This window comes from Halomonas litopenaei (genome assembly GCF_017303055.1).
Taxonomy (GTDB): Bacteria; Pseudomonadota; Gammaproteobacteria; order Pseudomonadales; family Halomonadaceae; genus Halomonas; species Halomonas litopenaei_A.
Map to the genome: position 1 here is coordinate 57,672 of NZ_JAEKJT010000009.1, position 112,099 is coordinate 169,770.

Here is a 112,099-nt window from a genome sequence, read left to right on the forward strand (position 1 = left end):
GCATAGCACCGACCCCGCTTGATGTGATCGACTGGCTGGGGGGACGTGTACCCATCCTGGACGCTGCTTCTGCCTGGCGCCTGGAGGAAGCATGACGCTGGATCAGTGGCGAAGGGGGCTTGGCACCTTGCTGTCGTTCGCTGCCTTTGGCGTTGGCGGCCTGGTCATCGGACTCGCCGTAGCGCCGTTGTTACGCCTTGGTGTGCGTCACCCTCAGCAACGCCAACGCGTCGCCCGCCAGCTGATCCAACAGGTCTTTCGCGCCTTCATTGCACTGATGAAGGGACTTGGTGTCCTCGACTACCGCCTGCAGGGAAGCGAACGGCTCAACCGAGGTGGTCATTTGATTGTGGCCAATCACCCCTCGTTGATAGACGTCGTCTTTCTGCTGGCCTACACCCCCAACGCCGACTGCATCGTCAAAGGCAGGCTCGCCACCAACCCATTTACTCGCGGGCCTATCCATGTCGCGGGCTATATCACCAATCGCGACCCCGAAGCCCTGTTAGAGGCCGCCAGACAGAGCCTCGCCCAGGGCAACTCGCTGATCCTGTTCCCCGAGGGCACCCGCACAACGCCAGGGCGCCCCATCAAGTTTCGCCGTGGGGGAGCCAATATCGCTCTACGCACCAGCAGCCCGATCACCCCAGTGCTGATCCAGTGCTCCCCGACCACCCTCACCAAGGGTGAACCCTGGTACCACATCCCACCGCGCAAGGTGCAGATGGACCTGCGTGTACTCGACGACCTGCCGACAGAGCGGGCGTCACATCTACCAACCAGCCAGCAGGCCCGCCACCTAACGCGGGAGCTAAGTGACTACTTCAACAGGGAACTGGAGCGCATTCACGATGAACCAAAGCGACGCGCTAGCGCTTGATTTGAAGCACATGATTATCGACACCCTCGAGCTCGAGGATGTCACCCCGGATGATATTGACGAACAAGCGCCCTTGTTTGGCGACGGTCTGGGGCTCGACTCCATCGACGCGCTGGAGCTCGGCCTGGCCCTGCAGAAGCGCTACGGCGTCACCCTGGATGCCGAAGCCGAAGACACCCGCCGCCACTTTGCGAGTCTTGCCGCGCTGAAGGCGCTGGTGGAGGAACGTCGTGTCGACTGAAGCCACTGTCAGCCGGGAGCAAATTCTGGCCCACGTTCAACGCACCCTGGTCGAGCTGTTCGAAGTCTCACCTGCCGAGGTGTCACCCGAAGCGAGACTCTACGAAGACCTGGATATCGATAGCATTGACGCCGTCGACCTGGTGGTCGAGCTGAAGCAGTTTACTGGCCGTCGCATCGACCCCGAAGCGTTCAAGTCCGTGCGCAGCATCGACGACGTGGTCAACGCCGTCGACCAGCTGATGCGAGGCTGAGGTCAGCGTTGCGTACGCGTACGGTTTCCGCCAAGGCGGTGACGATCGGGCTATCGCTGGCCTGGCCGTTCGCGGTGTGGGGGCTGTCTGGGATCCTCGGCCCTTGGCCGCTGCTGTTGACCGGCTGTGCACTGGTCGCCTGGCGGCTGCCTCAGGCTCGTGGCCTGGCAGCCATCGCCGCCCTGACGCTGCTGGCCCTGGGGCTGACCGTGGACGCCGAACTGGGCGTACGTGGCTACCCCGTCGCCGTCAATGCAGTGCTGCTGGCCACCTTTGCCCTCAGCCTGTGGCGCGGCATGCCTGTGGTAGAACGCTTGGCCAGATTGCAGGAGCCGAATCTACCGCCGGCCGGCGTGCGCTATACCCGAGTCGTGACGCAAGTCTGGTGCCTGTTCTTTGTGGTCAACGGCACCATCGCTGCCTGGACGGCAGCCTATGCAGACCTGGACGTCTGGACCCTGTACAACGGCGTCATCAGCTATGTCCTGATCGCCCTGATGTTTGCCGGTGAGTGGCTTTGCCGACGCCGGCTGCGGAGCCCCCCTCCATGACCCCCTTTTCTACCCACGCAATCCGCGCTGGGAGCGATTATCTCGGCCTGACGCAACGCCCTTGGCGACAGCCCGTGCAGAGCAATGGCGCGCTGACGGACGCCTGGTGTCACGCGCAGACGCTTGGACCTTCCATCGATGCATGGCGAACCTGGCTTGAGCCAAGGCCGAAAGGACGCTGGCTGTTGTTCGCCACGGACCCTGCTACCTTCACCGCCGCCCTGCTGGCATTGTGGGAAAGCGGGCAAAGCGCCCTGCTGCCTGGCGATGATCGACCAGCGACCCTGGAACGCCTGTCACCTCTGGTGGTTGGCCGCATACCCGCTGCACCTACCGCCACCCCCATCGCCACACCCACCGTGGCGGGCACCCAGGACAACACTGCAGCGACCTCGCGCGTGGCGCTATCGTCCCCCGACGCCGGCCTTCCCCTCGAGGGTGAAGCGGTGGTGCTATGTACCTCCGGCTCCACGGGGCAGCCCAGCCTTGTGGCGAAGTCCTTCCGTCAACTGGACGAGGAACTAAGCCGTCATGCCAGCCTATGGCCCCTGACCGGTCGCGCCGTGATCAGCCAGGTAAGCCATCAGCATATCTATGGCTTGTTGACCGGTATCCTGTCGCCGCTCTGTCACAACGTCCCCTTCTGTGGCAATGACAGTCGCTATCCCGAGGTGATGGCCCAGCGAGCGAGCGAGTCCTCACATATCGGACTGACCAACCGCTTGGTCACCAGTCCCGCTCAGCTATCGCGGCTGCCCCAGCACCTGGCCCTGGAGCACCAGCGCATCACCGACGTCTTCAGCTCTGGCGCCCCCCTGGCGCTTACGGACGCCATGCGCTGCGAGCAGCTGCTGAACGCCCCGGTCATCGAGATCTACGGCAGCACCGAGACCGGCGGCATCGCCTATCGCCAGCAGTCGCGACACGACGCCTGGCGGCCATTTCCCGGCATCGAGCTGGATCTCGATGACAGCACCCTTCGTCTGCGCTCACCCTTTCTCCCCCACCCTGACCAATGGTGGGAACAAGCCGACCGCGTCGAACGTGACGGCGAGGGCTTCCGCCTGCTGGGACGTCGCGACCGGCTGGCCAAGGTCGGCGGCAAGCGCATATCGCTGACGGCACTGGAACAGCGCTTGTGCGAGCTTCAGCACGTTGATGATGCTCGGTGCGTGGACCTCGACCTGCGCGATGGCCGCCTTGGTGTGGTGGTCGCCATGGCTGGCGACGCCCTGCCACAGGAGCATGAACCACGCCGGCGCTTGATCGCATCATTGCGTGAACACCTTGGCGCAGCGCTCGAACCATCGGCCATGCCCCGCTACTGGCGCTTCGTCGAGGCGCTGCCGCTCAATCCTCAAGGCAAGCATGATCAAGCCGCCCTGCGCCGCTTCTTCGACGACCTCACTGATGACCGTCAGCCCCGCTGGCTGGGGGCTCAAGGCCAGGATTCACAATGGCATCTGACCCTTGAGGTACCGGAGCGACTGCGCTATCTGGAAGGCCACTTCGAAGGCTTTCCCCTGGTGCCAGGAGTGGTGCTGGTGCAATGGGCTATTCAGCATGGCCGTGAGGTATTTTCCGACCTGGGCCGGTTTCGCGGCGTGGACCGCCTCAAGTTCCAGAAGGTCGTGCGCCCCGGCCAGCGCCTGACGCTCAGCCTCCAACGTCGCGCCGACGGTATCGGCTTTACCTACGACTCGGCACAGGGGCGCCACGCCTCAGGCAGGGTTCGCCTGGAGGCTCGGGATGAGTGAGCTTCGCCCCTGCGCCCTGATACCGGTCTACAACCACCCGGACACCGTCGCCGGAGTGGTAGAGCGACTCGCCCGCCACGAGCTGCCGATCATTCTGGTAGATGACGGTTGTGACGCAGGATGTCGCCGCGAGCTCGAGCGCCTGGCGTCCCTGGGCCACACGCTGGTGACCCATGCCGACAATCGTGGCAAGGGCGCGGCGGTGCGCAGCGGCCTCATCGAAGCCGAGCGTCTGGGCTATACCCACGCATTGCAAGTCGATGCCGACGGCCAGCATCACCCGGCGGATATCCCTGCCTTCCTCGATGCCATGTACCAGTCGCCTCGCCGACTGCTGGCAGGATACGCCTGCTATGACGAAAGCGTGCCCAAGGCTCGTCGCTACGGCCGTTACGCCACCCATGTGTGGGTCTGGATCAACACCCTGTCACGCCACATTCGTGACTCCATGTGCGGGGTCCGCCTCTACCCGGTCACACAGGTCAACTCGCTGTTGCGCCGCCACCCTTGCGGCAATCGCATGACCTTCGATACCGAGGTACTCGTACGCTGGTACTGGGCAGGGGGCGAGCTCGCCAATCTACCCGTGCGGGTGCACTATCCCGAGCAGGGCGTCAGCCACTTCGCGGTATGGCGTGACAACACCCAGATCAGTCTGATGCACGCCCGACTGTTCTTGGCCATGTGGCCACGCCTGCCACGCCTGCTGCGACGTCATTGGAGGCAGCCATGAGCCTCGGCCTCAAGCGCCAGCGCCACTGGGCCACCATTGGCGAGCGCGGCACCCTGGGCGGAATGCTGTTCATGGTGTGGCTCAGACGCTTCGGCGACTGGCCCTTTCAGCTCGTGCTGTGGCCGGTCATCCTGTGGTACTACCTGACGCACCGCACGGCCAGGCGAGCCTCCCAGGACTATCTCTCACGCCTTGATCCCCCCTTGGCAGGACACCCTGTGCGACTGCGGGCACGCAGTGTTCGGCATTTCCTGTGCTTTGGCCGCTCGCTCATGGACAAGGTCGCCGCCTGGAACGGCGAGTATCCTCCGTCAAGGCTCTCGGGGGCCGGCGTCAGCCACTTCACCAAAGCAGTCGATGAAGGACAGGGCGGGCTCATTGTGGTCGCTCACCACGGCAATCTCGATATCGTCAACGCCTTGAGCGAATGCCATCCGGCGCTGGACCTGATCGTCATCATGCACACGCCCAACGCCCGCAAGTTCAATGCGCTGCTGGAGCGCGCCACCGGACGACGCCGACCCGAGATCCTTGAGGTCAACGAGATTTCGCCGTCCAGCGCTCAGCGTCTGGATGCACGTATCCGTGCAGGGGGCTTTGTGGTCATCGCAGCCGACCGTGTTCCGCCCCGCCAGGGGCGTACCCGTGAGCTCGACTTTCTCGATGCCAAGGCGCCTTTCCCGGAAGGCCCCTTCCTGCTCGCCAGCCTGCTCCGCTGCCGGGTCTACCGGCTAGCCTGCGTGCGCCAGAGCGACGGTTTCCTGGTCGATTTCGATCTGCTCGACGATGCCAGCCAGGTGGGACGTCGAGAGCGTGCCGCCTGGATTTCTGCCGCCATGCAGCGCCACTGCAGCGACCTGGCCTGGCGCGTCCAACGCCATCCGTTGCAATGGTTCAACTTTTTCCCTTTCTGGACTGCCGACGAGACCAATGACCATGTCCCACCCCGCTGAGTCGACTGCCCCCTTGGTCCTGGATGGCGCAGCCCTGACGCTGGAAGATGTTCTCGCCGTCGCTCAGCGCCGCCGTGGCATCGTGCTGTCGCCGTGCCCTGAATTTCGCGCCCGCATCGAGCGTGGACAGCGTTTTCTCGCGCAACTGCTGGAAGAAGACGGTGTGGTCTACGGCGTCACCACCGGCTACGGCGACGCCTGCACCCGGCCGGTGGCCCACGACGACATCGATGACTTGCCGCGCCAGCTATATACCTTTCATGGCTGCGGCATGGGCCAGACACTCGATGCCGAGGCGGCCAGGGCCGTGGTACTGGTGCGACTGGTATCCCTTTGCCAGGGCGTGTCGGGGGTCAGTGTCGAGCTGCTGGAGCGCCTCTCATGGTTGCTGGAACATGATGTGCTTCCGCTGATCCCCGAGGAGGGCTCCGTCGGCGCCAGCGGCGACCTGACACCGCTGTCTTACTTGGCGGCGGTACTGTGCGGCGAGCGCGAGGTCATCGACAACGGCGTCCAGCGTCCCGCCGCCGAGGCCCTTGCCGAGCGTGGACTGGCCCCTTATCGGCTCAAGCCCAAGGAAGGCCTCGCGCTGATGAATGGCACGGCGGTCATGACCGCACTGGGGTGCCTGGCCTTCGCCCGTTGCGCCTATCTGGCGCAACTCTCGACACGCATTACCGCGTTATCGGTCCAGGCGCTGGACGGCAATCCCTATCACTTCGACGCCGACCTGTTCGCGGCCAAGCCGCACCCAGGCCAGCAGGAGGTGGCCGCAAGGCTGCGCCTGGATCTACATGCACCGCGCACACCACGAAACTCACCGCGCCTGCAGGATCGCTACTCGACCCGCTGCGCGCCCCATGTGATCGGCGTGGTCGAGGATGCCCTGCCCTGGTGGCGCCAGTTTCTGACCAATGAATTGAACAGCGCCAACGACAACCCGCTTGTCGACGCCAGTGTAGGAAAGGTCATGCACGGGGGGCATTTCTACGGTGGCCACGTGGCCTTTGTCATGGACAGCCTGAAGCAGGCCACCGCTAACCTTGCCGACCTTCTTGATCGCCAGCTGGCCCTGCTGGTGGACAGCCGCTACAACCACGGTCTGCCGAGCAACCTGAGCGGCGCCAGCGCCTCAAGGCTGGCCCTCAATCATGGCTACAAGGCCGTACAGATAGGTGCCTCGGCCTGGACCGCTGAAGCGCTCAAGCTGACCATGCCCGCCAGCGTCTTTTCACGCTCCACCGAGTGCCACAACCAGGACAAGGTCAGCATGGGCACCATCGCTGCCCGGGATGCACTGCGCATCCTGACCCTGGTGGAACAGGTCGCCGCTGCGACCCTGCATGCAGCAGCACAGGGAGTCGAGCTACGCAGTCGTGTTGGCAACACCAGCGCCATCCCGGAGCGGCTGTCGGCTTTCCTGGATGAACTGCGCCGTGATATCGCACCGCTGGAGGAGGACCGCGCCCTGGACACCGACCTCAACCATCTGTGTACGCTGATACGCCGCCGCCATTGGAGCCTGTATGACGCCTGATGCTCGCCCCCTGCCCAGGGCCAGTGTGGCCCTTGAGGTCCCGTTCCACGACGTCGACATGATGGAGGTCGCCTGGCACGGGCACTATGTGCGCTATCTCGAGATTGCCCGCTGCCGTCTGCTCGACGCCATCGACTACAACTACCCGCAGATGAAGGCGTCCGGCTTCGCCTGGCCCATCATCGATCTGAGGCTGCGCTACGCCGCCCCGGCACGCTTCGGTCAACACCTGAACGTCGAGGCTCGACTCAGCGAGTGGGAACATCGTCTCAAGATCGACTACACCATTCGCTGCGCCGAGACCGCCAAACGCCTGACCCGAGCCTGGTCAGTGCAGGTCGCGGTAGGGCTTGGCGATGGCGAAATGCGCCTGGCGTCACCGCCCGTTCTGAGCGAGCGGATCCTTGCCTGGCAAGAGGCACAGTCATGAACCGAAAGACCCAGGCCGAACCCCATGGTGGCAGGTTCCTGGCTGGCATAGCGTGGGCTAAAGCGACGTCCCGGCTGACGGTGCTGATGCTCGCAACCAGCGCCAGCGCGATCGCTGCGCCACCCGACCTGACGCAGCTCAGCCGCCATTTGAGCCAGGACCCACCCGCCTGCGTCAGCTTTGATCAGCGGCGTTGGATGGCGGATCTTGAGACGGAGCTACCGAGCACCGGTTATTTCCGTCGCCAGTCAACGGGGCTGGTCTGGCAGACACTGACACCGATTCAGGACAGGCTGGTGCTATCTGCCGAAAACCCGGACCTGGCGACGGGCATGAAGGCCCTGCTGCCCGTCCTGACAGGCCTTTTCGACGGCAACTGGACAGCCCTGGAGCAACACTTCAGCGTGACGCTGTCCGGGCGCCTCGACGCCTGGCAGGCCACCTTGTCACCCAAGGACGCCGCCATCGCGGAGCGCCTTGAGTCCATAGCGCTGAAGGGCGACGAGCTGGTGTCCTCACTGGTCGTCCGCTTCACCGACGGAGACCGCCTCAGCCTGGCCCTGTCGCCGCTACCCTGCCCGCCGCGAGCACCCGGAGCATGAGCACTTCGCGCGCCCCTTCCCGGGGCCTCAGCGCCGCCGCACTGCTGCGCAGGGGCTGGGGACTGGTCCTGCTGGCCTGCGTCATCCTGCTGGCGCTGCAGGTACTGCGAGGGGGAGCGCTGGATACGCGCATTACCGCACTGCTGCCTGATTCACCGCAAGGACAGCTGATCAGTGCGGCCGACCAGCGTCTCTCCACCATCTTCGAGCGACGTTTCGTGCTGCTGGTGAACGGCTCGTCGCCGGCGGCGCAGGCGACGGCTGTCGAGCAGCTTCGCCACGCACTGACGGATAGCGGCATCGTCGCGACCCTCGATAGCCAATCGCCACCAAGGCCCGACCAAAGCCTGTCAGCCTACCGCTATCGACTGCTAACTGACGCCCTGGCCGATGCTGACGCCGAAGCGTGGCGTCAGCGCGGCCTCACGCGGCTCTTCACTCCAGGCCTCGACGCCAATCTGGCGCAGGACCCATTCGGCTTGCTCGACGCCTGGCTGCAGTCCCGCTTCCAGGGCCCGGTCAGCTGGCGCCCCGGAGGCCCGGTGGTGATCACCGACCAGGCCGAATGGAGCCTGATCAGTGGTACCTTGACGGACAGCCCCTACGCCATGGATCTACAGCACCGCCTGGCTGCAGTGCTCGAAGGTGCTCACCAGGCACACCCCGAGCTGACCATCCTGCGAGCGGGTCTGGTGTTTCACGCCGCCGCCGGCGCCCAGCAGGCCAGTCAGGAGATCGCGACCATCGGCCTCGGTTCGCTGCTCGGCATCCTGGCGCTGCTGGCACTGGTCTTTCGGCGGCCCCGAGCGATTGCCCTGCTGCTGCTGCCGGTGGCCACCGGACTGCTCTTTGCCAGCGCCCTGACCTGGCTGATCTTCGATACACTCAACCTGATCACCCTGGCCTTCGGTGCCAGCCTGATCGGGCTTTCCGTCGACTACGCCTTGCACCTGCAGTGCGCCCGCCAGCTCAACCCTCAGCGTCCGTTATGCCAGCTCTGGCCAGGACTCGCGCTGGGCCTGGGCTCCAGCCTATGCGCTTATCTGGTACAACTGGCCACCCCGTTGCCGGGCCTGCGCCAGATGGCCACCTTCACCGCCTTGGGACTCATCGGCGCCTGGCTGAGCGTGCGCCTGTGGCTCCCCTGTGTCCCGGTCCAGCCGCATCCGGCCACCGCGGCCATCGCCCTGCGACTTGACCGGTGGCGCCCGCGTACCCACTCCCGCTGGAAGTATCTATTGCTGGTGCTGCTGCTGGCAGCTGCCGCCGCACTAGCGCTGACCAGGGGCAGCACCAGTCATGACCTGCGACAGCTCAACCCGTCACCGGCAGCGTTGATCAACGAGCAGCAGCGCGTACAAGCTCTGCTTGAGCGTCCCGCCAGCTTCCGCTATCTGCTCGTCACCGCCACCTCGACCGACGCACTGCTGACGCGCCTGGACCAACTCAGCGAACCGCTCGCCAGGCTGCAGCGGCAGGGCCACCTGTCGTCTTTCCGCCATCTTGCCCAGACAGTGCCCCCGGCTAGCGCTCAGGACAACGCCCTGGCCCAGGTGCAAGAGCGCTATGCCGAGGCCTTGCCAGAACTGCTGACCGCGGCCGGATTACCGGGCGCGCTCCAGGATCGAGTACGCCAACGCCTGGACGACGTGCCCATCCTGACGCCCAGCGCCTGGCTGGCAACTTCCGCCGGAGAAGCCGACCGTGCGCTCTGGCTCGACGGTCTCGACTCACCCGCCGCGCTGATCATGCTGGGTGATGTCGACGCCAGTGCGACTACCGCTCTGCACCAGCTCGCCGAGGCAGAGGACGTGATCTACCGCGACCGTGTCGCCGCACTCTCGCAGCAGCTCGCCTTGCTCAGCGCCGAGCTGGTGCGCTGGCTGGCAGTGGCGCTGGCGCTGCTGATACTGGTGTTCGGCGTACGCTATCGCCGCAACGTCTGGCGCGCCCTGCTGCCCCCCGTGGGCGCAGTGTTGATCACCCTGGGAATCTTTGCGCTGCACCAGACACCGCTGACGCTGTTCCACCTGCTGGGACTACTGCTGGTGCTCGGGATCGGGCTGGATGCGGGAATCTTCAGCACTGAACACCGAGAGGATCCTGGCGCCTGGTTAGCCATCAGCCTGTCCTGCGCCTCGAGTCTCCTGGCCTTTGGCTTGCTGGCATTCAGTGCAACGCCAGCCCTGCATTTTCTCGGGCAGACCTGCCTGATTGGACTGATCGCCGCCTGGTGCCTGGTCCCCTTGGCCCGAGGCGCAAGAGCACGCGCCGACGATGCCTTTCATCATGGTGTCGCAGGAGGCGACGCCCACGAACCGGAGAACGCATCCCATGGAAGAACGACCTGAAACCGACATCGCCATCATCGGTGCTGGACCCTCCGGTGCGGCAGCGGCCGCCTGGCTGGCTCGCAAGGGCTATTCGGTCAGGGTGCTGGAGCGCACCCATTTTCCGCGTTTCGTGATCGGCGAGAGCCTGCTGCCCCAGTGCATGGTTCACCTGGACCGCTGCGGTCTGCTCGACGCCGCCAAGGCGGGTGCCTATCAAGCCAAGAATGGTGCCGCCTTCTGTCGTGGTGAGGACTATGCCGCCATCGACTTCCGGGACAAGTTCAGTCAAGGGCCTGGCACTACCTGGCAAGTGCCGCGGGAAGACTTCGACCGGCGCCTGATCGAGGGTGCCCAAGCCGCAGGGGCCCGGGTTGACTTCGGTGTCAGCGTCACTGGCTTTCACGCGGATGCGATCAGGCCACGGCTGAGCTGCGTCGACGACAGCGGTCAATCTTTCGACGTGGATGCCCGCTTTGTGCTCGATGCCAGCGGCTATGGCCGTGTGCTGGCACGTCTCGAGGCGCTGGATCGCCCATCCGACCTCCCCCCACGCTGCGCCTTGTTTACCCATGTCGAGGACCATATTGATCCGGCGCTCCACGACCGTGAGAAGATCCTGATTGGCGTTCACCCCGAACACGCTGGAGTCTGGTACTGGCTGATACCGTTTCGTGATGGACGCGCATCGGTGGGCGTCGTCGCAAGTCCTGAACAGCTTGCACAGGCAGGTGACAACGACGAGCAGCGACTGTGGTCGATGCTGGCACAGGAGCCCCGCTACGCGCGGCTGCTCAAGGCAGCAACCGCCACACGCGAGGTCCAGCGAATCAGCGGCTACTCCGCCGACATTCGCCGCCTGCACGGTCCGGGCTTTGCCATTCTTGGCAACGCGGGGGAGTTTCTCGACCCGGTGTTTTCTTCCGGTGTCACCATCGCCCTGGACTCCGCCCTGCGCGCGGCGCCCCTTGTCGCACGCCAGCTGGAGGGCGAGACGATCGACTGGCAGCGTGAGTTTGAACACCCCTTGCGCCAGGGGGTGGCCACCTTCCGCGAGTTCGTCGACGCCTGGTACGACGGCCGCTTGCCTCGCGTCATCTTCCATCCCGACCAGCAGCCCCGGGTCCGCCAGATGATTGCCTCGGTCCTGGCCGGTTACGCGTGGGATACTGACAACCCCTTCGTGGCCGCCAGTCGCCGACGCCTCACGAGTCTTGCCGAACGCTGCAAGCTGGACAGCGAGGCGGCGATACCGTGAGCCTGACGATCGTACCCACACCCCGCGCAAGGCAAGCCTGTTGCCCGAGCAAGCGGCCCCCCTTCGCCGAGCGAAAGAGACTGCGCGCGGCGCTGGGACGCTTGGGTCTTGTTGCTGCCCTGGGACTGCTATCACTGCTGGGCGGCTGCGCGCAGGGCCCCGGCATAGCGCCCATGCCGAGTCTCGACGGTCTGGAACCGGTCAGCGCTCAGACCCAGCGACTGACGTTCGTGCATCAGGGTGAGCGTCGAGAGCTTATCGGGGTACTACGCCATGATCATCGGCAGTTGCAGCTGGCCCTGCTTAGCCTGCAAGGCCAGCGACTGTTGACCCTGACGCAGGACGCCGAAGGGGCGCGCTTTGCACCAGGAGCCGTCTTTACCCCGCCGTTCAGCGCCGACTGGCTGGCCAGTCGCCTGAGCTTTAGCCTGTGGCCGCAACAGCGACTGCACGAGGCCTTTGCAGGTAGTGACTGGTCGCTGGTTCAGCAGGACAATGCACGCAGCATCTATTTTCGAGATCAGTTGGTCGTTGGCGTCAAGATGACGCCAGCCTGCCATGTGATTCATGATATCGAGGCCAACTACTGGCTTAGTGTCTCGAGGCTGGGATCCTCACCGGCTCCCGCTACCCGAACTCCCGACACAACAATCAACCACCGTGCAGCGACTGATTTACCATGCCCCTCGACGTGACACCCACGCAGACATTCTGCCGACTCCATGCGCCGGCACTGGTCTGCCCGCTAGGGGATGATCTTGAGACCATCGCCTCGCGGCTGTTCAGCGGCACCCGTGGCCTTGTGCTCAGTGATGAGCACAGCCCTGGACGCCCACTATGGCTGGGCGCCGTGACGTCCCCCCTGCCGGATGATAGCGACTGGCCAGCGCGCCACCGTTCGCGCAACAACCGCTTGCTGGACGCCGCCTTCGAGCGACTCATCCCGCTGCTGGACGCCTATCTGGAGACACATCCACAGGCGCGCCTGGGTATCGTGCTGGGCACCAGCACCTCAGGCATCGGCGAAACCGAGCGCGCGGTCGCACAGCGCGCTGAAACGGGCCACTGGCCTGAAGACTTTCACTACGCTCGCCACGAGATCGGCGCGCCGTCCGACTTCCTGGCCTGGCGTATCGCCAACGCTCGGCCAAACGTCACTGTCGTCACTGCCTACACCCTCTCGACCGCCTGCACCTCCAGTGCCAAGGCCCTGACCAGCGCCAGGCGGATGCTCAAGGCGGGGCTTTGTGATGTCGTCATCGCAGGTGGCGCCGACAGTTTATGCGGCCTTACCGTAAACGGATTTTCTGCCCTTGAGGCGGTCAGCAACCACCCCTGCCAGCCCTTCGCGGAGCAGCGTGACGGCATCAACCTGGGCGAGGGGGCTGCGCTGTTCCTGGTCAGCGGCGAGCCGGGTGGCATCCAGCTCAGTGGCTACGGGGAGACCAGCGATGCCCACCACATTTCTGCGCCGCGGCCCGACGGTGAGGGAGCCCTGAATGCCATGCAAGCCGCTCTGGAGATGGCAGGCCTCACACCGGCCGACATCGACTATCTGAACCTCCATGGCACCGCGACCCGACAGAACGATGCCATGGAGTCCCGCGCCGTGAGCCAGGCCTTTCCCGCAGGGGTTGCCTGTGGCTCGACCAAGAGCCTGACCGGCCACACCCTGGGCGCTTGCGGCGCTCTCGAAGCGGCCTTCTGCTGGCTCGCCATGCAGCATGACCGGTGCCCGCCTCACCTGGATGCCGCCGATCCGACGCTGCCGCAGCTAGCGCTATGCCAGGCACTGCCATCCGCTCACACCCGGGTTCGCCGCACGCTATCCAACGCCTTCGCCTTTGGCGGCAACAATATTTCTCTCGTGATGGAGCGTACGTCATGACACTCCCCCCTTGTGCCGAGGCTACCGGCATGTCATCGAAGGCCACTCCCGAGCAGGCCACTGACCTTGACGTGGCTGAGGAGCGCTTTCCGCCGATCGCCGAGCTGGTGCCTCACCAGGCCAGCATGTGTCTGCTCGACCAGGTTGTGGAGATCGGCGAGGAGCACCTGGTGGCCAGCGTCACTCCACGGCATCACGATCCTTTTGCCGACGACCAGGGTATTCCTGGCTGGGTGGGCCTGGAGTGGCTGGCCCAAGCGATTGCGGCCTGGTCCGGCCAGGCCGCAAGACAACACGGAGACACGCCGCGTATCGGCTTCCTGCTGGGCTCCCGACACTACCATTGCGACGTCGAGCACTTCTGCTTCGATCTCCCGATCACCGTCAAGATCGTGCTCGACTATCGCGCCGACAATGGGCTAGGTGCCTTTCGCGGCGAACTCAGCGGGGCCACTGGCCTGACGCTGGCCAGCGCCACCCTGAATGTCTTTCAGCCCGACAGCGCCGACGCCCTGTCAGCCATGTTCGAGGACGCCACGCCATGACCGATACCCTGCTCGTCACCGGTTCCAGCCGGGGCATCGGCCGCGCCATCGCTCTGCGACTTGCCCGGGATGGTTTCGATATCGTGGTTCATTGCCGCAGCCGCCAAGATGCCGCCGAAGACGTCGCCGAGCTCATCCGCCGCCAGGGCCGACAGGCACGGGTACTGTGCTTCGACGTGACCGACCGCGCGGCCACTCGGGCGGCGCTGGAACATGACATGGAGACCCATGGTGCCTACTACGGCGTGGTACTGAACGCTGGCATCACGGCCGATGGCGCCTTTCCGGCACTGACCGACAATGACTGGGACAGCGTCATCGACACTGGCCTCAACGGCTTCTACAACGTGGTCAAACCGATCAGCATGCCGATGATACGTCGGCGCAAGCCTGGCCGTATTGTGGTCATGTCCTCGGTCTCCGGGGTCATGGGCAACCGCGGGCAGGTCAACTACAGCGCGGCCAAGGCCGGGCTGATTGGCGCAGTGAAAGCGCTGGCCGTCGAACTGGCCAAGCGCAGGATCACGGTCAATGCGGTGGCACCTGGATTGATCGACACTGACATGACAGAAGACCTGGCAAGTGACGAGGCAATGAAGGCGATACCGATGCGCCGAACTGGGCGAGTCGAAGAGGTGGCTGCCGCCGTGAGCTTCCTGTGCTCCGAGGACGCAGGCTATATCACTCGCCAGGTGATAGGCGTCAACGGAGGGCTATGCTGATGCATCATCACGGACATCGCGCCGACGGCCTGGGGCGTCGCGTGGCAGTGACCGGCATGGCCGGCTTCTCGCCAGTCGGCAACGATTGGGAAACCATCAAGGCACGCCTGCTGCGCGGCGAAAACGGCATCCGTCATCTGCCCGAGTGGGCCGTCTATGAAGGTCTCAACACCCGCCTGGGTGCCCCGGTAGAAACCTTCGACTTGCCTGCGCACTATCATCGCAAGGCCCTGCGCAGCATGGGTCGCGGGGCCCGTATGGCCACTCGCGCCAGCGAGCTGGCACTGGAGGATGCGGGGCTTGCTGACAGCCCATTGCTGGGGAGTGGCGAGATGGGCATCGCCTATGGCGCATCAGCCGGTGAGCCAGATGCCGTTGCCGATTTCGGCAACATGCTAATCAACAAGTCCACAGACGGCCTCAACGCCAACTCCTACATTCGCATGATGGCCCACACCGCTCCGGTCAATATCGGGGTCTTTCTCGGCGTACGCGGGCGCATTCATACCACCTCCAGCGCCTGCACCTCGGGCAGCCAGGGTATCGGCTACGCCTACGAAGCGATTCGTTTCGGCCGCCAGAAGGCGATGATCGCAGGTGGCTGCGAAGAACTTTCCGCATCGGAAGCCGCGGTGTTCGACACCCTGTTCGCCACCAGCACCCGCAACGATTCGCCGCAGGCAACACCGAGGCCCTTTGACCGCGATCGCGACGGTCTGGTCATCGGCGAGGGCGCCGGCAGCCTTATCCTTGAGGACCTGGAACACGCCCTGGCTCGTGGCGCCCATATCTACGCTGAGGTGGTCGGTTTTGGCACCAACAGCGACGGTCGCCATGTTACCCAACCGGATGCCAGCATGATGGAAGGCGCTATTCGCGGTGCGCTTGCCGATGCAGCGCTTGACCCCTCCCATATCGGCTACGTCAGCGCACATGGCACCGCGACCGATCGCGGTGATGTCGCCGAAAGCAAGGCGACTCAGGCAGTGTTCGGCAAGCACCAGCCGATCAGCGCCTTCAAGAGCTTCACCGGTCACACCCTGGGGGCCTGCGGCGCACTTGAGGCCTGGGTCGCCATCGAGATGATGCGCGACGGCTGGTTCCATCCCACCCTCAATCTCGAGAATCCGGACCCCGACTGTGCTGAGCTCGACTACCTGCGTGGCGAGGGCAGGCATATGCAGTGTGAATACGTGATGAGCAACAACTTTGCCTTCGGTGGCATCAACACGTCGCTCATTTTCCGCCGCTGGTAATGACGCGACCGCGCGGGGCCAACGGCCTCCCCATAAGAAGAAAGGAAACGACACATGAAGAAAGGAACTCTTGCCCTGTCACTGCTTCTCGCAAGCCTTGGCACAGCCGCCAGTGCTGAAGCACGCGACACCCCCTACTTCCTGCCCATTCAGGAAGCGCTGGCCACACCAGCCGCTCAGGAGAAGCTGGACCCCAGCATCCGGCTGGTGTTTGCCGATGACGGCGGTACCGTCGACCGCAATTTTGGTGAAGTGGTCACCAGCCGCAAGACCAACGCGTTCAACAAGACGGATGAAGAAGCCTGCCGCTGGGTCATGCTGTCGGCGCTGATCGCCCTGCAGGACAGTGCGCGCCAGCAGGGCGGTAACGCCGTGGTCAACATCGCAAGCTTCTACGACAGAAACCCGCGCGCCTTGACCGACGAGTACGAGTGCCATGCCGGCGCGCTGATGGCCGGGGTGGCACTGAAGGGCGATGTCGTCACTCTGCGCTGAGCCCCCGCGGCTGCTGTTGGCCATCGCAGCGCTGTCGGCCAACGACGGTGCTGCCCCTCTGGGGCGGCCAACTTCGGCCATCACGCGGGGGGCCGAGACATCCCGCCTGGGACGGGAGCTGTTAACCCGGCTGGCCGCCCAGCTTGGCCATCGCTGTGCGCTGGAGGGCTGGTCGCCACGCGGCGCGGGGCCACCCCGCCATACCGACTTGCCCCGTCCCTGGACGGCCTGTCTAAGCCACAGCGGCGGCCTGGTCGTCGCCGGACTTGGTGAGGTGCCGATCGGTCTGGATATCGAGGCGCCAAGCCCCTCTCGCAAGCGGCGACATCAGCGTCGCCTCGAGGGACTGATCGAGACATTGCCTGAGGCCGAGGTGCGTCACGCCATCCGCGCCTCAAGTGATCCTCTTGCCGCCTTCTACCGCGCCTGGACCCTGCACGAGGCCTGCTACAAGCTCGGCTGTCTGGCGGACCAGCCACCGGACCATGTCTTGGCCACCCGCATCGCATCGCTCGTGGCGATGCCGATGTCCGCAGGCATTGACCTCGAGCGCGACTCTCGCCCCTTCGAACAGCCACTGAATGTCTGGCAAGCACAGGATCAAAGGCTCACCGTGAGCCTGTGCAGCCTGAGTTCCCAGCTGGTCATCGAGATGCCTCTAGGTGGGCGCGGCATTCCTTTCACGAGGATCCGACACTCTGACGCAGGGTGAGACGATCCATCGATATCTGGCAGCGTTGCCCTCTACCCACAAGCCTCCCTCCCGCGAGTTCCTTGCTCCTGCCCCTGCCCCCTACCAAGGTCTAGTCCTGAGGGTGTCATTGTCGCTTGCTATAAATGTCAGACATTAAATACACTAACATCCAACATTTCGGAGGCTCAGATGGCCGCACTCTCGTCATTATCGCCATCGCCAGAGACAGGCGGCGCGTCAGCCCTGGCCGAGGTCCTCGCCCAAGCGATCCTCTCGGGACGCTGGCAACCGGGCGATGACTTCCCTCGCGAACTGGACCTTTGCCATCACTTCGATGCCAGCCGCAATCGCGTTCGCAACGCCCTCGCCGAGCTCGTCTCGGCAGGTCTGATCGAGCGGGTGGCCGGACGCGGAACGCTGGTCCGTGATGTCATCGACTGGCACCTGCTGGACCCACAGATGAGCCGTTGGATGGCAAGCCTGGAGGCTCCCCATCCCGAACTGATCGCTGCGGTATTTTCCTTTCGCCTGGCGGCAGAGCCGTACATCAGCGAACTGGCCGCCCTGCATGCCACGGGTGAGGACCTCGCACGTATCGAGCGTGCCTTCGAGGGCATGCTGAGCACCGCCGACCTGCCCCACCTGCGGCTCACCCATGCCGAGTACGACGTGGCATTCCATGATGCCATCTACCGTGCCAGCCATAACCTGGTCTGGCGCCAGCTAGGGTTGCTGTTGCGCCCATGCATTGTGGCGTTGATACAGCGCTCCCAGGATCAGGCAACGGGCCAGGCCGAAGGGCTCAGCGACAGCCTGGAGCGGCACCGCCAACTGCTGGAAGCCATTCGCTTGAGGCAACCGGCACAGGCCCGCCAGGCCACTGAAAGCCTGCTGGAGCGCACCGCCCGCGACCTGGGTTCGCTGGCGCCTGGCCAGGGTGTGATGGCGCCGTCAACTCGACCCAGCATGTAAGCCACAGGGGCGAGCGTCACCGCCACTGCTGTGCATCGTTTACATTCCACGCGGCTGAACCGGCCGCCGACATGAGGTTTCCACCATGAAGATCACCAAACTCAAGACCTGGCAGGTGCCGCCGCGCTGGTGCTTTCTCAAGATCGAGACCGACGAAGGCGTCTACGGCTGGGGCGAACCCGTCATCGAGGGTCGAGCGGCCACCGTCGAAGCGGCCGTGCACGAGCTGTCGGACTACTTGATCGGCCAGGACCCGCGCAACATCGAGCACTTGTGGAACGTCATGTATCGCGCGGGCTTCTATCGTGGCGGCCCCATCCTGATGTCGGCCATTGCCGGTATCGATCAGGCGCTGTGGGACCTCAAGGGCCGCGAACTCGGCGTGCCGGTGCATCAGCTGCTCGGGGGCAAGGTGCGGGATCGCATGCGCATGTATGCCTGGACCGGTGGTGACCGCCCGTCCGACGTGGGGGCAGGCGCCAAGGCGCTGACCGATCAGGGCTTTACCGCCTTCAAGATGAATGGCACCCCGGAGATGCAGATCGTCGACAGCCATCGCAAGATCGATGACGCGGTCGCACGGGTAGCAGAGGCCCGTGACGCCGTGGGCCCGGATGTCGGCATCGCGGTGGATTTTCACGGTCGCGTCCATCGCCCCATGGCCAAGACCTTGATGCGCGAGCTCGAGCCCTATCACCTGATGTTCATCGAGGAGCCGGTTGCGCCGGAGCATCTGCCCGTCCTCAAGACCATCGCCCAGGACCTGGCGACCCCCATCGCCACCGGTGAGCGTCTGCACACCCGCTTTGCCTTCCGCGATCTGCTGGCCGACAACATGGTGGATATCGTGCAACCGGACCTGTCGCACTGCGGTGGCATCAGCGAAGGTCTCAAGATCGCCACCCTGGCCTCGGCCTATGACGTGGCACTCGCCCCCCACTGCCCGCTGGGTCCGCTGACGCTGGCCGCCTCGCTGCAGCTGGATGCGGTGTGTCACAACGCCTTCATTCAAGAACAGAGCATGGGTATCCACTACAACAAGGATAACGACGTGCTCGACTACCTGGTGGACAAGTCAGCCCTGTCCATCGAAGACGGCTACTGCGCGATTCCTGACGGGCCAGGCCTGGGCGTCGAGATCAACGAGGAGTTTGTCGAGGAACGTGCCAAGGTCGGTCACCGCTGGCGCAATCCGGTATGGCAGCATGAGGATGGCTCCGTCGCCGAGTGGTAAGCCCCACCTGTCGACAGGGTATTTCTGCAGCCATTGATGGCCGCCCGAACGAGCCGCACACTTGCCGCCGCTCGGGCGGGCTCCCACACTGAGGAAACACTCATAGCTCGGCCACCCCTGAGAGACAACCGATGACGTCTTCTTCCTCCCATTGCCTGGGCGAGGCCCGGGTGATCTTCGATGGTCCTTGCGAACTGGGCGAAGGCCCAAGCTGGGACGCCATGCGTGGCGAGTATCGCTGGCTGGATATCCTAGGCAAGCGCTTGCACCGCTATCGACTCGACGATGGCTCCCTCGAAAGCCAAGCGCTGGACGAGTTAACCTCGTTCGCTGCTCCCCTGACCAGCGGCGATGATCTGCTGGTGACCGAGTCAGGCCTCAAGGAACGCGACCATGCCCATGGCCAGATATCGCCCTGGCGGGAGGTAGAAGCCGACAATCCGGTCACTCGCAGCAATGATGCTCGCATCGACCGCCACGGGGGCCTGTGGTTCTCCACCATGGGCAAGGCTGCAGAGCCGGGAGCTGGCAGTCTGTATCGCCTCTATCGCGGCCAGATCACCTGCCTCAAGCGCGGCATGAGCATCCCCAATGCCCTGTGCTTTTCTCCCGACGGGCGACTCGGCTACTTTACCGATACCGTCACTGGCGTGGTCATGCGCTGGTCGCTGGACGCCCAGGGCTTCCCTCTGCGCGCCGACGGCAACAGCTTCCTTCAGGAAGGCGAGCCAGCAGCACCGGAGGCATTGATCGCTCCCGAGCCTTGGGCGGACTTTTCTGGGGATGTCGGCAATCCCGACGGCGCGGTTATCGATGCAGAAGGCTACATGTGGCTCGCGCTGTGGGGCTCGGGACGGGTGGCCCGTCTCTCCCCGACGGGAGAAGAGGTCTGCCATATCAGAGTCAACGCCGAACAACCCTCCTGCCCCGCCTTTGGCGGTCACCACCTGACCCAGCTGTTGATCACCACTGCCACAGAGGGGGAGTCCCCGGCCGCTGGCGAACAGGCGCCTTCACGCCGAGATGGCGCCATTTTCCTGTTCGATCTGGCCGAGGCGCTACCGGGAGTTAGGGGGCTAGTGGAGCCTCCCATCGCGCTTCGCTAGGGCTTGTACGAAAAGTGCCTGCGCTTGGTAATACGGTGTTAAAAATCGGCTGGTACGCCAGCCCGGTCAAAATACTCATTTACACCTCGTAAACTGCGCTTTCTCACCAATTTTTGCCTTGTCTAACCTTCGCTCGTCGACTTTTCGGACAAAGCCTAGACAAGCCTGCCATCACTAACGGCGCTGCTGGCAGCGCCTTGCCACTGTCCGGCTGACGTTTCTACCGACGCTGACGGACGCACACCTCCAGGAGTCCTGATCTCATGGCGATAGAAGACACGCGCGTCATCATTATTACCGGTGGCGCTCGCGGCATTGGTGCAGACATTGCCAGACGCCTGGCCAGTGATGGCCACCAGGTGGTCATCAATTACGCCAACAGCCGCGAGAGCGCTGAAAGTCTGGTGGAGGAGATCGAGGCCCAGGGTGGCGTCGCCCTGGCCGTCGCCGCCGACGTCACACGTCCGGCAGATGTCACCCAGCTGTTCGAGGCCGCCAGTCAGCGTTTCGGTCGCGTCGACGGCCTGGTCAACAATGCCGGAACCCTCAGCATGGTGCCGCTGGCCGAGTCCAGTGACAGCGACTACGACCATCACTTCGACACCAATGTCAGAGGGACCTTCAATACCTTGCGGGAGGCTGCATCGCGCCTTGAAGACGGTGGCCGCATCGTCAACCTGTCGAGCAGCGCCCTGGCCTTGAACCTGCCTGGCTATGGTCTTTACAACGCCACCAAGGCCGCGGTGGAGTCACTGACCAAGGTCTTCGCCGGGGAGCTTCGCGGTCGACGCATCACCGTCAACGCGGTCGCCCCAGGCCCGGTGGATACGGCTCTGTTCCGGCGCGGCAAAAGTGCCGAGCAGATTGAAAGCTTTGCCCAGAAGCCGCCCCTGGAGCGCCTGGGTGAGCCGAAGGATATCGCGGCGATCGTCTCTTTTCTGATGCGCGCAGAGTCCGAGTGGATCAATGCCCAGGTCATTCGCGCCAACGGTGGCTTTGCCTGACCCCATACCGTCAATGCCCGCTGCATCCCGCGGGCATTGAGCAGGCCATCGGCTAAGGCGATTCATTCCGTTCAGCGGTGATGGTCGTTGGCCGCATCGCGCAGACTGACGTCGCCTTTTTCTTTCAACCATTCGGTCATGGCCTCGCTCCCCATGGGGCGAGCAATCAAGAAGCCCTGCAGAACGTGGCAGCCCTGCTCGGCCAGGTGGTCGGCCACCGCCTGGTCCTCGACCCCTTCGGCCACGACCTGCAGCCCGAGGTGGTGTGCCAGCTCGATGGTGGAAGAAACGATGACATCATCGTCGGAGCCCTTGATCAGCTGCATGATGAAGGACTTGTCGATCTTCAATTCCTGAACCGGCATGCGCTTGAGCTGGGCCAGCGATGAATAGCCGGTCCCGTAGTCATCAATGGCCAGCTCGACCCCCATGGAACGCAGCGCCTGAAGCTTGCGTGCGCCCATTTCCGGAGACTGCATCAAGGCGCTTTCGGTCAGCTCGATACACAGCTGTTCGCCCTGTAGGCCATAGCGATCCAGGGCTTTTTCCACTCGCTTGACCAGGCCAGGCTGCTGCAGATCCATCGCCGAGATATTGATGCCAAGACGAATCTTGAGCTTCATGTCACGCCAGCTGGCCAACTGGGCGCAGGCCGAGTCGATGACCCAGTGGGTCAGCTGGTGAATCTGCCCGGAGCGTTCCGCCAGCTCGATGAATTCATCCGGAGGAATCCAGCCCAGCTGCGGGTGATCCCAGCGCAACAGCGCCTCCAGCCCGATCACTCGTCCGGTCAGCGCCGACACCTGCGGCTGATACCTGAGGGAGAATTCGCCCCGGTGGGCGGCGTGCTGCAAGTCTCGCACCAGGGCCAGATGGCGAAGATGGCTCTCATCCTGTCCGCGCTGGTAGCACTGATGGGCCTGACGTAGCTGGCGTGCACGATCCAGCGCGATCTCGGCTCGCCGCAGCAACAGGTTGGCCTCATCGCCGTGCTCTGGGAAACGTGCTTCGCCCATGGCCACCTTCAACGACACGGGAGAGTCGTCGAGCCGCAGCTCACGGGTCAGCCCACGCAGGGTATCCTCAAGCCACAGCGGCTCAAGGCGGGCCACCGTGAGCAACAGCAGAAACTCATCCCCGCTCAAGCGATAGGCCCCCACCTTGGGGGCCGGCAGGTCGGCAAGCCGCTGGGCCAGGGTACTCAGTACCCGGTCACCAAAGTCGTGACCGAAGGTATCGTTGATCCGACGCATGTGGTTGATGGTCAGGCGCAACAGGGTAAAGGGGCGCCCGGTCTCGATGGCGGCTTCGATATCCTCGTTGGCACATTGGCGATTACCCAGTCCCGTCAACTGATCCTGCCGCGCGCGGGTGCGCATGTCCTCTTCCCGTCGTGACAGATCCCCTTGCATCTTCAACAGGGTGGAGGACAGCAAGCCAAACTCGCCTTGCCTGGGCATACGCTTGAGGTCCAGCGGTTCTCCTCGACCGACGCTTTTCGCCGCGCCCGCCAGACGCAGCAGTGGCAGGCTGACGCCACGGGCGATCAGCACCACCGCCACCAGCATCAGGCCCAGGCTTACCGCAAAGATGGTCGCCAGACTGACCTTCACGTCCTGGTAGTTCGCCAAAAGTGTCTCGAGAGAGCGCTCCACCACGATATCAATGCGCCCTTGCTCGCCCTGATAAAGGGGGAGACGGCGACTGAGCCCCTGGTGATCCTGCCCCGCTGCAACATCGTTCGGTGACACCGAGACATCAAAGTGGGCCTGACTGCCAATCAACCCGGACAGCGCCGACGCCATCGACTCATCCAGACGGAATCCCAGCGCCAACCGGGCAGCGCCCGCCCCCGGCGGTAGCGGATGCTGAACCAGCTGGTAGCCCAGCCCATTGAGAATGCTGGGGGAAACGACGCCCGCATCGTCCGTCGTGAGCGGCATCCGCCAGCTGTCGACAAAGACACCCGACCCTGCCGCAGGCTGGCTGGAAGCCATGACGTGCCCTGCCTCATCCAGCAACAGCAGGGTATCTGCGCCCATCCGGGCGGCCTGCTGCCGCAAGGTGCCAGCGGCGGCCAGGCGCGACGACGTGTCGACCAGGACATCATCGACGGCGGCAAGAAAGCGCGGGTCATCGACCAGCAGGTCCACATTGCGCAGCAACTGCTGCCCCCACCCTTCAAGCAGAGCCACCGCCACCCCCGAGGCGACATCCAGCTCACGCTTGCCTTGCTCCAGCGCCGCGGAGCGAACCGCACTCAGCACCGCCCAGGAAGCCACCAGCTGGATACCGAGTGTCAACAACAGCATCACCAGCAGCAGCCTTGCACGAAAGGACATGCAGGTTCCCCTATTCTCAACCTTGCGTCTTCCCTAAGTCAGCCATGGTCGTGATCCATGACGGCCCACCTGCACGGTTCATTATCGCCAACACCAGCCGAAGATGCCCGTCAAGATCTGCTCAGCGCATGGGTCTAGCCTGTCACAGCGACCTGCTGACGCCATATCAGTCACAATGACCAGCTACTGTAAGTCGATGTCCCCCTGTCTCAGCCGCCATCCCTGGCAGTCTCTGGCAGGCCCCGGCGGCCCCAAGGCGAAGGCGGCAAAGCCCGTGCCGTCCAAGCGCCGGCGAGAGGCACGTCAATCAATCGTCTTCCGCCCAGGCTCTGGTATGCTGGCGCAACACCCTTCAAGCGAGGACACGATGGCCGGAACTTCCTCCCGCAGACGTCCCTATCAACTGGCAGAAACCATCAAGGGCTGGATCGTCGAGCGCGAGCTGTCTCCCGGCGACCGTCTCCCGGGCGAAGCAGAGTTGATGGCGTTGCTGGGCGCCTCCAAGGGCACGATCAGAGAAAGCATCAGGGTGCTGGAAGCCCAGGGGCTGGTGGAAACCCGTACTGGCCCTGGCGGTGGGGTATTTATCCGTCAGATGAGCGAGGCCAGAGCCATCTCGCTGCTCAGCCACTATCTCTACTTCAAGGACATCTCGGTCCGGGACATCTACCAGATTCGGCTCGCCCTCGAGCCGGAAATGGTGGCATCGCTGGCGGGCAACGTCGGCGCCAGCGACATCGCTCGCCTGCGCGAGTCCCTTCACAGCTATGCCACCCCCGCCGGAGACATGCACGCAGAGCGCCAGCAGCATATCGACTCGCTCGACTTTCATCAGGAGCTGGCGCAGCTGTCCGGCGGCAATCCACTGCTGGCGTTCATCATCCGCTTTACCGCTCAGGTGCTGTCAGACCTCACGGTGTACCGCCGACTGTATGAGCCAGGGGACCACCCTATAGGGCCTGCCGGATGCCAGTACCACGCCGAGATTCTGGATGCCATCGAAGCGGGTGATGCAACGCGCGCTCACACCCTTATGCGCGACCATCTGCTGGAGGCCCAGGGCATCATGCAAGGCAACGAAGCCCAGGTCACCAGGGGCTTCCTCAGTGAGTGAGGCCTTGGGAACCATTGCATAAAGGCCTGCACGGACGCGTCACAGCCATCAGCGCGAGACATCCGCCGACAGCCTGTCGAGGAAGCGCATCAGCACTCGCGTCGCGGCCCCAGCATCGGCTGCCGTGATAGCCTCGTCCGGGTGGTGGCTGAGACCATCGGTGCAGCGGACGAACAGCATGCCGATATCGGTCAACTCGCACATCGCCAAGCCATCGTGGCCAGCGCCGCTGAACAGGGTGTCTGCTGGCTCTTCACAGTCACGGCACGCGTTGTGCAGCGACTGCATTAACCCATCGGCACACGCCACGGCCTCGGCCTGATAGGTTTGCTCGATCTCGAGGGCCAACTGGCGGTTACTGGCCAACCGCCGACAGGCCGCCAGAATGGCCTCACGCCCCTGCTCTCGAACCTCCAGCCGGGGCGAGCGTAGCTCCAGGGTGAAGGTCACCTCTGCCGGAATGACGTTAACCGCATTGGGGCGAACCTCAAGCTTGCCCACCACGCCGACAAAGTCGTCGGTGGCGTTGAGGATACAATCAACCTCCGCGATCATCTCGGCCGCACCCACCAGCGCATCACGCCGTCCTGGCATCGGCGTCGTTCCGGCATGTCCGGCCTTGCCTCCCACCGTGACCCGATGTCGCTCGATCCCGGTCAAGGCGGTCACTATTCCAAGCGCGTGGTCTCTCTGCTCCAGCACCGGACCTTGCTCAATATGCACTTCGACGAAACCGAGCACCGTATCCGGGTCCCTGGCCAGAGACGCTATCTGTTCCGGATCTCCGCCAAACGCCTTCAGCGCCTCGCCAAGACTCACCCCATTGGCGTCGCGCGCCTCAAGGCTGGTCGGGTCAAAGCGGCCGGCCAGGGCGCGACTACCAATCAACGTCGATTGAAAGCGCGTCCCCTCCTCATCGCCGAAGGCCACCACCTCGACCCCGTATTCCAGTTCGAACCCTTGCTGCTTCAGAGTTTCCAGCGCCAGCAGCGGCAGCGCGACGCCCAGCATTCCATCGTACTTGCCGCCCTCTACCACCGTGTCCTGATGCGACCCCATGATCAGGGTTCGCGCTCCGGCCTTGGCCTTGTCGCAACGGCCGACCAGGTTGCCTGAGGCGTCAAGCTGAGGCGTCAGACCGGCGCGACGCATCCACTCGGCGATGATCTCGAGCACCTGACGATGCTCGTTGGAACAGAATAGGCGCGTCACTCCAGGGCCAGGCTCGGAGCATTCCGCCGCGGCATCCAGTCGCTCCAATAGCTGCTGGCCAAGGGCCAACGGTTCACAATCGGGGTGCATGACATCTCCTGTGAGGCGTCTTGTGGGTAGTCACTTGCAGATAAGAAGAAAGAGGAAGCCAGGCTGAGGCATCAGCGCCGGGGCATCGCCGCCAGAAAGTCGGCAAACGTCGACTCACGTACACGACGTATCAGGCCGCGCAGCTCACCGACCAGGTCCCCTTCGCACCAGTCGATGCGCAGGTCGATAGGGGCCTGGTGAAAGGATTCGACGCGCAGTGCCGCCGAGCGCGTGCCGCGGACATCACCGCCACACCCCAAGGCCGCTTCCAGCGCATCCACCAGGCTTTCGGGCAGGCAACGCTCGTAGTCCGCGCGATACACCGGCATCGTGCCAGCGGCAATCACCGCCCCGGCGTTGCGGCAGCTGGACGACAGCAAGGTGTCGCACAGCGCATTGACGACACGCCGATCCGCCAGCAGGTTGCCTGCCGCGGCTACGCCAGGGTAGTGGCACGATGCGACCACGGCTCCGTTGTCGGCACCGTTGTGAAGCGCCGACGTTCCGTAGCGATCCATCACCAGACACTGACGCAAGGTCGCTTGCGGATCCTGAACGACTTGATCGTCGAGGGCTTGCTGAGCGCGAACATCATCGGCGAGCGCCTGGCGAATACCCTCCGGATACCAGGGATGGGTCACACGACCTTGCGTCGCGCAGGCGCCGATACCCCGCCAGGCATGATGGACGTAGCCCCCTACCGCCACGCCTCCGGTGGCGGTCAGGGCCGCCACCGTGCCAGTGTCTGGGTTGACGTGCAGTAGAGATAGCGTCATGGGATGGCTCAGTAGCCAACCATGTGGCCAAGCACCAGACCGCCCCAGGACAGCACGTAGACCAGCGCCATGAACGGAAGAATCGCCTTCAGCCACTGCTCGTAGGAAACGCGGCCCAGGGCCAGCATCGCCAGGGTTCCACCGGACGTCGGGACGATCAGGTTCGTCAGACCATCACCGACCTGGAAGGCGGTAATCATCAACTGACGACTCATGCCGACCAGGTCTGCCACCGGGATCAGAATCGGCATGGTGACCAAGGCCTGACCCGAGCCAGAAGGCACGAACAGATTGATTGCCCCCTGCACCACGCTGGCCATGATCGCCGAGAGCGCAGCGGGAATATTCTGGATCAGTCCGCTGAGACCATAGACGATGGTGTCAATGATCTGGGCATCCTTGAGGATCACCTGAATGGATGCTGCCAGGCCGATGACCAGGGCTCCTGCGGTGACTCCCGACGCACCCTCCATCATCTGCTTGACGATCTCATTGGCCGACAGCCCATTGACGATACCGATCACAATCGCAATCAGCAGGAACATGCCGGCGATCTCGTTGATGTACCAGCCCTGGGTGAATACACCGACCAGCATGGCCGCCAGGCCGCCGACAAACACCACCAGCGTCCACTTGTCGCGACCACTCAGGCGATACTCATCCAGGGACTTGCTCATGGCCTTGGCGTCGTTGGGTTCACGAAACTCCATCCGCGTCACAAAGCGGCAGATGTACCAGGACAACAAGGCCAGTGACGTGACCACCAGCAAGGCCCGCAGCCAGGCACCGGAGAATGTCGGCAGCTCGGCGATGCCCTGGGCAACACCGACGGTGTAGGGATTGATCGGAGACAGGGCAAAGCCGACCCCTATGCCGCCCACCGCCATGGTGGTGCCTACCAGGCTGGAACAGCCCACGGCGCTGGCGATGAGCACCGCGATGGGCACCAGCGCAATGTTGTTTTCAAAGCCGACGGCCACCCCAAAGAAGCCATAGATAAAGGTCCCGGCGGTGATAATGACATTGCGACGCTCGATACCGACGCGATTGACCGCTACACCGATAGCATTCTCGAGCGCGCCAGTGCGCTGGAGGATATGAAACAGCCCTCCTGCGATGAACACGATGAACAGATATAGCGATGCCGCGTTAAGGCCTTTGGGAATCGCGACAAAGATATCGAATGGCGAAATCGCGGCCACGTCAGTGAGGTAGTGAAATGAGTCGGGCACGACCCGGGTACGCCCATCCTGCATCACTCGCTCGAACTCACCGGCGGGAATGATATAGGTCAGCGCGAAGGTCGCCAGCAGAATCAAGAAGATCAGCACCATCGGGTCAGGCACTGTTCTGTACCATTTCTTGCGCTCGGCAAGCGCTTGATCACGAACACTCATCAGGTTGTCCTTGTTATGTGGGACAGAAGGGGTGGCGGCCGCAGTGGAGGCTGCAGACCAGGAGCGAAAGCAGACAGGCCGCGGGGCTGCGGCCTGGCAATGCCCCACAGTATTTATCATGATAAATAGAGGGTCAAGATCATCGCCCGGGTGCGATGTGAAGGCGAGGTGCAGGGAACGGACGTCCAAGCCTCAGACCATCATTCTAGGGGTGGCGTAAGGTCGCAGCACAGTATTTGCCAAACTGCTCTGATTGAGGCGCACAACGCCTACAAAAAATGCTCTAACTAGCAAATACACAACGAAAAAGCGCGGAACGCGCCTGACACCCTTGCACAACTCTCCGTCAAGCACCTAACAATTACGCAGGGGTGATCCGAATCATTCTTATGAACCAGCACGATTTACGCGGATCGTACTAGAACTTGCGCCATCGACTATCTGGTCACAGTGCGAAACTCGGTAGGATTCACATCAGCACATGGCAGCAAGTCTCATACGTTCGTTTCGCCCTTGCGCATTGTCGGCGCACAGGCACTACAGACAGGAAACTCGCCCAGGACATTCGTACAGGAACCTCAGGACGATCCGCCGATGCAACGACCTACTGCTTCCACTCTTCAAGATGATGTGGCGTCTTGTGCCAACGTGCCCCGCCACCCCTTGGACCCACGTCCGGGCCTGCCCGGCTACTGGTTCGACAGCATCAGCGGACGCGAAAGTCGGGCTGACTTCTGCCTCAACGCCATCCTGGCCCTCTCTTGTTACTACGCAGGTCTATGGGCCTTGATCATCACCGCGCCCGACCTCAACGACAGCGTCTCTCCGGAGGGACTGCTGGTGGGGGCAGGCTGGCTACTGGTCAGCGTATATCCCCTGGTGCTGCACGGCGTTCGCCGCCTGCATGATGTGGGCCAACGCGGCCACTGCAGCGTCATGCTGCTGTTTCCCGGAGCCAATCTCCTGCTGACGGTGGTCCTGGTCATGCAGCCCGGCGAAACGACCATCAATGAGCATGGTGAGCGCGAGCGGGGGCATCAAGGGGTGATGGCGGTCAAGTCGCTGCTTACCGTAGGCATCTGGGTCAGCTGCTTTTTCCTGTTCTGACGGCGGTACCATCGCCGACCACGCACCGCTCAGCCGATTCTGAGCCCATGCTGCCGGAGCTTGCGCACCACGCTCGGCTGGCTGATCCCCAGGCGCTCGGCAATGGCGTAAGTGCTGGACAGCGTTCGGCAGCAGTCCGCCAGAATCTCTCGCTCGACCCGGGCAAGCGTCTCTTTCAGACCCTCCCCGTCGCCCCTGCCTGGCGACGCCCAGATGTCCTCCGCCGTATTCCTCGAGCCCGTCACGCTCCTACTGTCGTCGGAGGCACGCCCGATCTCCTCCGTGGCCGCGCCAGCAGCAACCGCGGAAGGGGAGAATGTCGGGGACGTCACCTGGCCCAATGCTTCCGGCGCGGCCGCCGCGGGCACCTGCGTGCCGGGCAGCACTTCGCGTGCTTGAATCACATCGTCACTGGCGAGCCAAGCCCGCTCCATGACGTTCTCCAGTTCGCGCACATTGCCGGGCCACTCCCACCCCATCAGGGCCTGCCAGACGTCCCGTGCCAGCATCTTGTCTCGCCCGTAGCGCCGGTTGAGCCGCGCAAGCTGACGTTCGACAAGGCCCGGAATATCCTCTCGCCGCTCGCGCAGGGGCGGCAGGGTGACGGGAATGACATTCAGCCGATAGTAGAGATCCAGTCGAAACAGTCCCTCCTCGACCCGCGCCGAGAGATCCTGATTGGTGGCGACGACCAGACGAAAATCGACGCGCCGGGGCGCTCGGTCCCCTAGTCGCGTGATGCTGCCGTCCTGGATGGTCTTGAGCAGCTTGGTCTGCACCGACAGCGGCAGCTCACCAATCTCGTCGAGAAACAGCGTGCCGCCCTCAGCCTGCTCGATCAGCCCCTTGCGGCCACCGGGGGCCGCTCCGGAAAAGGCGCCCTGGCAGTAGCCAAACATCTCGGACTCGAACAGGCTTTCCGGGATGGCGGCGCAGTTGACGTCGATGAACGGCCCTTCCTTGCGTGAACTCCAGCGATGAAGCTGGCGAGCGAACGCCGTCTTGCCGACCCCTGACTCTCCCAACATCAGCACGGTAGCGTCAGTAGGGGCCACACGCTTGAGCAAGAGCGCCACCTCGCCCATGAGCTGACTCTTGACCTCGAGATGCCCCAGCTCCTGTTCCTGCAAGCCACTCTGGAGGCCACTCTCCGACTCGATCGCGTGACCGCGTCTCAAGTGCTCGCTGAAGCGTCGCTGCAGCAGCGCGTACTCCTGCTGCAACAGCTGTAGGTCGGTCAAGTCCATGGAGCGACTCACCACGGCGATAAGGCGCTCGCCTTGAAACACCGGATGTGCCTGGGCAATCACCCGCCGCCCGGTGCCTGTGTGCTGCACCAGTTGCGTGGGTTTGCCCGTGCGAATGACTTCAAGACTGACCGACGGCGTCAACACGCCCTCCGCTTCGAGCCGCTGCACGCTGGTGGCACAGAGCTCTTCACAGGACATGCCGTAGACCGCCGCCGCTCCGGGACTGACGTCCCGTATATGGCCATCGGGCGCGACGATAAAGAAGTGATCGTGCGCCGTGTCGATAATCGTCTTAAGTATCAGCGCATCGTCAGTCATCGGCGATCCATAAACGCATCATTGATGCAAAAGTGTATCACGGCTAGCCCCGCCATTGATTCAATAGTGAATCAACGAGCCCCGGATATCGCTCCGTGTACGGCAACTTCGTGCACATTTTTTGCGCCTTTAGTATAACAATCGCAGAACTGGCACACCTCCTGCTTAAACAAACCTATGCATGCCTGGCCAGTCGTCTGGCCAAGGTGACCTCATCAGCGATGTCAGGAGTTCCAGTGAGCGACTTCAACCAACCCCTCGGCGGCAACGAAATGCCTCGCTTCGGCGGTCCAGCCACCATGATGCGCCTGCCTACTCAGGATAGCGCCCAGGGGCTCGATGCCGCCTTCATCGGCATTCCCATGGACATCGGTACGTCCAACCGTCCCGGCACTCGCCTGGGGCCGCGCCAGATTCGCGACGAGTCGCGCATGCTGCGTCCCTACAACATGGCAACGGGGGCCGCGCCCTTCGACAGCCTGCAGGTGGCAGATATCGGCGACGTGCCGATCAACACCTTCAACCTGCCGAAGAACCTGGATATCATCTCCGGTTTCTATGACCAGGTACTGGCCCATGACTGTGTGCCGCTCACCCTGGGCGGCGATCACACGCTGACCTGGCCGATCCTGCGCGCCATCGCCAAGAAGCACGGCCCCGTTGGCCTGATCCACATCGATGCCCACGCTGACGTCAACGAGCACATGTTCGGTGAAGAAGTCGCTCACGGCTGTCCGTTCCGCCGGGCTCAGGAAGAAGGCCTGCTGGACGCCAACCGTGTGGTGCAGATCGGCCTGCGTGGCACCGGCTATGCCGCTGAAGACTTCGACTGGTGCCGCCAGCAAGGCTTCCGCGTGGTGCAGGCCGAGCAGTGCTGGCACAAGTCGCTGGAGCCCCTGATGGCTGAGGTTCGCGAGCAGATGGGCGATGGCCCGGTCTACATCTCGTTCGACATCGACGGCCTTGACCCCTCCGTCGCACCGGGCACCGGCACCGTCGAAATGGGCGGTCTGACCTCGGCCCAGGGCCTGGAAATCGTGCGCGGCGCCAAAGGACTCAACATTGTGGGTGGTGATCTGGTGGAGGTCTCCCCGCCCTACGACCCCAGCGGCAACACCGCGCTGATGGGGGCCACCCTGCTGTATGAAATGCTGTGCGTGCTGCCCGGCGTCAAGCGCCGTGACTGACGGTTGACAGGGCCAGGGAGAGGCCCTGGTTCGTCCCTATGAGGCGCTCCTTAAGGAGCGCCGAACACTACAACATCAAAGAGTGACCCTCCCATGTCTTCCCATCTGCACTCTGCCGACAAGATCACCACCGAAGGGGGCAAGCTAAGCACCCACGGTCTGCTCAAGTTCCTGATCCCGTCTGTGATCGGCATCCTGCTGTTCCTGGTACCTTTCTCCGTAGGCGACACCATCAATATCGGCATGGGCTTGGCCGCCGACTGGCTCAAGGCCACGCTTGGCGATGCGCTGCCGGCCATTGCCACGGTGGTACTCACGCTATCGCTGGTGCTGACGCTGCTGGTCAAGCTGACCAAGCCCGGCTGGGCTAGCCAAGGTGCCCTGAAAGAGCTGTTCGACATCGCGCCGCTGTGGGTCGTCATGCGCGCGCTGGGCGCCCTTTTTGCCTTGATGACCTACTTCCAGGTCGGGCCCGAGATGATCACCGCCTCCTTCACTGGCGGAGTGATGCTCAACGACCTTGCGCCGGTGCTGCTGACCTTCTTCTTCTTCGCCGCCATCCTGCTGCCTTTCCTGGTCGACTTCGGTTTCATGGAGTTCATTGGCTCCATGGTGCGCACCCCGTTCCGCAAGATCTTTGGCCTGCCCGGCCGCAGCGCCATCGATGCCACGGCGTCCTGGATGGGCTCCGGCACCGTAGGCGTGCTGATCACCACTCAGCAGTATGAGCAGGGCTACTACAACGCTCGCGAAGCCTCTGCCATCGCCACCAACTTCTCCATCGTCTCCATCGCCTTTGCGCTGCTGGTGACCAGCTTCATCGGCATCAATCACCTGTTCATTCCCTTCTACCTGACCGTGGTCGTGGCAGGTCTGGTGGCCGCAGTCATCATCCCTCGCCTGCCGCCGCTGTCGCGCAAGGCGAATACCTACTACGAGCCCGTGGGCTGCCAGATTCAGGAAGAGAACACCAGTAACCAGAGCCTCTTGCGCTACAGCCTGGGCATTGCCGTCGCCCGCGCCGAAACCGCTCCGGGACCGGCCAAGCTTGCCCGCCTGGCACTGTTCAACGTGGCCGATATCTTCTTCGGTCTGCTGCCGCTGGTCATCGCCATCGGCACCGTCGCGCTGGTGCTGGCGGAATTCACGCCGCTGTTTACCTGGCTGTCCATGCCGATGGTGCCGGTGCTGGAGTGGATGGGTCTGCCGGAAGCCGAGGCTGCGGCTCCCGCCACCCTGGTGGGCTTCGCCGACATGTTCCTGCCGGCGGTACTGGCCAGCGATATCGAAAGCGAGCTGACGCGTTTTGTCATCGCCTGTCTGTCGCTGACCCAGTTGATCTACATGTCGGAAATCGGCGCGCTGCTGCTCAAGTCCAAGATCCCCCTCAAGCTGTGGGAGCTGGTCGTGATCTTCCTGCTGCGCACCGCCATCACGCTGCCGATCATCGTCGTCATGGCCCACTGGCTGGTGGGCTGACAGGGGAGAAAACCCGAGATGACTTCCAACGACTCACAGGCCGCCGGCAAGGCGGCCTTCACCCGCATCGATGAAAGCACTGCTGAGGACTGGGCGCTGATCGCCGCCCACGACGCTGACTATCTGGCCGGGCTTCCCGACACTATCCTGACGACCCTTGCCCGCCTGGGCGAGGGTCACCAGCCCTACCAGATCAGCCGGCTCGATCACTGTCTGCAGAGCGCAACCCGCGCTGAGCGCGCCGGTGTCGATGAAGAAATGATTGTCGCTGCCCTGCTGCACGATATCGGCGACGAGCTGGCACTGTTCGACCACGCTGCCTATGCGGCCTCGATCCTGCGCCCTTTCGTCAGCGAGAAGACCCACTGGATCATCCAGCACCACGATGTCTTCCAGGGCCACTACTACTGGGACAAGGTCGGTGGCGACAAGGACGCCAGGGAGCGCTTCCGCGGTCACCCCTGGTTCGCCGACTGCGAGGCGTTCTGCCGGGACTGGGATTGTCCTTCGTTCGACCCGGACTATGACACGCTGCCGCTATCGCACTTCGAGCCCATGGTTCGGCGGATCTTTGCCCGGGTGCCCTACTCGCTGGCCCCGGACCCCGCCCTCACTCCCCCCATGTCCCAAGGAAGCACCGTATGACCTGCGCTGAACTGCTGATTCGCCTGCTGCGCGATACCTACGACGTGGACACCGTCTTCGGTATCCCCGGCGTCCACACCATCGAACTCTATCGCGGTCTGGAAGGCGGCAACGACAGCGGCGTTCGCCACGTCACGCCGCGCCACGAGCAGGGTGCCGGCTTTATGGCGGATGGTTACGCACGCTCCACCGGCAAGCCCGGCGTGTGCTTCATCATCACCGGTCCCGGCATGACCAACATCGCGACCGCCATGGGACAGGCGCTGGCAGACTCGGTGCCGATGCTGGTGATTTCCAGCGTCAATCGCCGTGACACCCTGGGCCGCGGCCAGGGGCGCCTGCATGAGCTGCCTGGCCAGCGCGAACTGATCGCCGGCGTCTCGCGCTTCAGCCACACGGTGCTCGATCCCGACAGCCTTGAGGAAACCCTGGCGCGTGCCTTTGCGGTGTTCGACGGTGCTCGCCCGGGCCCCGTACACATCGAAATTCCCATCGACCTGTTCAATGCGCCGGTCACTGCCCCTGGCAGCACCACTCGCACGATCATCAGCAAGGCGGCCCCGGCCAGCGATGCGCTGGACCAGGCCGAAGCCTGGTTGAGCGAGGCACGCCAGCCGCTGGTCCTGCTCGGTGGAGGCTGTGTCGATGCCCCCGAGGCGGCCCGTCAGCTGGTCGACGCGCTGGATGCCCCCACCGTCACTACCATCAATGCCAAGGGCCTGCTCGGTCGTGACCATCCCCTCGACCTCGGCGCCAACGCCTCGTTGCCCGCCGTGCGGCAACTGGCACGAGACGCCGATGTGGTGCTGGCGATTGGCACAGAGCTGGGTGAGACGGACTACGATGTGGTGTTCGATGATGGCTTCGAGCTGGGTGGCCGCCTGATCCGCATCGATCTCGACCCGCAACAGCTCGCCCGCAATCAGCATGCTGACCTGGCCATCGTCGCCGATGCCAGCGAGAGTCTGAAAGCACTGGCGCGCCGCTTTGCCAGCCGCTCGCTCAAACGCGACGGCCACACGCGTACCCGTGCCGCCCTGGAAGCGCTGTCCCTCGCCTCGGATCCGGCCTTCCGCGCCTACGTGCCGCTGTTCGACACTCTGGGCGACAACCTTCCTGGCGCCATTCTGGTCGGAGACTCCTGCGCCACCACCTATGCGGCCAACCATCTGGTCAGCCAGGATGCGCCGCGCCGCTTCTTCAATGCCTCCACCGGCTACGGCACCCTCGGCTATGGCCTGCCCGCCGCCATAGGCGCTTGCCTCGGCCAGCCGTCGCTGCCCGTGGTGGCGCTCGTCGGCGACGGCGGCATCATGTTCACCCTGTCCGAGCTTGCCTGTGCCGTCGAAGAGCGCCTGCCGGTGATCGTGCTGCTGTGGCATAACCAGGGCTACGAAGAAATCCGCCGTTTCATGGATAACGCTGGCGTCACCCGCCTGGGCGTCGATATCCAGGCACCGGACTTCCAGACCCTGGCCGCCGGCTTCGGCTGCGCCGCCACCCGAGTCGGCAACCCCGCGGGGCTGGCGCGCGCTCTTGAGCATCGTCCCAAGGATGGGCCGATGTTGATCGAGATCGATGCAGCAGCCTGGAACGATGCATTGGGCGAACACTGATGTCCCGCGCCCCCGTCGACACGTCTGGGTCGACGGGGGCTATTGGCTCCCTGCCCGCCCCCCTGGCGGGCCACCCCATAGGCGCTGTTCGGGCAACTGGGCAATCACCCGTCGTCTGCCACCGACCACCCCTTGCACGGGTCGCACTACCCGGTGGCTGCCAAGGTAGTCACCACCATAATCACAACCATAAAGGACTCTTCGATGAATGCGCTGAAGCGGCTGATTGGCCACGACACCCTGGACGAACACCAGCACAAGAGCATGGGGGCCACGGCCACCTTCGCCCTGTGGCTCGGTGCCAACGTGGTGGTGACCACGATCCTCACCGGCATGCTGCTGGTCCCCGACCTGCGTTTTCCGGTGGCCATGAGCTGGGTCCTGATCGGCTCGCTGATCGGGGCCATACCGCTGCTGCTGGTGGGCCTGATGGGCCAACGAACAGGGCTTCCTTCCATGGCTCTGAGCCGTCGCGCCTACGGGCCTACCGGTTCAAAGATCATCAGCCTGGTGAACATGGCGGTACTGATCGCCTGGAGCTGGATCCAGGCGTTGCTGGCCGGCATGAGCCTGAACTACGCCATCGAGACCACCACCGGCTACTCCAACCTGCCGTTGATGACCGTACTGTGCGAGACCATCGTGGTGTTGATCGTGTTGCGCGGCCACCTGGGTATCGAGCGTATCGAGCGCTGGGCAGCGCTGGCCATGATGGTACTGGCCGCCGGCGTGGTGTATCAGCTCAACCGGCACTATGACGTCGGCGCGCTGTTCGAGATGCCCGTCGAATCCCGCAACGGTATTACCCTCGGCATTGCCTTCGATATCGTGGTGGCGACGGCGTTCTCCTGGATTTCAACCTCTGCCGACTACAACCGCAACTGCAAGAGCGGTCGAATCGCCGTGCTTGGCACCTATGGCGGCTATGTCTGCGCGTCGATGATTGCCATGGGCCTGGGCGCTGCCGTGTCAGGCCTGTCTGTGCTCGGCGGCATGGAGCAGACCTATGACCCCACTCGCCTGCTGTCCGGCTTCGGCTTTGGCCTGCCGGCCGCGCTGGTGATCTTCTTCTCGGTGATGACCACCAACGTCATGGCGGTCTACAGCGCCACCCTGTCCTGCATGAACGTCTCTCCCGGCATGGCATTCTGGAAGCCGGCGCTGGTCATCGGCGTGGTCACCGTGTTCGGCGCCTTGATTCCCGGCATCCTCGATCAGTTCCAGAACTTCCTGCTGCTGATCGGCGCCTTGTTCATTCCCGCCTTCTCGGTAATGATCGTCGACTACTACCTGGTCGGCCGTGAAGGCTACACTGCCGAGCTGCTGCGCTCGCCGCGCCAGCTCGGTCGGCCAACGGCGACCATCGCCATCTGCGCCTACCTGGCGGGTGCCCTGCTGGCGGCCTACTGGACCCTGGTCGCCCCGCTGTCGATCGGTGCCTCACTGCCGGTGTTCGTGATCACCGGTGGCCTTTACTGGCTGGGATGCGTGCTGTTCACCCGCCGACGTTTCGTTCTGCAAGGAGACTGACCCATGCGCCTGATGCTGGCCCAGACGGATCCTGTTACCGGCGATATCGCAGCCAACCTGAGTGCCCTGGAGGGCCTGTGCCGACAAGCCGAAGCCGCCGGCGCCGACCTCCTGGCATTACCGGAACTGGCACTCACCGGCTACAACGTATTTGACCGTCTCGATGAGCTGGCCGACGAGGGAGCGCTGGTCGATCGCGTGGCGTCGCTGGCACGCCAGTATCATCTGCATGTGCTGTTTGGCCTGGCATTGCGCCAGGCCGACGGCCGCCTCACCAATTCAGCGGTACTGCTCGATGACGAAGGCCACCAGCTTGCCTGCTACCACAAGCGCCAGCTGTGGGACCGCGAGCACCGGTACTTTGCTCCGGGTGACGAGCTCTGCGTCGTGGACACTCGCCTCGGCAAGCTGGGGCTGATGATCTGCTACGACAATGAGTTTCCGGAAATGGCGAGGGCCCTGGCCCAGGCCGGAGCAGAGGTCATTCTGTCACCGACCGCCAACATGGTCCCCAATGCAGACCGCCAGCAGCTGCAGATCAGGGCCAGAGCGATGGATAACCAGCGCTTTGTCGCCTGTATCAATCGCTCAGGCGTCGAAGACACCCTGCATTACTGTGGTAACAGCCTGGTGGCTGGCCCCGATGGGGAGGTGCTGGGCCGGCTCGGCAATGATGCCGCCGTGCTGATCGTCGACCTGGATCTCGAGCGTATCCATGAGAGTCGCGTTCACCAGGACTACCTCAAGGATCTTCGCCCGCTGAAGGGACACTGCCAATGACGGGCTTTACCCTGCCCCGGGGAAGCGCCGACCGCTGGTATCGTACTCAGCGCATGGGTGACGACATCACCCTGATCGATGAGCCCGCGATCAAACCGTTCTACCGTTGCAATATCTGGCACCTGCGAGGTCGCGAGCGTGACCTGGTGGTGGACTTCGGCCTTGGTGCCGTGCCGCTTCGCGAGAGGGTGGCATTGCTGGCCGAACGCGAGATTGTGGCGGTGGCGAGCCACACCCACTTCGACCATATCGGTGCGGCCCATGAGTTCGACTGCTGCCACGTGCATCGCGCCGAAGCCGATATCCTGGCGAGTCCCGACAACCGCCGCACCCTGGCCGATGCCTTCCTCGACGACGCCATGTTCGATGAGCTACCGCCGGCGCCCTACGCCCACAGTGGCTATCGCATTCCAACACCACCGCGTATCGAGGTGCTGGAGGACGGCGACATCCTCGACCTGGGCAACCGTCAACTCGAGGTGGTGCATACTCCCGGTCACTCACCGGGGGGCATTGCCCTGTGGGAGGCGTCCACGGGAACCCTGATCAGTGGCGATATCCTCTATGATGGCGAGCTGATCGAAGACGCTTATCACAGCGACCTGGATGACTACGCCAGGAGCCTGGAGCGCCTGCGCCGTCTGCCCATCCGCACGGTTCATGGTGGTCATTTTCCCAGTTTTTCCGGCGAACGCTGTCACGCGCTGATCGACGACTGGCTGCGTCGCCATTCCTGAGTTTGTGGAGCCCTTTCGTGCAACAACTGACACAACAGTTCATCAACAACACCTGGGTCGACAGTCATAGTCGTCGCCGCCTGGCCGTGACAGACCCTTACCGCCAGACCCAGATTGCCGAAATCACCGCGGGAGATGCCGCCGACGTCGACGCCGCCGTTGCCAGCGCCAGGGCGGCACTTCCGGCCTGGCAAGAGCTGGGGGGGCATCGACGGGCGGACTACCTGGAGGCCATTGCCGCGGCCCTGACGTCCCGCCGGGAAGCGCTGATGCGCATCTCTTCGACCAATAATGGCAAGGCCCTGGCCGAGGCGGCCATCGACCTCGACGATGCCATCGCCTGCTATCGCTACTACGCCACCCAGGCACGCGCTCTGGAAGACCGCCAGGGCCGCCTCGTCGACCATGCCATGGAAGGGGTCGACGCGCGTCTCTACGAGGACCCGGCCGGCGTCGTGGGTCTGATCACGCCCTGGAATTTCCCGCTGGTCACCAGCGCCTGGAAGATCGCTCCCGCCTTGGCGGCGGGCTGCACCATCGTGTTCAAGCCTTCCGAAGTCACCCCGCTACCCGAAGTGGCCATCGCTGAGATCGCCGCCGACATCAAGCTTCCCGCCGGGGTACTCAACCTGTTGCTGGGTGATGGCGAGGGCATTGGTGCCCCCCTGTCGGCCCACCAGGGAGTCGACAAGCTGTCCTTCACCGGCAGCAACGTGGTCGGCGAAAAGGTGATGCAGGCCGCGGCCCATGGCGTGCGAGGCGTTTCTCTGGAGCTGGGCGGCAAATCGCCGATTCTGGTACTGGATGACGCCGATGTGGATGCCGCCGCCGACTGGGTCATGGCCGGGATCTACTTCAACTCGGGGCAGATCTGCTCCGCCACATCACGCCTGATCGTGCATCGGTCTCTGGCAGAGCCCCTCTATCAGGCACTGGCAAGTCGGATCGATGCCCTGACCCTCGGCGATCCACTCGTCGAAGGCACCGACATGGGACCGATGACCAGTGCCCGACAGCGTGAAGCCGTGGAGCGCTATCTTGAGATAGCCCGCGAGGAAGGCCTCACCGTCGTGCGCGATGGCCGCCACCGCGACCTGCCCGCTCAGGGCGAGTTCATCGCCCCGACCCTGTACCGGGACGTGCCGACCGACAGCCGCCTGTGGCGTGAAGAGATCTTCGGCCCAGTGCTGTGCGCGCGCAGCGTGGACAGCGAAGCCGAGGCGATCGCGCTTGCCAACGACAGCGCCTTCGGACTTGCCGCCACCGTGATCTCTGCAGATGTCGACCGCGCCAAGCGGGTTGGACGCGCACTGCGTGCCGGCAGTATCTGGTACAACTCGGAGCAGCTGGTCATGCCCGAAGCCAGTTGGGGTGGTTTTGGCGCCAGCGGCATTGGCCGTGAACTGGGACCCTGGGGCATGTCCGGCTACCTCGAGGTCAAGCATCTGATTGGTCCCGCCGGCTGATCCCTCACCTGTAGATCCCCCCACCCTCAGCCCCCTGCTGGCGCTTGCCAGCAGGGGGCTCGCACGGCTTACACCGCAGCGTTGGCGTTTGATTCCCTCGTCGGTGATCGTGCCTCGGCGACGGGCAAGCCTGAATGACGGGCAAATATGCCAACGCGGGTAGTTTTCCAAAAGGCTTAGTTCGTAAGAGAACGCCTCTTTCGTTACACATTACCCATTGTTTAAATCATTACCACGTTGTGTTGACGCCAAGGCCACACCTTCCAGCGGTAAACAATTACTGCCAACACATCATATAACGTTATTTACCTTACCAGTCCCGGATGACTGGTGACCTTTTGACAAATAACTCGGGGCAACTTTTCTGCCCCCCTGCACTTTCGCCCCACCGTATTACCAGTGATGCCAACACCCGACATCTCCGCGGCGAGTCGTATGTAAGACCCACCCGACTTCAAGGAAGTTGACCACATGTCTACAGACCAAGAGAAGGTAACCTCGCCACAGGCAACATCTGAAACATCCCAGCCACCAGTCTCCAATACCGACTCGGAGCATGGCTCAGCTATGACCCAGCACGGTTTCGAGAAAAAGACGAGATGGTGGTCCACACGTGGCCGTATCGGTCGGGTCACCTATTTCAACCGCACCACATTGGCCTCTCTGATGGTCAACGGGCCCTACATAGGCGCTGTGGCTTACGCGGTGACTACACAATCAGCAGCAGCAGAAGCAATACTAGGTACAGTACTATTGTTAACGATCGTGCTCTCTATACCTCTCACCGTCTTTTGGACTCTTCAAGCCAAACGCCGCATTAATGACCAGAATCGATCGGGTTGGCTGCTACTTCTCGCTCTGGTTCCATTGGTCAATCTTGCAATCTTCATCATGCTCTACTGCGTCAAGGGCTCCAGTGGTGAGAACCGGTATGGTCCAGCGCCTGAACCACCGACATCCTCCGGCATGACGCTGTCCTGGTGCTTGCTCGGCCTTATCCTTCTGCCTTTTCTCGTTCCTCTCGGGGTGCTGCTTTGAGCATGGTTGGCTTCACCGCCCGTCGACTCTGCTAACGCAGAAAGCGCTGGATAAATGATGCGAGCGATGACAAGCCGGCCCCCATAGCGATAAGGCCCCGACGAAAACGTCGGGGCCTTTTTGGTTTCATCGCTGCAGCAGCGTCCTGAGTCAGGCGGTGGCGGCGAGATCCGCCCCTGCCCGACGCTTCCTCAGCCAGATCGATAGCGCCAGCACCACCAGCATGGCCCAGGGGTAAGGCGTGAAGAAGGAGGCAAACGCCGACGGCGCTGCCACACCATTCTGCACGGCAGTCGCGGCAATGACCTCCTGCCACACCGCTACCACGATGTGCCAGGGCAGCAGGAAGAACACCGTACATACCGCACAGTCCATCAGGTTGGCGGCGCGGGCGGGGGAGATACCAAACTGCTGGGCCAGACTCTTGACCAGCCCCGGCCCCACCAACAGAAGCGCCGGAGCATTGGCCGACAGCGGTGTAGACGCCGCGATGGTCACCGCAACGATGCTGGTCTCGGCACTGGCGCGGTCCTTGACCAGCTTCTTCTTGGCGCTATCCAGCAGGCGCTCCATCAGACCGGTATCCAGGATCACCTGCGTCAGCGCGAGCACCATCAACGCAAACAGAACGGCGCCTGTCACCGACGCAATGCCATTCTCGATCAGCCCGGTGCTCTCGCCCCGCGCCTGGGGCAACGAGAACAGGTCACCAAGGCCGATGGCACCGATACCCAGGGCGCACGCCATGGCCACCAGGTTGCCGATAAACATCGCCTCGACAATATGGCGGCGCTTCATCGCGAACACCACCACCGCCGCCAGCGGAATCAGCATGACCAGTCCCGAGGCATGGCCGGTCGGCACCTCGGCCGTTGCGGAAGACGCCTCACCACTGGCGCCGAACAGCATGAAGATCACCATGGATATCCCTGCTGCCGACAGCGCCAATGGCAGCCGGGTACGGATCACATCGGCGATCTCGGCACCCTGGGTGTAGGAAGAGACGATGGTGGTATCCGACACCGGCGACAGGTTGTCACCAAAGGCAGCACCGGACAGGATCGCCACCGCCAGCATGGACGGGTCGGCCCCCAACATCACCCCCGCCGGGTACAGCACCGGTGACAGACCAATGACGGTGCCGGTACTCGTCCCCGTACCGAGAGCAAATACCATGGCCATGGCGAAGGCAATCAGGGTAAAGGTGGCCCCCTCCGCACCAATGGACGCGCCTAGCCACATCAGCCCATCGATCAAGCCACCCGCGGCCATCAACTTGCCGAATACACCGGCCAGCAGCCACAGGGCGATAATCGCCGTTGCGGTGGAGTTGCCCATTCCCTTGAGCAGACTGTCGCAGTATGCGGTGCGCTGTCGACAGAGAAACAGACCGACGCCCATGGCCACCCAGGCGCAGGCCCAGAACGGCTTGGTTCCGGCGCGTTCGAATACCGACAGGTAGATCAACCCCGTCACGAGTACCAACAATGGCAGTAGAGCGCCGAGGGTACCCCCGCGGAAGGATAAGGGTGGAGTCGTAGTGGATGTTGTCATTATTAGAATCCTCAGGATGGGTAGCGCGGTTGTCACGCTCGTGAAGAAAATGCACTGCAGTAGGGTGAAAACCAGCGGCGCCAACTTCTACGCTGAGCCTCACCACCGCTCATCGCAGACACTCCCTTGTCACCGCTTGCTGCGACTCGTTGTTCCGAATGTACCTCCGGACCGAAGATGGCCGGACTCTTCATCGTAAGGAGCCAAGAGCACAACGAAAAAACCACGAGAAGTGTCAAAGTGATGCTCCGAGACACTTTCTCAAGGTGCCCACATCAACTTGCTCGCGATGACATCCCATCACGATTGTCTCGGAGCTTCTGTGCACTCACCGGGCTGGCCAGGGGCAGACCTCAGCCTCTGTAATCTGCAAAGCCGAAGGCATCGGGATAGCCGAACAGCGCGACGGCGCCGCCGGTGTGCAGGAAGACCACGTTCTCGCCTTCCTTGAAGTGGCCCTGGCGGATCAGGTCGATCAGCCCGGCCATGCCCTTGCCGGAGTAAACCGGGTCCAGCAGGATGCCTTCGTGGCGGGCCAGCAGGGTGACCGCCTCGATCATGCTGTCGGTGGGCACTCCGTAGCCCTCGCCCACGTAGTTGCAGTTGGCAACCACCTGCTCGCGGCTGACCACGCCGGAAAGGCCCAGCTTGGCTTCGGTCTTCTGGGCCAGGGCAAAGACGTTGGCCTCCTGCTTGTCCTTGGGCGCGCGCACGCCGATGCCGAGCACCGGGATACCTGCATTGCAGGCGGCCAGGCCGGTCACCAAGCCCGCCTGGGTGCCGGCGCTGCCGGTGGCATGCACCAGATGATCGATACGCAGGCCCATGTCGTTGGCCTGGGCCAGCAGCTCCAGGGCAGCATTGACGTAGCCCAGGGCGCCGATTTCGTTAGAGCCGCCGCCAGGGATGATGTAGGGCCTCTTGCCCTCGCTCTTCAGGCGATCGGCCAGGCCTTCCATCTCGGCGGCCATGTCGGCACCGCCCGGGCGCTTCTCGACGCTGGCGCCGTGGAGCTGATCGAGAAAGACGTTGCCGTTGTGGTTGTAGTTGGGGTCTTCACTGCCGGTGCGGTCTTCCAGCAGGATGTGACAGCCAAGGCCCAGCTTGCAGGCCGCGGCCACGGTCTGGCGAGCGTGGTTGGACTGGGTGGCACCCTGGGTGATGATGGTATCGGCGCCCTTTTCCAAGGCATCGGCCATCAAGAATTCGAGCTTGCGCGTCTTGTTGCCGCCGGTAGACAGGCCGGTGCAGTCGTCACGTTTGATCCACAGGCGAGGACCGCCCAATAGCTTGCTCAGGTTGTCCATCGGCTCCAGCGGGGTGGGCATATGGCCGAGACGGACACGGGGAAAACGGGACAGGTGCATACGGGCCTCCAGGCGAGTCATTATTGGCATTGGCGTGCTCTCGTTATGACGTTCTTCCATGAAATGACAGACACAAGGCCCGTCAGAGAACGTGTCATCTCACCTTAAAGGCCGCCCACGACCTGCCACCAATGCCAAGTTGCTCGTCAGCTGTTAAATTTTTGCATAGCCACGACTCCTGCCTGGCCGGCAGCCACAACAACAGACAAAAACACCAATGAAGATCGAGTGGATAGAGGATTTTCTCGAGCTTATCGAGGCAGGAACCTTCTCCCAGGCGGCGGAACGACGCCACGTCACCCAACCGGCGTTTTCGCGACGCATCAGACAACTCGAGGAGTGGCTGGGAGTCGCACTGGTCGATAGGCGCTCCCCACGGCTGGAGCTGACTGCCCATGCGCGTACCTACGAGCCTCAGCTCAGGGAGTGGCTGGCCCGCCTCTATGCCATGCGCAGTCGACTCAGAAGCGATGCCCGCCAGGGACCCAGGGCCATCCTGACCACCCAGCACACCCTGACCGTCAGCTATCTGCCGCGGCTGTTGCGCCACTTGCGTCATCACGCTCCTGAGGTCGGACTGCAGATCACCTCGTCCGACCGCAGCGTATGCATTCGCGACTTTGAGCAGGGCAAGGCCGACCTGCTGCTGTGTTCCGAGCTCGAGGGGGCGCCCCTGTTCGACGACAGCACCACCATCGAACGTCTCGCGCTGGGTGCTGAACGGCTGCTGCCGGTGTGCGCCCCGGATCATCACGGCGGCCCGCTGCACCCGCTGGAGCAGGGACAACGACTGCCGCTGATCGGCTACGACACCGACAGTTTTCTGGGCCAGGCGCTGGCGACCCCCTACCTGCTGGATGCCCAGCGCCGCTACGAGATCGAGCTGGTGTGCGAGACCGCCTTTACCATCGGCATTCGCCAGCTCGCCCTGGCGGGACTGGGTATCGGCTGGCTTCCCCACGGACTGATCGAAGAGGACCTGGAAAGCGGCAAGCTGGTATCGCTACTGGATACGCTAGGTGGGCCCCGGCTGGTGGTGGCCTGCTATCGGCATCGGGACGAGCAGAGGGCCGCGGCACCGCTTTGGCATCTGCTGGAAGAGCGCCCACCGGCGGTATAGCGTTGTCATCAGGACGTGCGGATGGCCTCTCCCCCCTGGGGAGCGGCAGACAGGGTGAGCTCGATGGCGTCGTGACGCCAGTACTCGTCGTCGCAGTCGATGGCTCGGCCGTTCTGGTCATGATTGATGCGGGAAATGCGCTGGGCGGGACTGCCTCGCACGGCGTTCAGCGCATCGGCGCCGGCGCTGGACAGCACGCAGGTGCCAAGCTCATAGCTGACCCGGCCAACCCGGATGCCGTACTCGCGCCGGTAAAGCTCGGTCAGCGACTCCCGCGCCAGATCGAACTCGAGAATCTGTGGAAAACAGCTTGGCAGCAGATGATGCTCGACGTAGAGCACCCGACGCTCGTCCACTAGCCGGGCACGACAGATTCGATAGACCGGCGCGTGTTCGGCAATACCCAAACGCCGAGCGACCACTGCGGGGGCCGAGACCTCTTCGGCACTCAGCAGCAGGGTGCGGGCACTGCGCTGCTGCGAGCGCACCATCTCGTGAAACGGCAGGCAGGCCAGCAGGTCATAGCGAAGCCGTGGCGGCGACACAAACCAGCCGCGCCGATTCTCGCGATAGACCCGCCCTTCTGCCTCCAGTGCATTGAGCGCTTCGCGCAACGTGATACGCGTTGTCCCGAAGCGGGTCATCAACTCGCGCTCGCTGGGAAGCCGGCGCCCCTTCTCACTTCGAGCCTCAGCCAGCACCGGTTTGAGGCGCTCTTGCAGCGATCGATCCATGCACATACCGATGTTTAATAAGAGAAAAGTGACGCTCGCCGATCTACATCCATCCAGCTGGTATAGACCAATTGAGCCATACGCCACAGTCTAGTGACTTCACCATGACATCGTGGTGACACTCCTGGCGTCGTAGTGTCTGCCGAAGGCTTCATCGCCAACCAAGGATTGAGACAAGACTGCCATCACACTGACACGGCGCTGTCATGAAGGCTCCTTAGGGTTAGGCACAACGGAAACTGATCTAGACCAGAAACGCACACCGGTTTCCGTCGCCTTCACGCCCCCTGACCCGGAGACCCTCCCGTGATCGTCACTTCTCTGCGTTACCCGACCCTGACCGCCCTGGCCTGCGTTGGCCTGATGTCCACCGCTGCCCAAGCCAGCTCCGCCGAGCTTGAGTCTCTGATCGAGGCCGCCAAGCAGGAAGGCCGCGTCGACAGCGTCGGCATGCCCGACACCTGGGCCAACTGGAAGGACACCTGGGCTGACCTGGATAGCGTCTACGGCCTGGCACACAGCGACACCGACATGAGTTCCGCCGAGGAAGTCGCCAAGTTCAAGGCTGAGGGTGAGAATGCCACCGCCGACATCGGCGATGTCGGCTTCGCCTTCGGCCCCATCGCCGTGCAGCAGGGCGTGACCCAGCCCTACAAGCCCAGCACCTGGGACCAGATCCCTGACTGGGCCAAGGACGAGGATGGTCACTGGATGCTCGGCTACACCGGCACTATCGCCCTGATGATCAACAAGAATCTGGTCGACGAAGACCAGCGTCCGGGCTCCTTCGCCAATCTACGTGAAGGTGACTACTCAGTGTCGGTGGGCGCGGTAGGCCAGGCCTCCCAGGCCAACAATGCGGTGCTGGCCGCTGCCTATGCGGCAGGCGGTGACGAAGGCAACCTGGCGCCGGGACTCGAGCTGTTCGCCGAGCTGGCCGAGCAGGGCCGCCTGTCGCTGGCTGACGTGTCCATCGCCAACCTGGAGAAGGGCGAAGTGGAAGTGGCCCTGCTGTGGGACTTCAACGCCTTGAACTATCGTGACCAGATCGACCGTGACGCCTTCGAGGTGGTGATTCCGTCCGACGCCTCTGTCACTTCAGGCTACGCCACCATCATCAATGTACACGCCCAGCATCCCAATGCGGCCAAGCTGGCCCGTGAATACATCCTGTCCGATGAAGGCCAGTTCAACCTGGCCGAGGGCTACGCTCGCCCGATCCGCGCCGAGCACCTGACCCTGCCCGACGAGATCGCCGCCAAGCTGCTACCCAACGAACAGTACGCCAGCGCCCGCCCGATTCAGGACTTCGCCGCCTGGGAACAGAGCGCCAAGGTGCTGCCGCGCCAGTGGCAGTCGGACGTTTTGATCCACCAGCAGTAATCACGCCAATTACCTCCCCACCCCTGGGCATCGGGCGGCAGCGCCAACCAGCGCTGCTCTCGGTGCCCGCGGTACGAAAGCGTTGCTTGGGCCACCCTGATGGTGGCCAGGAGTCATCATGCAAAACCCTGTCATTCTGGTCGTGCTGGACGGCCTCAATCACGACGTCGGGCGCCATGCCATGGGCCATCTGAGCGCTCTGGTCGAGGCCGGACGCGGCACTACTACCAGCCTCGACTGCGAGCTGCCCGCCATGTCTCGCCCGCTTTACGAGTGCCTGCTGACGGGAGATCGTCCCGTCGACTCCGGTGTCGTGCATAACGCTATCGTGCGCCGCTCACACGGTGTCAGCCTGTTTGACCTGGCTCGCGCCCAGGGGCGCACCACCGCCGCCGCGGCCTATCACTGGGTCAGCGAACTCTACGTCAAGGCGCCCTTCGACCGGACCCGCGACCGCTATCTCGACGATCCTCACGCGGCCATCCAGCGCGGCATCTTCTATTGGCAGGACCACTACCCGGACGACCACCTGTTCAGCGATGCCGAAGCGCTCAGGCAGCGGCACGCACCTGACTTCCTGCTGGTTCACAGCATGAACATCGATGATAGCGGCCACCGTCACGGCGGCGACTCGCCCCAGTACCGCAATGCCGCGCGTCACGCCGACATTGCCCTGGCCGACTACCTTCCCCGCTGGCTGGCCGATGGTTACCAGGTGATGGTGACCGCCGACCACGGCATGAACGCCGATCGTTCACACTCAGGGTTGCTGGCCGAGGAGCGCCGGGTACCGCTGTGGCTGTTCGGTGACGCCTTTGCCGACCCCGCAGGTCTGCATATCCAACAGACTCACCTTTGCGGCACCCTGGCCAGCGCCATGGGGCTAACCCACGACAAGCCCTTTCACCCGGAGCTGCTTGCGATGACGGCGCAAGCCACGGCACCGGCCCCGGCACCGTCCCGAGAGAGCCTCTCATGACATTGCGCCTGCCGGCCTGGCTGTGGCTACTGCCCTTCGCCATCGTGTTTTGCGCCTTCCAGCTGGCGCCCATGGCCTGGGTCGCCATCAGTGCCTTCAACGTCAATGGCGACTGGGGGCTGGGCCACTTCCAGGAAATCGCCCAGTCCGCGTTCTTTCGCCAAGCCATCTGGAAGAGCCTGACCATCTCGTTGGTATCAAGCGCCATGGGGCTGATCATCGCCACCGTCACCTGTCACGCGCTTATGCGTTCCGGACCGCGACTGCGCCGCGCGATGATCGCCTTCACCAACATGACCTCCAACTTCGCCGGGGTGCCCCTGGCCTTCGCCTTTATCATCCTGCTGGGGGCCAACGGCGTGCTGACCTTGGCACTTCAACAACTCGGCATCATCGAGGACGTGCGCCTCTACTCCACCGGCGGATTGATCGTCATCTATACCTGGTTCCAGATACCGCTCGGCATCCTGCTGCTGTTTCCGGCCTTTTCAGGCCTCAAGGCCGAGTGGCGTGATGCCGCCCACCTGTTGGGGGCCGGACGCATCGCCTATTGGCAACGGATCGGCCTGCCGGTGCTATGGCCGGCTCTGGCGGGCACCTTCACGGTGCTGTTCGCCAACGCCATGGGCGCCTATGCCACCGTCTATGCGCTGGTCAACACCAGCTACAACCTGATGACGATACGCATCGCCAACCTGGTCGCGGGAGACCTGTTCCTTGAACCCAACCTGGCCAGTGCCCTGGCGCTGGTACTGGTGGTGCTGCTGGTACTGGTCACCCTGGTGCAACAGTGGCTGTTGAGAAGGAGTGCACAGCATGGCTCACGCTGACACCATGCCCGCTCACAAGAGCCCGACCGCCGCGTCGCTGTCGGCAACCTTTAATCCCTACTCCTGGGTCGTCGGCGGGGTCTTTGCGGTGCTGGCTCTGCCCCTGGTAGCCACACTGGGCTACGCCCTGGCCACACGCTGGGGCGCGACCCTGACGCCAGACGGCCTGACCCTGGCCTGGTTCATCGAGCTGTGGACCACCCCTCGCTTTCTGGCGGCCTTTGCGCGCTCGCTGTTTATCGCCGTGGGGGCTCTGGCGCTATCTCTGGCACTGGTACTGCCGGTCGCCCTGTTGGCCCATACCCGCTATCCGCGACTCGATCGCTGGATGAACACGCTGATCTTGATGCCGTTTGCGGTGCCGCCAGTCGTCTCCTCGGTGGGCTTGCTGCAACTCTACGCCGGTGGGCCGCTGGCGCTGGTAGGAACACCCTGGATCCTGATTCCTACCTACTTCACCATCGTCCTGCCGTTCATGTATCGCGCCATTGCCAACAGCCTGAGGGCGGTGGACGTGCAAAGCCTGATGGACGCCGCGCAGCTGCTCGGCGCTGGCCCCGTGAAGGCGTTTTTTCTGGTGGTTCTGCCCAACCTGAGAGGTGGCGTGCAGATCGCCGTCTTCCTGTCGTTCTCCTTCCTGGTGGGTGAGTTCGTGTTTGCCAACATGCTGGTGGGCACCCGCTTCGAGACACTGCAGGTCTACCTCAACAACATGCGCGGCGCCAGCGGCCACTTCACCAGCGCTCTGGTGATCACCCTGTTCGTCTTCACCCTGATCCTGACCTGGCTGGGCAATCGCCAGGCGGAACACACTATTACGGAGGCCGCACGATGATGGCTGCCACCACTCGCCCCCCCTCGTCAGCGACCACGCCCAAGGCATCACAGGCGGCCTATCGCCAGCAGCCGGCCATCGCGTCAGGCGCCACGGCCGCGAGTGCCTCCCGCCACACCGATCATGCGTCCAGCGGCAACGCGATTTCGCTCAAGGGGCTGGCCAAGCGTTTTGGCGACACCGATGTCTTTGCCAATATCGATGCCGATATCGCCCACGGTGAATTCATCACCCTGCTGGGCCCATCCGGCTGCGGCAAGTCGACCCTGTTGCGGGCGATCGCCGGTCTCACGTCCCTGAATGCGGGCCAAATCCTGGTGGGCGATACCGACATCACTCACCTCCCCCCTCAGCGCCGTGGCGTCGGCATGGTGTTTCAGCACTACGCCCTGTTTCCCAACATGAAGGTGGCCGACAACGTCGCCTTTGGCCTGCGCATGCAGAAGGTACCCAGCGACGAGCGCGCGCGCCGCGTGGACGAGGTGCTACGCCTGGTCGAGATGCAGGACCAGGCCCACAAGTTCCCTCATCAACTGTCTGGCGGTCAGTGCCAGCGGGTAGCGCTGGCAAGGTCTCTGGTGGTCGAGCCCAGGGTGCTGCTGATGGATGAGCCCCTGTCCGCGCTGGACGCCCGCATTCGCAAGCACCTGCGCGATCAGATCCGGGAAATTCAGACGTCGCTGGGCCTGACGACCCTGTTCGTGACCCATGATCAGGAAGAAGCCATGCTGATGTCCGACCGGGTGTTCCTGATGCACCAGGGACGCATCCTGCAACAGGACAGCGCCGAGGCCATCTACACCCGTCCACGGGATGAGAACGCTGCCGGCTTCATGGGCCACTACTGTCTGCTTGATGCCGTCGAGGCCGCTCCGCTGCTCGGCTATCGCAGCAAGGCTGGCCGCGTTGCCCTGCGCCCTGAAGCGCTCTACCTGAGCGTGGCGGGCATGCCCCTGGGCGGCGAGCACCCCGAGCGGGTAGGACCTGGCGTGCACGGGGTAGTGCGTCGACACCGACTGCTCGGTAACATCGTGCGCTACGACATCGACTGTGCCGGCGTCAGCCTGACCGTCGATACCCTCAATCGCTCCGCTCGCACCTTGCTGCCGCAAGGCCAGCAGGTGACGGTCCACGTCGATCTCGACGAGGTTCAGGAGCTGGATACATGAATGACCCGACGAGCCCTTGCCCCATGACCACCGATGCCTGCCGTGTGGCGACATCCGAGACGCCTGACGCGCCCATCACCCTGGCCCTGTTCGACCTGGACGATACGCTGCTCGACGGCGACATCACGCGCCTGTGGAGCCAATGGCTGATCGAGCTTGGCTGGATCGACGACGGAAAGAAATATCATGCCGCCTTTGCCGAGCATATGGCGGCCTACGCCGCTGGCACGCTCGACATGGAAGCCCATCTGGCGCTGTTGCTGACACCCCTGACAGGGCGCCGCGAGGCCGACGTCAGGGAGCAGGTGGACGCCTTTCTCGAGGCCGAGGTGGTGCCGCGACTGTTCGCCCAGGGACACGAACGGCTTGCCTGGCACCACGATCAGGGCCACCGTGTGGTCATTATCTCTGCCTCACCGATCCATGTGGTTGGCCCTGTAGCCGAACGTCTGGGCGCCCACCATGCCCTGGCCACCCGTCTGGAGATCGACGCCGAGGGTCGATATACCGGCCGCGCCCAAGGCATTCGCACCTTCCGTGAAGGCAAGCTTGCGGCTCTGGAAGCCTGGCTCGACGAGCATACGCCAGCCCTCAGCTACGGCTACTCGGACTCACGTAACGACTTGCCGCTGCTGGAGTTTGTCGACCGTCCCTGCGCCATCAACCCGGATCCGACGCTTGACGCCGCCGCACAGGTCCGCGGCTGGCCGGTGCAGTGGTGGCGGCAGCAAGGCTAAGCGTGGACAAGGCCAGGCGTGGAGTCAGCGGGTGGAAGAGGCTAGGCTGTCACCTACCTTTTGACGTGAAACGAGCCCCCTGAATGACATCCTCCGCCACCATCGCCCTGCTGGGCACCGGCATCATGGGCCTGCCCATGGGCCGCCACCTGATTCGTGCAGGCTATGACCTGCGCGCCTGGAACCGTAGCATCGACAAGGCCGCCCCGCTGGGCGAGCTTGGCGCCACCCTGGTCGAGACGCCCGCCGAGGCGGTACAGGGTGCTCAGGCGGTGGTGATGATGGTGAGCTCAGGCCCGGTGTGCGAGACGCTGTTGTTCGGCGACGAGGGCATCGCCCGTCAACTTGCTCACGGCAGCCTGATCATCGTGATGTCGACCATCGCTCGCAGCGAAGCGGTCGCCTTGGCAGAGCGCTGTCGCGAGCTTGGCCTCGGCTGGGTGGACGCGCCGGTGTCAGGCGGCGAACGTGGCGCTCAGGAAGGCTCGCTGTCGATCATGGCCGGCGCACTGGACGCCGACTATGAACGGGCGAAGCCGATTCTTCAGGCCATGGGCCACCCTCTTCACATCGGCCCCGTCGGCAGTGGCGCCCTGGCCAAGCTGGTCAACCAGCTGACCGTGGCCAGTACCATCGCCGCCGTCTCCGAGGCTCTGGTACTGGCGGAGGCCGGCGGCGCCGACCCGGCCAAGGTCCGCCAGGCCATGCTGGGCGGCTTCGCCTACTCGCGTATCCTCGAGCAGCACGGCCAGCGCATGCTGGATGGCGACTTTGCGCCGGGCGGCCCGGCCAAGCACCAGCTCAAGGATACCCACGCCGCCTGCGATGTTGCCCAGGAGCTCGGCCTCGATCTGCCGCTGCTCGCGTTGACCGATCGCCTGTTCAACGACCTAGTCGACGCCGGCGGCGCCGACCTCGACCACAGCGCGCTGCTGCTCGAGATCAAGCGACGCAACGGTATGGATGCCGGTGAACTCGAGCGTTGATGCCAGACGTCAGCGCCGCCGGCCCCCACGACAACGACTGAGGCCCCTGGAACCGCACTATTCATCATTCGTCGAAATAGCGCGCCCACAGCGCCTGATAGTCGCCGTCGTCCTTGAGCCCCTGGATGGCCTCGTTGAAGGTGGCAACAAGGGCTTCGTCGCGCGGCCTGAAGGCGGCGCCGACGCCAGGCCCATAGATCGACTCGGGGCCGGTCACCAGCTCGCCCTTGCGCGCAAAGCGCTCATCGCTGAACAGGCGCTCCTGGGCTAGCGGGAAGGCGGTGAAGACCAGGTCCAGGCGGCCGGTGAACATGTCGTTGACCACGCCACCGGAGTCCGCGTAACGACGAATGTCCGCCTCGTCGTGGTAGGTGGTCACGTACTCGTCCTGAATGGTGCCCTGCTGCACACCGATGGTCATGCCCGACAGGTCGCCTTCGGGATCGATCTCTGCGTCGGCCTGGCCGACCCACACCGAAGGCACCTGGTAGTAGGGATCGGAGAACAGCACCTGCTGCGAGCGCTCGCCGGTGATGTTCATGGCCGAGGCGATCAGGTCGTACTTGCGTGCCAGCAGCCCCGGGATGATGCCGTCCCAGCCCTGCTCGACCCACTCGCACTGGCGCTGCATGCGCTCACAGGCGGCTTCGACCAGCTCGACCTCGAAGCCGGTCAGGCTGCCGTCGGGCAGCTTTTCCTGGTAGGGCGGATAGGGCACATCGACGCCGATGCGCAGCGCACGGTCGTCGGCCTGGGCGGTGGTGGTCAAGGCGGCACCTGCAAGGGCCATTGCCAGGCCCAGGGAGGCAGACAGCGTAGCGTTAACGTTCATGGTCGGTTCTCGCTCTATTGTGATTGTGTGGTCAGGTGATCGGAGGGCGCCTGTGCCAGTTCGCCCAGGGTGATGGAGGTCAACGGTGGGCGAATGCGGTAGTAGCCGACCTCGTCCATGTCACGTCCCTGCTCACTCGCCATCAGCCGCGACACATGGGTGCCACATAGCCGTCCCTGGCAGGGGCCCATGCCACAGCGGGTGAAGGCCTTGAGCTGGTTGGGCCCGGCAGGCCCCGCTGCCAGCGCCACCTTGAGCTGGGCCCGGCTCACTGCTTCGCAGCGACAGATCAGGGTCTCGTCGGGCTGTCGCTCGACCCAGTCCAGCGGTGGGGTGAACAGCGCCTCCAGCAGGCGCCGACCGGACAGATCCCGGCGGCGTCGACGCCTTAGCGCGGCGCTTTCCCTGACCAGCGCAGGGCGGTCCAGCGTGCCACCTGGTGCCGACGCAGCTAGCTCGGCCAGCAGCGCCAGCGCCGCCAGTCGCCCTTCGCGCTCGGCATTCAAGGCGCCACCGATACCACCGCCGTCACCGGCCAGCCACACGCCAGGGCACACCGACAGATCGTCGCGACGATCGGGCACGAACGCCTGCTGGGTCTCGTGCCAGCGGTGCTCGATACCCAGCCCTCGGGGGAGCTGCGGCTCGGGCACCACCCCCATATGGGTCAACAGCCAATCGGTCTTGAGCCTGTGCTCGTCGCGCTCGCCACGCAGGCGATAGCGCACCTCGGTCAGGCGCGGGTTTCCTTCGGCGGCCAGCGACTGGACGCCACGCACGATCGGCACCCCAGCGCGCCTCAACGCCGCCAGCATGCGCGCGCCCTTGGCGAGGTAGCCCCGCGCCCGCCAGGCCCTGAGCGGATGACGCAGGGTCCGGGCCAGGCCCAGGTTCGGCGTCGTATCGAGGATCAACCGAGGCGGGCAGCCGGCGTTGAGGTACTGCCAGGCCAGCAGGTACAGCAGTGGGCCATTGCCGGCCAGCACCGGTGGGGTATCGGTGACAAGCGCACCCTGCTTCATCAGGATCTGAGCGGCGCCAGCCTGCATCACCCCGGGCAGCTGCCAGCCTGGGAAGGGCCAGCCGCGCTCCATGGCACCAGTGGCGAGGATCAGACGCCCAGCGGTAAGCTCTCGGCTGATGCCATCGTGCCCTCGTACACCCAGGCGATGGGCGTCGTTCTGGGCATCGTCCAGCGCCTCGATCCACCACACTCGGGTACCCGGGCGATAGTCGATCTCCCCCCGCTTGGCGGCGCTCATGAAGTCATCGACCAGGGACCGACCGCGCTGGTAGTCCTTGCCCGTCACCGCCGCGTCGAGCTGGGGCTGGTCGAGCTGGCGATAGATCTGCCCGCCCGGCGCCCTGGCCTGGTCCAGTACCAGCGCGCGCACACCGGCCTCGGCCAGTCTCAGCGCTGCCGCCATGCCGGCAGGGCCGGCACCGAGCACCACCACCCGGGCGCGACCGTGGCTGCCGTCGGTGCGGTCGGTCTCTCTCGGCTCACAGGTCTGCATCGTCGCGCCCTTCTCTTTCGCAACCCCTGTCGTCGAGCTGACGGCACACCCGCATGCCCTGCTCCACCGTGACCAGACAGCCCTGGCGATTGGGGGCATCGTCGATAGTGATCAGGCAATCGTGGCAGACCCCCATCATGCACAGCGGCGCACGATGACCACCGGCGCCGTGGCGGCGGTAGCCGGCAACGCCCTGGTGCAGCAGCACCGCGGCCGCCACGCTAAGCGTCGAGGGCACCTGGTAGGGTACGCCGTCGATAGTGATGGTGACCTCGGGCGTGGGCGTGGCACTTTCAAGCCGCTTGAGCATCGAAGCGTCCTCCCGAGAAGAGCGGATAGCGCTCTGTGAGTCGGTCATCACTCAGCGCTGCGGCCAGCTCATCGGCGTGAAAGGCAGCCAGGGTAATGCCGCTGTGGCAGCTCAGGTTGTAGGCGCCGGGATAGCGCCGCGAGGCCTCGTAGACCGGGCAGCCGTCCGGCGTCATGATCCTTAGCGCCGCCCAACTGCGCACCAGCCGCGCCGACGCCAGATCGGGATAGATAGTCACCGCCCGCCGGGCCAGGGCGTGCAGGGTATCGAGGGTGACCCTGGTGTCGTGGCCGACATGTTCGAGCACGTCGCCGATCAGGTAGCCGCCGCTCGCGGTCTGGCGGATCTGCGGCGTCGGCAGACGCCCGGAGGCGGGCAGGCGCTCGCTGACCAGCACCTGGCCACGCACCGGCGTGACTCGACCGCAGAGTCCCAGCGGCGGTGCCAGCCGCGCCGCCCCCAGCCCACAGGCCAGTACCAGCCGTTCGGCATGCACGACGCCACGGGAGGTGTGGGCAACAAAGCCCGCCTCGCCGGGGTCGATCGAGGCGACCGGATGATGAGCTCGCACGTCGACGCCGAGCGCCAGGCAGGCGCTGTAGAGGGCGCGCAGCAGAAACAGTGGATTGCAGTGGCCGTCGTGGGGTGTCCAGATGCCCCCCGGGACGTCGCCGCCCAGGCCCGGCAGCAGTCGCTCAAGCCGCTCGCCTTCCAGGTACTCCCAGCGCACGCCGGCCTCACGGGCCCAGGGAGTGTCGTACAGCGCCTGGTACTCCGCGCAACGGCTGCGCACCTCGTCGTCGTCAAGACACAGATCGACGCCGCCGGGCTGCTCGAACTCCAGATCCACCCCGGTGCGCTCGCCCAGCTCGCTCGCAAACCCCGGCCAGGCCCGGCTCGAAGCCAGCGACATCGCCGCGTAGGCGGGCATGCCGGCACCCTTGCCCTGGACCCAAACCAATCCGGCGTTGCCCCGGGAGGCCTTGAGCGCGGTATCGTGTTCATCGAGAACGCAGACGCGACGGCCACGGCGCGCAAGCCCGTAGGCCACCGCCATGCCCACCACGCCACCGCCAACGATCATTACCTCGTGTGCCATGGAAGCCTTGGACCCCTAGCCGTCGGTTGCCGATGACTCGACGATAGAAGCCACATCCCATACGATCCAATACCAATCAATGGCAAACCCATGCGCTGATGTTATGGATCTTCCGATGCAGGGCTGACGGGTGGGGCCAGTGGAGGTTTCGATGGAGGACAGCGATGGACAGCCCCCGGCTCAGTGACCGCCAGCTGCAGGCCTTTCAGCACACCATGGACAGTGGCAGCGTCACCGCCGCCGCCAGCCGCATGCACATCGCCCAGCCAGGGGTGACTCGACTGTTGAAGCAGCTCGAACACGACCTTGGCTTTGCGCTGTTCTCGCGGATCAAGGGACGTCTGGTACCGACGCCGGAGGCGCGCCTGTTCTATCGCGAACAGCAGCGCCTGTGGCAGGGACTGGAGCACCTCAGAGACAGCGCGCGGCGGATTCGCCAGCGCGAGCTTGGCGGGCTTGGCATCAGTGCCATGCCACTGCTCGGCCTGACCTTTGTTCCGGACGTCATCGCCGAGATGGCCAAGGATCACCCGGACCAGCACCTGCGGTTATCCACTTTTCGCTCCGAGCAGGTGGTGGAGGACGTGGTCACCCAACGCTCGGAGATCGGCTTTTCCCTGCTGGGAGGCCAGGACGAACGCCTGGCTGCCACCGCCTTCACCCTGGACAGCGTCTGCCTGCTGCCGCAAGAGCACCCGCTGGCAAAGCGCGAGAGCATCGCCCTTGAGAACCTCGACGGCCAGACGCTGATCCACTATGAACCGGGAGACCCCAGCCGCCAGACGCTGGAACGCGCCCTGGCCGAGCGGGGCATAGCGCCGCGCTCGCGCCTGGAGGTATCACTCGCCCTGCAGGCGACCCGGCTGGTCGGCCAAGGCGCCGGCATCGCCATCGTCGACGCCCTCAATGCCGACGCCATGGGAGGCAGCGACAGCGTTGCACTGGCGCTGCAAGAGCCCCTGACCGAGACCTTTTACCTGCTGACACCCCGCGACCAGCCGCTGTCGCGACTGGCCGAGGAGTTTGTGCAGCGCTTTCGCCGTCGGTTTGCCGAGGTGCAGGCGGGGTAGAAAAATTAGTCAAGCAGGGAGGTGGCGTCGATTTTGGTTTTTCAAACCACGTCTCTGCGTCAATACCTCCCTACAACACCACCCACACCGAATAAAGGAGAACCCCGCACCATCAAGAAGACGAAATCTTTCTACTCCCCGAGAAACACTTGATCTCGGTGATAGCGAAGATACTGCCTTACTTCCTCAGGAATCTTCGATAGTTTCATTTCACTATTCACATGCAACAAGCGAGCATCATTCTCACTCAGCGCCAAACTAATCAACATCTGGCCACCATCATCGAAAGAGATGAAACCCGCATCAAACAAATGATCCAATGTAGGAGTAAGGAGCAGCCCATTCATGGGATCAAGACGTTCAGCATTAGAGCTTTCCCGCCATGGCTTGATATGTGATGCCCTGAGAAAATCGCATTTCTTAACACCAGTGACTGCGCAGCCTCGCCATAGTGAAATGACTCCTGCACGAAAAGCGCCTTGACCCACTCGGCTCGAAATTATGGCTTGGCGCTCAGTGCTTTCTAAGCCATCAAGCTCTTCACTATGGGCCTCCACATCAATGAAGGGGTTTTGCTCGACGGTATAGTGGAAGGTGAATACGAAGCGACTTGGGGAGTTTTCGAGAAGCTCAAATTCTTCAAGAAAAATTTCGCCAAAGTACTCAAACGGCGAGTGATGGATATCACGATAGAACAGATGAATCTCGTCGCCATTGCTGTGTGCGCTCACGATCCGATTGTCGGACCCGTGCTTACGCTCGCCTTCCCAGTAAAGCCTATTGCCTTCAATATGGTCATGGTACTGGGTGAGTGCGCTTTGTTTTTCCTTGGTAACGAAAAGCACGATAAACTTGCTATCTTTTGGCGTTACTACGCCTCGAGATATTGCTTGGAAGCTCTTAAACCCCCAATGTTCGGAAAGTTGTGGGCGCTCATAGCGTTCGCCCTTCTCCAAACTGTCGAAATTAACAGGCATCCCTTCCCCCTTAGAAGACATCCACCCTATCTTCTTTCTACGCGAAGTCGACTCGTACAGCCAGGGCTACTCTGAGACGCCTAGCGACGTCTAAGACCTAGGTGAAGTAGTTTCCGATATTCCGTTTACTACAGTCGCAGCCCTGGGGCGATGACATCGAGAAACGCCTGGATACGCGCCGACAGGGCGGTGTTGCGGTAGTAGACGGCCTGCACCTGCTCCCGTGGACCACCATGGCGCATCGCCTCGGGTAGCAGGACCTCAAGCTGCCCGCTGGCGATATCATCACCGACCATGAAGTTGGACAGGCAGGCAATGCCCTCTCCGGCGAGGCACAGACGCCGCATCACTTCGCCACTGGAGGTGGACATCGAAGGGCTGATCTCGTCATCCATTCCCTCCACCGGCCACCGATTCAAGCTGCTGGGAGCGAGAAATCCGATCAGTTGATGCTGTTCGAGCTCCGTCACCGACGTGGGCCTGCCGGCGCGCGCGAGATAGCCAGGACTAGCCACCAGGTGCAGACGCGAGCGCCCCAGCAGTCGCGCGTGCAGGGTGGAGTCCGCCAGGGCGCCAATCCGAATGGCCACATCGGCACGCTGTTCCAGCAGATTGATGATGTCATCGCTGGCAGACAGCTCCAGCTCGATACCGGGATAGCGGCGCCGAAACTCCCCGACCAACGGCACCAGTTGGTGCAGCACGAAGGGGCTGGCGGAGTCCACCCGCAGTCGGCCAGCAGGCTCTCCCCGTCGCAGCGCCAGCGACTCCTCTGCCGCGTTCAAGCGCTCTAGTCCTTCGCGTACCTCGGCGACAAAGCGGCTGCCCTCATCCGTCAGCGCCACACTGCGCGTCGTACGGTTCAGCAGGGGCACATCAAGCCGCTGCTCCAGCCGCTGGACCGCTCTCGATATACGTGCCACCGGCACGTCCAGGCGAGTGGAGGCGGCACTGAAACCACCGCTATCCACCACCGCCAGCAATAGCTCCAGGTCCTCCGAGCGAGTCTTCATCAGGCCCCTCCTCGTCCATGGAGGCTCACCCTCCTGTTGACCGCAGCAAACACCGCAGCGACTTTCTCGATAACCACAAAGGTGTTTCTCATATAGGCACGTTTATCGAAAAAGTGTCCTCCGCCAGACTGCACGCCGTCAAGTCGTCCCCCGGCGACGCCATCTCATAGGAGAGATACGATGCCTATTGCTCTGCTGGCGCTAACGCTTAGCGCCTTTGCCATCGGCACCACCGAGTTCGTGATTGTCGGCCTGGTGCCCACCATTGCTCAGGACCTTGCAGTGAGCCTGCCCTCTGCCGGACTGCTGGTCAGCCTGTACGCCGTCGGCGTGGCGGTCGGCGCCCCCGTGCTGACGGCACTGACCGGGCGCTTCAACCGCAAGTGGGTGCTGCTCGGCCTGATGACCCTGTTCATTGCCGGCAATCTGCTGGCCTGGCAGGCGCCCAGCTACGGCTCGTTGATCACCGCACGGGTGCTCACCGGCCTGGCCCACGGGGTGTTCTTCTCGATCGGTTCTACCATCGCCACCAGCCTGGTCGCCAAGGACAAGGAGGCCAGTGCCATTGCCATCATGTTTACCGGCCTCACCGTGGCGCTGGTGACGGGGGTACCGCTGGGCACCTGGATCGGCCAGACCTTTGGCTGGCGAGCCACCTTCCTGGTGGTATCGGGACTGGGCCTGATTGCCCTGTTGGGTAGCGCCCTGCTGATCCCCAACAACCTCAAGCGCGCGGCGCCGGCGACCCTAGGCCAGCAGTTCAAGGTGCTTACCCATCCGCGTCTGCTGCTGGTCTATGCGATCACCATCCTGGGCTACGGCGGCACCTTTACTGCCTTCACCTTTCTCGCACCGATTCTGGAGCAGGCCACCGGTTTCGCTCCCTCCATGGTCAGCCTGATCATGCTGGTCTACGGTGTCTCGGTGGCGTTCGGCAACATTTACGGTGGCAAGCTGGCGGACCAGATGGGGCCGATCCGGGCCTTGACGCTGATCTTCATCGGTTTGGCCGCGGTGCTGCTGGTGCTCAACGTGACCGCCGTCCACCCGCTAGCCGCCGTACTGACGATTCTGGTCTGGGGCGCCTTTGCCTTTGGCAACGTGCCAGGCCTGCAGGTCTACGTGGTGCAACTGGCAGAGCGCTACGTGCCGGAAGCGGTCGATGTCGCTTCCGGACTCAACATCGCTGCGTTCAACATCGGCATTGCCCTGGGCTCTGTTGTCGGCGGCCAGGTCGTCGAACACCTGGCACTGACAGACACCGCCTGGATCGGCGCGCTGATCGTGGTGGCTGCCCTGGCACTGACCCACCTGTCCGGCCGACTGGACCAGCGTCGTGCAGCACGCCTGGCCAATGCCTGAGCACCGGACAAGCATTTCGTCTGCTAATTTTTCTTCCGCCCCCTTGAACTGACGACGTTGCCACCGCATGTCCAAAGATGAACATTGGCACGACGTTGCGACGGCCAAGGCCGCCGCTCAAGGAACTGCATCCCCGGGATCACGACAGTGCCCGGGGCCGCTCTCGACGACCAAGGAGCCAAGATGTCAACGCTTATCCCTAACCCCGGCCTCGGTACCTTCCGCCTGACGGGCGACACCCTGCGCCACGCAGTGACCACCGCCCTGAAGCTCGGTTACCGTCACCTGGATACGGCTCAGTTCTATGGCAACGAGGCCGAAGTCGGCTCGGCCATCGCAGCAAGCTCGGTTCCGCGCAGCGAGATCTTTCTGACCACCAAGGTGTGGTGGGATCGTCTGGAGCCAGTGGCGCTCAAGGCCAGCGTCGAGGAAAGCCTGTCCAAGCTCGGCACAGACTATGTGGATCTCCTGCTGATCCACTGGCCCTCGCCGGACGATGAAGTGCCGATGCGTGATTACCTGACCGCGCTGAAAGACGTCAAGGATGCAGGCAAGGCCCGCCATATCGGCGTCTCCAACTTCACCAAGGCGCAGATCGACCAGGCGGTGGATATTCTCGGCAAGGGTGAAATTCTGACCAATCAGATCGAGGTTCACCCCTTCCTGCAAAACCGCGAGCTGGTTGCCCACTGCGAAAAACACGGCATCACCCCCACCGCATTCATGCCGTTGGCAGTCGGCAAGGTGCTCGAGGACGACACGCTGAACGCCATCGCCGAAAAGCACGATGCCAACCCGGCACAGGTGGCCATCTCCTGGCTGCATCAGCTCGGCATTCCGACCTTCCCCTCCTCCACCAAGGAGAAGAACCTGAAGAGCAACCTGGAGGCGCTCAAGCTGGAGCTGTCCGAGGAAGAGATGGACGCCATTGCCAAGCTCGACCGCGGCGAGCGCGTCGCCAACCCGGACTTCGCGCCCAAGTGGGATCAGTAAGGCGCGGCGGCTCCAGTGGCTGAATAACGCACTGGGCCGCTACCCGCCAAGGGTTGCTGGCCCATCGGTCCCGGCACGGCCTGAGGCAGGAGCGTAACGCCCCAGGTGACGGCGCCACGAGCAGACACCTGCTCGTGGCGCCGTTTTTGCAGGCATCCGCCTTGCCTCTCCGCCTTTCCTTTCAGCTCATCTTCTCAGCTCACCTTCTCAGCTCGCCTTCTCAGCTCGCCCTCACTGCCCCTTTTTCAGCAGCCTCAAGAAAGCGGATCACGTCGCCCTGAAAGTGGCTCAGATGCCGTTTGATCCGTTCATCCGACCAGTCCCACCACGCCAGACGCTCGAGTCGATCGGCGACGCCAGGGTCGTCGAAGCGTGGGCGCAGCACTCGGGCGGGATTGCCCACCACGATGTGGTAAGCCGGCACGTCCTTGGTCACTACACTGCCCGCGCCCACAATGGCGCCGTTGCCGATGGTGACTCCGGGCAACACGATGGCACCGTGGCCGATCCAGACGTCGTGGCCGATGTTGACGCGATCCGCTTCGCGCCAGGCAAAGACCTCGGGGTCGACGGCCTCGTCGCAGAAGCCAAACTTGCCGGGACGATAGCTGAAGTGGTGCAGGGTAGGCCGCCACCAAGGGTGATTGCTGGGGTTGATGCGCACGCTGGCCGCGATCGAACTGAACTTGCCCACACGGGTGAACATGACATCGCCATCCCGCTCGATGTAGCTGTAGTCCCCCAGGCTTACGTGGTTGAACACGCAGCGACTGCCCACCTCGGTGAAACGGCCAAGCTGGCTGGCGTGAAGCCGCGCATCATCGGCCACGTTGGGCGCCTCGCTCAGCCGCGCCGAGGCGGGCTGATCCACGGCTCGGGCAGGCGCCGAAGAGGTGTCGGGGGCATGGGATTCAGAGTGCATGTGGTGTTGTCCTCTCAGCAGACCGCATCGAGTCGGTGCCAATCTTCCAGCGTCTCGCCATCTCTGGCAAAACGTACCTTGGGCGGCAACGCTACTGGCTCCACCAGGCGTTCTGCATCCAGCTCGTGGCTGATGTGGGTGAGATAGGCCCTGGGGGGATCGAGCCGAGTAATGATCTCCAGGGCCTGGGTAATATTGTTGTGGTTGCGCGTCTCGCGCTGGCTCGCCGGGTGGCAGGCATCCAACACCACGATGTCGGGCCCCCATTCCCGCAAGAAGCGCTCGGTGGCACCGGGCAAACCGCAGGTATCTGTCAGGTAGGCCAGCCGCGTGCCGCCGTCATCCAGGCAATACCCCAAGGTGGGCTTGCTGTGATTGAGCGGCACCGGCGTGACCGTCATCCCGTCCAGATCCAGCGCCTTGAACGGCTTGAGCCCTGGCTGAAAATCGAGAATGCCGCTGTTGCGATAGAGATCCGCGCAACCGTTGGGATCCTTGGGCCCATACACCGGTATATCGGCGCCAGTCCCCCAACGCAGATGGAACAGGCCCTGAACGTGGTCGGCGTGATAGTGGGTGATAAAAAACGCCGCCGGGCGCTCCAGTTCACAGCTGTGAGCCAGATCCATACGCCCGGCATCGAGCAGATAGCGCCTGCCATCGACCCTGACTTCGGCACAGCAGGGACCGCGCTGATGGCTCGAGAACACACGTGCCCTGGTGCAGGCACGGCAGTCGCAGCCAAAGCGAGGCACCTGTGCACTGTCGCCGGTGCCGGTGAAGCGAAACTCCATGGTGATCTCCTGACATCAGGGGCTCAGGCAAAGCCGGTATGGTCTCGAGCCGTCACGACCAGACCGCGCATCGGGGGCAGCACGCGCATCGGGGGCAGCACGCGCAGCGGTCTGCGCTTGCCTCGGTCTGGCAGCCGACAGGCTCAGCGGCACGCCGTATCCACCAGGGCTTCCAGCGCCCTCACGCTGACCGCCAGCGCACCACCGTTATCCAGACGGGCAACGGTCGGATAGTCACGTTCAAGCTCCGCCTCCACCTCGGCATGGCGAGCCAGACGCGCCTCGATCTGCTCGCGGCACTCGCGCCCGCGCTTGACGAGGCGCTGTCTCAGCACCTCGCCAGGAGCGGTCACCACCACCGGCAGCAGCTGGTCGCCGAAGCGCTCCCGGGCCTGGCACAGCGCTCGACGACTACCGTTGAGCAGCACCGTTGCTCCCGACTCGAGCCAGCATTCGACCTCGATGCCCACGCCGTAGTGCAGCCCATGGGCCTGCCAATCCAGGCAGAACAGGCCTCGCCCGCGCCGGGCCTGGAATTCGGCCTCGGACAGCGCCAACGAATCTTCGCCAAGACCACTGGCCCGAGTGATGTAGCGATGGGCCACCAGCAGGTCCGGGCGCTGCTGGCGGAGGGCAACCAGCAGGCTGTCCTTGCCCACGCCACTGGCCCCGATCAGATACACCAGCATCAGTGCACCTGCCTGCCGGCGCTCCACACCCGAGCGACCAGCGGGTGTCCGTCGATCTCGCGTACTCGCAACAGGTCGGCGCGCAGTCCTTGGGCGATGCGCCCGCGGTCATCAAGCCCCACCGCCTCGGCAGGGTGCCTACAGGCCGTCGCCACCGCTCGCGGTAGGTCGTAACCACCTTCCATCGCAGCGATGCGAAAGACGGCATCGAGCAGGGCTGCCGGATAGTAGTCGGAGGACAGCACATCCAGCACGCCCATGCGCACCAGCTCAGCGGCGGCAATGTTGCCGGAGTGGGAACCACCACGCACCACGTTGGGCGCCCCCATCATCACCGCCATCCCATGCCGGTGAGACGCTTCCGCGGCTTCACGGGTGGTGGGGAACTCCGCCACCCGAGTGCCATACTCCAGGCTCTCGGCCACGTGGGCGACGGTGGCATCGTCATGGCTGGCCAGCGCCAGCCCACGCTCACGGCACAGCGATGCGATGGCACGGCGGTGGGAGCTCGAGTAGACGGCACTGTTGGCCAGCTGCTTTTCGATAAAGGCTTCAAGGCTGGCGTCGTCCAGGCCGTACTTGCCCTGGTAGTAGATGCGATAGGCGTCGAGACTGGCGAACTGGCGCTGGCCCGGCGAATGATCCATCAGCGAGACCAGCCCCAGCAGCGGCGAGTCCATGAAGCCTTCAAAGCGCGTCAGGGTGTCCGGGTGACACACCTCACAGCGCAGGTGCAGGCGGTGGTCGACCCTTGCCATGCCATTGTCATTGATCGCCGCCAGCGACCCCACCATCTCGTCCAGAGCCTCGTGGCGCATGCTTTGCTCGTCGACATCACCGATGGATACCGCGTCGAACACCGTGGTGATGCCGCTGGCGGCCATCTGCGCGTCATGGGCCAGCGCCGCCTGACGACCAGGCCAGCTCACCTTGGGCCGGGGCTGAAAGTACTTTTCCATATTGTCGGTATGCAGCTCGATCATGCCGGGCATCACGATATCCCCGTCACAGTCGATCGCCCCGGGAAGCGATACCGGGCCACGCTCGATGGCCTTGATGATGCCATCCTTGATGACGAGACTGCCGCTGATCACCTCGTCGTCGAGCACCAGGCGCGCATTGGTCAGGATCTGATCTTGGCTCATGCAGAAAACTTCCCGTCGTTATCGTCGCGACGCCCAGCGCCACCGACCAGCATGTGACCTTCCAGTTCGAGCAGCCGATCGGCCACCCGCTCGCGGACTTCCTCATCGTGGAAGATGCCCAGCATGGCACTGCCACGGGCCTTGGCCTCCTCGATCAGCGTCACCACCACCTCTCGGTTGGCGGCGTCCAGCGATGCGGTGGGCTCGTCGAGCAGCAGCAACGGATGCTCTGCAATAAAGCCACGGGCAATGTTGACGCGCTGCTGTTCGCCGCCGGAGAAGGTTCCTGGCGCCAGCTCCCACAGGCGTTCCGGCAGATTGAGCCGCGCCAGCATGGCCTCGGCACGGCGGCGCGCTTCCTGCTCGTCGCAGCCCCGCACCAGCAGCGGCTCCATCACCACTTCCCGCGCCGACACGCGGGGCACCACCCGAAGAAACTGGCTGACGTAGCCGATCACATCGCGCCGCAGCAGATGCCACGCATGGGCGGGCAGGCCAGCGAGCTCAAGTTCGCCATCATCGAAGTGCAGGGTCAGGCTGCCGCCACTGATGCGGTAGTTGCCGTTCACCATCTTCAACAGGGTGCTCTTGCCGATACCGCTGCGCCCGGCCAGCACCAGACACTCGCCGGGAGACAGGTCCAGCTCGAGTCCACGCATCACGGGCAGCGCCTGGCCGCCCTGGGCGTGCAGCACAAAGGTCTTGTCGAGCCGTCGGGCAGTAAGAAAAGGGGACGTCATCGTCAACTCCTGAGAAACCATCATGGCGTCAGCACCGAGGACACCAGCAGCTGGGTGTAGGGATGCTGTGGATCATCGAGGATCTGGTCGGTCAGCCCGGCCTCTACCACCCGGCCCCGACGCATCACCATCAACCGGTGGGCCAGCAAGCGCGCCACGGCCAGATCGTGAGTCACCAGAATCACCGACAGGCCGAGCTCTCGGGTCAGGGTACGCAGCATGTCCAGCAAGCGAGCCTGGACCGATACATCGAGCCCTCCGGTGGGCTCGTCCATGAACACCAGGCGCGGCTGGGTCACCAGGGTGCGCGCGATCTGCAGGCGTTGCTGCATCCCCCCGGAAAAGGTCTGGGGGGCATCGTCGATACGCTCGGGGTCGAGTTCGACCCGGCTCATCCAGTCCTGGCCGGCGGCACGCAGCTCGCCATAATGGCGCTGTCCCATGGCCATCAGGCGCTCGCCAACGTTGGCGCCAGCAGAGACCCCCAGGCGCAGGCCATCACGCGGGTTCTGGTGAACCAGGCCCCACTCCATGCGCAGCAGTGCCCTTCTGCGGGCCTCGCTGATGGCGTACAGGTCGAGCTCGGCATCGCTGCCCGCCACTCCTGCGCAGCCCTGTTCAGCCGGGTGATAGATCACCTGCCCCTGGTCCGGCTTTTCCAGGCCGGACAGCACGCGCAGCAACGTCGACTTGCCCGAGCCGGACTCGCCGACGATCCCCAGCACCTCCCCCTGGTGCAGGGTGAAGTCGATCTCTTCGCAGCCCTTGCCAGGGCCGTAGAGGCGCTGAATACCGCGAGCCTTCAGCAGCGCGGGCCGTTCAAGCTGTGGACGCTTCATGCCATGTCCTCGCGGCGAGTGTTGCAATAGTCAGTGTCAGAGCACACGAACATGCGCCCTCCCTGGTCATCGGTGATGACCTCGTCCAGGTAGCTGTCGGTCGCGCCACAGATGGCGCAGGGCTGCTCCCAGGCCTGGATCTCGAAGGGATGATCCTCGAAGTCGAGGCTCTCCACCCGGGTATGCGGGGGAATCGCATACAAGCGCTTCTCGCGCCCGGCACCGAATAGCATCAGTGCCTCGCTCATGTGCAGCTTGGGGTTGTCGAACTTGGGAATCGGCGAGGGATCCATCACATAGCGGCCATCCACCTTGACCGGATATGCATAGGTGGTGGCGATATGGCCATGATGGGCAATGTCCTCGTACAGCTTGACGTGCATCACCCCGTACTCTTCCAGGGCATGCATGACGCGGGTCTCCTCCTCGCTGGGCTCAATGAAGCGCAGCGGCTCAGGGATAGGCACCTGGAAGATCAGGATCTGATCGGCCCGCAGGGTCTTCTCGGGAATCCGGTGACGGGTCTGGATGACACTGGCCTCGCCGGTGGCCGTGGTCGTCTCGACGCCGGCTACGCGCTCGAAGAAGGCGCGGATGCTGACCGCATTGGTGGTATCGTCCGCCCCCTGGTCGATCACCTTGAGGGTGTCGTCGGCCCCCAGCACGCTAGCCGTCAGCTGCATGCCACCGGTGCCCCAACCGTAGGGCATCGGCATCTCGCGACCGCCGAAGGGCACCTGGTAACCCGGAATGGCCACGGCCTTGAGCAGTGCCCGCCGTATCATGCGCTTGGTCTGCTCATCCAGATAGGCAAAGTTGTAGCCGCTGGCCTCGCCTTGGGCGGCGTCCGCGATACTGCTGTTGGCGATCATTGGGCGCACTCCTTGGAAGCGGTGGGCGCTGTGGCAGTGTCTGCGGCGGTGTCAGCACCGCTCGCCTGCGCGTGCTGGGTGTCGCCTTGGGTGCGCTCCGCGTGTTCGCGGCGCAACCGGCGAATCAGGTCCAGCTCGGATTGGAAGTCGACGTAATGGGGCAGCTTGAGGTGTGACACAAAGCCCGATGCCTCGACGCTGTCGGCGTGGGCCAGCACGAACTCGGCCTGCTGGGCGGGGCTCTGAATCGGCTCACCCAGCTCCTCGGCACGCAGTGCCCGGTCGACCAGTGCCATGGCCATGGTCTTGCGCTCGTTGCGGCCGAAGGCCAGGCCGTAGCCTCGGGTGAACTGCGGGGCGCTGTCGCCATTGCCCGCGAACTGGTTGATCATCTGGCATTCGCTCATGACGATCTCGCCAACGCAGATCGGTGCGTCAAAACCCTCGACCTCGATCTCCACCTCCACCGTCCCCTGGCGAATCTCGCCGGCAAAGGGGTGGTTGCGGCCATACCCCCGCTGAGTGGAGTAGCCCAGCGCCAGCAGATACCCTTCGTCGCCGCGAGCCAGCATCTGCAGGCGTGTCGCACGATCCACCGGGAAGTCGGGGGGATCACGGGTGATGTCATAGGGCTCGCTGCCATCATCCTGCTCCCGCTCGATCAGCCCCTCCTGGTTCAAGCAGTCGAGAATCTGGGGGCAGGCCTCAAGGTCTTGATCCGCCTGTTCCGGTTCTGCCACGTCACGGTCACCACCCGCCAGCAGCATGAAATCCAGCAGGCGGTGGGTGTAGTCATAGGTCGGCCCCAGCACCTGACCGCCGGGCACGTCCTTGAAGGTGGCGCTGATGCGCCGTTCGATGCACATGTCGCTGGTATTCACCGGGCGGGTCTCGGCCAGTCGCGGCAGCGTGGTGCGGTAGGCACGCAGCAGAAATACGGCTTCCACGGTGTCACCGCTGGCCTGCTTGAAGGCCAGCGCTGCAAGCTCCGGGTCGTACAACGAGGCCTCGGCCATGATGCGATCCACCGCGAGCCCCAGCTGGTCCTGAACCTGAGCCACGGCCAGCTCGGCCTGCTGACGGTCACCCCGACGGCGATCTGCCATCCAGCGATGGGCATTGGCGATGGCCTTCTCGCCTCCTTTGACGGCAACGTACATCAGGCAATCTCCTCACGGGCAGATGACAACTCAGGCTGCTCCAGTCCAGGGCCGCTAAGGCGGGTGCTACGGGCAATGGCGGTAAGCTGCGTGCCACAGGTAATAAAGGCATCCAGGCCTCGCGGGAAACGACCACGATTGGCGTGCAGCACGCGCATCAGTGGGCGTACCTGATCGGGATCCCCCAGTCCCAGGCGACGCTCGCCGGGCACGCCTGGCCCACAAAGCTGCCAGTCACCTTGGCTTTCGATGGTCTCGACCATCACGATCAGCGTGGTGCTGCGATCCGGCCAGGCATCGGAGCCCAAGGCAAATTCCTCGACCTGGGTGAGCGTCGTCGGCGTCACCAGCGCGAAGTCGGCGTTGGCCGGGTCCGGTGTGACCCGGGCGCCGGTATGAAAGGCCAGGGCTGCCGCGAGGCCTGCCCCGGAAAGCGTGGCATCGATCCAGACTCGGGTTTCCAGATCACACAGGGCCAGCAGCGTCCCCCAGGCGGCCGACGAAATCGCTGCTCCCGGCGGCAGCGACGGCAACGCCATGCTGGTCAAGGTGCCCGGCTCCGACATGCACCCCAGCAAGCGCCGAAAGCGCTGCTGGGCGTCGTGTACAGCATCGGTCAGGCCTGGCCAGTCGTGTGGTCTGACGCTTTCCTCGCGTGGTGCTGTCATGTTCATTCGCCCCTTACCATGGTGAAGAAGTCGACGCGCGTGGCCGCAGACTGGCGCGACGCCTGTTCGCGTTGCTGTGATAGTTCTTGCGCCAGCGGCGCCATCAGTTCGCTGTCGATGCGCCGGGCCCAGTGGTCGTGTCGCGCACAGGCATCGACCAGCGCGATCAGTTCAGCGTGGGCCTTGTCTCGGCCGCGGACCCAGCCATGTCCCAGCGAGCCGTCGTCCAGGGCCACGCTGGCTCTGGTCAATGTCATCTCACCCAGGTTGAAGGCGGAGCCACTGCCGCCCATGCGCCCGCGTACCATGGCCATGCCGGTTTCTGGCCCGCGCACACAGCGATGTCTCGCCTGGATGCCCAGTGACTGCCAGCCTTGGGCAAGGCGTTCGAAGGGCGTCAACGCCAGCAGGCGGTGACGTTGCATTGGGGTCATGGTCGACGTCATGAGAGAGCCTCGTCGTCTTGAAACTGCGGACGTTCGTCCGTCGGAAAGTCGAAGTGGTAGGCAACACGATCGGCGCGAGCGCGACTGACGGAGATTTCGACCAGCCGCCCCTCCTCGTCGACGTTGTCACTGGTCAGCACCATCAGTGGAGCCTGCCGCGGGCAGCGCAGCAGCCGACTGTCGGCGTCATCGGCCTGGACGGCTTCCAGCCGCACCCTTGAGCGGCTCAGCCGCAGCCCATAGTGTTGATCCAGCAGTGCCCGGGTAGAGCCACCGCGATAGCGGTCTTGCCAACCGGGTACCCGTCGCGGGTCGAACCAGTGGCGCAAGCGCAGCAGCGGCGCTTCATCCACGTAGCGCACCGTGTCGACACACAGCAGGCTGTCCCCCGGGGCGCAGCCAAAGCGCTGTGCAATGGCTTCCGGGGGCACCACCATCGCCTGGGTCAGGCAGCAGGTCTCGGTCGCCAGGCCCAGCTCAGCCAGGTTGTGCGTCACCTTGCTGGCGGCATTCACCGCATAGTCCAGGCGGCGATCCACCACCTGGGTGCCACGCCCCTGATGGCGTGTCACCATTCCAGCAGCCACCAGTTCGTCCAGCGCCCGACGCACGGTGTGACGGTTGACGCCGAAGCGTCGTGCCAGTGCCGCTTCGCTGGGCAGCAGGTCGCCGGCGCGATAGCTCCCGCGCACTTCCCTGGACAACACATCGGCAAGCATGCGGTAGCGCGGCAGCCCTGCGGCTTCGGCAACTTGTCTAGACATCTTCACTCCAAAAAAAGAAGGCGATGTAGCACAGCCGTGTGGAGCTGATGGCGGTCGTGGCGCAAGCTGCCACGACCGCGATCAGATAAAGCGTTTACGCACCAGCTGTGACGCCATGTCCAGGGAGGTCACGGCGACGATGATGACCAGCATGATGGTGGCGGTTTCGGCATACTGAAATCCGCGCATGGTTTCCCACAGCGCCACGCCAATGCCACCGCCGCCTACCATCCCGAGCACCGTGGCCGAACGAATGTTGGACTCGAAGCGATACAGGCTGACCGAGATCCACAGCGGCAATACCTGCGGGATCAGGCCAAAGATGATCTCCTCGATACGCCCGGCACCGGTCACCCGTATGCCCTCCATCGGGCCCGCTTCGGCGGCTTCCACCGCCTCGGAGAACAGCTTGGCGAGAACGCCGGTGGTGTGCACGAACAGCGCCAAGGTGCCGGCAAAGGGTCCCAGCCCTACGGCCACCACAAACAGCATGGCAAATACCAGCTCGTTGATGGCACGAGTGGCATCCATCAGTCGGCGCACCGGCTGGTATACCCACCAGGGCACCAGGTTCTCGGAGCACAAGAGGCTCGCTGGAATCGCCACCAGAATGGCCAGCAGGGTGCCCCATACCGCGATCTGAATCGTCACCAGCATCTGGTCAATGTAGTGATCCAGGTTGCCCAGCGCAGGCGGGAAGAAGTCGCCGGCCAACGTTGCCATGTTGCTGGCATTGGTAAACAGCAGGCTGGGCTGCATCTCGACGCCCTGCCAGGACCAGGCCAATACCGCCAGGCCCAGACCCCATAGCGCCAACGTGGTCCAGCTGCGCTTGGGCGGCATGCTGATACCGGATAATTGGGTTTGAGTGCTCATGCGCTCTCCACAGAGGGCTTAAGTCATGCGCTGTCACGAACGGCGCTGAAACCGAGGCCGGGCCGCCGATAGACGGCCCGGCGAACCATCAACCTGCGTTGGCGGCGGCGTCTTCGGGCATTGCCTCGGCCGCCTGGATGGCCTTCATGCGCGTATCGAGGTCATCGAGTTGGCCATCGATCTCGGCCAGACGGGCCTCGCGGTCCCCTTCACTCAGGCTGTCATCCTTGGCCACTTCAGAACGCTCCTTGAACAGGGCCAACTGACGGATCGGCAGCAGCTGATCATTGCTGGAAGCGACGAATTCGGCCCATTGCAGCGGCTCGAGGATGGCCTGCTCGTCGGCATCGTCGCCATAGCTCATGAAGAACTCACGCAGGGTGTCCTTGGTGGCCTCATCCAGATCGCTACGCCACACCAGCGGATCGGACGGGATCAGCGGCGACTTCCAGATCACCCGCAGCTGCTCGGCCTTGTCGGGCGCCGTCACTTCCAGACGCTGCATGCCTTCAGTGTTGAAGGTGGCCACGTCGACCTGCTTGTTGGCCACGGCCAGTGCGTTGGTCTCATGACTGGAATTGAGCGTGCGCTTGAAGGCGGTAGCGGCGTCGACGCCATTCTTGGCAAAGACGTAGTAGCCCGGTACCAGGAAGCCGGAGGTGGAATTGGGATCACCGTTGCCGAACACCAGATCGGAGGCATTGGACAGCACGTCGTCGACGTCATGCAGGTCGCTATCCTGGTGGGCGATCATCAAGCTCCAGTAGCCGGGGGAGCCGTCCGCGGCCACGGTCTGGGCGAAGATCTCGCCTCCTGCACGGTCCACCGCCTCCATGGCCGCCTTGTTGCCGTACCAGGCCAGGTCAATCTGGCCAAATCGCATGGCCTGGATCACCGCAGCGTAGTCAGTGGCGAAGAACGGCTCGACCTCCATCCCTACCTGCTCGGACATGTCCTCGAGGAAGGGGTCCCACAGCGGTGCCAGGTTCTGGCTCGCTTCGGTGGAGATAATGCCGAACTTGAGGGTATCGGCGGCCGCCAGCTGAGTGACGGCAGCAAGACCAAGACCTGCCATCAGCGGCAGCGACAGGCGGCGAACATTAGCAAAAAGCATGGGTATCTCCTGGGGGGTGCAGGGGGTGATCTAGATGAGAGGTGATGCAGTCGTTGTCGGTATCACGTTGGATTGCCGTCAGCCGTCCGAACTAGACATGCGCCGCCACCGCGGGCTGGGCATGGGCCGGCTCTCGGGTCGGCGATGGCAAGTCGGGCTGGGCGCCAGAACGAAGCTCATCGAGCCCGGCGTTTTCGTACAGGGTGCTGAGGCGCGCATCGGTCAGCTCAGAGGTCTTGCCGTCGAAGTACAGCCGACCATCCTTGAGCGCGATGGCGCGATGACAGTAACGCCGGGCGATGTCGACTTGATGCAGGGTGATGACGACCGTGCGACCGTCCTCGGCATGAATTCGCTGAAGAATCTCCATCACTTCACGGGCACTTCGCGGATCCAGCGATGCAATGGGCTCGTCGGCGAGAATCACGTCGGCGTCCTGCATCAGTACCCGCGCGATCGCCACGCGCTGCTGCTGGCCACCGGAGAGCGTATTGGCGCGCTGATAGGCCATGCCCTCCAGGCCGACCCGGGCGAGGCACTCAAGCGCCCGCTGCTTCTCTTCCTGACTGAAGCGCCCGCTGAGCGCGCGCAGGCGAGGCATGCGCCCCAGCTGCCCGATCAGCACATTGGTCAGCACACTCAGGCGATTGACCAGGTTGAACTGCTGGAAGATGTAGCCAACACGGCAGCGCTGGCCACGACTGGCACGCTTGATCCGGCCACTGGCCTGTACCTCACGGCCCAGCAGGCTCACCCGACCGCCGGTATGTCGGTTACAGCAGGTCAATCCGACCAGGTGGCGCATCAATGTCGACTTGCCGGAACCGGAGGGACCGATCAGGGCAACGATGTCGCCTGGGGTGATCTCGAAACTGACGTCCTCGAGCACTTGGCGATGGCCGAACGTCTTGTTGAGTCGCTCGACGACGATGGTGGGGATGGACATGATGCCTCTCCTCTTGGAATGGCATCAGTCTGCAGGCGGCAGGTTAAGGCATGTTGTCTAGACAATGTCATTGATGTGACAAATTCACCCGGACGCATCGACGTCAGCCCAGGCCTTTTCAGACAATTATTTTAAAAAACAGGACATTAAATATTGGCGTCACTGTGCTGTAACGCAAATGCCACCGCACAGCCATATTCCGCTCGAGCGCTGTCCGTGTTCGCTTGAGGCGACGACTCACGGCGGTGCAGCGATGAGCTGGCGTGCTGTTCAGGCGATCGGATACCCGCCGAAGGTGGCCTGACAGGAGCAAGGGATACCCGGGATAGCGCCAGGCCATGGGCATGATTGGCAGGTTCAAAGGGAAAGTTCTGGCAACCGCGACCAGACTGACAGACAGCGCACCTGAAAGAGGCAGCGTCCCTGTGAAAGGTAACGTCCCTGTAAAAGGTAACGTCCCTATGCGAGACAGCCTATGCAGCATCTGAGCCTGGAACCCAGCGCGCTGGAAGTCACCGACCTGGCCACCATGCATCGTTTCTTCGAACAGGTGCTGGAACTGCGGCCATTGGTGGTGAGCGCCACAGGCGTCACTCTGGAGCTAGGCGGTGGGGACACGACTCACGTGCTGATGCTACTTGCCAGCACGACGCCGACCCCACCGCGCACCATTAATCTGGAGGTCAGTGCAGCGGACTTTCCCAGGCTGCGCCAGCGCCTGGAGCAATGCGGAGACGCCTGCGGGTGGGTGAGAAGCTGGGATGCGCCCGACAGCGCCTCGCCTCAATGCGCCTTCCGAGTCGTGCTGTGCCGGCTTCCGGAAGGCCATTGGCTGAGGCTGACCGCCATCGACCCCAGCGCGTGCCGGCATGTCACCTTAGCCCGCACCCAGCGCGATACTCCGCGCCGGTGATCCGTCAGTCGAAACCCTCATCCAGCGCCTCGTCATCGTCCTGCAACAGGCGTTTGCGGCGCTCATCACGCTGCTTCTGCACCCGATTGTTGCGATAGCGTCGCGCCACGGCCACAGCCAGCGCCACAACCAGCATGAGCAGCAACGTCAGGCCTTGCCACGGCCGCGGTGACTCCAGGGTCGAGCCGAGCACGAAGATCATGATGAAACCCAGCGCCTGACTACTGATGGCCAGCGCGCGCAGAGGGTCGAAGGTCTTGGGTGAGGGCATCACGCATCCTGATAAATGAGGGACTGGCGGCCTGACGCAAGATGACAGCGCCCGACGAGCGCAGTAGCCTTGCCGAATCGGGTTCGCCCAGTGTACCTGCTCGCTATCGACTTTTCGTGCCCTCGCGTTGATCAACGGAGCCTTCCCCGCCATGGATGCCATCGCCATTGGTCCGGTGCTAGTGAGCCTGCCCCGGCTCTACGCACTCGCCATCACCCTGCTGCTGCTCGCGGCCAGCGCCTTTCTGCTGGGGCTTCCACGCCGCCGTCATGGTCGCTGGTTCAACGGCCTGATGCTGGCCTGGTTGTTCGGTGCTCGTCTCGGCCATGTGGTGATGCACTGGGAGGCGTATCGGGACGACTGGCTCGATATCGTGAGCCTGTGGCTGCCTGGGTATAGTGCCGTGTGGGGGCTGGCTGCCGCGGCCCTCTGGACCCTGTGGGCGCTGCGTGATCGCATGGCCGCCCTGCTGGGCGCCCAAGGCCTGACCCTGCTGGCGACACTTGGCTGGCTGGCGCTGGTCAGCTGGGCCCCGCTGTCCGCCAGCCCTGCTCCGCAGCAGGTGCCAGAGCTGACCCTGGAAGATGTCGACGGAGCGCCTATCGCCTTGCGTACGCTGACGGGCGACGCTGACGGCAAGCCCATGATCATCAACCTATGGGCGACCTGGTGCCCCCCATGCCGGCGGGAGATGCCGCTGCTGGCCGAGATCGATCAGCGCGATGATGTCACCGTGATCATGGCCAATCAGGGCGAGCCGCTGCTACAGGTCACCCGCTATCTGGATCAGGCCGACCTCGACTTCCGCTACGCGCTGCTCGACCCGCGTCAACAGCTGCTGGCCGCAAGCCAGTCCCCTGGCCTGCCGACGACCCTGCTGTTCAGTGCCGATGGCAAGCTCCTCGAACGCCATGTGGGGGAGCTGACGCTGCCACTGCTGGATGACTGGCTGAATCGCTGAGCAGCTGCCACGCTCTTCTTATACTGCAGGTGAAACGCACCCGCAGTCTCAGGACCGAGGCGGCCACCCCGCCTCGGCCCGCCCATCTCCTGTCGCCTTCTTCACGTCGCTTGCAACATCGCCGCTTTGCTCCCCCGCGTCGCGGTATCGGCCTGCGACGACTCTGCAAAGTCATCCCCGGCGCGACAATCGCGCTTAAGCCAGACTGAAGATTGCTGTAAGATACCGCGCCCTGTCGGCGGCGGGCCCGGCCCGCGACCACGAACCGTAACGACGCATCTCCCGAGGCATCATGAGCGACTTCTCTCCCGGCCAGCGCTGGATCAGCGACGGCGAGGCCGAACTCGGCCTGGGCACTATCCTGAATTGCGACGCGCGCAGCGTCACCGTGCTCTTCGGCGCCAGCCAGGAAACCCGCACCTACAGTACCCGTCTCGCGCCCTTGACCCGCGTCGCCTTCGGCAGCGGCGACCGCATCCAGTCTGCCGAGGGCTGGCAGATGACGGTGGACGATACCAAGGAAATCGATGGACTGATCGTCTACATCGGCGAGGACGACGCTGGCGAGCTGTGCGAGCTGCCGGAGGCCCGTCTGGCCGACAGCATGCAGTTCGACCAGGCCCGTGACCGCCTGCTGACCGGCCAGGTCGATCGCAACGACTGGTTCGACCTGCGTTTTCGTACCCTGCACCACCACCACCGGGTGGAGCAGAATCCGGCACTCGGCCTGGCCGGGCCGCGCATCGACCTGATTCCGCATCAGCTCTACATCGCCGACGAGATCTCCTCCCGCCAGGCGCCACGCGTGCTGCTGGCCGATGAGGTGGGGCTGGGCAAGACCATCGAGGCTGGGCTGATTCTGCACCGCCTGCTGCTGACTGGCCGGGTCGAGCGCGCGCTGATCCTGGTGCCGGCGAGCCTGACCCATCAATGGCTGGTGGAGCTGCTGCGCCGCTTCTCGCTATCGGTGACCCTGCTCGACGAACAGCAGAGCCAGGCCCACGGTGACAGCAATCCCTTCGATGCTGGCCAGCTGGTACTGGCAAGCCAGGATTGGCTGTTTGCCAACCCTCACCGCCAGAGCCAGGCGGAAGCCTGCCAGTGGGACCTGTTGATCGTCGACGAAGCACATCACCTTGAGTGGCATGACCAGGACCAACAGGACGAGGGGAGCGAGCCGGAGGTCGGCCCGGGCTACGCCTGCGTCGAGCGTCTGGCCGATGCCACCGAGGGCGTGCTGCTGCTGACCGCTACTCCGGAGCAAATGGGACTGGCCAGCCACTTCGCACGCCTCCGGCTGTTGGACCGTGACCGCTATTCCGATCTCGACGCCTTCCGCGCCGAAGAACAAGGCTATGTCGCCGTGGCCCAGGCCATCGACGCACTTGCCGGCAGCTCGGACCACGCCCTGGATGCCAGTGCCCGCGACGCGATCGGGGCCGTCGCCGATGACAGCGACAGCCAGGCCCTGCTGGCGACGCTATCCAACCCCGAAAGCAGCAGCGAACAGCGCGAGCTGGCGAGCGCCCAGCTACGTGACCAACTGCTCGACCGGCACGGCACGGGGCGGGTGATGTTCCGCAACAGCCGCCGCCATGTGGGTGGATTCCCCGAGCGCCGCCTGCACGTGGATAAGCTTGAGCTGCCGTCCTCCTACCGTCGCGTGCTGCGCCGTCTTGGCCGCGATGAAGACTATCTGGACGAGCTGCTGATCGAGACCGGGCTCGATCATCCCGAAGTGATGATCTACCTGGATGGCATGTACAGCGCACTGAGTGAGGATCCGCTCAACGCAGAGCCCTGGTGGCAGTTCGACCCACGCGTGACCTGGCTGCTGGAACGCCTGACCGAGATGGGCGATGACAAGGTGCTGGTGATTGCCCATGATCGCGAAACCGCGCAGGGGCTGTCCGATGGCCTGCGAGTGCTCGGCGGTGTCCAGGCTCCGGTGTTTCACGAGGATCTGTCGCTGGTGGAGCGCGACCGCGCCGCCGCCGCCTTTGCCGACGATGAAGACGGCTGCCAGGTGCTGGTCTGCTCGGAAATAGGCTCCGAAGGCCGCAACTTCCAGTTCTGCCGTCACCTGGTGATGTTCGACCTGCCACTGCACCCGGATCAGCTCGAACAGCGCATCGGTCGCCTCGACCGTATTGGCCAGCGCCACGCCATCGAGATTCATGTCCCCGTGTTCGAGGGTAGCCCCGGCGAAAAGCTGCTGCGCTGGTACCAGGAGGGCATGGATGCCTTCAGCGCGCCCCACGGACTTGGCAATGAGCTGTTCGATGCCTTCGGCGATGACCTGGCCGAAAGCCTGCTGGATGACGAGGCTCTGGACGACGTCATTACTGAGACACGCGCGCTGTTCGACGCCAAGCTGGCAGAGCGTGACGCGGGCCGCAATCGCTTGCTGGAGCTCAACGCCTGTCGCCCGGAGCGGGTCGAGGCCGTGCGCGAAGCGATTGTCGAGCTCGATGAAGACCGTGCGCTGCCGCGCTACCTCGATCAGGCGCTGGACATCTTCGGCGTCGACAGCAAGGAACTGGGCAACGATCTGACGCTGCTGACCCCCGGGCCTCATATGCTGGATGGCCTACCTGGGCTGGTGAAGGGGGAAGAAGGCTTTACCGTGACCACTTCCCGCTCGCGGGCTCTGGCCAGGGACGACGTCCAGCGACTGTCGTGGGAGCACCCTCTGGTGCGCGAAATGATGGGGCGCATTCTCGACGGCGCCATGGGCAACACCGCCCTGGCACTGCTCAAGCACCCGGCGATTCCGGCGGGCAGGCTGATGGCGGAGCTGGTCTTCCGCACCCACTGCCCGGCCCCCAAACGACTGCACCTCAACCGCTTCCTGCCCCCCACCGCCGTGCGGGTGCTGCTTGACGAATCAGGCGCCAACCTGACCGACAAGGTGTCCTTCACGGGTCTGTCGAAGAACCTGAAGAAGGTCAAGAAAGCCGTGGCTCGAGACCTGATCAAGAGCCGCCACGACCAGCTGAGAGACCTGCTCGACAGCGCCGAAGCCGAGGCCCAGCGCGAGCTGCCGACGATCGTCGAAGCCGCCCAGGTACGCATGCGTCAGCGTCTGGACAACGAGCTGACGCGACTGGAAGCCCTGGCACGACGCAACCCATCGGTGCGCGAGGATGAAATCACCGCCCTGCGTGAGGAACGTCAGGCGTTGGATCAGGCCATCGAAGGCACCCGGTTAAGGCTCGACGCGGTACGCGTGATTGTGACCATCGACGACGACACCCGCTGACCCGGCGGGCACCACGGCGCTCGAGAATGCACCAGCGCCTCCCTGGCAGGCCTGCCAGGGCCACCGGGCCCCTAACCGCATGGTCGGGGCCTGGTGGTATCAGGCGAGGATATCCTCCAGCGCTTGATCCAAGGTCGGGTAGCGAAAGGTGAAGCCCTCCTCCTCAAAGCGCTGAGGCACCATCCGTGCGCCCGTCAGCAGCAGCCTGGACATCTCTCCAAATAACGTCTCAAGCACCAGCGCCGGAACCGGAAAGGGCGTTGGGCGCTTGAGATGCCGACCGATGGCCCGGGTAAACTCACGATTGGTCACCGGCTGCGGCGCACTGCCATTGAAGGGACCCGACAGATGGGGCTTTTCGATCAACCACAGCAGCATCTCCACCAAGTCCTCGCGGTGGATCCACGGCATGTATTGATCCCCATTGCCCAGCCGTCCGCCCAGCCCGAGTTTGAAGGGCGGCAGTAGCTTCTTGAGCATGCCCCCACCCTGATCCAGCACCAGGCCAGTTCGCAGGATGGCCAGGCGTACCCCATAGGCCTCTACCCCCCTTGCCGCATCCTCCCAGCGCTGACACAGGCGATGGACGAATTCATCATGGGGTGTCGTCTGCTCGGTCACTGGCGCAGCGTCATCGCCCCCGCCCTGATCACCGTAGTAGCCCATGGCCGAGCCACTGACCAGTACCTGCGGAGCGCTTGCGGTCTGGGACAGTTGCTCGCACAACATCACCAGCTCCTTGGTGGCGTTCACCCGAGAGTCAATGAGCCGCTCTTTCTGGCTATCGCTCCAGCGCTTGTCCGCAATCGGCTCACCGGCCAGATTGACCAGCGCAGCAGGGGGCTTGTCGACGAAGTCCAAGGCACTGCTGCGCACATCGACGCCCTCTGGCAAGGCCTTGGCCGCCTTGGCTGGCGCGCGCGACACCACCTGCACCCGATGGCCATTGTCGACCAGCCGGCGACATAGACGTTGCCCGACAAAGCCACTGCCACCCGTGATCAATACTCGCATGGACACCTCTCGTTGATCCCTCAAAGATGTGCGATCAGCGCTGACGGCTGCGCACCTGCGCTTCTCATCAGCCTAGACGTTGCGCTCACGGCTGGTCGAGAAGTTTATTTGACTCAAGTTGTACATCATTTGTACGCTTAGGTCATATCACGACACGCCGAGCTTGGGAGTCGGACATGATGCGACGACAAGTTGCCATCATTGGAGCAGGCATCAGCGGGCTAGCCTGTGCCAATCGGCTGACAGCACTGGGTCACCGCGCCGTCCTTTTCGACAAGGGACGCGGTCCAGGTGGCCGTGCAGGTTCCAGGCGACAAGGTGAACAGTCTCTGGACCTGGGCGCTCAGCACTTCACGGCGCGACATCCCGACTTCCAGGCCGCTGTCGACACTTGGCGTGAGGCTGACATCGTGGCCCCTTGGCCCAGCATGCTGTACTGCGTCGACCACGAGCGCCAATGGCGCTCGCATCAGGACGACGAATCACGCTACTGCGGCACCCCACGCATGAGCGCCCTGACTCGACACCTGGCGACGGGGGAAGAGCTGATCCCCTCCACCCGCATCACCCAATTGCACGAACGCTTAGATGGCTGGTGGCTGGAGGATCACCATCAGGATCTCCATGGCCCCTTCGATCACGTGGTCGTGACCGCGCCGGCTCCCCAGGCAACGCCACTGCTGCGACCCCACGATCCGGCGCTGGCCGCCGCATGCTCGGAGATCGACATGCAGCCCTGCTGGAGTGCCTGGGTCACGTTCGACGCACCGCTAACCCTTCCCGGGGTGGACCCAGGCTGGCCGGTGGCCCGTTTCGACGAAGGCCCTATACGCCTGGCGATTCGCCACAACACCAAACCCGGCAGAGATGAAGCGGCAGAAACCGTGGTCCTGCTAGCCACCCAGCGCTGGAGCCAACAGTATCTCGAAGATGACGCATCATCGATCGCCCAGCGACTGCTCGACGCCTTCACCGATAGACTGCCAGCGGCAACCGCCCTGCCCGATGTCACCCTGGGAGGTGCCCATCGCTGGCGCTACGCCAACGCAGTCAATTGCCTCGGTGAGGAAGACCACCGCATCGGCGACAGCGGCCTGGTACTGGCCGGTGATGGCTGCCGAGGCGGGCGCATCGAAGATGCCTGGCTATCCGGCAGCCATGCCGCCGAACGCCTCGTGTCGCTGGTGGGCGCGCCATGAACGTCTGGCGAACCGAACCGGGATACCGCAACATTTTCGGCACGCTGCTCACCGGCAGATACCACGCGATCATCGCTTTTTAACAGGAATCCGTTCATGTCATACGCCCTGATACTTCTCGCACACGGATCCAGCGACCCCAAGTGGCGAGCCCCATTCGAGCAATTCCGCGATGCGCTGGTGCCACGTCTGGGAACGCCCATCCGGCTGGCCTACATGGAGCTGTGCGAGCCATCCCTGGAAGCCACCGTGGCGGAACTGAGCGAGGGCGGCATTCACCAGATCGAAGTATTGCCGTTGTTCTTCGCCGCTGGCCGCCATCTGCGCAAGGATGTGCCCGCGCAGATCGACGCCCTGAAGGCGGAGCACGATCAGCTGTCGCTGACACTGCTTCCACCGGTTGGCGAACACCCGGCCTTCGTCGAAGCGCTGGCCAGTGCGGTCGCGGATCAGGTCGGGGAATCGCTCGACGCGGACCAGTAACACATGCAAACAGCGTGAGCGAAAAGCAGTAAAGCTGTTGTACACTTTGTACCGTCTGTACAGCTCGGCACTGGCTGTACCGTCGATTTGATCCAGCAGGTTCAAAGGACACGGCGCTTTCGCGCTTTTACTTCGCAACAGGACACGCATCGAGGCCCCCATGAGTCATACGGCGCCCCCCACCGAATCTCCTCTCTACCCCATCCGCGAAGTCTCGCGGTTAACCGGGGTCAATTCGGTGACCCTGCGCGCCTGGGAGCGACGGTATGGGTTGATAGAACCCCGTCGCACGCCCAAGGGGCACCGCTTGTACGCCCGCGAGGACATTGAGCGGGTCGAGCGCATCCTGCAATGGCTGAATCGCGGCGTGCCCGTCAGTCAGGTCAAGGACCTGCTGGCGCAACCCGAGCCGGCCGAACCTGCCCCCACCGCGGCAGGCGACTGGCCAAGTCAACGCCGGCAGGTACTGAGTGCGGTCGACGCGTTGGACATGGACCACCTGGACAGCCTCTATCAGCAGGCACTGGCGCTGTATCCGGTCGGTACCTGCCTGACCGAGCTATGGCAGCCGGTGATCCTGGAACTCGAAGAGCGCTGGGAGGGGCAGCTGGGTGCCGCGCTGCAGCGACGCACACTGGAGAGCTTCCTGCGCACCCGTATCGGCATTCGGCTGTTTCACGCCAACCGAATCGCCCGCGGCCCAACCCTGCTGCTGGATACCTTGCCTGACGATGATGGCGCGCTTTGGACGCTGATGATGGCGCTGGCCGCCAGCGAGAGGGGCTATCGCATTGTGCTGATGGATGATCCTCTCCCCTTCACCGACTTGCCCCTGGCTCTCGAGCGCCTGCGTCCTGGCGCAGTGGTGCTGTGCAGTGGCAAGGCAGAGCGTGCAGACGTGGTGCGCCGACTGCTGCCGCGCCTGGCCGAGCAGCTCGATACCACGCTGGCATTGTGTGGTCCCGTTGCGCGCATCAGGGCCGCTGAATTGCAGGATAGCGAGATTGAGGTGCTGGGTGACGACATTCCCATGGCGCTTGATCGTTTGAGGCCGCTGATCCGCCAGCACTGATCCAACAGTACTGGTCCATCAACACCGGTCCATCAATACCGATCCATCAATACCGAGGGCGCCCCCTTGTAGGCGAGAAGCGCCGCCCAACGCTTCTCGCCAGACCTCCTCGCTAGTGTTCCAACGTCCGGCCAGCCATCGTCTGCCGACGCCCAACCCTCCATGACCGATCCTTCAACACGAGGAGGCCACTCCATGCCTGTCACCCTGGTCTGGTTCCGAACGGACCTGAGAGTCCACGACAATACCGCCCTGTTCCATGCCAGCCAGCGGGGGCCCGTCATCGCGGTATTTCTTCACGCCCAGGAGCAATGGCGCGAACACGGACATGGAGACAACAAGCTCGACTTCATCGCGCGCGGTGTCGAAGCACTGGGAGAATCCCTGGCACAGCGCAATATCCCGCTGATCCAGCTCGACACGCCCACCTTCAAGGAAGCGCCCGAAGCGCTGATGCGCCTGGCCGACGAGCTCGGCGCAGATGCGCTGTACTTCAATCGCGAGTACCCGCTGGACGAATGGCAACGTGACCAGGCGGTACTGGAGGCTGGCGACAACAGCGACCTGGAGGTGCGTGCCTTCCGCGATGCAGTGGCCTTCAGCCCAGGCGAGCTGCTCACCGGCAAGGGCGACTACTACGGCGTGTTTACCCCCTTCTCGAAAGCCTGGCACAAGGCCATCAGCAGCGAACGCCTCGAGGTGCTGGACGCGCCTGCCAAGCAATCACCGGTGGAAGTGTCAGCAACAGCCCGTCAGCGCACTCGCTACGATGACAAGGCGGTCGATGGCCGCCGGTGGCCGGCAGGAGAAGAGGCTGCCGCGGACCGTCTCTCGGCCTTCCTGAGCGGATCCATCAGCAGCCCTGGGAAACGCTACAAGGAGGACCGCGACTTCCCGGCCAAGCGAGGCACCAGCGAGCTGTCTCCTTACCTGGCCATGGGCATGATCTCCTGGCGCCAGTGCATGCAGGCCGTCATCTCGATCAATGACGGCAGCCTGAGCGATGGCGACAAGGGCCTGACGACCTGGGTCAGCGAGCTGATCTGGCGCGAGTTCTACCAGCATGTGGCCGTGGGCTTCCCCAGGGTCTGTCGATACCGCGCCTTCCAACGTCATACAGAAGCCCTTGAGTGGCGCGACGCCGACGATGATTTCGCCGCCTGGTGTGAAGGGCGTACCGGCTACCCTCTGGTCGACGCCGCCATGCGCCAGCTGGTCTCGACCGGGTGGATGCACAACCGATTGCGCATGGTGACCGCCATGTTTCTCACCAAGCACCTGCTGATCGACTGGCGCCGCGGCGAGCGCTTCTTCCTCGAGCACCTGGTCGACGGGGAGTTTGCGGCCAACAACGGAGGCTGGCAGTGGGCTGCTTCGACGGGCACCGATGCCGCCCCGTACTTCCGCATCTTCAACCCCACGACCCAATCCGAACGCTTCGACCCCGACGGCAACTTCATTGCCCACTGGCTGCCGGAGCTGGCTGACCTCCCGGCACGCCAGCGCCACGCCCCATCCTCGGACCTCCTCAGCAGCAACGACTACCCTCGACCGATTGTCGAGCACAAGGCGGCTCGCGAACGAGCGCTCGAGGCCTTCAAGTCATTGTCCAAGGATGACTAGGGCAGACGCGAGCACCGACAGGGAGACCACGATGATCGACGACCCGCAGCTGGCAGCCTTCTGCGACACCTTCAATAAGCTGGACAAAACCTGTACAGAAAAGCTATACAGTATATATTCTGATGACATCGTGTTCATCGACCCGCTCCACCGGGTCAACGGCATCAACGACCTGAAGGCTGATTTCGATGCCATGTATGCCAACGTGATCACGTGCCAGTTCGACTTCAGGCATGCTGTGCGTGAGGGACAACATGGGTTCGTGACCTGGACCATGGCACTGCAGCATCGGCGCCTGGCACGGGGGAAACCCATCGCCGTGGAGGGCTGCTCGGCGCTGACCTTTGCCTCCGGCGAAGGCGGCAAGGTGATTCGCCATCAGGACTATTTCGACGCCGGAGCACTGCTGTACGAACGCCTGCCCCTAGTGGGAATGCTGGTTCGCCGAATCAAGCGTATCGCGGCAGGTTGAAACCCTGACCAGCCATCCCACGTAGCTGGCAGTCAGCAGCATCTGGTACCAGCAACAGTGAGGATGACATGGCTCGCGACCCCAACCCACAGCGCATATGGCTCACCGGTGCCACTTCAGGCATCGGCGAAGCGCTGGCACAGCGCCTGCTGGACGATGGCCACCGGGTGGCACTGACCTCCCGCAGCCGCTCAGGCCTTGAAACGTTGGCCGGCCAGCGCGACAACGCACTGCTGGTGCCCGCAGACGTCACCGACCTGCAGGCGATGAAGGACGCAGCAGCCGTCATCGCTGATGCCTTCGATGGCCTCGACATGGTGATCTTCAATGCCGGCACCTGCGTCTACCTGGACGGCGGTCGCGTCAATACCTCGCTGGTAAGAGACAATTTCGATCCCAACTTCTTTGGCACCATTCACTCACTGGAAGCGGCGCTGCCGCTGCTGCATCAGGCCCGCGACCAAGGTTCACGCCCGCTGATCGCCGTCACCTCCAGCGCCTCGGCCTATCTTCCCCTGCCCAGGGCCGAAGCCTACGGCGCCTCCAAGGCGGCGCTCACCTACTTCTGCGAATCATTGCGCCTCGACCTGGCCCATCAGCAGATTGATGTCAGCGTCATTCACCCAGGCTTCGTCAAGACCCCACTGACCGAGCGCAACGACTTCCCCATGCCCATGGCCGTGACCCCGGAAAAGGCCGCGAAGGCCATTCTCGAGGGACTCTCGGCGCGCCGCCGAGACATCCACTTCCCGCGCCGCTTTACCTACCTGGTCAAGCTGCTGGGCGTCATGCCCCTGCGCCTGAGGGTCGCGATCGGCAAGCGGCTGGTGCGGCGCGAACACGACACCGAGACGCCTTCACAGCAGGAGAACGACGGATGACCCGACCTGAACCCGGGCCACACGCACAACGTATTGCAGTGATTGGTGGCGGCATCAGCGGACTCTCAGCGGCCCGCTACCTGAGTGCCCGTCACCAGGTCACCCTGTTTGAAGCAGCGGACCGCCTGGGCGGCCACACGGCTACCGTCGATGTCGAGATGGACGGTCAAGACTACGCCATCGACACCGGGTTCATTGTCTTTAACGACAGGACCTACCCCCACTTCCAGCGCCTGCTCGATCATCTCGACGTTGCCTATCAGCCCACCGAAATGAGCTTTTCGGTGCATCGCACTGACGTCGACTTCGAATACAACGGCCACACCTTGGCCTCGCTTTTCGCCCAGCGCCGAAACCTGCTGAGACCCTCGTTCTACCGGTTGCTGGGACAGATAGTGCGCTTCAACCGCCAGGCGATTCATGACCTTGCCAACCATGACGCGAATGCAGACCCTGACCCGCTGCTGCTGCCGCTAGGCGACTACCTGGACCGCGAAGGCTTTAGTGAAGACTTCCAGCGCCACTACTTGCTGCCCATGGGCGGCGCGATCTGGTCCGCCAGCCTGGCCGACATTCGCGCTTTCTCGACGCGCTTCTTCCTGCGTTTCTTTCATCATCATGGGCTGCTATCGATCAACGACAGGCCTCAGTGGTTCACCATCAAGGGCGGCTCCCGCACCTATATTGACCGCCTGACTGCGCCCTACGCCGACAGCATCCGGCTGGCCACTCCCGTCCATGGCATTCGCCGGGAAGCCGATGCCGTCGTCATCCGCACGCACAGCGGCGAAGAGCGCTTCGACCAGCTGGTCCTGGCCTGTCATGCGGACCAGGCCCTGGCACTACTGGAGGACCCGAGCCCGGCGGAGCGCGAGATACTTTCCGCCCTGCCCTATGCCGACAACGAGGTCGTGCTGCACACCGACACTCGGCTGCTGCCACGCCGGTCACGCGCCTGGGCCAGCTGGAATTACCGTCTTGATGGCCGCGCCGACAGCGCGAACGTCTCGGTTACCTACGCCATGAACATCCTCCAACAACTTGAGGCGCCGCATACCTTTTGCGTGACCCTCAACGACAGCGACAGCATCGCCGCCGACAAGGTAATTGGACGCTTCACCTACGCACACCCTCAGTTCACCCAGGCAGGTGCACTGGCCCAGGCTCGCCACGCCGAGATTTCCGGCACCAAGGGTCGCACCCACTTCTGCGGAGCTTACTGGCGTCATGGGTTCCATGAAGATGGCGTCTGGAGCGCCTTGCGGGTGGCCCAGGCGCTGGGCTGTGACGAGCTCGACCATGAGCGTCTCAGGGAGGCGACGTCATGATCACGACGCCGCGCTCGCGCATCTATCGTGGCACCCTGCGTCATCGCCGCTTTCTGCCTCGCCAGCACTCCTTCGACTATCGCGTGTGGATGGCGTTGCTGGACCTGGATGAGCTCCCCGCACTGTTCGATGGTGTGCCCGGCTTCAGTGCCAGGCGGCCCGCGCTGGCACGTTTCCGCCGGGAAGACTACCTGCCCGCCCGAGGCCAGCAACTGTCACTGGCAGAGGCCGCCAGAGAAGAGGTGCGCGAGCGTCTGGGAGCCGCCCCAGAGGGACGCGTCACCCTGCTGACGCAACTGTCGTCGCCCTGGGTCAGCTTCAATCCCATATCGCTCTACTACCTCTATCACCCTGCCGACGAGACAGGAGAGGAGCGGCTCGGCGCGGTGCTGGGAGAGGTCACCAATACCCCCTGGAGAGAGCGAACCCGATACGCCAGCGCAGTGGATGGCAGCCGCCACACGCATCGCGCGGCGTTCGACAAGGACCTTCACGTTTCGCCCTTCCTGCCCATGGGCATGACCTATCACTGGCGCTTCAACAGTCCCGGAGAGGCGCTGTTCATGCACATGGAAACCTGGCGAGACGAGCAGCGCCATTTTGATGCCACGCTCACCCTGGAGGGCCAGCCTGCTACGCGCGGTGCCCTCATGTCGACGCTGGCACGCCAGCCCTGGATGGCCACCAAGACACTGGCCGCCATCCATTGGGAGGCGCTCAAGCTGTGGCTCAAGGGCGTTCCCTTGCACGATCATCCGCCCCCCGCAGAGGGTGCCACGCCTCAGCCAAGGGAGAGTCAGTCATGACCTTGACCACACGCCAGTCCAGCGCCAGCGACACTGCACCGCCGCCCCCGTCAAGCGGCTCTCGGTTAGCCCAAGGAGTCCAGGACATGACCACCCTGAGAACACAGCACCACGCTATCGCCAGCAGCGAAGAAGGCAGACTGTCGCGTTGGCTGAAGCCTCGCGTGCTGGGCCACTTGGCCAAGCTCAAGCACGGCCACATCACGCTCATCGATGGTCACGAACGCCACCTTCTCGGCGAGGACGGCGAGCTGTCCGTTACTCTGGTGGTGCGTCACAGTCGCGCCTGGAAGCGTATGGCCATGGGCGGCTCGGTGGGTGCTGCGGAAGCTTACATGGAAGGCGATTGGGACGTTGACGACCTGGTCGGCTTGATTCGCCTGTTCGCCCTCAACATCGATCAGGTCAATGACGACGTGGAAAGGGGGGTCGCCAGCCTTGGCCGACTCCTGCTGTCGGGGCTGCTGAGACTGCAGCGCAACAGCCGCAAGGGCGCCAAGCGCAACATCGCGGCGCACTACGACATCGGCAACGACCTGTTCGAGACGTTCCTCGACCGCGAGCACTGGATGTATTCCAGCGCCGTCTTCCCAAGCCCGGATGCCAGCCTGGAGGAAGCCTCGACCCACAAGCTGGACGTCATGCTCGACAAGCTGGATGTGCAGCCCCATCACCACCTTCTCGAGATTGGTACCGGCTGGGGCGGGCTGGCCATTCATGCCGCCAAAACCCGCGGCTGCCGCGTCACCACGACCACGATCTCCGAGGAACAGTATCAACATACGGCGCGTCGACTGGCCGAAGAGGGGCTGGACGACCAGGTCACGCTGTTGAAACAGGACTACCGGGAACTGAGCGGTCGCTATGACCGGATCGTCTCGGTGGAAATGATCGAGGCCGTCGGCGCCGACTACCTGCCGCTGTACCTGAAGACACTCGATACGTTGCTCGCCCCACGCGGGCTGGTGCTGTTGCAAGCCATTACCGTGCGGGACCAGCGCTACGAGGCAGCGCGCAAGGAGATGGACTTCATCAAGCGCTATATCTTTCCGGGGGGGTTCCTGCCTTCACCGACCGTGCTGCTCACCCAGCTGACGCGACACACGTCCCTGAACCTGATCGATCTGGATGATATCGGCATGCACTATGCTCGCACCCTGCGCGAGTGGCGCCACCGCTTTGAAGCCAATCTGGATCGTGTCGCACGGCTGGGCTATGACGAGCGCTTCATTCGCATGTGGCGCTACTACCTGTGCTACTGCGAAGCCGCCTTCCTGGAGCGCACCATCAGCACCTGTCACCTGCTGCTGGCCAAGCCCGATGCGCGTCCTCCGACCCGGCTCGGAAGGCCGTAATCTTGGCCCGCTCTCGGACAACCTGGCCTTGGCTTGCGCTCAATGCAGCTGGCTTCCAGCTGAGTTGGCTGGCCTGCGTCATCGGCGGTGCGGGCGTGGGCGGCATCGTCGCCGGCGTGGTGCTCGCGGCTCATCTCATTGGCATGGCGCGCCCAGGGGAGTGGCGCTGGCTGGTCATCTTCGGGCTGACGGGGCTTGCCATCGACGGTAGCCTGGCGCTGCTGGGGGGCTATCGCTTTGCGCCTGAAGACGTCCGGGTGGGACCGCTGGCGCTGTGGCTTTTGTGGCTGTGGCCTCTTTTCGCCATGCTGATTCATCACTCGCTCTACTGGCTGTGGGCGCGTCCCTGGCTGGCAGCGCTGGGAGGAGCCATCAGTGCCCCGCTGTCCTATTTCGGCGGCGCCAAGCTGGCAGGGGTAGCGCTAGCCCCGTGGCTACTGCCGAGCCAGGCCGTCATCTGGGCGCTGATCTGCCTGACGGTCAGCCTGGCGGCGGCCCGTGGATACCTCACGCCACCGCCTGGCGAGAACCGCTCTCCAGCGGCTGACTGACGCTCTCGCGCCATAGCGCCTCCAGCTCATGGGCCGGCATGGGTCGCGCGTAGAAGTAGCCCTGGACCTCATCACATCCAACCTGCCGCAGATAGTCACGCTGTTCGGCGGTTTCCACCCCCTCTGCCACCACCTCCAGGCCCAGTCCCCTGGCCATGGCCATCACCGCATCGACGATGGCGGCGTCGGCGGTCTCGTGGGGCAGCGCCTTGACGAAGGCTCGGTCCAGCTTGAGCTTGTCCAGCGGTAGCTCCTTGAGATACCCCAGCGACGAATACCCCGTACCGAAGTCATCGATGGCGATACGATGCCCAAGATCCCTCAAGCGCTCCAGCCTGGGCGCGATGTCGCCGCCACGATCATCCAGCAGCACTGACTCGGTCAGCTCCAGCCCCAGCCAGTGAGAGTCGACTTCGTGGCGTGCGCGTCCCGTGGCAAGGGTCTTTTCCAGGTCCCCCTGGAACAGCTGCATGGCCGAAATGTTGATCCACACCGGCAACAGCGGCAGCCCACGCGAACGCCAATGGGCGAGCTGTGTCAGCGCCTGGTGGATCACCCAGTCCCCCAGAGGGGCCATGAGGCCGTGACGCTCGGCCAGGGGAATGAACTCGGCCGGTGACACCAGCCCATCGCGTGGATGGCGCCAGCGAAGCAAGGCTTCCATGCCGACCATGGCCTCATCGGACAGTCGATGCTGGGGCTGATAGTGAAGCTCCAGCTGGCCACCCTGGGCGAGGGCTTCGCGCAGGTCATTGAGCAGCGCCAGGTTGGGGCTGTCGCTGACGTCCAATGCCGGCCGAAACCTCAAGCACAGATTGCCGCCGCGTCGCCGCGCGGAGACCAGCGCGGACTCCAGTCGCTGGAACAGCACACCATCATTGTCGCCGTCCTCGGGGGCACGACAGCTGCCAATGGTGATGCCCAGGCGCAGGGTGCTTCCGTCGATCTGAAACGGCTCCCCCAGGTGGGCCTTCAATCCCTCGATCCAGCCCTCGTGGTCATCGTACGTGGTGGTACGCAGGACCATGAATTCATCTCCGCCCAGTCGACCGACCACGCCGCCGGCCACATGACCGGCCAATCTTTTGCCGAAACGCGCAAGCAGGCGATCTCCGGCACTGACGCCCAGGCTCTCGTTGATCTCGCGAAAGCCGTCAATATCGATGAGGGCCAGGTCCAGGCTTTCTCCTGCTCGCAGGTGACGCAGACGAGAAGACAGCAGCTCATGTAGCCGAAAACGGTTGGGCAGGCCGGTCAACGGGTCTTCCCGCCCGATGCGTCGCAGGTCCTGCTCTCGCGCCTTGCGCAGGGATATGTCGGTGAAGGTGGCAATGTGGTGCTCGGGATGGCCGCGGGCATCGGAGATCACCTGAACCTCCAGCCACATCGGATACTCATTGCCATCCTTGCGCCGCTGCCACAGCTCACCTTCCCAATGACCTGTGCTGGTCAAGGCCTGCCAGAAACGTTCAAAGAAGGCGCTGTCATGCCGCGCCGCCGCCAGATTGCTGGCGCTCAGCCCCTGAACCTCTGTCAGCTCATAGCCCGATAGTTCGGTGAAGGCCGGATTGACCGCCTGTATCTGATGCTGGGCGTCGGTAATCATCACCGCTTCGCCGGACTGACGCATCACCTGCTCGGTCAGCCGCGCGCGGCGTTGCTCGAGCTTGATCTGGCGCCAGCCATCCCACAGCGCCACCGCCATCAGTACGACGGCACCGAGCCGCAACGACACGCTGGGCAGCCATAAAATCGCCGACATGGCGCAGAGCCCGAGCCAGATCAGCGGGCGGTTAAAGGAGAGACGAGGCCACATGGTCGATACGGACTCCCGCTGGAGAGAACAGGCGAAATTGCTGTCCTATCGTTATCGGCCGACAGTAGGAAATCTGTAGTGCAAGATTCCTTTTCCGAGCAACCACGACCATGATCGAAGGTCCACGGGGTGCATTCGGCCCCCACGAACAGTAGACTAGGCAGGCCGCGTGGCGGCAGATTGCCGTACGCGGCGTACATCACTTCGACTCTCGGAACGCTCCAGTGACCAAGCAACACTCTTTTGATCGCGATGAACTGCTGGCTTGCAGCCGCGGTGAGCTGTTCGGCCCGGGCAATGCCCAGCTGCCGGCCCCCAACATGCTGATGCTCGACCGCATCACGCGCATTTACGAAGAGGGTGGCGAGTACGGAAAGGGCGAACTGATCGCCGAGCTCGATATCCGCCCCGACCTGTGGTTCTTCGACTGCCATTTCCCGGGTGACCCCGTCATGCCTGGCTGTCTCGGCCTCGATGCCATGTGGCAGCTGGTGGGCTTCTACCTTGGCTGGCTCGGCCATCCCGGACGTGGCCGGGCACTGGGCTGTGGTGAGGTCAAGTTCAGCGGGCAGATCATGCCTGAAGCCCAGAAGGTTACCTATCGCATCAATATCAAGCGCGTCATCACCCGCCGCCTGATTCTGGGCATGGCGGACGGCACTGTCTCCGTCGATGGCCGCGATATCTATCAGGCCAATGACCTGCGCGTCGGCCTGTTCACCTCCACCGCGAATTTCTGATCAGGAGGCTTCCATGCGACGAGTGGTAGTCACCGGCCTGGGTATCGTGTCCTGCCTGGGCAATGACCGGCAGCAGGTACTCGAGGCACTCAAGAACGGCCAATCCGGCATTCGCTTCAAGGAAGAATACGCCGAGCGCGGCTTCCGCAGCCAGGTGGCGGGCGTGGTCGATATCGACCTGGATACCCTGGTGGACCGCAAGCTGCGCCGCTTCATGGGCGATGCCGCCGCTTACGCCTATGTTTCCATGGCTCAGGCCATCGAAGACTCTGGCCTCAGCCCGGAGCAGGTCTCCAATGAACGTACCGGCCTGATCGCCGGCTCCGGCGGCGCTTCCAGCGCCAACCAGGTGGAAGCCGCCGATGTCATGCGTGAGAAAGGCCTGCGCCGCGTTGGTCCTTACCGTGTCACCCGGACCATGGGCAGCACCGTGTCCGCCTGCCTGGCGACCCCGTTCAAGATCAAGGGCGTCAACTATTCCATCTCTTCCGCCTGTGCGACCTCTGCACACTGCATCGGCTCAGCGATGGAACAGATTCAACTCGGCAAGCAGGACGTGGTCTTTGCCGGTGGCGGCGAAGAAGAGCACTGGACTTTATCGTGCCTGTTCGACGCCATGGGCGCCTTGTCCACCAGCTACAACGACGCTCCGGCAACCGCCTCTCGCCCCTATGACAAGTCTCGCGATGGCTTCGTCATCGCCGGTGGCGGGGGCATGCTGGTACTCGAGGAGCTCGAACACGCCAAGGCCCGTGGCGCCAAGATCTATGCCGAGGTAGTGGGCTACGGCGCCACCTCCGACGGCAAGGACATGGTGGCTCCCTCCGGCGAAGGCGCCGTGCGCTGCATGCGCCAGGCCATGGCCACCGTGGATGGCGACATCGACTACATCAACACCCACGGCACCTCCACGCCGGTAGGGGATGTGGCCGAGTTGAAGGCGGTGCGCGAAGTGTTCGGCGACAGCACTCCGGCGATGAGCTCCACCAAGTCACTGACCGGGCACTCGCTGGGCGCCACCGGGGTGCAGGAAGCGATCTACTCGCTGCTGATGATGGAGCATGATTTCATCGCTGCCTCCGCCAATGTCAGTGATCTGGACGATGAAGCCCAGGGCTTCGACATCGTCACTCAGCGCCGCGATGGCGTGAAGCTTGACCGGGTGCTCTCCAACAGCTTCGGCTTTGGCGGCACCAATGCCTGCCTGGTACTCCAGCGCTACAGCGACTGATACTTCCTCTAAGCCGTCATCACGACGGATAGCAAGAAGCCAAAAAACGGCGCCCTTGGGCGCCGTTTTTTCGCTGGATGGACACACTTTCTCCTATATTTTGCTCGATTAACTACAAACTAGCTCACAGCAAACAGGCATCGCCAGAGTGGTTGAGCGGTCGACTGGGGCCATGTTTACACTTCCTTCCGTCGGCGCCGCCTCAAGGCTTCTGCAGCGCGTCACCAGCGGCGCCCTTGGATGCCCCTCTCAAGGAAGATGCTCATGAATCTCCGTCATACCCTATCTGTGACCGTTGCCACCCTGGGCTGCAGTCTCCTACTCTCTGGCTGTGAAAACATGTCCACTGACGACATGATCAGCACCGGCCTCGCCGGCTTCGACGCTGCGACCATCAGCGATGAGGAGATCCAGGCCATGTCCGCTCAAGCCTGTGAGCAGATGGATGCCGAATCCGCCATCGCCACTCCCGGCTCCGAGTATGCCCAGCGTCTGCAGCGCATCGCCGACAACCTGGGTCACCAGATCGACGGCATCCCGGTCAGCTACAAGGTCTACATGACCGACGACATCAATGCCTGGGCCATGGCCAACGGCTGTGTGCGCGTCTACAGCGGTCTGATGGACATGATGACCGACAACGAGATCGAGGGGGTATTGGGCCATGAGCTTGGCCATGTGGCGTTAGGCCACAGCAAGAAGGCCATGCAGACCGCCTACGCGACCTCCATCGCCCGCGACGCCATGGCGGCATCCGGCAATGGTGCGGTAGCCGCCCTGTCCAGCTCGCAGCTGGGCGATTTGAGTGAAAAGTTCATCAACGCGCAGTTCTCCCAAAGCCAGGAGAGCGACGCTGACAACTTCTCGTTTGACCTGCTCACTGATCGTGGCATTCCTCGCGAAGGCCTGCTGACGGGCTTCGAGAAATTCGCCGACATGGACGGCGGCGAGAGCCGCCTGATGTCGTCACACCCGGGCTCCAAGGATCGCGCCGACAACATCCGCGAGCGTCTGGCCAACGGCTAGGCCAGCGACGCTGACGGCGTCACTGGTGCTGCTTAACCGACAAGGCCTCTTCCCACGCCGGGAAGAGGCCTTGTGGTGTCTTCAGGCGCGCCGTCGCCGGGTCTCAAGCGGTCTCGGTACGCGAAGCCGGTTGGTGGGGACGAGGCACGCTGGATATCTCAGCAAGTGTCGCCTCGATCCAGGCCTCGGTGTCTGCCAGCACTTCATCAGGGGTGCGCCCTTGCGTGGCGATCGGCTCACCCACCACCAGTGAGATACGACCAGGACGCTTGACCCAGTCTCGGCCGGGCCAGCATTCACCGGCATTATGTGCAACGGGCACCACGGGGACTCCTGCACGACAGGCGATCACCGCACCACTCTTGTTGTAGCGGCGACGGTTGCCGGGATCGACCCGCGTGCCTTCGGGGAAGATCAGCACGGAAAGCCCCTCCTTGAGACGCTGTCCACCCTGGCTGAGCACCTGCTTCATGGCGCGAGCCGGCTTGGACCGATCCAGTGCAATAGGGTGCAGCAGGCGCAAGCCCCAGCCAAAGATCGGGAAGTTGAGCAGCTCTTTCTTCAGTACCGTGCAGACCGGAGGCTTGAGCAGCTGAAGGTAGACGGTCTCCCACTCGCACTGATGGTTGGACAGAATCACTACCGGGCCGTCGGGCAGATTTTCATGCCCCTGCATCTCGTAGCGCACGCCACATACCAGGCGGAACCAGGCAATGATGAAGTGGTTGTAGAGATTCAGCAGCCGGTAGCGCGAACGCAGTGGCAGCAGGGGGGCAGGAGGCAGAAACAGCAGGCCGCAGACCAGCATGGCCGCAAAGTAGCCGATGTAGAAGATGACGCTGCGCAGCACGTTCATGGGGTTGCGTCCCCCTTGTCCTGGATGGCGGCGGCATCATCACGCGCCTGGCACCAGGTGTCGAGCATGCGGCCCACCTCCAGTCGCCATGGCTTCTGATGCACGCCAAACACCTCCAGCACTCGACGGCAATTGAGGACTCGGCGTAACGGCTGATCGTGGTGATGACTCAGCGCCTTGACCTCGCCCAACGCAATCTGCTCGCCCTGCCCTTCAAGCCGCGTCCCCAGCTGGGTACGCACCATGCAGACAAAGGTGTAAGCGCTGACCGGCTCGACACCTGCCAGGTGATAGCTGCCCCAGGCATCCGCGCCGCAGGCTTGCTGCTGGAGCATGCCTATCAGTGCCATGGCCACTGCATCGGCGGAGGTGGGGCAGAGGGTGACATCCGTCTCGGCACGTACCACGCCACCACTGATCAAGGTATCCAGCAGCTCGCCCAACCAGGCGTGACTGCCTTCCAGGGCGAACATCGGGCCAACGCGCACGATCAGGTGCTGGTGGCACTCTGCCCGGATTCGGTCGCCTGCGGTCACCAGGCGACGCAGGCCTTCATCGCGAGGGGCCGGAATGACATGCTCGTCGATCGGCGAGGCATGCCCGTCCTCATACAACTGGTCAGATACGCACCAGACCAGAGGAATACCGACATCGCGACAGGCCTCCATGCAGGCCTCGACAGCCTCGGCGTGTTCCATCACGGCGGCGGGGGGCACGCTGAAAGGGCGCGACAACGGTGGAATGATCAGTGCATCGGGCGCAATCGCCCGCAGCTTGTCCGCTCCCACCCGAGTGGCAGGATCGATCACCAGCTCCGTATCACCGCGCCGGTTGCTTTCCCGTGCCAAGGCCAGCGACAGGCAATGCCCCGCATCCAGAATCAGCAGCTTCACGACGACTCCTCGTCCATGAGGGCAGCGTGCAGGTCTGCACGATACCCTTGGCGTTACGGCGGATACTCCCTCGACGAGGCAGCACCAAAAGGCCACATTCTACACCAACTGCTGGTGAAACAGCGCCCCTCCCATGGCACGCGCTGCCGTCCCCGGCGGTGTCTTCCACATCACCTGCGTATGGACGGCTTGCAGACCTGCTCATGAAGATATCTGTCGGTCAAGCGGCGCTCAGCCGAGGCTGGTGGCAAGCCCCACCAGGCTGACGACCACCAGCACCACGCCAAGCACCCGGAAGAACACCTCGGAACGCGCTCCCAGCAGTGCCTGATGCACTCGCTCGCCCAACACGTGCCCTACCAGAGCACAGGGCAGCAGCCACAGGTGGTGCTCCAGCTGCAGGTCGACACCGGCGATGATGAAGGACACCATCTTGATCACCACCAGGATGAACCACAGCACAAACAAGGTATCGCGCAGCTGGTACTTGGCCACGTGGGAGGCGAACACGGCCACGATCAGCGGCGCCCCGATCAGCGACGTGCCGCTCACGTACCCGCCCAGCGCCAGCAGAGCGACATCGACGCCCTTGCTGCGACTTCGAAACGGCCGGTTCAGGGCGTAGCTGGCGCCGTAGATGATGACGATCACGAAGATCACCGCCGTCATCAGCTCTGCCGGCAACGTCAACAATCCGACGACGCCTATCAGTTTGGGGATGATCATGATCGACAGCGCCCGCTTTAAATAGCGCCAGTCGATATTGCTGTGCTCACCGCCCGCCTCCTGCTTGATCTGGCGACTGCCGCGCCAGGCGATCCAGCTGGAGAAGATCAACAGATGCACCGCCACGATGGGCAGAAAGACCAGCGGCTCATCCAGTACCAGCAACAGAAATGGCAGCGCCAGCACCGCACCGCCAAAGCCAAGGCTGGTGCGCACAAAGCCGCTCCAGCAGAAGATCAGCCCAATCAGGGCATATTGGTACCATTCGAGACCGGCCACGTCGCGGGCACTCCATTGCGTCCAGGGGAGCTATCACTGTACGGAGTTGGTGGGCAAAAATCAGTAGCCCGCTCACTGTATCGACCTTCTGTCCCAATCTCCCGAGGCCAATCGACCAAGGTCATGTCTGGTGACCCGAGTGGTCCATCGGCACCGCTCATGAAAGGCTGACGCTAGCGATCTTTGGCTGCTCGCCATGGAGCAGTCTGCTCTTTTGCGCCGGGGGCTCGCTCGCCTAAAGTGACATGACGTCATGCCCTCCCCACCGCCGACAGCAGATGAGGATGCCTCTTGGATGTTGAACCGCCCTTAAAGATCAGCAAGAAGCGGCGAGCGTTCTCGATCATCGTCGTCTTCAGCTTCCTGTTCGTCGGTACCCTGATTGCCCTGGCCATTCTCGTCGGGCCTTACCTTTACGCGCCTCTCGAGTCCCTGTTCTTCGGCACCGCCCGACGCGCTGCAGACGCCAATGAACAGCACTACAGAGATCATGTCTGGGTGATGTACTCCATCCCCAGCGCGCTCATCTCCGCTTGGCTATGCAGAGTCATGTTCCGCCGCAAACCCCATCGCCGGCGGCGACCGCTGAGGCGCAAGCTGGCCCAGCAGAGAGCGAAGAGGCGCCGGATGGGGGCCAGCGACGGCCTGAGCGGAATCAACGATCATCAGGCAGAAGACGAAGGGGGCGAAGACGCATGGGGCGAAGACAACGTGCAGCGAAGGGGGCGCGGGTATCGCCACATCCTGCCAGGCCATCGGCATAGGCATCGGCACGTTCATCCCAACGACAGGCGGTGATGACCGACGGCCCCACACGCAGTGATCCCATCTCCAGCCAGCAACGGGCCAGCTTGCCCACCAACGAAGAGACCCCGCTTCCGCGGGGTCTCACGACACGACTAGCCAAGACAGCAAGCCAAGACGGGCTGCCTGGCTTAGGGAAACACTGCATACATGCCTGCGCGGACGAATCGCTGCGTTGCGCGCTGCTCGAACGCCTCGCCTTTACCGAATAGGCAGTGGGTTCTGCACTACGGGCGTCTGACGCTTCTTCCGCTCGGCTGACGTATTCTGCGCTTCCTTGGATACACCCAGGTCAGAACGGAATTTCGTCGTCGAAGTCGTCGAAGTTGCCCGGGTCCGGAGCACCAAAGCCGCCTTTCTGGCCGCCTTGGTTCGGCGCCTGCTGCGGCGGACGGTTCTGCTGACCACCGCCCTGCTGACCGCCGCCAAAGTTACCGCCCTGCTGGGGCTGGCCACCGCCAAAGTTGCCGCCCTGCTGGGGCTGACCGCCACCAAAGTTGCCGCCCTGCTGGGGCTGACCACCACCGAAGTTGCCGCCCTGCTGGGGCTGGCCACCGCCGAAGTTGCCGCCCTGCTGGGGCTGGCCACCGCCGAAGTTGCCGCCCTGCTGGCCGCCGAAGCCGCCGCCCTGGCCGCCTTCACCCCGACCGTCCAGCATCTGCATGTCGCTGGCAACGATTTCGGTGGAATAGCGGTCCTGGCCATTCTGGTCCTGCCACTTGCGCGTCTGCAGGCGCCCTTCAATGTACAGCTTGGAGCCTTTTTTCAGGTACTGCTGCGAGATTTCGGCCAGCTTGTTGAACATCACGACCCGATGCCACTCGGTACGCTCCTGGCGCTGGCCGCTCTGGCGGTCCATCCAGGTATCGGTAGTCGCGAGATTGAGATTGGCCACGGCGGTACCCGAGGGGGTGAAGCGTACCTCCGGGTCCTGACCGAGGTTGCCGATGAGGATGACCTTGTTGACGCCACGGGCCATGGTTGACTCCTTGATACAAATAATGATGCCGAGACATGCAGGGTACGACCCTCACGCCTCGAAGAGGTTCTTTCGACACCGAATACCGGGTCGGCGTCACATAAGACAGGTGTGGCTACTATACGCGAGATCACAACAGTTGGCCGCTACATCGAGCGCCCCGGCATGACCTGACCCCGCCAGGCGTTGATCGCGTGCGTCTATCCCGCGGGCACTGGCGCCCCCCATGCCTCTCACCGCCATCTGCCTGGTCAGGGCGTCGACTGGCGCGACGTGCGGGTCAGCCGTTCCAGCGCCTCGGTATCGAGCCGTGTGCGGTCGACCTTCAAGTAAGCCAGCCGTTCTTCCGGCACCACCAATACGTCCTCGACCCCGGCGACGGCGGCGAAGCGTGCCATCAGACTGTCGAGCGTATCGCGTTCGACGTCTTCGGCCAGGGCCACGACCTCGCTGGACAGGTGACGCGGTGCACGCATGCCGAGCATCAGCAGGAACCAGCCAAGCCCCAACAGAGCCGCTCCGAGAAATACCGCCGACAACCCGAACTGCTGGGCCAGAAAGCCCCCCAATACACCGCCGAGGAAAGCGCCCAGGAACTGGCTGGTGGAATAGACACCCATGGCCGTGCCCTTGGCACCGGCAGGCGCCAGCTTGCTGATCATCGACGGCAGCGTCGCCTCAAGCAGGTTGAAGGCCGTAAAGAAGGCCAACAGCCAGGCGCACAGCGCCGCCAGGCCGGTGCCCGCCAGGCCGAGGCCCAACAGGCTAAGCGTGATGGTGGCGATAGCGCCGAGGCACATCAGTTTCATCTTGCGTTTCTTCTCGGCCACGATGACCAGCGGCACCATGGCCACAAAGGACAGCCCCATCACCAGCAGATAGACCAGCCCATGGTGTGCTTCGACGATCCCGGCATCCACCAGGCGAAACGGCACCGCGGTGAAGATGGCCATCAGGATCAGGTGCAGGCTGAAGATCGAGGCGTCCATGCGCCACAGGTCGAGGCGGCCAAGAATACTGGCCAGCTGACCACGATCCAGGCCCACGTCTCGGTGACCGCGACGCCGCGGAGCCGGAGGCACCAGCTTCCACAGCACGACCAACCCCAGCAGCGCCAGCAGGGCGGTGAAGTAGAACACTCCCGCCAGACCAAACCGGCTGGCCACCAGCGGCCCCAGCACCATCGCCACACCGAAGGCCACCCCGATCGACAGGCCGATGGTCGCCATGGCCGCCGTGCGCACCTGTTCCCGGGTCTGGTCGGCCAGCAATGCCATGATGGCCGCCGCCACCGCACCGCTGCCCTGCAGACTGCGGCCCACGATCATCATGGCGATGGAGTCTGCCTGAGCGGCAATCACGCTGCCGATGGCAAACAGCCCCAGGCCAGCGGCGATGACCGGCTTGCGGCCAAGGCGATCCGACAGCAGTCCAAACGGGATCTGCAGCACGGCCTGGGTCAGCCCGTAGACGCCGAGCGCCAGCCCCACCAGCAGCGGCGTGGCGCCAGCCAGGTGATCAGCATTCAGGGCAAGCACAGGCAAGACCATGAAGAGTCCCAGCATGCGCGTGGCGTAGAGCCCCGCCAGACCGACGATGGCACGCCGTTCGGAGGCTAACAGAAGTCGGGCCTTGGACATGAAAAAGATACCGGCGTTGAAGACGGGGCCAGGCCCCGGAGATGGACCGCACATTCTAGCGCCTGCGGGCGGTGCAGAAAATGCCGCGCTCAAGGTCATTTCACAGGCGACTTTTCGACCGCGACTTTGCCGGTGGGGAGGCGGGCCACGTATAATCGGCCTTTTGCCGCGTCCTCGAGGTGGGAATGGACAAGATTCTGGTCAGGGGTGCACGCACCCACAACCTCAAGCAGATCGACGTCGAACTACCCCGTGACAAGCTGATCGTGGTCACCGGACTGTCCGGTTCCGGCAAGTCGTCGCTGGCCTTCGACACCTTGTACGCCGAAGGCCAGCGACGCTACGTGGAGTCGCTGTCCACCTATGCGCGTCAGTTTCTGTCGATGATGGAAAAGCCTGACGTTGACCACATCGAGGGGCTGTCTCCAGCGATTTCCATCGAGCAGAAATCCACCTCGCACAACCCCCGCTCGACCGTCGGTACGATCACCGAGATCTACGACTACCTGCGCCTGCTGTTCGCACGGGCTGGCACCCCCCGCTGCCCGGAGCATGGGGAGGATCTGGAAGCGCAGACCATTTCGCAGATGGTCGACCAGGTCATGGCGCTACCGGAGGGCAGTAAACTGATGCTGCTGGCTCCGGTCGTCAGCGGACGCAAGGGTGAGCACCTGCAGCTGCTGGCCGAGCTGCGCTCACAAGGTTTCGTGCGCGCCATGATCGACGGCCAGGTGGTGGAACTCGATGACGTCCGCCCGCTGGAGAAGAACCGCAAGCACGACATCAGCGTGGTCGTTGACCGCATCAAGGTGCGCGAGGGCCTGGAGCAGCGCCTGGCCGAGTCCTTCGAGACCGCCCTTGGCCTGGCCGACGGCACTGCCATGATTCATTTCATGGACGGTGAGCAGGAGGATATGGCCTTCTCGTCGCGCTTTGCCTGCCCGGTGTGTGGCTACTCCATCGCCGAGCTCGAGCCGCGGATGTTTTCCTTTAACAACCCGGCCGGCGCCTGCCCCACCTGCGATGGACTCGGGGTCCAGCAGTTCTTCGATCCCGACAAGCTGATCAGCCACCCGGAACTGTCGCTGGCCGAGGGCGTGATCAAGGGCTGGGACCGGCGCAGCGTCTACTACTTCAACCAGTTGAAGGCGGTCGCCGACCACTACCGTTTCACGCTGGAAACCCCCTGGAACGAACTGGCGCGCCACGAGCGTGAGGTGATCCTCAACGGCAGCGGCAAGGACGACATTGCCTTCACCTACGTCAATGATCGTGGCAAGAAGGTTACCAGGGAGCACCCTTTCGAAGGGGTGCTGCCCAATATGCAGCGACGCTATCGGGAAACCGAGTCCAGCATGGTGCGCGAAGACCTCGCCCGCTATATCGCCGTGCAGCCCTGCCGTACCTGCGAGGGCTCACGCCTGCGCAAGGAAGCGCGCCACGTGTTCGTCGATGGCACCACGCTACCCCAGGTCGTGCGCTTGCCGATCGGCGACGCCCAGCGCTACTTCAGCGAGCTGAGCCTGCCCGGACGCAAGGGCGAGATAGCCGAAAAAATCCTGGCAGAGATCTCGGCGCGGCTGGAGTTTCTGGTCAACGTCGGCCTGGATTATCTCAACCTCGAGCGCAGCGCAGAGACCCTGTCCGGCGGCGAGGCTCAGCGCATTCGCCTGGCCAGCCAGATTGGCGCGGGTCTGGTGGGCGTCATGTATATCCTCGATGAGCCCTCCATCGGCCTGCACCAGCGCGACAACGATCGCCTGCTGAAAACCCTGGAGCGCCTGCGCGACCTGGGCAACACGGTGATCGTGGTCGAACACGACGAAGACGCCATCCGCGCCGCCGACCATGTGCTCGACATTGGCCCCGGCGCCGGCGTCCACGGCGGCGAAATCGTCGCCGAGGGCACCCCGGAAGAGGTCATGGCCAATGAGGCCTCGCTGACCGGCCAGTACCTGTCCGGCACCCGCGCCATCGAGGTTCCCCCCTGGCGCATTCCCGGTAACCCGGAAAAGACGCTCAAGCTGACCGGCGCGACCGGCAACAACCTGCAGGACGTCACCCTGGAGCTTCCGCTCGGGCTTTTCGTCTGCGTTACCGGGGTCTCTGGCTCGGGCAAGTCGACGCTGATCAACTCGACGTTGATGCCGATCGCCGCCCGCGAGCTGAACAAGGCCACGACCCTGACGCCGTCGCCCTACAAGAGCATTGAGGGACTCGATCAGCTCGACAAGATCATCGACATTGACCAGAGCCCGATCGGTCGCACGCCGCGCTCCAACCCGGCGACCTACACCGGCATCTTCACCCCCATCCGCGAGCTGTTCGCGGGCACCCAGGAAGCCCGTTCACGGGGCTACAAGCCGGGGCGCTTCTCGTTTAACGTCAAGGGGGGCCGCTGTGAGGCCTGCCAGGGCGAGGGCATGATCAAGGTCGAGATGCACTTCCTGCCGGATATCTATGTGCCCTGCGATGTCTGCAAGGGCAAGCGCTACAACCGCGAGACCCTGGATATCCACTACAAGGGCAAGACCATCGATGAAGTGCTGGAGATGACGGTGGAGGAAGCCCTGGAATTCTTCAGCCCGGTGCCCGCCATCGCACGCCGTCTGCAGACCCTGGTCGACGTCGGCCTGACCTACATTCGCCTGGGTCAGAGCGCCACCACCCTGTCCGGCGGCGAGGCCCAGCGGGTCAAGCTGGCCCGGGAACTGGCCAAGCGGGATACCGGCAAGACCCTGTATATTCTCGATGAGCCCACGACGGGCCTGCACTTCGAGGATATCCGCCAGCTGCTGACGGTGCTCCACCGCTTGCGCGATCACGGCAATACCGTAGTAGTCATCGAGCACAACCTGGACGTGATCAAGACCGCCGACTGGTTGATCGATCTGGGGCCTGAAGGTGGCTCCGGCGGAGGCCGGATCATCGCTGAAGGCACGCCTGAGCAGCTTGCGAACATGGAGATCTCCCACACCGGGCGTTTCCTCAAGCCACTGCTCGAACGTGCGCCCTCTACCTCACGCAAGGATGACAAGGCCACCGCAACGGCCTGAGGGCTCGGCCAGGAGCCCGCTGCTCACCTGGTGAGCAGCGGATGCTAGACCCAAGGGGAAGGCCACGGCCTTCCCCTTGTCGTATTGGTGCGCGCCCTGGCGGCAGAACACTGGAGGAAGAACATAAGTGCAGCCCATCCCTACTTCAGTGCTCACCTGCTGGATACCAAGCATCAGCGCCAAGCGGTGTCGTCGCAGCGCTCTCAACGGCAATCTCCGCTATCATCACACGGCTGTTTATCGGAATCTCGCTACGAAAAGGCTTGCCATGCAGAACAACTTAAAGAGGCCATCAGTCACTGATGGGCATAGCGCGCTCGAGGTGCTGTTCGACAAAATGGAGCGACTGCCCGCGCCAACGCCGCCAGAGCTCAACCTGTTTTCAAGTGCAGGGCCAGGACACCATGAGAACCGCCTGTCCGATCTGATGGCAATCTTCATGGGTAGTCATGAAGGAGCGCCAACCTGGCTAGCCAAGGCCCTGGTAGCGTGCCTGCTCCATAAGGGCGCCTTCCACGAAGACCTCCAAGATGAACTCCTTGTTCGCACAGACTGGGAGAGTATCTCCGTTGAGCGCGAAGTTCCGTCACCTGACATATGGAATGGCAATGACAAACGGCTCGACTTGGTCATCTTGGGTGAAAGCTTCGTCATAGGCGTCGAGCACAAAGTCTGGGCCTCCGCATCCGACAATCCTTTCCCCTCCTACACCAACTTGATCGACTCCTATCAGCGGCGCCACCGGGTCCGTTGCGTGCTGAGCCCACTATCCCAACGGACAGATGTCCCTGACGACTGGATCTGCGTCTCTTACGACGAACTTATTACCGTGGCTCGAGAGCGATTCGGTCAAGAAATTGCCCACCACACCTTTACCAAGTGGCAGGTCTTCTATCAGGAGCTGCTGCAGCACATGCACAACATTGCGCACCAGGAAAAGGCCATGATCATGGACGACAAGGAACTGACATTTGCCCTTAAACACTTTGCTCAACTCAAGCAGGCGTCAGAGAAATTCCATTTGCTGGAGGCTGAGCTGCGTCAGCAGTGCATGCGTCATTTGTCTGCGACCCTTGAGGTGGCAGAGTCAGACATCATCAAAACAACGAACAGCTGGAGTGATGGCGAAGAAAAGGTCCTGCGGTTCTCCTTGGCGCGCTGGGAGGGACAGAACAACCAGGCCTGTCTCGTTTACTACCCCTGCTCTGAGTCTGACGCTGGCGATAGCGAAAGTATCGGCTTCTACGTTAGGGGCTACATCGACCGCCAAGCGACATCGGCGGACCTAGACAGTCTTGCCGCGGAATTCACGAGCACTATTCCGGACACCAAGAGCGATGCCTGGTCGTTCTACCGCGACAAGAAAACGCCAGGCTTTTGGTTTGAAAGCAACCAGCGCTATCTGGCCCTCGATGCCTGGCCACATCCTTATACCCGAGAAGGCGCCTTGGAGGCTCTAGGTGATCTCGCACTTTGGATCGATCAGCGCATCAGTGACAGCGCCAGCTGACTCAAAGACAGCTCGCCGGTCAACGACAAGCCCTACGCCTACATGTTGCCCTCATGCAGGACACCCTTGAGCGTCAGCGCGCGGCGCGCGGTTTCTTCAAGCACGCATGACGCGGCGACCACATTGCGGATGGTGCCGCCCTGGTAGCGGGCGTAGGCATAGCCACACTCGGCGTCGCGAAAGGCGATCCAGGCGCGCTGCACATCCCTGAGCGCTTCCGCGCGAGAGATACCGAGTTCCGGCCACTCCTGATCCTGCTCGCGCATACTATCCCGCAACTCCAGGTACTGCGCGTTCAACAGATCGTCCCAGACCTCGGTCTCGGCCTGAAGGCAAGCGACAATCCCCAGGGTCGTGCTACCGCCGTCGCTCTCCTGGCAAAGGTTTGCAGCCTCTGCGATGCAGTTGCCGGCCCCCTCCTGACCCATCTGCACAAAGCACTCACGCACGCTGGCAGCGTCGACCGAGAGGGATGATGGCCTGAGCTCTTCCTTCTCATCTAACTGTGCTGCCTGTGTCTGTGGCCCGACTATGACCGACAACAGCACGAGGAGCGATATTAGCCTCTGCCACATCTGATTAAACTCCTTCCCCGAAACCTTGTGCCTGACTGACATCATAGGGGAAGCCAGGAGGGCCAGGCATGGCAAGACTCTACCGTCGTCGTCATTGCTCGTTACAGGCATTCATCGTCAGCAGAGTTTTACTTAATAAACAGGCACTTGTGATAGCGAAGTGCAGACAAAAAAAACCGCCACCCTGAACACTCAGGGTGGCGGTTTCGCGTCGTGTTGAAGCGCTGTCGAAAGGATTACTCCTCGCCGACGGCCTCTTCTTCAGCGACGGGACGATCGACCAACTCGACGAAGGCCATCGGGGCGTTGTCGCCGGTGCGGAAGCCGCACTTGAGAATACGGACGTAACCGCCCGGACGCTCGACGTAACGCGGACCCAGCTCATTGAAGAGCTTGCCGACTGCTTCTTTGGAGCGAGTACGGCTGAAGGCCAGACGACGGTTAGCGACGCTGTCTTCCTTCGCCAGGGTAATGAGCGGCTCGATATGACGACGCAGCTCTTTTGCCTTGGGAAGGGTTGTCTTGATCACTTCGTGCTCGACCAGCGACACGCTCATGTTGCGGAACATGGCCTGGCGGTGCGAGCTGGTACGATTGAGGTGACGACCACTCTTACGATGACGCATGGTTGTGATTCCTTACCAAACTGGGACTCGAGCCGACGCTTAGGCGGTGGCCTTGTCGTCCTTCAGGCTAGCCGGCGGCCAATTTTCAAGCCGCATGCCAAGGGACAGACCACGAGCAGCCAACACGTCCTTGATCTCGTTCAAGGATTTCTTGCCGAGGTTCGGGGTCTTCAACAGCTCAACTTCAGTACGCTGAATCAGATCACCGATGTAATAGATATTCTCGGCCTTCAGGCAGTTGGCGCTACGAACGGTCAACTCGAGATCGTCTACGGGGCGCAGCAGGATCGGATCGATGTGATCCTCTTCCTCGACCACTTCCTGTTCCTTGTCGGCTTCCAGATCGACAAACGCTGCCAGCTGCTCTTGCAGGATGGTCGCGCTGCGACGGATGGCCTCTTCCGGATCCAGGGTGCCGTCGGTTTCCAGGTTGATGATCAGCTTATCGAGGTCGGTACGCTGTTCAACACGAGCGGCTTCGACGCTGTAGGAAACGCGGCGCACGGGGCTGAAGGTCGCATCCAGCTGCAGACGGCCGATGGCGCGTGTTTCGTCGTCGGCTTCGCTGCGGACATCCGCAGGCTCATAGCCGCGACCACGGGCCACCTTGAGCTGCATCTTGAGCTCGGCGCCTTCATTGACGTGGGCGATGACGTGCTCGGGGTTGACCACTTCGACGTCGTGATCGACGGCGATGTCACCAGCGGTGACGACGGCCGGGCCCTGCTTGTTCAGCGAGAGCATCGCCTCGTCGCGGCTGTGCATCTTGATCGCCACGTCTTTGAGGTTCAGGAGGATTTCGATGACATCTTCCTGGACGCCCTCGATCGCGCTGTACTCATGGTCGACGCCTGCGATCTCGGTTTCCACCACGGCACAGCCGGGCATGGACGAGAGCAGGATACGACGCAGAGCATTGCCCAGCGTGTGGCCGAAGCCACGCTCGAACGGCTCGAGCACGATCTTTGCGTGGTGTGCGCTGATCTCTTCGACCTTGATGTCGCGAGGACGGAGAAACTCTGTCACTGAACGCTGCATATGAACACCTTTCAGGCTGCCAAACGAATACTCGGTAATGATCGCCGCCCTCCCGAGGGAGGGCGGCGCGGACTGGCCGTTTACTTCGAGTACAGCTCGACGATCAGTTGCTCGTTGATGTCGGCAGTCAGGTCACCGCGCTCGGGCAGGGCCTTGAAGGTGCCTTCCATCTTCTTGGCGTCGAGTTCGATCCAGGCCACATCGCCACGGTTGGCAGCGATGGTCAGGGCGTTTTGGATACGCGCCTGCTGCTTGGCCTTTTCACGAACGGATACCACGTCGCCGGGCTTGACCTGGTAGGAGGCCACGTTGACGGTCTTGCCGTTAACGGCAATCGCCTTGTGGCTCACCAGCTGACGAGCCTCGGAGCGAGTGGCGCCAAAGCCCATGCGGTAGACGACGTTGTCCAGTCGGGACTCAAGCAGCTGCAGCAACAACTCACCGGTCGCACCCTTCAGACGGGCGGCTTCCTTGTAGTAGTTGCGGAACTGCTTTTCGAGTACGCCATACATGCGACGTACTTTCTGCTTCTCGCGAAGCTGCAAGCCGTAGTCGGAAAGACGCTGACGGCGCTGGCCGTGCACACCCGGAATCTGCTCGGATTTGCACTTTTTCTCGAAGGGAGTGACACCGCTCTTGAGGAAGAGGTCGGTACCTTCCCGGCGAGACAGTTTGCACTTAGGTCCAATGTAACGAGCCATGAATCTGTCTCCTTAAACGCGGCGTTTCTTCGGCGGACGGCAGCCATTGTGGGGAATGGGCGTCGCGTCGGTGATGCTTTGCACGCGGAAGCCGGCGGCGTTGAGCGCGCGCACGGCGGATTCACGGCCAGGACCGGGGCCCTTGACCAGCACGTCGACGTTTTTCACACCATACTCGGCTGCAGCGGTCGCTGCACGCTCGCTTGCTACTTGAGCAGCGAACGGGGTGCTCTTGCGAGAACCACGAAAACCCGAACCACCGGCTGTCGCCCAGGAAAGAGCGTTGCCCTGGCGGTCTGTGATCGTAATGATCGTGTTGTTAAAAGAGGCGTGGATATGCGCAACCGCATCCACTACCTGCTTTTTAACCTTTTTACGGTTGCTACGCGGGTTAGCCATGTTGATGTCAATTCCTGTCTTTACGCCAGAACGTGCGTGTTATTTGCGGATCGGCTTACGCGGTCCCTTACGGGTACGCGCGTTAGTCTTGGTGCGCTGACCGCGCATCGGAAGACTACGACGATGACGCAGACCACGATAGCAACCCAGGTCCATGAGACGCTTGATGTTCAGCGTCACATCACGACGAAGGTCGCCTTCAACGGTATACTTGCCGACTTCACTACGCAGGTTGTCGATCTCTTCAGATGACAGGTCCTGGATTTTGGTGGTCGGCGCGATGCCGGTCGCTTCACAGATTTCCTGTGCGCGAGTGCGGCCAATCCCGAAGATGTAGGTCAGCGAGATCGCCGCATGCTTGTTGTCCGGGATATTGACGCCTGCAATACGGGCCATCAGCTTACTCCGAAATTTGAGCGGCTTGCTCGGTTAATCAACTACAAAAGGCGCAATAGCATACCCCCTTCCCATCAAAAGGGCAAGGGGTATGCCAGCACCCGGTTCAATTCAGCCCAGGATCAACCCTGGCGCTGCTTGTGCCGCGGCTCGCTGCAGATGACGCGCACGGCGCCATTGCGACGAATGATCTTGCAATTGCGGCACATTTTCTTGACGGAAGCTCGAACTTTCATCGTTCTCTCCAATATCGGCTTGCGGCGTGCCAAATCGGCCTGCGGCGCGTTTAGCGCATGATGCCGCCGCTACCGTAGCCTTTCAGGTTGGACTTCTTCATCACCGACTCATACTGGTGCGACATGAGGTGCGACTGCACCTGGGCCATGAAGTCCATGATGACCACGACCACGATCAGAAGCGAGGTACCGCCAAAGAAGAACGGCACGTTCCACGCTACGATCAGGAACTGGGGCATCAGGGAAACCGCAGTGATGTAGAGAGCGCCGAACAAAGTCAGACGAGTCATGACCTTGTCGACATAACGAGCGGTTTGCTCGCCAGGACGAATCCCCGGCAGGAAAGCACCCGACTTCTTGAGGTTGTCGGCTACGTCCTTGGGGTTGAAGACCAGCGCTGTGTAAAAGAAGCAGAAGAATACCACCGCCGCCGCGAAAAGCAAGATATACAGGGGCTGACCAGGGGCCAACGCCTGGGACGCGCGCTGCAACCACTCCATGCCATCACCGGCACCTACCCACTGACCGAGGGAGGCCGGGAACAGCAGGATACTCGAGGCAAAGATGGCCGGAATAACGCCCGCCATGTTGACCTTGAGCGGAAGGTAGCTGCTCTGTCCTGCGTACATCTTGTTGCCGACCTGGCGGCGCGGGTAGTTCACCGTAATCCGGCGCTGACCGCGTTCGATGAACACGACAAACGCCACGGTGGCGATACCCAGAAGGCTCAACGCCAACAGCGGCAACACATTCCACGCGCCCTCGTTGCGGGCAAGCTCGAAGGCTTGCGCCACAGCGCCAGGCAGGCCGGCGACGATACCCGCGAAGATCAGCAACGAGATACCGTTGCCAATACCCTTCTCGGTAATCTGCTCACCCAGCCACATCAGGAACACCGCGCCACACACGAAGGTGATGATCGCGGTGAAATAGAAGCTGAGATCGGCCGTGTAGGCAATGCCTTGGCTGGCCAGGCCCACCGACATACCGGTGGCCTGAACCAGGGCCAGCACCACCGTGCCGTAGCGCGTGTACTGGCTGATCTTGCGGCGGCCGCCCTCGCCTTCCTTCTTCAACTGCTCAAGGTGAGGCGAGACGGCAGTCAGGAGCTGCATGATGATCGACGCCGAGATGTACGGCATGATGCCGAGGGCGAGGATACTCATGCGCTCCAGGGCACCGCCCGAGAACATGTTGAACATGCCCAGGATGGTGCCCTGCTGCTCCCTGAACAAGGCAGCAAGCTGGTCAGGATTGATACCGGGAACGGGGATGTGGGCACCGATACGGTAGACCACGATGGCGAGGAGCACGAAGCGCAGACGCGCCCACAGTTCACTCAGACCGCTGCCCATCGCCGGCATGTTTCCTGACTTGGCCATTTAGTCCTCTACCTTGCCACCGGCGGCTTCGATCGCTGCGCGGGCACCTTTGGTGACCCGCAGACCGCGAACGGTAACCGCCTTGTTCAGATCGCCGGAAAGGATCACTTTCGCATGCTGCGTAGCGTCCTTCAGCACATTGGCTTCCTTGAGGCTTTCCAGAGTGACTTCGTCACCCGCGACCTTGGCCAGTTCGGCCAGGCGGACTTCCTCGGAAACCAGTGATTTGGCGGAGGTGAAGCCAAACTTCGGCAGACGACGCTGCAGGGGCATCTGACCGCCCTCGAAGCCGGGCTTGACGCTGCCACCGCTGCGCGACTTCTGGCCCTTGTGGCCACGGCCGCCGGTCTTGCCCAGACCGGAGCCGATGCCACGACCGACGCGCTTTTCAGCGTGCTTGGAGCCCGGTGCCGGGCTCAGGCTGTTAAGTTTCATGGATTACTCTCCCTCAACACGCACAAGGTAGTTGACCTTGTGGATCATGCCGCGGACGGCAGGGGTGTCTTCCAGTTCAACCGTGTGACCGATGCGGCGCAGGCCGAGGCCCTTCATGGTGGCCTTGTGCTTGGCCAACGTGCCGATGGTGCTGCGGGTCTGGGTAACCTTGATCGTAGCTGCCATGGTCTATTACC

At 63.3% G+C, this 112,099-nt stretch carries 113 protein-coding genes (2 of these 113 only partly in view); 64 read left to right on the forward strand and 49 right to left on the reverse strand.

Annotation, left to right across the window (positions count from 1 at the left end):
• The 24 genes from JF545_RS16905 to JF545_RS17020 all read left to right on the forward strand — a co-directional run.
• Positions 1–95 carry the end of a beta-ketoacyl synthase chain length factor gene (locus JF545_RS16905; RefSeq protein ID WP_206944020.1) on the forward strand. Its footprint begins 571 nt before the window's first position, so only the last 95 of its 666 coding nucleotides appear in the window; its start codon lies off the left edge, out of view; its stop codon occupies positions 93–95.
• Positions 92–880 carry a lysophospholipid acyltransferase family protein gene (locus JF545_RS16910; RefSeq protein WP_206944021.1) on the forward strand — a complete coding sequence of 263 codons (789 nt, stop codon included), beginning with the start codon at positions 92–94 and terminating at the stop codon, positions 878–880. Before JF545_RS16905 ends, JF545_RS16910 begins: the two co-directional genes overlap by 4 nt.
• Positions 852–1,121, forward strand: a complete 270-nt coding sequence (locus tag JF545_RS16915) for a phosphopantetheine-binding protein (RefSeq protein ID WP_206944022.1) — start codon at positions 852–854, stop codon at positions 1,119–1,121. The genes JF545_RS16910 and JF545_RS16915 overlap by 29 nt, the downstream gene beginning before the upstream one ends.
• Entirely contained in the window at positions 1,111–1,374 is a 264-nt protein-coding gene (locus JF545_RS16920) for an acyl carrier protein (protein ID WP_206944023.1), read from the forward strand. Before JF545_RS16915 ends, JF545_RS16920 begins: the two co-directional genes overlap by 11 nt.
• An 8-nt stretch (positions 1,375–1,382) precedes the next feature.
• Positions 1,383–1,925 carry a hypothetical protein gene (locus tag JF545_RS16925; RefSeq protein ID WP_242520935.1) on the forward strand — a complete coding sequence of 181 codons (543 nt, stop codon included), beginning with the start codon at positions 1,383–1,385 and terminating at the stop codon, positions 1,923–1,925.
• Entirely contained in the window at positions 1,922–3,682 is a 1,761-nt protein-coding gene (locus JF545_RS16930; RefSeq protein WP_206944024.1) for an AMP-binding protein, read from the forward strand. The genes JF545_RS16925 and JF545_RS16930 overlap by 4 nt, the downstream gene beginning before the upstream one ends.
• Positions 3,675–4,415, forward strand: a complete 741-nt coding sequence (locus tag JF545_RS16935) for a glycosyltransferase family 2 protein (protein ID WP_206944026.1) — start codon at positions 3,675–3,677, stop codon at positions 4,413–4,415. The genes JF545_RS16930 and JF545_RS16935 overlap by 8 nt, the downstream gene beginning before the upstream one ends.
• Complete coding sequence (locus JF545_RS16940; protein ID WP_206944028.1) at positions 4,412–5,368, forward strand: glycosyl transferase; 957 nt, start codon at positions 4,412–4,414, stop codon at positions 5,366–5,368. The genes JF545_RS16935 and JF545_RS16940 overlap by 4 nt, the downstream gene beginning before the upstream one ends.
• Complete coding sequence (locus JF545_RS16945; RefSeq protein ID WP_206944030.1) at positions 5,352–6,905, forward strand: HAL/PAL/TAL family ammonia-lyase; 1,554 nt, start codon at positions 5,352–5,354, stop codon at positions 6,903–6,905. The genes JF545_RS16940 and JF545_RS16945 overlap by 17 nt, the downstream gene beginning before the upstream one ends.
• Complete coding sequence (locus JF545_RS16950; RefSeq protein WP_206944032.1) at positions 6,895–7,335, forward strand: acyl-CoA thioesterase; 441 nt, start codon at positions 6,895–6,897, stop codon at positions 7,333–7,335. The genes JF545_RS16945 and JF545_RS16950 overlap by 11 nt, the downstream gene beginning before the upstream one ends.
• Positions 7,332–7,937, forward strand: a complete 606-nt coding sequence (locus JF545_RS16955) for a LolA family protein (protein ID WP_206944033.1) — start codon at positions 7,332–7,334, stop codon at positions 7,935–7,937. Before JF545_RS16950 ends, JF545_RS16955 begins: the two co-directional genes overlap by 4 nt.
• On the forward strand, positions 7,934–10,288 hold the full coding sequence (locus JF545_RS16960) for an MMPL family transporter (RefSeq protein WP_206944034.1): 2,355 nt from the start codon (positions 7,934–7,936) through the stop codon (positions 10,286–10,288). The genes JF545_RS16955 and JF545_RS16960 overlap by 4 nt, the downstream gene beginning before the upstream one ends.
• On the forward strand, positions 10,272–11,525 hold the full coding sequence (locus JF545_RS16965; protein ID WP_224852147.1) for an NAD(P)/FAD-dependent oxidoreductase: 1,254 nt from the start codon (positions 10,272–10,274) through the stop codon (positions 11,523–11,525). The genes JF545_RS16960 and JF545_RS16965 overlap by 17 nt, the downstream gene beginning before the upstream one ends.
• Positions 11,522–12,220 carry a DUF3261 domain-containing protein gene (locus JF545_RS16970; RefSeq protein ID WP_315857920.1) on the forward strand — a complete coding sequence of 233 codons (699 nt, stop codon included), beginning with the start codon at positions 11,522–11,524 and terminating at the stop codon, positions 12,218–12,220. The genes JF545_RS16965 and JF545_RS16970 overlap by 4 nt, the downstream gene beginning before the upstream one ends.
• The gene (locus tag JF545_RS16975; protein WP_206944035.1) at positions 12,205–13,413 is read left to right on the forward strand and encodes a beta-ketoacyl-ACP synthase; all 1,209 of its coding nucleotides are present in this window, start codon (positions 12,205–12,207) and stop codon (positions 13,411–13,413) included. The genes JF545_RS16970 and JF545_RS16975 overlap by 16 nt, the downstream gene beginning before the upstream one ends.
• Positions 13,410–13,958 (forward strand): hotdog family protein, encoded by a 549-nt coding sequence (locus JF545_RS16980; protein ID WP_242520936.1) that lies wholly within the window; start codon positions 13,410–13,412, stop codon positions 13,956–13,958. The genes JF545_RS16975 and JF545_RS16980 overlap by 4 nt, the downstream gene beginning before the upstream one ends.
• Positions 13,955–14,680 carry a 3-oxoacyl-ACP reductase FabG gene (fabG, locus tag JF545_RS16985; RefSeq protein WP_206944036.1) on the forward strand — a complete coding sequence of 242 codons (726 nt, stop codon included), beginning with the start codon at positions 13,955–13,957 and terminating at the stop codon, positions 14,678–14,680. Before JF545_RS16980 ends, fabG begins: the two co-directional genes overlap by 4 nt.
• Positions 14,680–15,936, forward strand: a complete 1,257-nt coding sequence (locus JF545_RS16990; protein ID WP_206944037.1) for a beta-ketoacyl-ACP synthase — start codon at positions 14,680–14,682, stop codon at positions 15,934–15,936. Before fabG ends, JF545_RS16990 begins: the two co-directional genes overlap by 1 nt.
• 54 nt (positions 15,937–15,990) lie before the next feature.
• Positions 15,991–16,431: an excinuclease ATPase subunit gene (locus JF545_RS16995; RefSeq protein ID WP_206944038.1), complete on the forward strand. Its 441-nt coding sequence runs from the start codon at positions 15,991–15,993 to the stop codon at positions 16,429–16,431.
• Complete coding sequence (locus JF545_RS17000) at positions 16,412–17,143, forward strand: 4'-phosphopantetheinyl transferase family protein (protein ID WP_206944039.1); 732 nt, start codon at positions 16,412–16,414, stop codon at positions 17,141–17,143. The genes JF545_RS16995 and JF545_RS17000 overlap by 20 nt, the downstream gene beginning before the upstream one ends.
• Before the next feature lie 171 nt (positions 17,144–17,314).
• Complete coding sequence (locus JF545_RS17005) at positions 17,315–18,097, forward strand: FadR/GntR family transcriptional regulator (protein WP_206944040.1); 783 nt, start codon at positions 17,315–17,317, stop codon at positions 18,095–18,097.
• Between the two features lie 85 nt (positions 18,098–18,182).
• The gene (dgoD, locus tag JF545_RS17010) at positions 18,183–19,331 is read left to right on the forward strand and encodes a galactonate dehydratase (protein WP_206944042.1); all 1,149 of its coding nucleotides are present in this window, start codon (positions 18,183–18,185) and stop codon (positions 19,329–19,331) included.
• 131 nt (positions 19,332–19,462) lie between these two features.
• Entirely contained in the window at positions 19,463–20,437 is a 975-nt protein-coding gene (locus tag JF545_RS17015) for an SMP-30/gluconolactonase/LRE family protein (protein ID WP_242520937.1), read from the forward strand.
• 263 nt (positions 20,438–20,700) lie between these two features.
• On the forward strand, positions 20,701–21,441 hold the full coding sequence (locus JF545_RS17020; RefSeq protein ID WP_206944044.1) for an SDR family oxidoreductase: 741 nt from the start codon (positions 20,701–20,703) through the stop codon (positions 21,439–21,441).
• Positions 21,442–21,512: 71 nt separating this feature from the next.
• On the opposite strand, the gene JF545_RS17025 is transcribed toward JF545_RS17020, so the two are convergent.
• A complete protein-coding gene (locus JF545_RS17025) occupies positions 21,513–23,783 on the reverse strand; it encodes a putative bifunctional diguanylate cyclase/phosphodiesterase (protein WP_206944045.1) in 2,271 nt (756 codons plus the stop codon).
• A gap of 367 nt (positions 23,784–24,150) precedes the next feature.
• On the opposite strand from JF545_RS17025, the gene JF545_RS17030 reads away from it, so the two are divergent.
• Entirely contained in the window at positions 24,151–24,897 is a 747-nt protein-coding gene (locus JF545_RS17030) for a FadR/GntR family transcriptional regulator (RefSeq protein WP_206944047.1), read from the forward strand.
• A gap of 48 nt (positions 24,898–24,945) precedes the next feature.
• On the opposite strand, the gene JF545_RS17035 is transcribed toward JF545_RS17030, so the two are convergent.
• The 3 genes from JF545_RS17035 to JF545_RS17045 all read right to left on the reverse strand — a co-directional run bounded on the left by JF545_RS17035 (position 24,946) and on the right by JF545_RS17045 (position 28,372).
• Entirely contained in the window at positions 24,946–26,199 is a 1,254-nt protein-coding gene (locus JF545_RS17035; protein WP_206944048.1) for an allantoate amidohydrolase, read from the reverse strand.
• 71 nt (positions 26,200–26,270) lie between these two features.
• Positions 26,271–26,975, reverse strand: a complete 705-nt coding sequence (locus JF545_RS17040; RefSeq protein WP_206944050.1) for a DUF1028 domain-containing protein — start codon at positions 26,973–26,975, stop codon at positions 26,271–26,273.
• A gap of 8 nt (positions 26,976–26,983) precedes the next feature.
• Positions 26,984–28,372 (reverse strand): YfcC family protein, encoded by a 1,389-nt coding sequence (locus JF545_RS17045; protein ID WP_206944052.1) that lies wholly within the window; start codon positions 28,370–28,372, stop codon positions 26,984–26,986.
• A gap of 594 nt (positions 28,373–28,966) precedes the next feature.
• Here JF545_RS17045 and JF545_RS17050 point away from each other — a divergent pair.
• Complete coding sequence (locus tag JF545_RS17050) at positions 28,967–29,479, forward strand: DUF805 domain-containing protein (protein WP_206944054.1); 513 nt, start codon at positions 28,967–28,969, stop codon at positions 29,477–29,479.
• Between the two features lie 29 nt (positions 29,480–29,508).
• On the opposite strand, the gene JF545_RS17055 is transcribed toward JF545_RS17050, so the two are convergent.
• Complete coding sequence (locus JF545_RS17055; RefSeq protein WP_206944056.1) at positions 29,509–31,047, reverse strand: sigma-54 interaction domain-containing protein; 1,539 nt, start codon at positions 31,045–31,047, stop codon at positions 29,509–29,511.
• A gap of 236 nt (positions 31,048–31,283) precedes the next feature.
• Between JF545_RS17055 and speB the strand changes: the two genes are divergently transcribed.
• The 9 genes from speB (at position 31,284) to JF545_RS17100 (ending at position 41,525) form a co-directional block, all read left to right on the forward strand.
• Entirely contained in the window at positions 31,284–32,234 is a 951-nt protein-coding gene (gene speB / locus JF545_RS17060; RefSeq protein WP_224852151.1) for an agmatinase, read from the forward strand.
• 93 nt (positions 32,235–32,327) lie between these two features.
• Positions 32,328–33,713, forward strand: coding sequence for a YjiH family protein (locus JF545_RS17065; RefSeq protein ID WP_206944058.1), 1,386 nt, complete (start codon positions 32,328–32,330; stop codon positions 33,711–33,713).
• 18 nt (positions 33,714–33,731) lie between these two features.
• Positions 33,732–34,358, forward strand: a complete 627-nt coding sequence (locus JF545_RS17070; protein WP_206944059.1) for an HD domain-containing protein — start codon at positions 33,732–33,734, stop codon at positions 34,356–34,358.
• Complete coding sequence (locus tag JF545_RS17075) at positions 34,355–35,974, forward strand: 5-guanidino-2-oxopentanoate decarboxylase (protein WP_206944060.1); 1,620 nt, start codon at positions 34,355–34,357, stop codon at positions 35,972–35,974. Before JF545_RS17070 ends, JF545_RS17075 begins: the two co-directional genes overlap by 4 nt.
• Positions 35,975–36,178: 204 nt before the next feature.
• Entirely contained in the window at positions 36,179–37,504 is a 1,326-nt protein-coding gene (locus tag JF545_RS17080) for a purine-cytosine permease family protein (protein ID WP_206944061.1), read from the forward strand.
• Positions 37,505–37,507: 3 nt separating this feature from the next.
• A complete protein-coding gene (locus JF545_RS17085) occupies positions 37,508–38,284 on the forward strand; it encodes a carbon-nitrogen hydrolase family protein (RefSeq protein ID WP_206944062.1) in 777 nt (258 codons plus the stop codon).
• Positions 38,281–39,021, forward strand: a complete 741-nt coding sequence (locus JF545_RS17090) for an MBL fold metallo-hydrolase (protein ID WP_206944064.1) — start codon at positions 38,281–38,283, stop codon at positions 39,019–39,021. Before JF545_RS17085 ends, JF545_RS17090 begins: the two co-directional genes overlap by 4 nt.
• A gap of 17 nt (positions 39,022–39,038) precedes the next feature.
• The gene (locus JF545_RS17095; RefSeq protein WP_206944066.1) at positions 39,039–40,487 is read left to right on the forward strand and encodes an aldehyde dehydrogenase family protein; all 1,449 of its coding nucleotides are present in this window, start codon (positions 39,039–39,041) and stop codon (positions 40,485–40,487) included.
• A 471-nt stretch (positions 40,488–40,958) separates the two neighbouring features.
• Complete coding sequence (locus tag JF545_RS17100; protein ID WP_206944068.1) at positions 40,959–41,525, forward strand: DUF805 domain-containing protein; 567 nt, start codon at positions 40,959–40,961, stop codon at positions 41,523–41,525.
• Positions 41,526–41,675: 150 nt separating this feature from the next.
• Here the strand turns inward: JF545_RS17100 and JF545_RS17105 are convergent, their stop codons facing one another.
• Both JF545_RS17105 and JF545_RS17110 read right to left on the reverse strand, forming a co-directional pair.
• On the reverse strand, positions 41,676–43,079 hold the full coding sequence (locus JF545_RS17105) for a Na+/H+ antiporter NhaC family protein (RefSeq protein ID WP_206944070.1): 1,404 nt from the start codon (positions 43,077–43,079) through the stop codon (positions 41,676–41,678).
• Between the two features lie 353 nt (positions 43,080–43,432).
• Complete coding sequence (locus tag JF545_RS17110) at positions 43,433–44,446, reverse strand: D-cysteine desulfhydrase (protein WP_206944072.1); 1,014 nt, start codon at positions 44,444–44,446, stop codon at positions 43,433–43,435.
• A gap of 217 nt (positions 44,447–44,663) precedes the next feature.
• Here JF545_RS17110 and JF545_RS17115 point away from each other — a divergent pair, with 217 nt between their 5' ends.
• Positions 44,664–45,566 carry a LysR family transcriptional regulator gene (locus JF545_RS17115; protein ID WP_206944074.1) on the forward strand — a complete coding sequence of 301 codons (903 nt, stop codon included), beginning with the start codon at positions 44,664–44,666 and terminating at the stop codon, positions 45,564–45,566.
• An 8-nt stretch (positions 45,567–45,574) separates the two neighbouring features.
• Here JF545_RS17115 and JF545_RS17120 read toward each other — a convergent pair whose 3' ends face one another.
• A complete protein-coding gene (locus JF545_RS17120) occupies positions 45,575–46,300 on the reverse strand; it encodes a UTRA domain-containing protein (RefSeq protein WP_224852153.1) in 726 nt (241 codons plus the stop codon).
• A 306-nt stretch (positions 46,301–46,606) separates the two neighbouring features.
• On the opposite strand from JF545_RS17120, the gene JF545_RS17125 reads away from it, so the two are divergent.
• From JF545_RS17125 to JF545_RS17155, 7 genes are all read left to right on the forward strand, one after another.
• A complete protein-coding gene (locus tag JF545_RS17125) occupies positions 46,607–47,683 on the forward strand; it encodes an ABC transporter substrate-binding protein (RefSeq protein WP_347401340.1) in 1,077 nt (358 codons plus the stop codon).
• A 118-nt stretch (positions 47,684–47,801) separates the two neighbouring features.
• Positions 47,802–48,662 carry an alkaline phosphatase family protein gene (locus tag JF545_RS17130; protein WP_206944078.1) on the forward strand — a complete coding sequence of 287 codons (861 nt, stop codon included), beginning with the start codon at positions 47,802–47,804 and terminating at the stop codon, positions 48,660–48,662.
• Positions 48,659–49,492, forward strand: a complete 834-nt coding sequence (locus tag JF545_RS17135; RefSeq protein ID WP_206944080.1) for an ABC transporter permease — start codon at positions 48,659–48,661, stop codon at positions 49,490–49,492. The genes JF545_RS17130 and JF545_RS17135 overlap by 4 nt, the downstream gene beginning before the upstream one ends.
• Complete coding sequence (locus JF545_RS17140; RefSeq protein WP_222164111.1) at positions 49,479–50,327, forward strand: ABC transporter permease; 849 nt, start codon at positions 49,479–49,481, stop codon at positions 50,325–50,327. Before JF545_RS17135 ends, JF545_RS17140 begins: the two co-directional genes overlap by 14 nt.
• Entirely contained in the window at positions 50,324–51,496 is a 1,173-nt protein-coding gene (locus tag JF545_RS17145) for an ABC transporter ATP-binding protein (protein ID WP_242520938.1), read from the forward strand. Before JF545_RS17140 ends, JF545_RS17145 begins: the two co-directional genes overlap by 4 nt.
• The gene (locus JF545_RS17150; protein WP_206944083.1) at positions 51,493–52,233 is read left to right on the forward strand and encodes an HAD family hydrolase; all 741 of its coding nucleotides are present in this window, start codon (positions 51,493–51,495) and stop codon (positions 52,231–52,233) included. Before JF545_RS17145 ends, JF545_RS17150 begins: the two co-directional genes overlap by 4 nt.
• Positions 52,234–52,316: 83 nt before the next feature.
• Positions 52,317–53,219, forward strand: a complete 903-nt coding sequence (locus JF545_RS17155; RefSeq protein WP_206944084.1) for an NAD(P)-dependent oxidoreductase — start codon at positions 52,317–52,319, stop codon at positions 53,217–53,219.
• A 64-nt stretch (positions 53,220–53,283) separates the two neighbouring features.
• Here JF545_RS17155 and JF545_RS17160 read toward each other — a convergent pair whose 3' ends face one another.
• From JF545_RS17160 to JF545_RS17175, 4 genes are read right to left on the reverse strand one after another with little or no spacing between them, the layout of a single operon-like run.
• Positions 53,284–54,051 carry a transporter substrate-binding domain-containing protein gene (locus JF545_RS17160; protein WP_206944086.1) on the reverse strand — a complete coding sequence of 256 codons (768 nt, stop codon included), beginning with the start codon at positions 54,049–54,051 and terminating at the stop codon, positions 53,284–53,286.
• 14 nt (positions 54,052–54,065) lie between these two features.
• Positions 54,066–55,568 carry an NAD(P)/FAD-dependent oxidoreductase gene (locus JF545_RS17165; protein WP_206944088.1) on the reverse strand — a complete coding sequence of 501 codons (1,503 nt, stop codon included), beginning with the start codon at positions 55,566–55,568 and terminating at the stop codon, positions 54,066–54,068.
• Positions 55,555–55,878: a (2Fe-2S)-binding protein gene (locus tag JF545_RS17170; protein ID WP_206944090.1), complete on the reverse strand. Its 324-nt coding sequence runs from the start codon at positions 55,876–55,878 to the stop codon at positions 55,555–55,557. Before JF545_RS17170 ends, JF545_RS17165 begins: the two co-directional genes overlap by 14 nt.
• Positions 55,862–56,977, reverse strand: coding sequence for an NAD(P)/FAD-dependent oxidoreductase (locus JF545_RS17175; protein ID WP_206944094.1), 1,116 nt, complete (start codon positions 56,975–56,977; stop codon positions 55,862–55,864). Before JF545_RS17175 ends, JF545_RS17170 begins: the two co-directional genes overlap by 17 nt.
• A 164-nt stretch (positions 56,978–57,141) precedes the next feature.
• Here JF545_RS17175 and JF545_RS17180 point away from each other — a divergent pair, with 164 nt between their 5' ends.
• Positions 57,142–58,047 (forward strand): LysR substrate-binding domain-containing protein, encoded by a 906-nt coding sequence (locus JF545_RS17180; protein ID WP_206944096.1) that lies wholly within the window; start codon positions 57,142–57,144, stop codon positions 58,045–58,047.
• A gap of 131 nt (positions 58,048–58,178) precedes the next feature.
• Here JF545_RS17180 and JF545_RS17185 read toward each other — a convergent pair whose 3' ends face one another.
• Both JF545_RS17185 and JF545_RS17190 read right to left on the reverse strand, forming a co-directional pair.
• Positions 58,179–59,024, reverse strand: a complete 846-nt coding sequence (locus JF545_RS17185; protein WP_206944098.1) for an HNH endonuclease — start codon at positions 59,022–59,024, stop codon at positions 58,179–58,181.
• 128 nt (positions 59,025–59,152) lie between these two features.
• Positions 59,153–60,037 carry a LysR family transcriptional regulator gene (locus tag JF545_RS17190; RefSeq protein WP_206944100.1) on the reverse strand — a complete coding sequence of 295 codons (885 nt, stop codon included), beginning with the start codon at positions 60,035–60,037 and terminating at the stop codon, positions 59,153–59,155.
• 180 nt (positions 60,038–60,217) lie between these two features.
• Here JF545_RS17190 and JF545_RS17195 point away from each other — a divergent pair, with 180 nt between their 5' ends.
• Positions 60,218–61,399 (forward strand): MFS transporter, encoded by a 1,182-nt coding sequence (locus JF545_RS17195; protein WP_206944102.1) that lies wholly within the window; start codon positions 60,218–60,220, stop codon positions 61,397–61,399.
• A gap of 183 nt (positions 61,400–61,582) precedes the next feature.
• Positions 61,583–62,392, forward strand: a complete 810-nt coding sequence (gene dkgB / locus JF545_RS17200; protein WP_206944103.1) for a 2,5-didehydrogluconate reductase DkgB — start codon at positions 61,583–61,585, stop codon at positions 62,390–62,392.
• Positions 62,393–62,612: 220 nt separating this feature from the next.
• Here the strand turns inward: dkgB and JF545_RS17205 are convergent, their stop codons facing one another.
• The 14 genes from JF545_RS17205 to phnC form a co-directional block, all read right to left on the reverse strand.
• Positions 62,613–63,314, reverse strand: coding sequence for a DapH/DapD/GlmU-related protein (locus JF545_RS17205; RefSeq protein ID WP_206944105.1), 702 nt, complete (start codon positions 63,312–63,314; stop codon positions 62,613–62,615).
• 14 nt (positions 63,315–63,328) lie between these two features.
• Positions 63,329–64,108, reverse strand: coding sequence for a phosphonate metabolism protein PhnP (gene phnP, locus JF545_RS17210; protein WP_206944108.1), 780 nt, complete (start codon positions 64,106–64,108; stop codon positions 63,329–63,331).
• Positions 64,109–64,251: 143 nt separating this feature from the next.
• Positions 64,252–64,797, reverse strand: a complete 546-nt coding sequence (gene phnN / locus JF545_RS17215; protein WP_206944110.1) for a ribose 1,5-bisphosphokinase — start codon at positions 64,795–64,797, stop codon at positions 64,252–64,254.
• Complete coding sequence (locus JF545_RS17220) at positions 64,797–65,942, reverse strand: alpha-D-ribose 1-methylphosphonate 5-triphosphate diphosphatase (protein ID WP_206944112.1); 1,146 nt, start codon at positions 65,940–65,942, stop codon at positions 64,797–64,799. Before JF545_RS17220 ends, phnN begins: the two co-directional genes overlap by 1 nt.
• On the reverse strand, positions 65,939–66,682 hold the full coding sequence (phnL, locus tag JF545_RS17225) for a phosphonate C-P lyase system protein PhnL (RefSeq protein WP_206944114.1): 744 nt from the start codon (positions 66,680–66,682) through the stop codon (positions 65,939–65,941). The genes JF545_RS17220 and phnL overlap by 4 nt, the downstream gene beginning before the upstream one ends.
• A 20-nt stretch (positions 66,683–66,702) precedes the next feature.
• Positions 66,703–67,521, reverse strand: coding sequence for a phosphonate C-P lyase system protein PhnK (phnK, locus tag JF545_RS17230; RefSeq protein WP_206944118.1), 819 nt, complete (start codon positions 67,519–67,521; stop codon positions 66,703–66,705).
• Positions 67,518–68,393: an alpha-D-ribose 1-methylphosphonate 5-phosphate C-P-lyase PhnJ gene (locus tag JF545_RS17235; protein ID WP_206944120.1), complete on the reverse strand. Its 876-nt coding sequence runs from the start codon at positions 68,391–68,393 to the stop codon at positions 67,518–67,520. Before JF545_RS17235 ends, phnK begins: the two co-directional genes overlap by 4 nt.
• On the reverse strand, positions 68,390–69,553 hold the full coding sequence (locus JF545_RS17240) for a carbon-phosphorus lyase complex subunit PhnI (RefSeq protein ID WP_206944122.1): 1,164 nt from the start codon (positions 69,551–69,553) through the stop codon (positions 68,390–68,392). Before JF545_RS17240 ends, JF545_RS17235 begins: the two co-directional genes overlap by 4 nt.
• Positions 69,553–70,221: a phosphonate C-P lyase system protein PhnH gene (gene phnH / locus JF545_RS17245; protein ID WP_206944125.1), complete on the reverse strand. Its 669-nt coding sequence runs from the start codon at positions 70,219–70,221 to the stop codon at positions 69,553–69,555. The genes JF545_RS17240 and phnH overlap by 1 nt, the downstream gene beginning before the upstream one ends.
• A gap of 2 nt (positions 70,222–70,223) precedes the next feature.
• Entirely contained in the window at positions 70,224–70,655 is a 432-nt protein-coding gene (gene phnG, locus JF545_RS17250) for a phosphonate C-P lyase system protein PhnG (protein ID WP_206944126.1), read from the reverse strand.
• A gap of 8 nt (positions 70,656–70,663) precedes the next feature.
• Complete coding sequence (phnF, locus tag JF545_RS17255) at positions 70,664–71,431, reverse strand: phosphonate metabolism transcriptional regulator PhnF (protein WP_206944128.1); 768 nt, start codon at positions 71,429–71,431, stop codon at positions 70,664–70,666.
• A gap of 81 nt (positions 71,432–71,512) precedes the next feature.
• Positions 71,513–72,307, reverse strand: a complete 795-nt coding sequence (phnE, locus tag JF545_RS17260) for a phosphonate ABC transporter, permease protein PhnE (protein ID WP_206944130.1) — start codon at positions 72,305–72,307, stop codon at positions 71,513–71,515.
• Between the two features lie 88 nt (positions 72,308–72,395).
• On the reverse strand, positions 72,396–73,421 hold the full coding sequence (phnD, locus tag JF545_RS17265; protein ID WP_206944132.1) for a phosphonate ABC transporter substrate-binding protein: 1,026 nt from the start codon (positions 73,419–73,421) through the stop codon (positions 72,396–72,398).
• Between the two features lie 91 nt (positions 73,422–73,512).
• A complete protein-coding gene (gene phnC, locus JF545_RS17270; protein WP_206944134.1) occupies positions 73,513–74,367 on the reverse strand; it encodes a phosphonate ABC transporter ATP-binding protein in 855 nt (284 codons plus the stop codon).
• 475 nt (positions 74,368–74,842) lie between these two features.
• On the opposite strand from phnC, the gene JF545_RS17275 reads away from it, so the two are divergent.
• Positions 74,843–75,280 carry a hypothetical protein gene (locus JF545_RS17275; protein ID WP_206944135.1) on the forward strand — a complete coding sequence of 146 codons (438 nt, stop codon included), beginning with the start codon at positions 74,843–74,845 and terminating at the stop codon, positions 75,278–75,280.
• Between the two features lie 4 nt (positions 75,281–75,284).
• Here JF545_RS17275 and JF545_RS17280 read toward each other — a convergent pair whose 3' ends face one another.
• Positions 75,285–75,551 carry a hypothetical protein gene (locus JF545_RS17280; protein ID WP_206944136.1) on the reverse strand — a complete coding sequence of 89 codons (267 nt, stop codon included), beginning with the start codon at positions 75,549–75,551 and terminating at the stop codon, positions 75,285–75,287.
• A 151-nt stretch (positions 75,552–75,702) separates the two neighbouring features.
• Between JF545_RS17280 and JF545_RS17285 the strand changes: the two genes are divergently transcribed.
• Positions 75,703–76,512 carry a TlpA family protein disulfide reductase gene (locus tag JF545_RS17285; RefSeq protein WP_206944137.1) on the forward strand — a complete coding sequence of 270 codons (810 nt, stop codon included), beginning with the start codon at positions 75,703–75,705 and terminating at the stop codon, positions 76,510–76,512.
• Positions 76,513–76,804: 292 nt separating this feature from the next.
• The gene (gene rapA / locus JF545_RS17290; RefSeq protein WP_206944138.1) at positions 76,805–79,774 is read left to right on the forward strand and encodes an RNA polymerase-associated protein RapA; all 2,970 of its coding nucleotides are present in this window, start codon (positions 76,805–76,807) and stop codon (positions 79,772–79,774) included.
• 99 nt (positions 79,775–79,873) lie between these two features.
• Here the strand turns inward: rapA and JF545_RS17295 are convergent, their stop codons facing one another.
• A complete protein-coding gene (locus JF545_RS17295) occupies positions 79,874–80,788 on the reverse strand; it encodes a TIGR01777 family oxidoreductase (protein ID WP_206944139.1) in 915 nt (304 codons plus the stop codon).
• Positions 80,789–80,964: 176 nt separating this feature from the next.
• On the opposite strand from JF545_RS17295, the gene JF545_RS17300 reads away from it, so the two are divergent.
• From JF545_RS17300 to JF545_RS17345, 10 genes are all read left to right on the forward strand, one after another.
• Entirely contained in the window at positions 80,965–81,987 is a 1,023-nt protein-coding gene (locus tag JF545_RS17300) for an NAD(P)/FAD-dependent oxidoreductase (RefSeq protein ID WP_206944140.1), read from the forward strand.
• Between the two features lie 96 nt (positions 81,988–82,083).
• Positions 82,084–82,470 (forward strand): sirohydrochlorin chelatase, encoded by a 387-nt coding sequence (locus JF545_RS17305; protein WP_206944141.1) that lies wholly within the window; start codon positions 82,084–82,086, stop codon positions 82,468–82,470.
• 160 nt (positions 82,471–82,630) lie between these two features.
• Positions 82,631–83,542: a MerR family transcriptional regulator gene (locus JF545_RS17310; RefSeq protein ID WP_206944142.1), complete on the forward strand. Its 912-nt coding sequence runs from the start codon at positions 82,631–82,633 to the stop codon at positions 83,540–83,542.
• Positions 83,543–83,737: 195 nt separating this feature from the next.
• Entirely contained in the window at positions 83,738–85,165 is a 1,428-nt protein-coding gene (phrB, locus tag JF545_RS17315) for a deoxyribodipyrimidine photo-lyase (RefSeq protein ID WP_206944144.1), read from the forward strand.
• Positions 85,166–85,196: 31 nt separating this feature from the next.
• Positions 85,197–85,637: a nuclear transport factor 2 family protein gene (locus JF545_RS17320; protein WP_206944146.1), complete on the forward strand. Its 441-nt coding sequence runs from the start codon at positions 85,197–85,199 to the stop codon at positions 85,635–85,637.
• A gap of 68 nt (positions 85,638–85,705) precedes the next feature.
• Positions 85,706–86,518 carry an SDR family NAD(P)-dependent oxidoreductase gene (locus JF545_RS17325; RefSeq protein WP_206944148.1) on the forward strand — a complete coding sequence of 271 codons (813 nt, stop codon included), beginning with the start codon at positions 85,706–85,708 and terminating at the stop codon, positions 86,516–86,518.
• The gene (locus tag JF545_RS17330) at positions 86,515–87,846 is read left to right on the forward strand and encodes an NAD(P)/FAD-dependent oxidoreductase (protein WP_206944150.1); all 1,332 of its coding nucleotides are present in this window, start codon (positions 86,515–86,517) and stop codon (positions 87,844–87,846) included. Before JF545_RS17325 ends, JF545_RS17330 begins: the two co-directional genes overlap by 4 nt.
• Positions 87,843–88,652, forward strand: coding sequence for a DUF1365 domain-containing protein (locus JF545_RS17335; RefSeq protein WP_206944152.1), 810 nt, complete (start codon positions 87,843–87,845; stop codon positions 88,650–88,652). The genes JF545_RS17330 and JF545_RS17335 overlap by 4 nt, the downstream gene beginning before the upstream one ends.
• Before the next feature lie 86 nt (positions 88,653–88,738).
• Positions 88,739–90,007, forward strand: a complete 1,269-nt coding sequence (locus JF545_RS17340; protein ID WP_206944154.1) for an SAM-dependent methyltransferase — start codon at positions 88,739–88,741, stop codon at positions 90,005–90,007.
• Between the two features lie 2 nt (positions 90,008–90,009).
• The gene (locus JF545_RS17345) at positions 90,010–90,558 is read left to right on the forward strand and encodes a DUF2878 family protein (RefSeq protein ID WP_206944156.1); all 549 of its coding nucleotides are present in this window, start codon (positions 90,010–90,012) and stop codon (positions 90,556–90,558) included.
• Here JF545_RS17345 and JF545_RS17350 read toward each other — a convergent pair.
• Positions 90,515–92,374, reverse strand: a complete 1,860-nt coding sequence (locus tag JF545_RS17350; protein ID WP_206944158.1) for a putative bifunctional diguanylate cyclase/phosphodiesterase — start codon at positions 92,372–92,374, stop codon at positions 90,515–90,517. The two genes, JF545_RS17345 and JF545_RS17350, sit on opposite strands and share 44 nt — an antisense overlap.
• A gap of 224 nt (positions 92,375–92,598) precedes the next feature.
• Here JF545_RS17350 and fabA point away from each other — a divergent pair, with 224 nt between their 5' ends.
• The 3 genes from fabA (at position 92,599) to JF545_RS17365 (ending at position 95,371) form a co-directional block, all read left to right on the forward strand.
• Positions 92,599–93,114 carry a 3-hydroxyacyl-[acyl-carrier-protein] dehydratase FabA gene (fabA, locus tag JF545_RS17355; protein WP_206944160.1) on the forward strand — a complete coding sequence of 172 codons (516 nt, stop codon included), beginning with the start codon at positions 92,599–92,601 and terminating at the stop codon, positions 93,112–93,114.
• Positions 93,115–93,127: 13 nt separating this feature from the next.
• Positions 93,128–94,345: a beta-ketoacyl-ACP synthase I gene (gene fabB / locus JF545_RS17360; RefSeq protein ID WP_206944162.1), complete on the forward strand. Its 1,218-nt coding sequence runs from the start codon at positions 93,128–93,130 to the stop codon at positions 94,343–94,345.
• Positions 94,346–94,609: 264 nt separating this feature from the next.
• Positions 94,610–95,371, forward strand: a complete 762-nt coding sequence (locus tag JF545_RS17365; protein WP_206944164.1) for a M48 family metallopeptidase — start codon at positions 94,610–94,612, stop codon at positions 95,369–95,371.
• A 103-nt stretch (positions 95,372–95,474) separates the two neighbouring features.
• Here the strand turns inward: JF545_RS17365 and JF545_RS17370 are convergent, their stop codons facing one another.
• The 7 genes from JF545_RS17370 to JF545_RS17400 form a co-directional block, all read right to left on the reverse strand.
• Complete coding sequence (locus JF545_RS17370; protein ID WP_206944166.1) at positions 95,475–96,227, reverse strand: lysophospholipid acyltransferase family protein; 753 nt, start codon at positions 96,225–96,227, stop codon at positions 95,475–95,477.
• Entirely contained in the window at positions 96,224–97,120 is an 897-nt protein-coding gene (locus JF545_RS17375; protein WP_206944168.1) for a sugar nucleotide-binding protein, read from the reverse strand. The genes JF545_RS17370 and JF545_RS17375 overlap by 4 nt, the downstream gene beginning before the upstream one ends.
• A gap of 231 nt (positions 97,121–97,351) precedes the next feature.
• Positions 97,352–98,125, reverse strand: coding sequence for a TSUP family transporter (locus JF545_RS17380; protein ID WP_206944170.1), 774 nt, complete (start codon positions 98,123–98,125; stop codon positions 97,352–97,354).
• Between the two features lie 309 nt (positions 98,126–98,434).
• On the reverse strand, positions 98,435–98,617 hold the full coding sequence (locus tag JF545_RS17385; RefSeq protein WP_206944172.1) for a hypothetical protein: 183 nt from the start codon (positions 98,615–98,617) through the stop codon (positions 98,435–98,437).
• A gap of 163 nt (positions 98,618–98,780) precedes the next feature.
• The gene (locus tag JF545_RS17390) at positions 98,781–98,954 is read right to left on the reverse strand and encodes a hypothetical protein (protein ID WP_206944174.1); all 174 of its coding nucleotides are present in this window, start codon (positions 98,952–98,954) and stop codon (positions 98,781–98,783) included.
• A gap of 267 nt (positions 98,955–99,221) precedes the next feature.
• Positions 99,222–99,908, reverse strand: a complete 687-nt coding sequence (locus JF545_RS17395; RefSeq protein ID WP_206944176.1) for a single-stranded DNA-binding protein — start codon at positions 99,906–99,908, stop codon at positions 99,222–99,224.
• Between the two features lie 251 nt (positions 99,909–100,159).
• The gene (locus tag JF545_RS17400; RefSeq protein WP_206944178.1) at positions 100,160–101,548 is read right to left on the reverse strand and encodes an MFS transporter; all 1,389 of its coding nucleotides are present in this window, start codon (positions 101,546–101,548) and stop codon (positions 100,160–100,162) included.
• 185 nt (positions 101,549–101,733) lie between these two features.
• On the opposite strand from JF545_RS17400, the gene uvrA reads away from it, so the two are divergent.
• Both uvrA and JF545_RS17410 read left to right on the forward strand, forming a co-directional pair.
• Entirely contained in the window at positions 101,734–104,604 is a 2,871-nt protein-coding gene (gene uvrA / locus JF545_RS17405) for an excinuclease ABC subunit UvrA (RefSeq protein ID WP_206944180.1), read from the forward strand.
• Positions 104,605–104,731: 127 nt separating this feature from the next.
• Positions 104,732–106,114, forward strand: a complete 1,383-nt coding sequence (locus JF545_RS17410; RefSeq protein WP_206944183.1) for a PD-(D/E)XK nuclease family protein — start codon at positions 104,732–104,734, stop codon at positions 106,112–106,114.
• 38 nt (positions 106,115–106,152) lie between these two features.
• Here JF545_RS17410 and JF545_RS17415 read toward each other — a convergent pair whose 3' ends face one another.
• The 11 genes from JF545_RS17415 to rpsE all read right to left on the reverse strand — a co-directional run.
• A complete protein-coding gene (locus JF545_RS17415) occupies positions 106,153–106,689 on the reverse strand; it encodes a lysozyme inhibitor LprI family protein (RefSeq protein ID WP_206944184.1) in 537 nt (178 codons plus the stop codon).
• Positions 106,690–106,925: 236 nt separating this feature from the next.
• Positions 106,926–107,315, reverse strand: a complete 390-nt coding sequence (rplQ, locus tag JF545_RS17420) for a 50S ribosomal protein L17 (RefSeq protein ID WP_206944185.1) — start codon at positions 107,313–107,315, stop codon at positions 106,926–106,928.
• A 39-nt stretch (positions 107,316–107,354) separates the two neighbouring features.
• A complete protein-coding gene (locus JF545_RS17425) occupies positions 107,355–108,353 on the reverse strand; it encodes a DNA-directed RNA polymerase subunit alpha (RefSeq protein WP_108133880.1) in 999 nt (332 codons plus the stop codon).
• A gap of 80 nt (positions 108,354–108,433) precedes the next feature.
• Entirely contained in the window at positions 108,434–109,054 is a 621-nt protein-coding gene (gene rpsD, locus JF545_RS17430; protein WP_206944186.1) for a 30S ribosomal protein S4, read from the reverse strand.
• 12 nt (positions 109,055–109,066) lie between these two features.
• The gene (gene rpsK, locus JF545_RS17435; RefSeq protein WP_013331014.1) at positions 109,067–109,453 is read right to left on the reverse strand and encodes a 30S ribosomal protein S11; all 387 of its coding nucleotides are present in this window, start codon (positions 109,451–109,453) and stop codon (positions 109,067–109,069) included.
• A gap of 39 nt (positions 109,454–109,492) precedes the next feature.
• Positions 109,493–109,849, reverse strand: coding sequence for a 30S ribosomal protein S13 (rpsM, locus tag JF545_RS17440; protein ID WP_206944187.1), 357 nt, complete (start codon positions 109,847–109,849; stop codon positions 109,493–109,495).
• Positions 109,850–109,971: 122 nt separating this feature from the next.
• On the reverse strand, positions 109,972–110,085 hold the full coding sequence (gene rpmJ / locus JF545_RS17445) for a 50S ribosomal protein L36 (RefSeq protein ID WP_008959154.1): 114 nt from the start codon (positions 110,083–110,085) through the stop codon (positions 109,972–109,974).
• A 50-nt stretch (positions 110,086–110,135) separates the two neighbouring features.
• A complete protein-coding gene (secY, locus tag JF545_RS17450; RefSeq protein ID WP_206944188.1) occupies positions 110,136–111,467 on the reverse strand; it encodes a preprotein translocase subunit SecY in 1,332 nt (443 codons plus the stop codon).
• On the reverse strand, positions 111,468–111,902 hold the full coding sequence (gene rplO / locus JF545_RS17455) for a 50S ribosomal protein L15 (protein WP_206944189.1): 435 nt from the start codon (positions 111,900–111,902) through the stop codon (positions 111,468–111,470).
• Positions 111,903–111,905: 3 nt separating this feature from the next.
• The gene (rpmD, locus tag JF545_RS17460) at positions 111,906–112,088 is read right to left on the reverse strand and encodes a 50S ribosomal protein L30 (protein WP_045990844.1); all 183 of its coding nucleotides are present in this window, start codon (positions 112,086–112,088) and stop codon (positions 111,906–111,908) included.
• Positions 112,089–112,094: 6 nt separating this feature from the next.
• Positions 112,095–112,099, reverse strand: partial view of a 30S ribosomal protein S5 gene (rpsE, locus tag JF545_RS17465; RefSeq protein ID WP_206944190.1) — the 3' end only. 496 nt of this gene lie beyond the right edge of the window; only the last 5 of its 501 coding nucleotides appear in the window; its start codon lies off the right edge, out of view; the stop codon is at positions 112,095–112,097.

Excerpts from the sequence above, each read along its gene's own strand:
- JF545_RS17165 (WP_206944088.1), bottom strand. The coding sequence starts at position 55,568 with ATGCAGACCTGTGAGCCGAGAGAGACCGACCGCACCGACGGCAGCCAC.
- JF545_RS17115 (WP_206944074.1), top strand. The coding sequence starts at position 44,664 with ATGAAGATCGAGTGGATAGAGGATTTTCTCGAGCTTATCGAGGCAGGA.
- JF545_RS17150 (WP_206944083.1), top strand. The coding sequence starts at position 51,493 with ATGAATGACCCGACGAGCCCTTGCCCCATGACCACCGATGCCTGCCGT.
- phnP (WP_206944108.1), bottom strand. The coding sequence starts at position 64,108 with ATGGAGTTTCGCTTCACCGGCACCGGCGACAGTGCACAGGTGCCTCGC.
- JF545_RS17135 (WP_206944080.1), top strand. The coding sequence starts at position 48,659 with ATGACATTGCGCCTGCCGGCCTGGCTGTGGCTACTGCCCTTCGCCATC.
- JF545_RS17325 (WP_206944148.1), top strand. The coding sequence starts at position 85,706 with ATGGCTCGCGACCCCAACCCACAGCGCATATGGCTCACCGGTGCCACT.
- JF545_RS17175 (WP_206944094.1), bottom strand. The coding sequence starts at position 56,977 with ATGGCACACGAGGTAATGATCGTTGGCGGTGGCGTGGTGGGCATGGCG.
- phnD (WP_206944132.1), bottom strand. The coding sequence starts at position 73,421 with ATGCTTTTTGCTAATGTTCGCCGCCTGTCGCTGCCGCTGATGGCAGGT.
- rpsD (WP_206944186.1), bottom strand. The coding sequence starts at position 109,054 with ATGGCTCGTTACATTGGACCTAAGTGCAAACTGTCTCGCCGGGAAGGT.
- JF545_RS17000 (WP_206944039.1), top strand. The coding sequence starts at position 16,412 with ATGTCGTCACTCTGCGCTGAGCCCCCGCGGCTGCTGTTGGCCATCGCA.
- JF545_RS17285 (WP_206944137.1), top strand. The coding sequence starts at position 75,703 with ATGGATGCCATCGCCATTGGTCCGGTGCTAGTGAGCCTGCCCCGGCTC.
- JF545_RS17040 (WP_206944050.1), bottom strand. The coding sequence starts at position 26,975 with ATGACGCTATCTCTACTGCACGTCAACCCAGACACTGGCACGGTGGCG.
- phnN (WP_206944110.1), bottom strand. The coding sequence starts at position 64,797 with ATGCTGGTGTATCTGATCGGGGCCAGTGGCGTGGGCAAGGACAGCCTG.
- JF545_RS17035 (WP_206944048.1), bottom strand. The coding sequence starts at position 26,199 with ATGCACCCCGATTGTGAACCGTTGGCCCTTGGCCAGCAGCTATTGGAG.
- JF545_RS17415 (WP_206944184.1), bottom strand. The coding sequence starts at position 106,689 with ATGTGGCAGAGGCTAATATCGCTCCTCGTGCTGTTGTCGGTCATAGTC.
- JF545_RS17045 (WP_206944052.1), bottom strand. The coding sequence starts at position 28,372 with ATGAGTGTTCGTGATCAAGCGCTTGCCGAGCGCAAGAAATGGTACAGA.
- JF545_RS17050 (WP_206944054.1), top strand. The coding sequence starts at position 28,967 with ATGCAACGACCTACTGCTTCCACTCTTCAAGATGATGTGGCGTCTTGT.
- JF545_RS17385 (WP_206944172.1), bottom strand. The coding sequence starts at position 98,617 with ATGATCTCTGTAGTGCTGTTCATTGGCGTCTGCAGCGCGTCGGGCGGT.
- JF545_RS17090 (WP_206944064.1), top strand. The coding sequence starts at position 38,281 with ATGACGGGCTTTACCCTGCCCCGGGGAAGCGCCGACCGCTGGTATCGT.
- JF545_RS17425 (WP_108133880.1), bottom strand. The coding sequence starts at position 108,353 with ATGCAGCGTTCAGTGACAGAGTTTCTCCGTCCTCGCGACATCAAGGTC.
- JF545_RS17395 (WP_206944176.1), bottom strand. The coding sequence starts at position 99,908 with ATGGCCCGTGGCGTCAACAAGGTCATCCTCATCGGCAACCTCGGTCAG.
- JF545_RS17365 (WP_206944164.1), top strand. The coding sequence starts at position 94,610 with ATGAATCTCCGTCATACCCTATCTGTGACCGTTGCCACCCTGGGCTGC.
- phnL (WP_206944114.1), bottom strand. The coding sequence starts at position 66,682 with ATGACGTCCCCTTTTCTTACTGCCCGACGGCTCGACAAGACCTTTGTG.
- rpsM (WP_206944187.1), bottom strand. The coding sequence starts at position 109,849 with ATGGCCCGTATTGCAGGCGTCAATATCCCGGACAACAAGCATGCGGCG.
- phnC (WP_206944134.1), bottom strand. The coding sequence starts at position 74,367 with ATGTCCATCCCCACCATCGTCGTCGAGCGACTCAACAAGACGTTCGGC.
- JF545_RS17370 (WP_206944166.1), bottom strand. The coding sequence starts at position 96,227 with ATGAACGTGCTGCGCAGCGTCATCTTCTACATCGGCTACTTTGCGGCC.
- rpsK (WP_013331014.1), bottom strand. The coding sequence starts at position 109,453 with ATGGCTAACCCGCGTAGCAACCGTAAAAAGGTTAAAAAGCAGGTAGTG.
- rpmJ (WP_008959154.1), bottom strand. The coding sequence starts at position 110,085 with ATGAAAGTTCGAGCTTCCGTCAAGAAAATGTGCCGCAATTGCAAGATC.
- JF545_RS17105 (WP_206944070.1), bottom strand. The coding sequence starts at position 43,079 with ATGACAACATCCACTACGACTCCACCCTTATCCTTCCGCGGGGGTACC.
- phnK (WP_206944118.1), bottom strand. The coding sequence starts at position 67,521 with ATGAAGCGTCCACAGCTTGAACGGCCCGCGCTGCTGAAGGCTCGCGGT.
- JF545_RS16930 (WP_206944024.1), top strand. The coding sequence starts at position 1,922 with ATGACCCCCTTTTCTACCCACGCAATCCGCGCTGGGAGCGATTATCTC.
- JF545_RS16990 (WP_206944037.1), top strand. The coding sequence starts at position 14,680 with ATGCATCATCACGGACATCGCGCCGACGGCCTGGGGCGTCGCGTGGCA.
- JF545_RS17300 (WP_206944140.1), top strand. The coding sequence starts at position 80,965 with ATGATGCGACGACAAGTTGCCATCATTGGAGCAGGCATCAGCGGGCTA.
- JF545_RS16955 (WP_206944033.1), top strand. The coding sequence starts at position 7,332 with ATGAACCGAAAGACCCAGGCCGAACCCCATGGTGGCAGGTTCCTGGCT.
- JF545_RS17400 (WP_206944178.1), bottom strand. The coding sequence starts at position 101,548 with ATGTCCAAGGCCCGACTTCTGTTAGCCTCCGAACGGCGTGCCATCGTC.
- JF545_RS16915 (WP_206944022.1), top strand. The coding sequence starts at position 852 with ATGAACCAAAGCGACGCGCTAGCGCTTGATTTGAAGCACATGATTATC.
- JF545_RS17070 (WP_206944059.1), top strand. The coding sequence starts at position 33,732 with ATGACTTCCAACGACTCACAGGCCGCCGGCAAGGCGGCCTTCACCCGC.
- JF545_RS17015 (WP_242520937.1), top strand. The coding sequence starts at position 19,463 with ATGACGTCTTCTTCCTCCCATTGCCTGGGCGAGGCCCGGGTGATCTTC.
- JF545_RS17390 (WP_206944174.1), bottom strand. The coding sequence starts at position 98,954 with ATGGGATCACTGCGTGTGGGGCCGTCGGTCATCACCGCCTGTCGTTGG.
- JF545_RS17140 (WP_222164111.1), top strand. The coding sequence starts at position 49,479 with ATGGCTCACGCTGACACCATGCCCGCTCACAAGAGCCCGACCGCCGCG.
- JF545_RS16960 (WP_206944034.1), top strand. The coding sequence starts at position 7,934 with ATGAGCACTTCGCGCGCCCCTTCCCGGGGCCTCAGCGCCGCCGCACTG.
- secY (WP_206944188.1), bottom strand. The coding sequence starts at position 111,467 with ATGGCCAAGTCAGGAAACATGCCGGCGATGGGCAGCGGTCTGAGTGAA.
- JF545_RS17080 (WP_206944061.1), top strand. The coding sequence starts at position 36,179 with ATGAATGCGCTGAAGCGGCTGATTGGCCACGACACCCTGGACGAACAC.
- JF545_RS17190 (WP_206944100.1), bottom strand. The coding sequence starts at position 60,037 with ATGAAGACTCGCTCGGAGGACCTGGAGCTATTGCTGGCGGTGGTGGAT.
- JF545_RS17185 (WP_206944098.1), bottom strand. The coding sequence starts at position 59,024 with ATGCCTGTTAATTTCGACAGTTTGGAGAAGGGCGAACGCTATGAGCGC.
- phnE (WP_206944130.1), bottom strand. The coding sequence starts at position 72,307 with ATGAGCACTCAAACCCAATTATCCGGTATCAGCATGCCGCCCAAGCGC.
- fabB (WP_206944162.1), top strand. The coding sequence starts at position 93,128 with ATGCGACGAGTGGTAGTCACCGGCCTGGGTATCGTGTCCTGCCTGGGC.
- JF545_RS17170 (WP_206944090.1), bottom strand. The coding sequence starts at position 55,878 with ATGCTCAAGCGGCTTGAAAGTGCCACGCCCACGCCCGAGGTCACCATC.
- JF545_RS17055 (WP_206944056.1), bottom strand. The coding sequence starts at position 31,047 with ATGACTGACGATGCGCTGATACTTAAGACGATTATCGACACGGCGCAC.
- JF545_RS16935 (WP_206944026.1), top strand. The coding sequence starts at position 3,675 with ATGAGTGAGCTTCGCCCCTGCGCCCTGATACCGGTCTACAACCACCCG.
- phnF (WP_206944128.1), bottom strand. The coding sequence starts at position 71,431 with ATGTCTAGACAAGTTGCCGAAGCCGCAGGGCTGCCGCGCTACCGCATG.
- JF545_RS17085 (WP_206944062.1), top strand. The coding sequence starts at position 37,508 with ATGCGCCTGATGCTGGCCCAGACGGATCCTGTTACCGGCGATATCGCA.
- rplO (WP_206944189.1), bottom strand. The coding sequence starts at position 111,902 with ATGAAACTTAACAGCCTGAGCCCGGCACCGGGCTCCAAGCACGCTGAA.
- JF545_RS17220 (WP_206944112.1), bottom strand. The coding sequence starts at position 65,942 with ATGAGCCAAGATCAGATCCTGACCAATGCGCGCCTGGTGCTCGACGAC.
- JF545_RS17100 (WP_206944068.1), top strand. The coding sequence starts at position 40,959 with ATGTCTACAGACCAAGAGAAGGTAACCTCGCCACAGGCAACATCTGAA.
- JF545_RS16950 (WP_206944032.1), top strand. The coding sequence starts at position 6,895 with ATGACGCCTGATGCTCGCCCCCTGCCCAGGGCCAGTGTGGCCCTTGAG.
- JF545_RS17275 (WP_206944135.1), top strand. The coding sequence starts at position 74,843 with ATGCAGCATCTGAGCCTGGAACCCAGCGCGCTGGAAGTCACCGACCTG.
- JF545_RS17145 (WP_242520938.1), top strand. The coding sequence starts at position 50,324 with ATGATGGCTGCCACCACTCGCCCCCCCTCGTCAGCGACCACGCCCAAG.
- JF545_RS17235 (WP_206944120.1), bottom strand. The coding sequence starts at position 68,393 with ATGATCGCCAACAGCAGTATCGCGGACGCCGCCCAAGGCGAGGCCAGC.
- JF545_RS17065 (WP_206944058.1), top strand. The coding sequence starts at position 32,328 with ATGTCTTCCCATCTGCACTCTGCCGACAAGATCACCACCGAAGGGGGC.
- phnH (WP_206944125.1), bottom strand. The coding sequence starts at position 70,221 with ATGACAGCACCACGCGAGGAAAGCGTCAGACCACACGACTGGCCAGGC.
- JF545_RS17180 (WP_206944096.1), top strand. The coding sequence starts at position 57,142 with ATGGACAGCCCCCGGCTCAGTGACCGCCAGCTGCAGGCCTTTCAGCAC.
- JF545_RS17320 (WP_206944146.1), top strand. The coding sequence starts at position 85,197 with ATGATCGACGACCCGCAGCTGGCAGCCTTCTGCGACACCTTCAATAAG.
- JF545_RS17330 (WP_206944150.1), top strand. The coding sequence starts at position 86,515 with ATGACCCGACCTGAACCCGGGCCACACGCACAACGTATTGCAGTGATT.
- JF545_RS17310 (WP_206944142.1), top strand. The coding sequence starts at position 82,631 with ATGAGTCATACGGCGCCCCCCACCGAATCTCCTCTCTACCCCATCCGC.
- uvrA (WP_206944180.1), top strand. The coding sequence starts at position 101,734 with ATGGACAAGATTCTGGTCAGGGGTGCACGCACCCACAACCTCAAGCAG.
- dgoD (WP_206944042.1), top strand. The coding sequence starts at position 18,183 with ATGAAGATCACCAAACTCAAGACCTGGCAGGTGCCGCCGCGCTGGTGC.
- JF545_RS16910 (WP_206944021.1), top strand. The coding sequence starts at position 92 with ATGACGCTGGATCAGTGGCGAAGGGGGCTTGGCACCTTGCTGTCGTTC.
- JF545_RS17205 (WP_206944105.1), bottom strand. The coding sequence starts at position 63,314 with ATGCACTCTGAATCCCATGCCCCCGACACCTCTTCGGCGCCTGCCCGA.
- JF545_RS17120 (WP_224852153.1), bottom strand. The coding sequence starts at position 46,300 with ATGGATCGATCGCTGCAAGAGCGCCTCAAACCGGTGCTGGCTGAGGCT.
- JF545_RS17160 (WP_206944086.1), bottom strand. The coding sequence starts at position 54,051 with ATGAACGTTAACGCTACGCTGTCTGCCTCCCTGGGCCTGGCAATGGCC.
- phnG (WP_206944126.1), bottom strand. The coding sequence starts at position 70,655 with ATGACCCCAATGCAACGTCACCGCCTGCTGGCGTTGACGCCCTTCGAA.
- rpmD (WP_045990844.1), bottom strand. The coding sequence starts at position 112,088 with ATGGCAGCTACGATCAAGGTTACCCAGACCCGCAGCACCATCGGCACG.
- JF545_RS17020 (WP_206944044.1), top strand. The coding sequence starts at position 20,701 with ATGGCGATAGAAGACACGCGCGTCATCATTATTACCGGTGGCGCTCGC.
- JF545_RS17075 (WP_206944060.1), top strand. The coding sequence starts at position 34,355 with ATGACCTGCGCTGAACTGCTGATTCGCCTGCTGCGCGATACCTACGAC.
- dkgB (WP_206944103.1), top strand. The coding sequence starts at position 61,583 with ATGTCAACGCTTATCCCTAACCCCGGCCTCGGTACCTTCCGCCTGACG.
- JF545_RS17110 (WP_206944072.1), bottom strand. The coding sequence starts at position 44,446 with ATGCACCTGTCCCGTTTTCCCCGTGTCCGTCTCGGCCATATGCCCACC.
- JF545_RS17030 (WP_206944047.1), top strand. The coding sequence starts at position 24,151 with ATGGCCGGAACTTCCTCCCGCAGACGTCCCTATCAACTGGCAGAAACC.
- JF545_RS17350 (WP_206944158.1), bottom strand. The coding sequence starts at position 92,374 with ATGTGGCCTCGTCTCTCCTTTAACCGCCCGCTGATCTGGCTCGGGCTC.
- JF545_RS17335 (WP_206944152.1), top strand. The coding sequence starts at position 87,843 with ATGATCACGACGCCGCGCTCGCGCATCTATCGTGGCACCCTGCGTCAT.
- JF545_RS16980 (WP_242520936.1), top strand. The coding sequence starts at position 13,410 with ATGACACTCCCCCCTTGTGCCGAGGCTACCGGCATGTCATCGAAGGCC.
- JF545_RS16940 (WP_206944028.1), top strand. The coding sequence starts at position 4,412 with ATGAGCCTCGGCCTCAAGCGCCAGCGCCACTGGGCCACCATTGGCGAG.
- JF545_RS16965 (WP_224852147.1), top strand. The coding sequence starts at position 10,272 with ATGGAAGAACGACCTGAAACCGACATCGCCATCATCGGTGCTGGACCC.
- JF545_RS16975 (WP_206944035.1), top strand. The coding sequence starts at position 12,205 with ATGCCCCTCGACGTGACACCCACGCAGACATTCTGCCGACTCCATGCG.
- JF545_RS17295 (WP_206944139.1), bottom strand. The coding sequence starts at position 80,788 with ATGCGAGTATTGATCACGGGTGGCAGTGGCTTTGTCGGGCAACGTCTA.
- JF545_RS17305 (WP_206944141.1), top strand. The coding sequence starts at position 82,084 with ATGTCATACGCCCTGATACTTCTCGCACACGGATCCAGCGACCCCAAG.
- JF545_RS16945 (WP_206944030.1), top strand. The coding sequence starts at position 5,352 with ATGTCCCACCCCGCTGAGTCGACTGCCCCCTTGGTCCTGGATGGCGCA.
- rplQ (WP_206944185.1), bottom strand. The coding sequence starts at position 107,315 with ATGCGTCATCGTAAGAGTGGTCGTCACCTCAATCGTACCAGCTCGCAC.
- JF545_RS17240 (WP_206944122.1), bottom strand. The coding sequence starts at position 69,553 with ATGTACGTTGCCGTCAAAGGAGGCGAGAAGGCCATCGCCAATGCCCAT.
- phrB (WP_206944144.1), top strand. The coding sequence starts at position 83,738 with ATGCCTGTCACCCTGGTCTGGTTCCGAACGGACCTGAGAGTCCACGAC.
- JF545_RS17340 (WP_206944154.1), top strand. The coding sequence starts at position 88,739 with ATGACCACCCTGAGAACACAGCACCACGCTATCGCCAGCAGCGAAGAA.
- JF545_RS17130 (WP_206944078.1), top strand. The coding sequence starts at position 47,802 with ATGCAAAACCCTGTCATTCTGGTCGTGCTGGACGGCCTCAATCACGAC.
- JF545_RS17280 (WP_206944136.1), bottom strand. The coding sequence starts at position 75,551 with ATGCCCTCACCCAAGACCTTCGACCCTCTGCGCGCGCTGGCCATCAGT.
- JF545_RS16995 (WP_206944038.1), top strand. The coding sequence starts at position 15,991 with ATGAAGAAAGGAACTCTTGCCCTGTCACTGCTTCTCGCAAGCCTTGGC.
- fabG (WP_206944036.1), top strand. The coding sequence starts at position 13,955 with ATGACCGATACCCTGCTCGTCACCGGTTCCAGCCGGGGCATCGGCCGC.
- JF545_RS17005 (WP_206944040.1), top strand. The coding sequence starts at position 17,315 with ATGGCCGCACTCTCGTCATTATCGCCATCGCCAGAGACAGGCGGCGCG.
- JF545_RS17195 (WP_206944102.1), top strand. The coding sequence starts at position 60,218 with ATGCCTATTGCTCTGCTGGCGCTAACGCTTAGCGCCTTTGCCATCGGC.
- rapA (WP_206944138.1), top strand. The coding sequence starts at position 76,805 with ATGAGCGACTTCTCTCCCGGCCAGCGCTGGATCAGCGACGGCGAGGCC.
- JF545_RS17025 (WP_206944045.1), bottom strand. The coding sequence starts at position 23,783 with ATGTCCTTTCGTGCAAGGCTGCTGCTGGTGATGCTGTTGTTGACACTC.
- JF545_RS17155 (WP_206944084.1), top strand. The coding sequence starts at position 52,317 with ATGACATCCTCCGCCACCATCGCCCTGCTGGGCACCGGCATCATGGGC.